The following is a 114,007-nucleotide window of genomic DNA, read 5'->3' as shown; positions in this document are numbered from 1 at the left end:
CTTGGCCATGGCGAGACCATTGCCGATACCGCTCGGGTCATGAGCCGCTATGTCGATCTCATCATGATCCGCACCTTCGATGAATCGGTGCTGCTGGAAATGGCCGAGCATGCGGATGTGCCGGTGGTCAACGGGCTCACTGACCGCACCCATCCCTGCCAGATCATGGCCGATATCCTGACCTTTGAGGAGCATCGCGGGCCGATCACCGGCAAGAAGGTGGTGTGGTCGGGCGATGGCAACAACGTCTGCGCCTCGTTCCTGCATGCCGCGGCGCAATTCGGGTTCGATCTGACCTTTACCGGACCGATGCAGCTTGATCCCGAGCCAGAATTCATCGGGCTGGCGCGCAAGGCGGGGCGCAACGTGACCATCGAGCGCGACCCCGCCAAGGCGGTGGCGGGGGCAGATCTGGTGGTGACCGATACCTGGGTGTCGATGCATGACAGCCAGTCCACCAAGGAGCGCCGCCACAACATGCTGCGCCCCTACCAGGTCAATGCCGACCTGATGGCGCAGGCGAAGCCGGATGCGCTGTTTATGCATTGCCTGCCCGCACATCGCGGCGAGGAGGTGACATCGGAGGTCATGGACGGGCCCAATTCGGTCATCTTCGACGAGGCCGAGAACCGCCTGCACGCGCAGAAGGCGATCCTTCGCCACTGCCTCGGGGTGTGAGGGGCGTGCTTGCATTTTCTTGTGTCAGCGCCTAGGGTTAGACCTATCCGTTAGCGGTATCGGAGAGGGGATGGCCAGCGCGAGGATCGGCATATACGGCCTCGGCACGATGGGCAGCGCGCTGGCGCTGAACGTGGCCGAAAAGGGCTTTGACGTGGCCGTGAGCAACCGCGAGGCCGAGTGGATCGCGCCCTTCATCGACGAGGCGGGGGGGCTGGCGGATCGACTGTATCCCCATGAAAACCTTGCGGATTTCGTCGCCGCGTTGGAGTGTCCCCGCGTCATCCTATTCATGATTCCCTCGGGTGCTCCGATGGACGCGATGCTGCGCGAGATCGACCCGTTGCTGGCGCCCGGCGATATCGTGATCGACGGCGGCAACGCCGATTTCCACGACACGAGGAGACGGGCGCAGGAATTGTCGGTATCGCGTCGGTATTACGTCGGTCTCGGCGTCTCGGGCGGCGAGGCGGGCGCGCGCACCGGCCCGTCGATGATGGTGGGCGGCCCCCGCGAGGCATGGCAGCGGATCGCCCCCATCCTCACCGCCATTGCCGCCCGGCACGAGGGCAGCCCATGCGTGGCGCATCTGGGCCCCGATGGCGCCGGCCATTTCGTCAAGACCGTGCATAACGGCATCGAGTATGCCGACATGCAGATCATCGCGGAGATATACGGCCTGTTGCGCGGCGGCGCGGGGCTGTCGCCGCCCGAGATCGGGACGCTGTTCGAGACATGGAACGCGGGGCCGCTGCGCTCGTTCCTCGTGGAGATAACCGCCGAGGTGCTGGCCGCGCGCGACCCGCAGACGGGGCATCCGGTGGTCGACGTCATCAAGGACGCGGCGGGGCAGAAGGGCACCGGGCGCTGGACGGTGATCGAGGCCCTGCGGCTGGGACAGTCGGCCAGTGTGATCGAGGCGGCGGTGGGCGCGCGAAGCTGGTCCTCGGAAAAGGAAGTGCGGCAGGCGGCCGAGGCGGTGCTGGGCGGTGCCGCAGGCGCGATCGTTGCCACACCGGAGACACTGGCCGAGGCGTTCCTCGCCGCGCGCCTGCTGGCCTATGCACAGGGGTTCCGGGTGATCGCGGCGGCGTCGGAAGAGCACGGCTGGGCGTTGGAGCCGGAGGTGATCGCGCGGATCTGGCGGGCGGGCTGCATCATTCGTGCCGATCTGCTCGACGATATCGCCGGTGCCTTTGCCGCGGGTGCGCCGGAGGGCGAGCTGCTTCTCGCGCCCGGCTTCGCGGAGCGCCTGGTCAGGCATCTGCCAGCACTGCGGCAGGTGGTGGCCGAGGCGGTCCATGCGGGCCATCCGGTGCCTGCACTTTCGGCGGCGCTGGCGTGGTATGACACGATGCGCCACGGACATGGAACCGCGGGGCTGATACAGGCGCAGCGCGACCGGTTCGGTCATCACGGGTTCGAGCGGCTGGGGCAGCCGGGGCGCCATCACGGACCGTGGTGGGACTGACGCTGGCGCAGGCGGCCCTGCCCGGAGAATGTGCAGCGCAAAAAAAAGGCCGAGCACTAAGCTCGGCCATAGTCCAACAGGGAGGTATGAGGGTGATAGGCTTTCGCCCGGCACCGTCATGATTGGGAAATAATGACGGTGCCGGGCGCGATCAAGGTCAATAATGCCGCATGTGCAACATGGCCGGTATGATGCGAGCGCATATCTAGTACCGGAACTGCCTGCTGGCTGGGCGGGGTGATTACGATCCGGTCACGCGGATTTGGGGCTGGTCCGCGCGGTCAGGCGTGGGGGTCACTCGCGCAGGCTGCGGCGATAGGCGACGATCTCCTGCTGCACGAAATCGCGGAAGGCGGATACACGCTTGGATTGCCGCAATTCTTCCGGGTAGGCGAGAAATACCGGCACGGCCGTCGAGGTAAATTCCGGCAGGACACGAACGAGCTGCGGGAAATCGTGGCTGAGGTAATCTGGCAGCACGCCGATGCCGAGATCGTGGAGCACGCCCTGAAGCACACCAAAATAGTTGTTGACCGTGAGCAGCGAAGAGATGTCGTTGGTCATCAGCTCGCTGACCAGCGTCGCCGCGGCCCCGACCTGCGCGGAGCGCGGGTTCTGGCAGATCAGCCGGTGGCCGGTCAGCGCCTCTTGATTTTCCGGCATGCCGCGTTTCTCCACGTAGCTTTCCGTGGCAAACAGGCACATGTGCACCGTCATCAGCCGCTTGCGGATCAGGTCGGCCTGGCTCGGTTCCTTCATGCGGATGGCGATATCGGCCTCGCGCATCGGCAGGTCGAGCACGCGCTCCTCTAGCATCAGGTCGATCTTGAGATCGGGATACTTCTCGTAGAGCTTGGGTAGCCGCGGCGCGAGCCAGAGCGTGCCGAAGCCGGTGGTGGTGGTCACGCGCAACTCGCCAAACACCTCTTCCTCGCTGTCGCGGATGCGTGCGGTCGCCGCTTCGAGCCGCTTCATCATCGCGCGGGTGGCGTCGAACAGCAGTTCGCCCTGCTCGGTGAGAATCAGGCCGCGCGCGTGACGGTGAAACAGCGTCGCGCTGAGCGAATCCTCGAGCGCGCGGATTTGGCGGGAGACCGCCGATTGGGACAGGTGCAGCAGGTCGCCAGCATGGGTCAGGCTCCCGGCATCCGCCACCGCGTGAAAGATTCTGAGTTTATCCCAGTCCATTGCGCTCTAATCCGAAAAGTATCAGCACTCGTGACGTAATAGCAGAAAATCCCGTTACGGCGATAGCAAGAGCACGATCTTTTTATGAAATTCCGCTTTATAGGTCACAAATTATGACCTATTATTACCCTATATTGAGACCTAGCTCTCAGGAAGGGAGGCGCGACATGACGATGCAGAAGGTTTCGCTCGACGATCGCTTCGATCTGGAGAAATCGCCGGTTCTTCTCAATGGCACGCAGGCGTTGGTGCGGCTGATGCTGATGCAGAAGGCACGCGACCGGGCGGCGGGGTTGAATACTGCCGGGTATGTCACGGGCTATCGCGGCTCGCCGCTGGGCGCGGTGGACATGCAGATGACGCGCGCCGAAAAACTGCTGCGCGAATCTGACATCCGCTTTCAGGCAGGGCTCAACGAGGATCTCGCGGCCACCGCGCTGTGGGGCACGCAGCAGGCGGAGTTGCGCGGCGAGGGGAAGTATGACGGCGTGTTTGGCCTGTGGTACGGCAAGGGCCCCGGCGTGGACCGCTCGGGCGACGTGATGCGCCACGCCAACATGGCAGGCACCGCGCCCAAGGGCGGCGTGCTGATGGCGATGGGCGACGACCATACCGGCGAATCCTCGACCGTGCTGCACCAGAGCGAATGGGCGCTCGTGGATGCCTACATGCCGGTGGTCAGCCCCGCGGGCGTGCAGGAGATCATCGATTACGGCATCTACGGCTATGCGCTGAGCCGGTTTGCCGGGGTCTGGGTCGGCCTCAAGACGATGAAGGACACGGTCGAGGCGACGGCGGTGGTCGATGGCCGCCCCGACCGGGTGCAGATCGTGACGCCGGAGTTTCCAATGCCCGAGGGTGGGCTGAACATCCGGCTGATCGACACGCCGCATGCGCAGGAAACGCGAATGATCGACTTCAAGCGCTTTGCCGCAGAGGCGTTCAGCCATGCCAACGGCATGGACAAGCGCATGTGGGGCAAGCCGGGCGCCAAGATCGGCTTTGTCGCGGCGGGCAAGAACTGGCTCGATCTGGTGCACGCGCTGGCGTTGCTGGGCATCGACGAGGCCGAGTGCGAGCGGCTGGGGATCACCACCTACAAGGTCGGGCAGGTCTTTCCGCTGGACATGCAGGGGTTTCATGACTGGGCCGAGGGGCTCGACCTGATCGTGGTGGTCGAGGAAAAGCGCAAGCTGATCGAGGTGCAGATCAAGGAGGCGATTTTCGACGATCGTCGCGGGCGGCGCGTCTATGGCTGGTACAAGGGCGGCGCGGGCGGCATGCATCGCGAAGAGCTATTCCCGACGCGCGGCGCGCTTGATCCGATCTGGATCGCCGAGAAACTGGGCGGCATCCTGATCGAGGAGGGGCGCGGCACCGACCGGATCAAGGCAGGGCTTGCGTCGCTCTCGGAGGCGCGCGCCGGCGACAATGCCGAGGAGATCGCGACGCGGCTGCCGTATTTCTGTGCCGGGTGCCCGCACAATTCCTCGACCCGGCTGCCCGAGGGGGCCCGCGCCTATGCCGGGATCGGCTGTCACTACATGGTGCAGTGGATGGACCGCGAGACCACCGGGTTCACCCATATGGGTGGCGAGGGGGCCAACTGGATCGGGGAGGCGCCGTTTTCCAAGCGGGGGCATGTGTTTCAGAACCTCGGTGACGGCACCTATAACCATTCCGGGGTGCAGGCCATCCGCGCGGCGCTCGCCGCGGGTACGACGATGACCTACAAGATCCTCTACAACGACGCGGTGGCGATGACCGGCGGGCAGGCCAACGATGGCGGGCTGGATGCGCCGCAGATCGCGGCAGAGCTGCGGGCGATGGGGGTGAAGCATCTGGCGGTCGTTTATGACGAGAAGGAGGATGTTGATCCCAAGGCCTTCCCGCAAGGCATCGAATTCGCGGAACGCTCCGATCTGATGGCGGTGCAGGAGCGGCTGGCACAGGTCGAGGGCGTCAGTGTCATCCTCTACATCCAGACCTGCGCCGCCGAGAAGCGGCGCCGCCGCAAGCGCGGCAAGTTCCCCGACCCCGACCGCCGCGTGTTCATCAACACCGACGTGTGCGAGGGGTGCGGCGATTGCGGGGTGCAGTCGAACTGCGTGGCCATCGTGCCCGTCGAGACGGAGCTGGGCCGCAAGCGGGCGATTGATCAGTCAAGCTGCAACAAGGATTTTTCCTGCCTCAAGGGGTTCTGCCCGTCCTTCGTCACGCTGGAAGGGGCGAAACCGCGCAAGGACAGCACCGCCGATCTGAACCTGCCCGAGATGCCCGCGCCCACGCTGCCCGCGATCGACGGCACGCATAACGTGGTGATCACCGGGGTGGGCGGCACCGGGGTCGTCACGGTCGGCGCGATCCTCGCGCAGGCGGCGCAGATCGACGGCAAGGGCGCGGGCATGATGGAGATGGCCGGCCTCGCGCAGAAGGGCGGCGCGGTGCATATCCATTGCCGCATCGCCGAGAAACCGGGCGATATCAGCGCTATCCGCGTCGCCACCGGCGAGGCGGATGCGCTCATTGGCGGCGATCTGGTGGTGTCCGCGGGGGCCAAGACGCTGGGGCTGACGCGTTCCGGGCGCACGGGGGCAGTGGTCAACAGCCACGAGATCATCACCGGCGATTTCACCCGGCAGCCCGAGTTCCGCCTGCCCGCTGACCGGCTGCAACTGGCGCTCGAGGCGCGGCTGCGCGAGGATGTGCAGCTCTTCGATGCCACGGAGCTGGCCAAGGCGGTGATGGGCGACTCGATCTATTCCAACATGATGGTGTTCGGCGCGGCGTGGCAGCGCGGGCTGATCCCGCTGAGCCACGAGGCCATCGCCGAGGCGATCCGCCTGAACGGCGCGGCGGTCGATGCCAACTTGCGCGCCTTCGAGGTGGGCCGCTGGGCGGCGCACGCGCCCGACGAGGCGGCGCGTTTGGCCACGCCCTCTGTGATGGAAAAGCCCAAGAGCCTGGAGGAAAGGATCGCGTATCGCGCCGACCACCTGACCGCTTATCAGGGCAAGCGGTTGGCGAAACGTTACCGCAAGCTGGTGGACGGCATCGCGGATGAGGGCGTGCGCGAAGCGGTGGCCACGGGTTATCACAAGCTGCTGGCCTACAAGGACGAGTACGAGGTCGCGCGGCTGCATCTGGAAACGGCGGAAAAGGCGCGGGCCGAGTTCGGCGGTGATTTCACGATGAAATTCCACCTCGCCCCGCCAATCCTGTCGCAAACCGGCCCCGACGGGCGCCCCAAGAAGCGTGAGTTCGGACCGTGGATGCTGCGCGCGTTTCGCGTGCTGGCACCGCTGAAACGCTTGCGCGGTACGCCCTTCGATCCGTTCGGGCGCAGTGCTGAGCGGAAAATGGAGCGCGCGCTCATCCGTCAATACGAGGCCGACATGGCGGAGGTGCTGCCCAAGCTCGATGCGGCCACCCGCGACGCGATCATCGCGCTGGCGGAGCTTCCGCTTTCCATCCGCGGTTTCGGCCCGGTGAAGGAGGCCAATGCCGCCAAGGCCGAAAAGCGGCGCGAGGAGTTGCTGGCCGCGATCCGCGCGGGGGGTGGCGACCTGGCGCGGGCGGCGGAGTGAGCGTCATGATACTGTCATGTGATCTGGTCATGAGCGTCGCGTAAACGTAGCCCACGCGCGACTCAGACCAGGACAGCCCATGCGCCCAGCCCGCCATATCGCCCGCGACATCAGCTATGCCTACTCGGCCCAGACCAAGGGCGGGCGCGCGATGATCCGCACGATGGAGAACCTGACGGGCCGCATCGGGCTGATAAAGCGGGCGGCAGGATACGAGCGCGAGGTTTCGCAGGGGCGCAATTTCTGGGAGGTGATCGTCGAGCGCTACGGGCTGAGCCTCGACGTCATCGGCGGCAGCCTCGACACCATCCCGCGCGACGGGCCGTTGATCCTGATCGCCAATCACCCCTACGGTATTCTCGACGGGCTGATGATGGGGCATATCCTGAGCCGCACGCGGGGCGATTTCCGCATCCTTGCCCACGAGGTGTTTCGCAAGGCCGAGGACCTCGACCGCGTGATTCTGCCGATCAGTTTCGAGGAAACCAAGGAGGCCGTGGCGCTTAACCTCGCAACGCGCAAGAACGCGCTCTCGTATCTCGGGCAGGGCGGGGCCATCGGCATCTTTCCCGGCGGCACGGTGAGCACCTCGGCCAAGCCGTTCTCGCGCCCGCTCGACCCCGGCTGGCGCGGCTTTACCGCGCGGATGATCGCCAAGAGCGCGGCCACGGTGGTGCCGGTTTATTTCGACGGCCATACAAGCCGCCTGTTCCAGTTGGCGAGCCACATGCATTCCACCCTGCGGATGGGCCTGCTGATCAAGGAATTCAGGGCGCGCGTGGACAGCCCCGTGCGGGTGGTGGTTGGCAATCCGATCCCGCGCCCCGAGCTCGACCGGTTCGCGGGCGACACCAAATCGCTGATGGCGTTCCTGCGCCAAAGGACGTATGAGTTGTCGCCGGACCCGGTCGAGGCCTCCGAGATCGGGTTCGAGTTCGACTGATCTCTTTCGAGGCGGGTTCATGGCGGTTGGAATTTTCGACAGCGGGCTGGGCGGCCTGACGGTCTGGGACGCGGTGCACAAGCGCCTGCCCGATGTGCCGTTGGTCTATCTGGGCGACAACGCGCACACGCCCTACGGGGTGCGCGATGCCGACGACATTTATGAGCTGACCAGGTCCGGTGTGGCGCGGCTGTTCGATGCGGGCTGTGATCTTGTGATCCTGGCGTGCAACACCGCGTCCGCGGCCGCCCTGCGCCGGATGCAGGAGGCGTGGGTACCGCAGGGCAAGCGCGTGCTGGGCGTTTTTGTCCCGCTGATTGAGGCGCTGACCGAGCGGCAATGGGGCGACAATTCCCCCCCCAGAGAGGTGGCGGTAAGCAACGTGGCGCTGTTTGCGACCCCCGCCACGGTGGCGAGCCGCGCGTTCCAGCGCGAGCTGGCATTTCGTGCCATCGGCGTGGATGTCGAGGCGCAGGCCTGCGGCGGCGTGGTGGATGCCATCGAGGAAGGCGACATGATCCTTGCCGAGGCGCTGGTGCGGTCCCATGTGGACGCGCTCAAGCGCAAGATGCCGCACCCGCAGGCGGCGGTTCTGGGCTGCACGCATTACCCGCTGGTCGAGGAGGTATTCCGCGATGCACTGGGCCCCGAGGTGTCGGTCTATTCGCAACCGAGCCTCGTGGCGGCGAGCCTTGCCGATTACCTCGGGCGCCATCCCGACAAGCTGGGACAGGGGGAAGAGGGGGTATTTCTTACCACCGGCGATCCCAAGCGCGTTTCGAGCCGCGCGACGCAGTTCCTGCGACGAGAGATCGCGTTCCAGCCCGCCTGATCCCTGACTGACCATCCTCTGCGAGGACACCGACATGACCCATAAGATCGCCATCCTCGGCGCTTCCGGCTATACCGGGGCCGAGCTTGTCCGGCTCATCGCCACCCATCCCGCGCTCAAGATCGCGGCGCTTGCCGCCAATTCCAAGGCGGGGCAGGCGATGGGCGCTGTGTTTCCCCACTTGCGCCATCTCGACCTGCCCGACCTCGTGACCATCGACGCCATTGATTTCTCCGGCATCGACCTGTGCTTTTGCGCGCTGCCGCACAAGACCAGCCAGGAGGTGATCGCGAGGCTGCCACGCGATCTGCGCATCGTGGACCTGTCGGCGGATTTCCGGCTGCGGGACCCGGCGGATTACGAGAAATGGTATGGCAACCCCCATGCCGCGCCGGAGTTGCAGAAAGAGGCGGTCTATGGGCTGACCGAGTTCTACCGCGATGAGATCGCCGCCGCGCGGCTGGTGGCCGGGACGGGGTGCAACGCGGCGACGGGGCAATACATGCTGTGCCCGCTGATCGCCGCGGGGCTGATCGACCTGGACGAGATCATCCTCGATCTGAAATGCGGGGTGTCGGGGGCGGGGCGCAGCCTGAAGGAAAACCTGCTCCATGCCGAGCTTTCCGAGGGCTATCACGCCTACGCGGTGGGCGGCACGCATCGGCACCTGGGCGAGTTCGACCAGGAATTTTCCCGGATCGCCGGGCGGCCGGTGCAGGTTCAGTTCACGCCGCACCTCGTGCCGGCCAATCGCGGCATCCTCGCTACGGGCTACGTGCGGGGCGAGGCGGGCGCGATCCACGAGGCGCTCGCCGCCGCCTACCGCTCCGAGCCGTTCATCGAGGTGCTCCCCCTTGGCGAGGCCCCCAGCACGCGCCACGTCCGGGGCAGCAATTTCTGCCATGTCGGGGTGGTGGCCGACCGGCGCCCGGGGCGCGCCATCGTCATCGCGGCGCTTGATAACCTGACAAAAGGTAGCAGCGGGCAGGCATTGCAAAACGCCAACCTGATGTTATCTCTGCCCGAGACCGCAGGGCTGATGCTGGCCCCGGTCTTTCCCTGACGAAGGGTGGAGCCCATGAAAACCCTCAAGAAGAAACGCCGTGTCCAGGTCGTGGCCATTGCCGCGCTGGCGCTGATCGCGGCCACCGCGCTTATCGGCTACGGGATGCGCGACGGCATCAATTTCTTCCGCTCGCCCAGCCAGGTCGTCGCCGAGCCGCCCGCGCCGACGGAGGTGTTTCGCATCGGCGGGCTGGTCGAGGAGGGCAGCATCCGGCGCGGCGAGGGCGAGACCGTGCGCTTTGCCGTCACCGATGGCGGCGCGTCGGTGCCGGTCACCTTTACCGGCATCCTGCCCGATCTGTTTGCCGAGAACCAGGGCATGGTCGGCACCGGCTCGTTGCGCGATGGCGTCTTTGAAGCGTCCGAAATCCTCGCAAAGCACGACGAGGATTACATGCCCAAGGAGGTCGTGGACGCGCTCAAGGAGCAGGGTGTCTACCAGGAACCGGGCGGAAGCTAGGGCTGTCGGCGTCGGCTTTCGAGTATTTTAACCAAGAAGAAGCCATGATCGGCTGAGACGTCGGCGCGCGCTGCGTCAGGCGCGCGTTAACCTGTATGCCACGATCCTCTCGTCCGTGTTTCACAGGGCGGGACGGACAGGCGGATGCGAAGTGTCGAGCGGATAGCTGAAGAGATCGTCGCCCGCGAGGGCGGCTTCGTCAACGACCCGGACGATCCGGGCGGGGCCACCAGTTTCGGTGTGACGATCCACACGCTGCGGCGTCTGGGGATCGATCTCGACGGCGATGGCGATGTGGACGAGGCCGACGTGCGGCGGGTGACACGCGCGCAGGCGGTCGATCTCTTCATCGAGCACTATTACCACCGCCCCGGTATCGCGCGGCTGCCACAGGCGCTGCGCGCCGGCGTGTTCGACATGCAGGTGAATGCCGGGGCGAATGCCGTGCGTATCCTTCAGCGGCTGTTGCGCGAGATGGGGCAGGCGGTGGCGGTGGACGGGGTGATCGGCCCGCGGACCGTGGCCGCCGCAGAAGCCGCCGCACGCGCCGCCCCCGGCCACATCGCCGACGCCTACGGGATCGCGCGCCGCAATTACTATTTCCGCCTCGCCGATGCCCGCCCGGCCCTGCGCAAGTTCGCGCGCGCGCGGTCCGGCGGCAAGGGCGGCTGGATACGGCGCGCCGAGGAGTTCATCTCGCCGCGCTATCACCTGAGCGACGCCGGGTTTCAGAGGAGGGTGGCGGAATGGTAGGCGATATCCTGCGGGTGCTGTTCGGCGGTGGCGGCAACGTCGTGCGCGAAACGGCCGAGGTGTTTCGTGTCAATGCCGAGGCCGCCGATGCCCGCGCGGCCGCGATGCAGCGCGCGGCGCTCGACCAGATGGCGGCAGAGTTCCGACCGGAGGGCAGCGGCCTGTTCGACCGGGTCATCGACGCGCTCAACCGCCTTCCGCGCCCGGCGATGGCGCTCGGCACGCTGGGCCTGATGGTGGCGGCGATGGTCGATCCGCTGTGGTTTGGCGAGCGGATGGCGGGGCTGGCGCTGGTGCCCGAGCCGCTGTGGTGGCTTCTGGGCGCGATCGTGAGCTTCTATTTCGGGGCCCGCCACCAGGCCAAGGGGCAGGAGTTCCAGCGCGGGCTGGCAGCAAGCCTCGCACACGCGCCGCAGGTGCTCGCCACGATCGAGGGCCTGCGCCGCCTGCGCCATGACAGCCCCGGTGCCGCCGATCCCGGTCCGGATGCGCGCGCCACGCTGGGCGCCGTCGCGCCGGAGGAAAACGCCGCGCTGACGGACTGGCGCGCCGGGCGCTGAGGGGTGCCGCGACAATGTGATCCGGGATTTACGCCGATTGCGATTGGATGGCGGGCGCGCAGCCCCTATACTCACAGTCATGATTATCGAACTTGGCCACTTCTCCCTCATCCTCGCCCTTTTCGTGGCCTGTCTTCAGGCCACGATCCCGCTCATTGGCGCGCATCGGCGATGGCCCGGATGGATGGCGGTGGCCGAGCCGGCCGCCACCGCGCAGTTCCTGTTGATCGCGGCGTCTTTCGCCGCGCTGACCTATGCCTTTGTCACCTCGGATTTCTCGGTGCAACTCGTGGTGCTCAACAGCCATACCGACAAGCCGCTGCTCTACAAGATCACCGGCGTCTGGGGCAATCACGAGGGCTCGATGCTCCTGTGGGTGCTGATCCTGTCGATCTTCGGCGCGGCGGTGGCGTGGTTTGGCGACAACCTGCCGCCGACGCTCAAGGCGCGGGTACTGAGCGTTCAGGCGATGATCGGGGTGGCGTTCCTCGCCTTCGTGCTGTTTACGTCCAACCCGTTTTTGCGCATGGCCGTGCCGCCTTTCAACGGGCAGGACCTCAACCCGTTGCTGCAAGATCCCGGCCTCGCGTTCCATCCCCCATTCCTCTACCTGGGCTATGTCGGGCTCTCGATGACCTTTTCCTTTGCCGTGGCGGCATTGATCGAGGGGCGCGTGGATGCCGCGTGGGGTCGCTGGGTGCGGCCCTGGACGCTGGCGGCATGGGTGTTTCTCACCATCGGTATCGGGCTGGGGTCGTGGTGGGCCTATTACGAGCTGGGCTGGGGTGGTTTCTGGTTCTGGGACCCGGTCGAGAATGCGAGCTTCATGCCGTGGCTCGTTGCTGCCGCGCTCTTGCACTCTGCCATCGTGGTGGAGAAGCGCGAGGCGCTCAAGAGCTGGACGATCCTGCTGGCGATCATCGCCTTCGGATTCTCGATGGTGGGGGCGTTCATCACCCGCTCGGGGGTGCTGACGAGCGTGCACGCCTTTGCCACCGATCCCGAGCGCGGGGTGTTCCTGCTGGCCATTCTCGCGGTGTTCATGCTGGGGGCGCTCACGCTCTTTGCCGCGCGGGCCGGGGCGATGCAGGCCAAGGGCGTGTTCGGCGTGGTAAGCCGCGAATCCGCGCTTGTGCTGAACAATATCCTGCTCGCGGTCGCGGCGTTCGTGGTGTTCTTCGGCACGCTATGGCCGCTGGTCGCGGAAATGGCGTTCGACCGCAAGCTGTCGGTGGGGGCGCCGTTCTTCAACGCGGCCTTCACGCCGTTCATGGTGGCGCTCGGCCTCGTGCTGCCGGTGGGGGCGATGCTGTCGTGGAAACGCGCCAAGGTGGGGCGCGTGCTGCGCGCGCTGGCCCCGGCCTTTGTGCTGGCGGTGGCGGTGGGTGCGCTGGCCTGGGCGATGCAGAGCGGGCGCTCGGCGCTGGGGCCGGTGGGGATGTTGCTGGCGGCGTGGCTCGTCTCGGGCGCGGCAGTGGACCTGTGGTCGCGCACCGGGCGCGGGCGCGGGCGGCTCGCCCGCCTGACCCGTCTGCCGCGCGCCGACTGGGGCAAGTCGGTGGCGCATGCCGGGTTCGGTGTGACCATCGCGGGCATTTCCGCGATGATGGCGTGGGAGGCCGAGGACATCCGCGTGATGCAGGAGGGTGACACGCTGGAGCTGTCTGGCTATACGCTGCGCCTCGACGAGGTGCATCGCGAGCAGGGGCCGAACTATATCGCGACCGTCGCCACGCTGACGCTGGGCCGGGATGGCCGCGAGATCGGCACCATGCGGCCCGAGAAGCGGGTCTATCCCGTGGCGCAGATGCCCACCACCGAGGCCGCGCTCGACAATGGCTTCCTGCGTGACATCTATGTGGCCATCGGCGACCCGCAGGATGGCGGCGGCTGGGCGGTGCGCAGCTATTACAAGCCGCTGGCGAACTGGATCTGGGGGGGTGCAATCCTGATGGCGCTGGGCGGTTTCATCTCTCTGAGCGACCGTCGTTTCCGCGTGGCCGCAGGGGCGCGCAAGGTGCCGCAGGGGGTGCCCGCGGAATGAAACGGCTGATCCTTGTCCTGTGCATGATCGCCGCGCCCGTATTCGCGGTGCAGCCCGACGAAGTGCTCGACGACCCGGCGCTCGAGGCGCGCGCGCGCGATATTTCTGCCGGGTTGCGCTGTCTCGTGTGCCGCAACGAGAGCATCGACGATTCCAACGCCGAACTGGCGCGCGATCTGCGTCTGCTGGTGCGCGAGCGGCTGGTGGCGGGCGACACCAACGAGGAGGCGGTGGACTACATCGTCGATCGTTATGGCGAGTACGTTCTGCTCAAACCCACGGTTGGCGGCGCGAACCTCCTGCTCTGGCTCGCCGGGCCGCTGATGCTGGGCGCGGGGCTGGTGATGGGGGGGCTCTACTTGCGGCGCCGCTCGGTGGCGACAGAGCCCGGGACGGCCCGGCTCAGCGCGCAGGAAGAAGCGCGGTTGCGTGAAATCCTCGACGATTGACGCGCCGTCCCCCTTGGCCTTGCCGGCTGCCTGCGCTTTGATGGCGTGACAGCACGCAGGAGGCGCGACACCATGAAGCATTACGAGACCATAACGCTCGACATCTCTGACGACGTGGCCACGCTGTGCCTCGACCGGCCCGAGCGCATGAACGCACTCAACACCCGGATGCGCGCCGAGATCACCGATGCCGTTACCCACGCGGGCCGCGAGGCGCGGGTGGCGGTGCTCACCGGCAATGGCCGCGCGTTCTGTTCGGGGCAGGACCTCAGCGACGGCGGCAATGCCGCCACGCTCGATCTCGAACGGGTGCTGCGCGAGGAATACGTACCGATGCTGCGCGCGATCACCGACTGCCCGGTGCCGACGATCAGTGCGGTGGGCGGTCCCGCGGCGGGGGCGGGGGCCAACCTCGCGCTGGCGGCGGACGTGGTCATCGCCGCCGAGAGTGCCTATTTCCTGCAGGCATTCACCCGCATCGGGCTGATGCCCGATGCTGGCGGAACATGGGCATTGCCGCGCCAGATGGGGCTCGCCAAGGCGATGGGGGCCGCGCTTTTTGCCGAACCGATCAGCGCAAGGCAGGCGAGCGACTGGGGCATGATCTGGGAATGCGTGAGCGACGAGGGGTTCGAGGCGCATTGGCAGGCCCGCGCGGCAAAGCTTGCCTCCGGGCCGACGCAGGCCTACCGCGCGGTAAAAGAGGCGATCCGGGGGTCGTGGGACAATACGCTTGAGGCTCAGCTGGACCTTGAGGCAAGGCTGCAAGGCGCCTGCGGCCAGAGCCGCGATTTCCAAGAGGGCGTGCTGGCCTTTCTTGAAAAGCGCAGCGCGCGGTTCGAAGGGCGCTGAGGCGACGGGGCGTTCCTAGTCTGGGGCGGACGGCGGGACTAGCATCGCGCGGCTTCTCAACCGTCAGGCCAAAGGCAGAAACAGGCCAATCCTGACACCATCCCCGAACAAGAAAGGCCCGCCATTGGCGGACCTTTTCCATCAAATCGCATGGCGCGAACTGAAATCCTTAACGCTTCTCGATATCCACGTAGTCGCGCAGCGTCGCACCCTGATAGAGCTGGCGCGGGCGGCCAATCTTCATCTGCGGGTCGCTGATCATCTCTTTCCACTGGGAAATCCAGCCGATTGTGCGTGACACCGCGAAAATGGGCGTGAACATCGAGGTCGGGAAGCCCATCGCCTCGAGGATGATGCCCGAATAGAAATCCACGTTCGGGAACAGCTTCTTCTCGGTGAAATACGGGTCCGCAAGCGCCTGTTTCTCCAGCTCCTTGGCGACCTGCAGCGTCGGGTTGTTATCTATGCCCAAAAGCTCCAGCACCTCGTCGGCGGATTGCTTCATCACCTTGGCGCGCGGATCGAAATTCTTGTAGACGCGGTGGCCGAACCCCATCAGGCGGAACGGGTCGTCCTTGTCCTTGGCGCGGGCGATGAATTCGGGGATGCGGTCGGGCGTGCCGATCTCCTGCAGCATTTCCAGGCACGCCTGGTTGGCGCCGCCATGCGCGGGCCCCCACAGGCAGGCGATGCCGGCGGCGATGCAGGCGAACGGGTTGGCCCCCGACGACGAGGCCAACCGCACCGTCGAGGTGGATGCGTTTTGCTCGTGATCGGCGTGCAGGGTGAAGATGCGATCCATCGCGCGGCTGAGGATCGGGTTGACCTCGTAATCCTCGGCCGGGACCGAAAAGCACATGCGCAGGAAGTTCGACGCATAGTCGAGATCGTTGCGCGGATATTCGAAGGGCTGCCCGATGGAGTACTTGTAGGCCCAGGCCGCGATGGTCGGCATCTTGGCGATCATGCGGATCGAGGCCACTTCACGCTGCCACGGGTCGCGGATATCGGTGCTGTCATGGTAGAAGGCCGACATCGCGCCCACGACGCCCACCATGATCGCCATCGGGTGCGCGTCGCGGCGGAAGCCGCGGAAGAAATACACCATCTGCTCGTGCAGCATGGTGTGCCCGGTCACGCGGCTCTCGAAATCCTCGAGTTCCGCGGGCGAGGGCAACTCGCCGTAGAGCAGCAGGTAGCAGACCTCCAAAAAATGCGACTTCTCGGCCAGTTGGTCGATCGGGTAGCCGCGGTGCAGCAATTCGCCCTTGTCGCCGTCGATGAAGGTGATGGTGCTGTCGCAGCTTGCCGTCGAGGTGAACCCGGGATCATAGGTGAAGACGCCCGCCGTGCCATAGAGCTTGCGGATATCCACCACGTCAGGCCCGGCCGTTGGCGAAAAGATCGGCAACTCATAGGTCTTGCCTTCGATCTCCAGCTTTGCGGTTCTTTTTTCGTCTGACATTCCGGGGTCCTCCCTCTCGGAGTCCGGCGCGCCCTGGGCGCGTCGGACTGGGTATACTTATTCTCCTTGCCAGAGGATTACCCCTCGTCGCAAGCGGCGTCGGTCAGCCGGGCGATCGTTTCCTTTCGCCCGAGGACCAGCATCATGTCGAACACGCTCGGCGTCGCCGTGCGCCCGGCCAGCGCGGCCCGGAGCGGCCCCGCCAGCTTGCCGAATTTCATTCCGTGAGCCTCGGCTATGCCATTCGCCACGGTCTCGAGACTGTCGCGGGACCACGTAGCATTTTGCAACTGCGGCGTCAATTCTATCAGTATACGACGGGATACATTGTCGAGCTGCGCTGCCGCCTTCTCCTCCGGGACGATGGGGCGATCGGTTATGATAAATGCCGCTTTATCAAGAAGTTCTGGAAATGTCTTGGCGCGATCCTTGAGGCAGTACATGCCCCGTTCCATGAGCGCCAACTTTGCATCAGACAGCGGGGGCGCACCGGTCACGGCCAGGAATCCCTGCAATTCATGCAGCAGTGCAGCATCCGCCGTTGCCGCGATGTGCTGACCACAGAGATTCTCCAGCTTCTTGAAGTCGAGCCGCGCGGGGGCCTTGCCGATCCTGGTGATGTCGAACCACTTCCGCGCCTGCGCGTCGGTAAAGAATTCGTCATCGCCGTGGCTCCAGCCGAGACGGGCGAGGTAATTGCGCATCCCAGCCGCCGGATAGCCCATGTCCCGGTATTCCGCGACCCCGAGCGCGCCGTGGCGCTTCGACAGCTTCTTGCCGTCGGGGCCGTGGATCAGCGGGATATGGGCGTAGGTGGGCAGGGGCCAGCCCATCGCCTGGTAGATCAGCATCTGGCGCGCGGCGTTGTTGAGGTGGTCGTCGCCCCGGATCACATGGGTCACGCCCATGTCGTGATCGTCCACCGCGACGGCGAGCATGTAGACCGGCGAGCCGTCGCTGCGCAACAGAACCATGTCGTCGAGCTGATCGTTGCGGATCGTCACGTCGCCCTGCACCACGTCGGCGATCACCGTGGTGCCCTCGCGCGGGGCCTTGATGCGGATGACATGGGGTGCGCCCTCGGGATGGCTGGCCGGATCGGCGTCGCGCCACGGACTTTGGTAGAGAGTTGAGCGGCCCTCGGCGCGGGCCGTCTCGCGGAACGCCTCGATCTCTTCCTGCGTGGCGTAGCAGCGATAGGCCTCGCCCGCCTCCAGAAGCTGATACGCGACCTCGGCGTGGCGGTCGGCGCGGGCGGCCTGGCTCACGGCCTCGCCGTCATGGTCAAGGCCCAGCCAGGCCAACCCGTCGAGGATCGCCTGTGTCGCCTCGGGGGTGGAGCGGGCGCGGTCGGTATCCTCGATGCGCAAGAGAAAGCGGCCGCCGCGACCGCGCGCATAGAGCCAGTTGAACAGCGCCGTGCGCGCCCCGCCGATATGCAGGAAACCGGTAGGCGAAGGGGCGAAACGGGTCACGACCTGTTGCGTCATGGGCGGGCTTAACCTTTTCTTAACGATGCCGGGGCGAGGATGCGGCCTATCTATCGGCCCACCGGGAGGGAGACAAGTGGCGCGCATCGCAGAGGTGATCGAGCGCGGCTGGCTCCTCCAGCGCGGGGCGCTGTTTCCGTGGGTTCCGGTTCTTCTGGCCTGCGGCATCGGCGGGTATTTCGCCCTGCCGGATGAACCGCCCGGCGCGGTGCTCGCCTCCTGCGGCGCGCTCGCGGCAGCGGTCCTCGCACTGGCGCTGTGGCGGGGGCGGGAATGGTCCGGGCCGCTGGGCTGTGCGCTGGCGGTATTGCTGGCCGGCGTGGCGATCGCGGGCATGCGCACGCATCTGGTGGCGGGCCCGGTGCTGGGCTTTCGCTATTACGGCCCGGTCGAGGGACGGATCGTCGCGATTGATCGGTCGGCCTCGGACGCGTTGCGCCTGACGCTCGACCGGGTCACGCTCTCTCGGGTCGATCCCGACCGGGTGCCGGTGCGGGTGCGCGTTTCGTTGCACGGGGTTGCCGATGCCGAGGATGTCGTGCCGGGGCTGCGGGTCATGACCACCGCCCATCTCGCGCCGCCCGCCGGGCCGGTGGAGCCGGGCGGTTTCGATTTTCGGAGGCATGCGTGGTTCCAGAGGATCGGCGCGGTGGGCTATACCCGCGTGCCGGTGATTGCGCTGGCCGAGGCCGGAGGGGAACAACACCTGTTCCGCATCCGGATGGCGCTTGCCGATCACGTCCGCGCGCGCCTGCCGGGTCAGCCCGGTGCTTTTGCCGCCGCGATCATGACCGGCGACCGCTCGGGCCTGTCGCAGGATACGCTGGAGGCGATGCGCATATCGAGCCTCGCGCACCTGCTGGCGATCTCGGGGCTGCACATGGGGCTGGTCGCGGGTTTTGTCTTTGCCGCCGTGCGGCTGGTGCTCGCGGCGGCGCCTCGGGTGGCGCTCAAATGGCCCATAAAGAAGATTGCCGCCGCGCTCGCGCTGCTCGCCGGGGCGGGTTATCTCGCGTTGTCGGGGGGGAACGTGGCGACCGAACGCGCCTTCGTCATGGCCTCGGTGATGCTGATCGCGGTGATCCTCGACCGCCGCGCGCTCAGTTTGCGCGCGGTTGCGGTCGCGGCGATCATCGTGCTTTGCCTGCGGCCCGAGGCGCTGCTCGGTCCCGGCTTCCAGATGTCCTTTGCCGCGACGGTGGCGCTTGTCGCCGTGTTCGGTTGGTTGCGCGACGCACAGGTGCCGCTGGGGTCGCGCTGGCTGCGCCCGGTGCTGGCGGTGGTCATTTCGTCGGCTGTGGCGGGGGCGGCGACCGCGCCGGTTGCGGCGGCACATTTCAACCAGTTTGCGCAATACGGCCTGCCCGCGAACCTTGCGAGCGTGCCGCTGATGGGGGTGCTGGTGATGCCCGCGGCGGTGATCGCGGCGCTATTGCTGCCCTTCGGGCTCGACGGGTTGCCGCTGTGGGTGATGGGGTGGGGGCTCGACTGGATCCTCGGCGTTGCCGATTGGTCCGCGGGGCTTGAGGGGGCGCGCGTCCCGGTGGTGGCACCCGATGCGAATGCGCTGCCGCTGATCGCGCTGGGCATGCTATTCGTGGTGCTGTGGCAGGGGCGTGCACGCCTCATGGGCCTTGCTCCGGTGGCGGTGGCCGCGCTCCTGTGGGCGCAGGCCGGGCGCCCGGTGCTGCTCATCGCCGACAGTGGTGGACTGGTGGGCGTGATGACCGAGGCGGGGCGCGCGCTCAACAAGCCGCGCGGGGGCGGCTTCGTGGCCCGGAACTGGCTGGAAAACGATGGCGATGCCGCCGCGCAGGAAGAGGCCCATGCGCGATGGAGCGATGATCTGCTGGCCCCCTTCGCGGTTTCCGTGCGTCTTGGTCGCGCCGCGGCGCGTGGCCCGATTGACTGTGCAGGCGCGCAACTTCTGGTGTTGACGACCGATCCCGAGGGGGTGCCCGAGGGCGGTTGCCGCGTGGCCTCGCCGCGCACGCTGCGCGTGACCGGCTCGCTTGCGATCTTTGCTGACGGAACGCTGTTGCAGAGCGCGGCGATCGTGGCGGGGCGGCGCCCGTGGGCGCCGGGCCAGGATCAGTAGGTGCGGATCAGCCCGACGAGACGACCCTGCACGCGCACCATGTCCTCGGGCAGGACACGCGGCTCGTAGGCGGGGTTAGCGGCCTCGAGAACGATGGTGTGCCCGCGGCGCAAGAAGCGTTTGAGCGTTGCCTCTTGGTCCTCGATCAGCGCGACCACGATATCGCCGTTATCGGCCACCTGTGTTTCGCGAATAATGACCACGTCGCCGTTGTTGATGCCGGCGTCGATCATGGAATCGCCCTTGACCTCGAGCGCGTAGTGATCGCCCCGGCCCGAGATCATCTCGGCGGGGACGCTGATGTTGTGGCTGGCATGGGCGATCGCCTCAATCGGCGTGCCGGCGGCGATGCGACCCATCACCGGCAGCGACAGCGCATCGGCGGTTTCGACCGGCATGGCGTTGGCGGGCTGTGGCGGGGCGTAGCGGCGGTCGCCCTCGACCACGCGCGGGACGAAGCCGGTCTGCCCCTGGTCGGCGATCATGTCGGGCAGGCGCACGATCTCGATTGCGCGGGCACGGTGCGGCAGGCGCCGGATGAAGCCGCGTTCCTCCAGTGCCGTTATCAGACGGTGGATGCCGGATTTTGACCGGAGGTCAAGCGCTTCGCGCATCTCGTCAAAGCTGGGCGGGACGCCGTCGCGTTGCACGCGCTTGTGGATGAAATCGAGCAGGTCGCGTTGTTTTCTGGTCAGCATCCCGGCCTCCGTGCGGACATGTCGCTCATGTTCTACAGGTGTTCCCGTTTTGTGTCAATCCGTTCCAGGCACAGGTCACATCCGCACGCCGGTGCCCTGCAAGACCCCGTGTTCGAGCGCGTAGCGCGTGAGCCCTGCGGTCGATGAGATGCCGAGCTTGCGCTTTATGTTCTTGCGGTGGGTTTCGACCGTGCGCACCGAGATGTCGAGCGCACCGGCCACTTCCTTGTTGGATTTGCCCTGCGCGAGCAAGAGCAGGATGGTCTGTTCGCGGTTGGTGAGTTGTTCGCGGTCGGGCGCGACAAACGGGGCGAGCGAGCCCTGCGCGCCGGTGCAGAGATAGCGCTGCCCGGCCATCACCGCGTCGATGGCGTGCTTGATCTCGTCTACCGGCACGTCCTTGAGCACGTAGCCCGAGGCCCCGTGGCTGAGCGCCGAAGTGATGTATTCGGGGCTGTCATGCATGCTGAGGATCAGGATGCGCGTGCCGGGGCGGCGTTCGAGCAGGATCTCGGTGGTTGATAGCCCGCCGATCCCCGGCATGTTGAGGTCGAGCAGGACCACGTCCGGGGCGAGGTCTCTGATCTGGTCAATGATTGCATGCCCATCGGCGAGCGCGGCGATCACCTCGATATCCTCGTAGCTTTCGAGGATGGACTGGATGCCCTCTGTGACCATCGGATGATCGTCGACGATGACGACGCGGGTGGGAGCGTGGGTCATGCCGTTGCCCTTTTTGTTTCGGGGGCCGTCTCGGACTGGCCCTGCGGCGTCAGAAGATGGGTGAGCGGCACCGTGGCCTCGATCTCGGTGCCCTCGGGCGAGGAGCGGATCTCGAAACGCCCGTCGATCTGCTCGATGCGCTCTTGCATGTTGCGCAGGCCGAGCCCGCCGCCTGCGCTCGCGCGCGCGGCGTCGATGCCACAGCCGTTGTCGGTGATGCGCAGTGTGCCACCGCTTGCGTGGCCGCGCAGGTCGATATGGACGCGCGTCGCAGCGGAATGGCGCTCGATATTGGTGAGCGTCTCCTGTGCGATGCGGTAGAGCGCGATCTTGGCTTCCTCGTCGAGCCGGTTGCGAAACACCACGGTCGCAAACTGGGTCTCGATGCCGGTGCGGCGGCCGAAATCCTCTGCCAGCGCCTTGAGCGCGGGGCCGAGGCCGAGATCGTCGAGCGCGCCGGGGCGCAGATCCCGGCTGATGCGGCGCACCTCCTGGATGGCGGTGGAGAGATGCGCGGCACCGCGGTCGAGCGTATCCCCGGCGCGCGCATCGCCTGCGGCCAGCCGCCGCCGTGCGGTTTCCAGGGCGTAGCGCACGCCCACGAGTATCTGGCTGATGCCGTCATGCAATTCGCGCGCGACGCGCCCGCGCTCTTCTTCCTGCGCGTCGAACACACGCTGTGTCAGCATCTTGAGCTTGGCATTTGCGAGGCGGCGCTCGCGGATCGTGATGAAGAGGCCGGTCACGAAGACGAAGATCAGCGCGAGCATCGTCGCCCCGCCGACATAGAAAAAGGTGCGCTGCACGCGCGTCTCCACTTGCTGTCGCGAAGCGGCGACCGCTGCGATCACGTCGTCGATGAATACCCCCGTACCGATCGCCCACTGCCAGTCCTGAAGCCCGATGACATAGGCCACCATCTGCGTGCGCTCGCCGGTCGAGGGCTTGGGCCAGATGAAGCTGTGATAGCCCCCGCCCGAGCGCGCCAGACGGATCAGCTCGTCAGTGACGGGCACGCCCGACGAATCCTCCAGCCCGGTCCAGTTGCGCCCGATCAACTCGGTGCGCCGGGGGCTGACGAGGTTGGTGCCGTTGTAGTCGAAGACGAAGAAGTAGCCATCCTGCCCGTAGAGCATGGCGGCGAGGATCTGGCTGACCTGTTCCATCGCCTCGCGGTCGTCGGGGGCGGCGCGGCCATAGATGTTGACGAAGGCGGTGCGCGCGATGGAGATGTAATTCTTCAGCTCCGCGCGCTTGGCCGAGATGAGCTGCGCCTCCAGGGTTTCGATCTCGCGTTCGGCCATCTGCCGCGCTTGCAGCGTGACCACGACCGAGACTGCCACCGCCGTCAGGATCAACGGCAGGGTGGCGAGCAGAAACAGCTTCTGCCCGTAGTTGAGCCTTGCGGTTGCGAGCCAGCCTTTCATACGAAAGCGATAAGGCCAAACCGGTACCATTTCCAGCCTCTTGCCGCGAGGGCGGCACCGATCGGGTTCCGGTCGCGCGGGATCAGCGGTCGGGATCGTGCCACTCGGCCTCGGGCACCTCGCGCCGCCTGAGCCGCATGGCGAGACCAAGCGCCACGCCCACGCCAATGGCCAGAGTGAGATCCGTCAGCACCGTGAGCACCAGCGTGATCAATAAGAGCCCCTGATCCGAGCGCCGCGCCGCCAGGTGGCGGTGCCAGTGCTGCGGCTCGGACATGTTCCATGCGGTGATGAGCAACAGCCCCGCCAGCGCGGGCATGGCCAAGAAACCCGCAAGTGGCGCTGCAAGCAGCATCACGAGCAGGATGACGATGGCATGGATCATTCCGGCCACCGGCGTCCTGCCGCCTGCGTGAACATTGGTGGCGGTGCGCGCGATGGCCCCGGTCACGGGCAGCCCGGCAAAGAGCGCCGCGCCCGTGTTGGCCACGCCATTGGCGATTACCTCGGCATTGGGGCGGGTGTTGCCCCCGATCATCCGGTCGGCAACGGAGGCCGACAGGAGCGATTCCACCCCGGCGAGAAAGGCGATGACAAGCGCCGAGGGAAGCAGTTCGGTCATCCGCTGAAGGCTGAGCTCCGGTATCTGCGGCCAGGGCAGGGTATTGGGCAGCGCGCCAAAGCGCGATTGCAGCGTGTCCACGGGCAGGTCCAGCAGCACGACCGCCCCGGAACAGAGCGCCATGGCCACGATCAATCCCGGAAAGCGCGGGGCGAGACGGCGCAGCACGAGGATCACCGCCAAGGTGCCGCCCCCGATCGCGAGCGCGCGCGGATCGAAGGTTTCGCGCGCCTCCCAGAGCGCGGCGAGTTTGGGCAGGAAATCGGCGGGCAGGTCGGTTGCGGACAGGCCGAAGAGGTCGCGCAACTGGCTGGTGGCGATGATGATGGCGATGCCGATGGTAAAGCCGCTGATTACTGCCTCGGGGATGTGCCGGATAAGGCTGCCGGCGCGAAAATATCCGGCGATCACAAGTATCAGCCCCGCCATCAGCGTTGCGAGCACCAGACCGTCGTGACCGTGCTCGGCGATCACCCCGTAGACCACGACGATGAACGCCCCGGTCGGTCCGCCGATCTGCACCCGGCTGCCGCCGAGCGCCGAGAGAAGGAAGCCGCCGATGATCGCCGTGGTCAGACCCGTTGCGGGCGACGCACCCGACGCGATGGCAATGGCGATGCTGAGCGGCAGCGCCACCGTGGCCACGGTGATCCCGGCGATCAGGTCGGCCCGGAACAGCGCGGCGGTATAACCGGGCAGTGTGGTGAGGATTTTCGGCTTCATGGCCGTGTTGAACACCTGCGCCCGCGCGTGTGCAAGGCGGAATCGACACGGGAAGGATGCGACAAAAATCCGTGTGACTACGCAGTAATCGGTATTTGCAGGTCGCGAATCGCGGGCTAAGGTCTGCGCACTTTAACGATCCGCGGAACGTCCGGGAGAGGGGCGACCGCTCAAAAATGGGGAGGGAACCATAATGGATCGCCGTTCGTTTCTGAAAAATACCGCGATTGGCGGCAGTGCTGCCGCTGCCGGAACGCTGGCCGCGCCTGCCATCGCGCAGGGCAATCGCACGCTGACGATGGTCACCACGTGGGGCCGCGGTCTTGCCGGTGTGTTCGACGCCGCGCAGCGCGTGGCCGACAGCATTAACGGTATGTCCGATGGCAGCCTCACGGTCGATGTAAAGGGCGCAGGTGAACTCGTCGGTGCGTTCGAGGTGTTCGACGCCGTGACCGCCGGTCAGGCCGACATGTATCACGGGGCCGATTACTATTTCGTCGGTCAGCACCCTGCGTATGCCTTCTTCACCTCGGTGCCCTTCGGCATGACGGCGCAGGAACTGGTGAACTGGTATTACCACGGCGACGGCGCCGGCTTCCACGACGAGTTGGGCCAGATTTTCGGTCTCAAGTCGTTCCTCGCGGGCAATACCGGCGCGCAGGCGGGCGGCTGGTTCTCGAAGGAGATCAACGGCCCCGAGGATTTCAACGGCCTCAAGTTCCGCATGCCGGGCCTGGGCGGCAAGGCGCTGGGCAAGCTGGGCGCGAGCGTCCAGAACCTGCCCGGATCGGAAGTCTACCAGGCGCTTGCCTCGGGGGCCATCGACGGCACCGAGTGGATCGGACCCTGGGCCGATGAAAAGGCCGGATTCCAGGAGATCACCAAGACCTACTACACTGCCGGTTTCCACGAGCCGGGCGCGGGCCTGTCGATCGGCATGAACCGCGAGGTGTTCGAGAGCCTGAACGCACAGCAGCAGAAGATCGTCGAGATCGCCTGCGCCGAGGCGCATCAGTGGAACCTCGCGCAGTTCCTTGCCAACAACTCCGCCGCGCTTCAGCGCCTGCAATCCGCGGGCGTCAAAACGCTGGAATTCCCCGACAGCGTTTGGGACGCGTTCGGCCAGGCCTCCAACGAGGTCCATCAGGAAAACATGGGCGACGACATCTACAAGCGCGTCTACGACAGCTACATGGCGTCGATGGCGGCCTCGTCCTCGTGGATCCAGAAATCCGACGGTGCCTATACCGCACAGCGTGACCGCGTGCTGGGCTGAGGCCAATCGCCGGTAACTAACGGCGCAGGCCCCGGGGTATCCGGGGCCTGCGCGCCTACCTGGCAGGGGCAGGTGCCCGCGCGGAGGATCGCGGGTGCGAGGGGGAAACATGATCGACGCAGTCCTGTGGTTTTTCCAGAACGTCGCAATGGCCTTCGTGAACTTTGGCTACGCGGTCACGCATCCGGGCCTCTGGCTCGACTGGTCCGACAAGCAGGCCATCATGCGGGTGGTTTATTACGGCGGATCGGTCGAGTTCTTCTTCGTGGTATTCACCACCTTCCTCGTGCTGACCGGCATCGGCATCTGGCGCAAGGGCGTGATGTGGGCCTGCGTACGCGGCCTTGAGGGCTTTGCCAACACGGTAGGCCGCCTCGTGGCCTGGGCGGGCCTCGTTATGGTGATCCAGCAGATCGTCATCGTTTTCGTTCAGCGGATATTTGCGCGGCCTGACATCGTTCTGGGCGTGGGCATACCGCTGGAATTCGACATCAGTTGGTGGGCCGAGGAACTCAAGCTCTACAACGCCATGGTGGTGGCGCTGTGCTGTACCTACACCTTCGTGCAGGGCGGGCATGTGCGGGTGGACCTGATCTATGCCCAGGTCAGCCACCGTGCCAAGCGGGGGATCGACATGGTGGGCAGCCTCGTCTTCATGATGCCGATGGCGGTGCTCATCTGGATGTATGGCTGGTTCTTCCTCTGGCGGCACCTGATCGTGCCCAAGCCATCGGCCTCTGACACCATTGACCGGCTGCTACTGAAGGCGCGGGCGCTGCGCTGGAACGTCGAAACCATCGGGTTCAGCCCCAACGGGTTCAACGGGTATTTCCTGTTCAAGGTGCTGCTTGTGTTCTTCGCCGGCATGATCTTCCTGCATGCGATGGCGTTCTTCTGGCGCTCGCTGCTGGAATACCGCGAGGGGCTGGAAAGCACCGACAGATACCTCGACCGCGACACGCTGGGCGAGGGCGAAGAAGCCTATGAAGGCACGCATTAAAGGGGCGGGTGAGACATGCTATTCGGACTTGACGGCGTCGAGATCGGCCTGATCATCGTGTTCCTGTGCCTGTTCGGGGGGATACTCTCGGGTTTTCCGGTGGCCTTCGCCATCGGCGGCGCCGGGATCGTTTCCTTCGCGATCATCGCCGGGCTCGACAGCGCGGGGCTCTTGATTCACCAGGCCATCGACACGTCGAGCGAGGCGTATAACGCCCTCGTCGCCGGTGGCGCGCGGCCCGAGTCCATCTCGATCTTCCGGTACCCCGAGCTGCCGCGTAGCGGCATGCCGGTGTTCCCGCAGGGCTGGGAGACGGCGCTCGACCGCAATATCTCGTTCATCGTCAATCGCATCAACGAGCGCGTTCTGGCGGGCGCGGCGATCGAGACGCTGCTCGCGGTGCTGATGTTCGTGATGATGGGCATCACGCTGGAGCGGTCCAAGATCGCCAACGACCTGCTCACCACGATGGCGCGGGTGTTCGGGCCGTTGCCCGGGGGCCTCGCGGTGTCGGTGGTGGTGGTGGGCGCGTTCCTCGCCGCCTCGACCGGGATCGTGGGCGCGACGGTGGTGACGATGGGGCTTCTGAGCCTACCAACCATGCTGCGCAACGGCTATTCGCCGCAGATCGCTACCGGGGTGATCGCGGCCTCGGGCACGCTGGGGCAGATCATCCCGCCGTCGATCGTGATCGTGCTTCTGGGCACGCTGGCGGGCGATCTCTATTCCGTGGCGCAGGAGAACCGCGCGCAGCTTGCCGGCTGCTCGGACGCGCTCACCTACCTGGGCGAGCCCGCCGTGGTGTCGGTGGGCACGCTTTTCCAGGCGGCGCTCTTGCCCGGCATCCTGCTGGCGCTGCTCTATGCGCTCTATGCCTTTGGCTACGCGCTGGTGAACCCTTCGAAGGCCCCGGCGGTACAGCTTGCCGATGGCGGCGGCGAGCCGATCACCCGCGCCGAACGATTCACCTGGTTCGCCGGGGTGCCGGTGGCGCTCATCGCGGGCTCGATGCTGCTGTCGTCGCTGGGCGTGGTCGGCTCGCAGGGCCTGCGGGTGGATACGTTCACCGACATGGGTGAGACGGCCTCGCTGCGGACCAATGTGAGCGACGAGTGCCGCGCCTCGATGATCGATCTGCACGGACAGGCGGCCTGGGACGACGCGGTCGCCGAGCAAAAGGCCATCGACGAGGCAGGCGGGGTGGAACAGAGCGTGCGCCTCAGCCCCGAGCGGATCGTCGAGTTGCGCGCCGAGAAGGCGGCGAATGCCGCGCCTATCGGAACCGGCGTGGCCACGATCATGGTGATGCTCGGGCTGGTGCTGGCGCTGGCGCGGGGTGTGTCGCCCTCGGCCTCGCCGGCGCCGCTGCTCGTCGGCGCGCTCGGCATCGTGCTGGGGCTTCTGGCCGATATTCTCCTCATCCCGGCGACGATGTCCTCGGGGGCGACATGGCTGATCCTCGCGATCCCGATGGGGCTTGCCCTCTACGGCTGCGCCCATGGCGCGGTGCGGCTGGCGGGTAACGAGCTCATCCGCGTTGTGTTCCCGCCGCTGGTGCTGATCGTGGCGGTGCTGGGCTCGATCCTGGGCGGCATCACCAACCCCACCCCCGCCGCCGCGCTTGGCGCGGGCGGGGCGATCATGCTGGCTGCCTACCGCAAGCTGCGTGACCAGGACCGCTCGCCGCGGATCATCCTGTTCTCCACCTTGGCGATCGTGCTGGCGATCCTCATCGGCATCAATTTTGACCTGCGGATCAATATGGAGGAGGTCGGTTTCGAATCCTGGGTGGCGTTCATCTTTGCCTATGGTGCCTATCTCTACGCGCTCTTCGGCCTGCTATTTGCCTGCTGGGTGCTCTTTACCGGCGGCGTGCTCAGCCCGGTGGTGCGCGAGACCGCCAAGGTCACGAGCATGGTGTTCACCATCCTGATCGGCTCGCAGCTTCTCAACCTCGTGGTCATCTCGTTCGGTGGCGAGCATTACATCCAGCAATTCCTCATGAGCTTTGACAACGAGTTCAAGGTGTTCCTGATCGTGATGCTGGTGCTGTTCTTCCTCGGCTTCGTGCTCGACTTTCTCGAGATCATCTACATCGTGATCCCGATCGTCGGCCCGGTGATCTATGGCGGCAGTTTCGACCCGAAATGGGTGACGATCATGATCGCGGTGAACCTGCAGACCTCGTTCCTGACACCGCCCTTCGGCTTCGCGCTTTTCTACCTGCGCGGGGTGGCACCGAGGGGGGTGACGACCGGGCATATCTATGCGGGGGTGTTTCCCTTCGTGCTGATACAGGTGGTGGGGCTGGCGATCCTGTGGTTCTTCCCCGATATCGTGACGATCCTGCCGGACCTCATGAGGTGAGGCGCCACCGGTGACAATGATGTGCATCAATTACAAAGGTTAAGTGGTCCGTTTAACATTTCCTTCATGGCGCCTGTCCCGGGGGGCAGGGTCAGTGATACACTGGAGGTTATGATGGGTTCTTTAAGTAACAGGAGATTGCCGCAACTGGCGGCGCTCGCTATTGGCGTCGGGATGTTGGGCGCGTCGGCCAGCTTTGCTGCCGATCAGGGTTCGATCGCGCGTGGCGGGAAACTTTATGACAAATGGTATAAAGTGATCAAGGAAGAGCCACCGGCCGAGTCGCACAAGCTCTATCCCGCTGATGCGACATACGCCGACAAGGCCAAATCGAACTGGCGTTGCAAGGAATGCCACGGCTGGGATGGCATGGGCGCCGATGGGGCCTATAGCAGCGGCAAGCATTTCAGCGGTATCAAGGGCATAAACGGCATGAAGGGTGGCGATCCGGCGGCCGTCGTGGCGCTTCTCGCAGGGCCGGGACACGGCTATGGCGACTATCTCTATGAAGAGGATCTGACCGATCTGGCGAATTTCGTCGTTTCCGGGCAGAGCAATTACGGCGATTACATCGAGGACGGCAAGATCGTAGGTGATGTCGAGAACGGCAAGCAGGTCTATGCTACGGTTTGCGCCAATTGCCACGGTGCCGACGGCAAGGAACCCAAGGAGATGCCACCGCTCGGCTCGCTTACCGGAAACCCGTGGGAGTTGATGCACAAGGTGCTCAACGGCCAACCCGGCGAGACAATGCCGGCCCTGCGTGCCATCGACCATCAGATCGCGGCGGACGTCATCGCCTATATCGACGCGGAACTGCCAGAGCAGTAATCGCCTCAGCATGACATCGTCTGGCCGGGCGCAGCCTGTTGCGCCCGGGAATGTTCTTGTTTGCGGGAAAAACGGCAATGATACGACTTATCAAGCGGCTATGGCACTGGTTCACGCGGCCCAGTGTACTGATCGGGCAGGGCGTGTTGCTGGTGATCGGTGGTATTGGCGGCATCATCTTCTGGGGCGGATTCCATACCGCGATGGAGGCGACGAACACATTGGAATTCTGCGTCTCCTGCCATGAGATGCGTGACACCGTCTACCAGGAATACAAGACCAGCGTGCACTACAAGAACGCCTCGGGCGTCCGCGCCGTCTGCTCGGATTGCCATGTGCCCCACGCCTGGGGGCCCAAGGTGGTGCGCAAGATCCAGGCCACCAACGAGCTTTGGCACAAGGTGCGCGGCACTATCGACACGCCGGAGAAATTCGAGGCCAAGCGCGAGGAAATGGCCAACCATGTCTGGGCGGCGATGACGCGCACGGATTCCCGTGAATGCCGCAACTGTCATAGCTTCGAGGCGATGGATTTCGAGAAGCAGGGACGCCGGGCGCGCGAAAAGATGGAGGTGGTGGCCATTGAAGGCCATGCGCCGGACGGATCGTCAACCTGCATCGACTGTCACAAGGGCATCGCTCACAACCTGCCCAAGGTTGAACGCGACGATTGACGCTGGTCGCGCGGCCCCGTGGCCGCGCGTCAGACCATCATCTCCTTGGTCGCCGAGAGTGTCACCTCCGGGTAATCCCGTTCGACCCGGTCGATATCCCATTGCAGCCGCGTGAGATAGACCACGTCGCCGTCATGGTCGTGGGCGATGTGTTGCTTGTTGGCGGCGATGAACGCCTCGACCTTGTCGCGCGGGCCGGTGACCCAGCGCGCCGAGGTGAACTGCGAGCCCTCCAAGCGCACCGGTAGCCCGTATTCCAGCTCGATCCGGCTGCCCAGAACCTCGAACTGCAACTGCCCCACCACGCCGACGATGAAGCCCGAGCCGAAGGCGGGCTTGAACACCTTGGCCGCGCCCTCCTCGGCGAATTGCATCAGCGCCTTTTCCAGGTGCTTGGCCTTCATCGGGTCGCCTGCGCGGGCCTGTTGCAACAGTTCCGGTGCGAAGGAGGGGATGCCGCTGACGCGCAGGTTCTCGCCCTCGGTCAGCGTGTCGCCGATGCGCAACTGCCCGTGGTTGGGGATACCGATGATGTCGCCCGCCCAGGCCTCTTCGGCGAGTTCCCGGTCGGCGGCGAGAAACAGCACCGGGGCGGAGACGGTGATCGGCTTCTTCGCGCGCACGTGGGTGAGCTTCATCCCGCGCCGGAAATGCCCCGAGGCGAGGCGGAGAAAGGCCACGCGGTCGCGGTGGCGCGGGTCCATGTTGGCCTGCACCTTGAACACGAAGCCGGTGACCTTGTCCTCTTCGGGGGCGATCTGGCGGGGGGTGGCGCGCTGTGGCTGCGGTTCGGGGGCGTAGGCGCCGATCCCCTGCATCAGCTCGCGCACGCCGAAGGAGTTGATCGCCGAGCCGAACCATATGGGCGTCATGTGCCCCTCGCGCACGGCCTGCGCGTCGAGCGGAGGCAAGAGCTCACGCGCCATCTCGACATCCTCGCGCAGCTTGTCCAGCAGGGCGGGCGGCACGTGGTCGGCCATTTTGGGATCATCCAGCCCCTTGATCTCGATGGTTTCGGCGACGCGGTTGCGGTCGGCGCGGTCCATCAGTTCAAGCCGGTCGTGGAGCATGTCGTAGCAGCCCAGGAAATCGCGCCCCTGCCCGATGGGCCAGCTTGCGGGCGTGACGTGGATGGCAAGCATCTCCTGGATTTCGTCGATGATCTCGAATGTGTCGCGGGCCTCGCGGTCCATCTTGTTGCAGAAGGTCAGGATCGGCAGGTCCCGCATCCGGCAGACCTCGAACAGCTTGCGCGTCTGGCTCTCTACCCCCTTGGCGCCGTCGATCACCATCACCGCGGCATCCACGGCCGTCAGCGTGCGGTAGGTATCTTCGGAGAAGTCAGAGTGGCCCGGCGTGTCCACGAGATTAAAGCGGAATTCCTTGAAATCGAAGGACATGGCCGAGGCCGAGACGGAAATGCCCCGGTCCTTTTCCATCTGCATGAAATCCGACCGGGTGCGCCGGGCCTCGCCCTTGGCGCGGACCTGACCGGCCATCTGGATCGCGCCGCCATAGAGCAGGAATTTCTCGGTCAGCGTGGTCTTGCCCGCATCCGGGTGCGAGATGATCGCGAAGGTGCGGCGGCGCGCGATCTCGGGCGGCAGGGCGGGGCGGTTGGGGCTCTGGTCCAGCATGGCCCGCCGTATAGTGGCGCGTCTCGTGGGGCGCAATGGCCCTTGGGGCCGCCTGTCAGCGTAGCGAGGCGCGGCGCAGAAGGTCGGCGGCGTCCGGGTGGTCGAGCAGGGCGCGCCCGATCTCGAACTGCAGGTGCGCGGGGGTTTCGTGGCCGGGCGTGTCGGGCAGCAACTCGGCAGGCAGCGCCGAGCGCGTGCGCGGGTCGAGCAGCAGGGTTTCGGCGGCTATCCCCTCGGCAAAGATGATCTGGTGCCGGTCGAACAGAAGCTGGACATAATCGACATGGCCGCCGGTCTCGATGCGCACGCTGTCACCGTTGACCAGGTGGCGCGCGCGCACCAGCACTTCGCGTCGCCCGGCCCCGACAGCGTCGTCGCGCTGGTAGATGAACAGGCGGTGATCGGGGCTGACCAGCAAGTCGCCATCGTTGTTGAGGGCGCCCGCCCGGATGCGCACCGGGGCGAAATCGCCGATGGCGCGCAGCGTGGTCTGCCCGATCCAGCGCAGCGGCTGCGCGCCCTCGTCGCGGGTAAGCACCATGTCGCCGGGTTGGAGCGTCTCGACCGGTTTCTGCGCGCCCGTGGCCATCGTGATCCGTGTTCCGCGGGTAAAGGAGACGCAGGCCGCCTGCGCGAATCGTTGCCGCGCAGTATCGCGCTCGACCCGCACCAGGGCGTATCCTGTGCGCGGGGCCATGTGCGCCAGCGGCATGGCATAGACATTGGTGACGCGCGCCTCGTCATCGGTCTCGACGAAGATCAGCACTTCGGCCACGCTGCCGGTGGCAGGCATCAGCGTGAGGCAGCAATCGAGGTGCAGCGGCGCGCCGGGGGTGCCGATTTCCGAGCCTTCGCCCACGCGGAACGGGCCGGCCCCCTCCATCACGAGACCAAGGCGCCGGGCGCGGGCGCGCGGCCCGAGTTCGTAAATGTCATCGAGATCGAGCTCGGCAGCAAAGGACAGCGCGTCGCCGAGATTGGCCCCGCTGACCACGCGCAGATCGGCGGCCTCGAAAACGTTGACGAATTGCGCGGGGCGTGGTGCGGGCGTGGTCATGAGGTGTCCGGGTCGGGGCTGTGCAGGCGTGCGGCGTCGATACCGTCCGCGATGCCGTTAAGCTAGGTCACGATTAAGCTAGGGCACGATTGTGGCACGTTCTGGTCGATTTCGGCAAGATTTCCCGGCAAGCAGGCAAAAGCAGGGCAGGCCGGAGGTGCGGCCCGCTGGTCATCCTGCGCCCCGTAGTGTTAATTCTCGGTGAACAAGGAAGGGGAAACGCAATGGACATGGGAATTCGTGGCAAGAGGGCGCTGGTCTGTGCCGCGTCGAAGGGGCTTGGGCTGGGCTGTGCGCGGGCGCTTGCCGAGGCGGGCGTTCATCTGGTGATGAACGCGCGCGGCGCCGAGGCGCTGGAGGCTTCGGCGTCGGTGATTCGCGCGGATTTTGGAGTCGAGGTCGCCACCGTGGCCGCCGATATCACCACCGAGGAGGGCCGCGCCGCGGTGCTTGCCGAGGCTGGCGCGGTGGATATCCTCGTCAACAATGCGGGCGGCCCGCCGCCGGGCATGTGGACCGACTGGGACCGCGAGGATTTTATCGCCGCGCTGGACGCCAACATGCTGGCGCCTATCGCGCTCATCAAGGCGCTGGTGCCGGGGATGATGGAGCGCGGCTGGGGCCGGGTGGTCAACATCACCTCGCAATCGGTGAAATCGCCCATCGCGATCCTCGGCTTGTCGAACTCGGCGCGCGCCGGGCTGACCGGCTATGTCGCGGGTACCTCGCGGCAGGTGGCCGGCAAGGGCGTGACAATCAACAACCTGCTGCCCGGCATCCACGCCACCGACCGGGCCGTGGCGCTCGATACCGGCGTGTCCGAGCGCGAGGGCATCACGCTGGACGAGGCCAAGAAGAAGCGCTGCGCCACCATCCCCGCGGGCCGCTACGGCACGCCGGAGGAGTTCGGCGCCGCATGTGCGTTCCTGTGCAGCCAGCACGCGGGCTTCATCGTCGGGCAGAACATCCTGCTCGATGGCGGAGCGGTGAACGCCACGCTGTGAGCCGGGCTTGCCCGCGCGGGGCGGCGGATTAGCTCCCCCGAAATCTGGTCGGGGAGAGGTCGCATGCGTGGCGTCATTGCCGTCTGTCTTGTCCTGATGCTCGCGCGCTGCGCCGGGCGGCCCGCGCTTCGACGACTGGATGTGGCAGGTTGGCGAGGACCGCGTGCTCAACCGCGCCTACATGGACAAGCTGGGCGTGGAGATCGGCGAGGTGATCATCTGGTTTGAGAAGCGGGGGTAGGGGGCCTTCGGCCTGGAGATGGTGCGGCGGGCTTCGCCCTCGATTCCGCGCCGGGCCCAAGAACCGAATGGCAGCAAAAGACCACGTCGCGCCCTTACAGCATATGCCCTGATTTCGCCGCCTTGGTCGCGAGATAGGCCCGGTTGTGGTCGGTCTCGCCGAGCCGGAGCGGCACGCGTTCGGTCACCGAGATACCGTTCTGCGCCATCATCGCGAGCTTGGCGGGGTTGTTGGTCATCAGGCGCACCGAGGAGAATCCCATCCGGCGAAGCAGGTCCGCGCCGATGCGGAAGTCGCGTTCGTCATCCTCGAATCCCAGCCGGTGATTGGCCTCGACCGTGTCGAAGCCCTGATCCTGGAGGCTGTAGGCGCGCATCTTGTTGGCGAGACCGATGCCGCGCCCCTCCTGGTTGAGATAGAGCAGCACGCCCGCCCCCTCGGCCCCCATCTGCGCCAGCGCGCCGCGCAGTTGCGGGCCGCAATCGCATTTCAGGCTGCCCAGCAGGTCGCCCGTGAAACAGGCCGAATGCAGCCGTGCGAGAACCGGTGTGTCGCGCCGGGGCTGTCCGATTTCGACCGCGTAGTGCTCCTCGGCGCCATCCTCGGGGCGGAATACGTGCAGACGTCCTGCCTCTGACACCGAAAGCGGCAGGCGCGCGCTGACCACCGGGTGCATCGGGCTGGTCTCGACAAGGTGCGGCGCGGCGGCGGCGGCGTCGAGTACCGTCAGGCCGTGCCGCGCGGCAAAGTCCGCGCCGTCGGACAGGTCGAGCAGTACCGCCGCGGGCAGCAATCGAGCCGATTTCACCAGCGTGAGCGCCAGACGGTGCAGGCCCGCGTCACCGCCGCGGTCGCTCTCGAGCGGGCCCTTCATCGGGGTCTTGAGATCGTCGGCCGGGTCGGCCACCGCCAGCACCCACGACAGCCGCGCATCGGGTGGCAGCACCACCCGTGCGAGATCACCATCGTAGGCGCGCGCCTTGAGTGTCGCGGCACGCCGTGCGGTGATGGCGAGTACCGGCGTGCCGCCCAGCGCCTGCACATCCGCAAGCCGCTGGGCATCGAGCGTTTCGGCCGCCAGCACCAGCGCCGCGCCGTGTGGGCCGCGCAGCACCACCGGCACGCCCATACGCAGGTCTCCGCGCGCGCGCGCGACGGTTTCGGTCAGGTCGGGGGCGAGGCTCATCAGGACTCTCCGGCATATCGCTCTTTGCGGTAGCGTATATTGTAACGAAATGCAAAGAACGGCTCGCGCGGTAACACGTGGCCGTGAAAGCTGTGACGAGCCTCTTGCCGGGCGCGTGCGGCTTGCGCATCTTGGCGGACAGGAAGAGGAACTCATCATGGCCCAAGTCAAGAAGATACTGCTTGTCGATGACGATGACGACCTGCGCGAGGCGCTGGGTGAACAACTCGTGATGACCGAGGATTTCGACGTGTTCGAGGCCGCGACCGCCGCCGAGGCGATGGCCCGGGCCAAGGACATGATTTATGATCTCATCATTCTCGATGTCGGCCTGCCGGATACCGACGGGCGCGAATTGTGCCGCCTGATGCGCAAGCAGGGGGTGCGCGCGCCCATCCTCATGCTGACAGGGCATGACGGCGATGCCGACACGATTCTCGGCCTCGACGCGGGCGCCAACGATTATGTCACAAAACCGTTCAAGTTCCCGGTGCTGCTCGCGCGCATCCGCGCACAGCTTCGCCAGCACGAGCAGTCGGAGGACGCGATCTTTCAGCTTGGTCCTTACACGTTCAAGCCGGCGATGAAGATGCTCATCACCGAGGAGGACCGCAAGGTGCGCCTGACGGAGAAGGAAACCAACATCCTGAAGTTCCTGTATCGCTCGCCCGAGGGCGTGGTGCCGCGCGATGTGCTGCTGCACGAGGTCTGGGGCTACAATGCCGGGGTGACGACCCACACGCTTGAGACGCATATCTACCGGCTGCGCCAGAAGATCGAGCCCGACCCGGGCAACGCTCGCCTTCTGGTAACCGAGTCGGGCGGCTATCGCCTTGTGGTTTAAAGGTCACGGTCGCTTGACCTCGATCAAAGGCATATCTGGATTCTATGATATGTGTGGTATCGTTCACCTACGGTAAAACGTGAACCTCCCTGTTGGACTGGCCCCGGCATCGCCCGGGGCCCTTTGTTTTAAAGGGAACGAAGAGCTGATCCGGGGGCGGGGGCTGGCCCGAAACGGTGGTTGGCATCGGCCGCGCCGGGGCCAGGGCCAGTATGGCAGGATCAGGCCACCTGCTAGCCCGACCTCAATTCGCGCCCGGCGGCGTAGAGACACAGCAGGTCGCAGGCGAGCGTCGCCGCCGCCAGCGCGGTTATTTCCGAGACATCGTAGGCAGGCGTCACCTCGACCACGTCCATGCCCCGGAGCGCGATCCCTTCCAGCCCGCGCAGGATTTCCTGCGCCTGGAAGGTCGAAAGCCCGCCCACCACCGGCGTGCCGGTGCCTGGCGCCATCGACGGGTCGAGCGCGTCGATGTCGAAGGTGAGGTAGCAGGGCCGGTCGCCGACGATGTCGCGCACGCGGCCCGCCACTGACCGCGGGTCCGATAGGTGCACTTCGCGCGCGTCGATCACGTGCACGCCCAGCGGGTCGGGATTGTGGGTGCGGATGCCCACCTGCACGGATGTCTCGGGCACGATCAGACCTTCGCGCACCGCGTGCCAGATCATCGTGCCGTGGTCGATGCGGCCGGGTTCGTCCTCCCAGGTGTCGGAATGCGCGTCGATCTGGATCAGCGAGAGCGGCCCGTGTTTCTCGGCATGGGCCTTCAGCAGCGGCCAGGTGATGAAGTGATCGCCGCCCAGCGTCAGGAGCGCGGTGTCGCTGGCCAGCACGTCGCGCGCGGCCTGCGCGATGGCCTCGGGCACCTGCGCCGGATAGCCGGGATCGAAAAAGCAGTCGCCGGTATCCACCACCGCGAGCCGCTCGAACGGGTCGAACGCCCACGGCCACGGCGCCGACCACGCGATATGGGAGGACGCGGCGCGCACCGCCCGCGGCCCCAGCCGCGCGCCCGACCGCCCCGATACCGCCAGATCGAAGGGCACGCCCATCACCGCCACGTCGGCGCCGGCCAGATCGCGGGTATAGCGGCGGCGCATGAAGCTGAGCGCGCCGGCGTAGGCGGGCTCGGCGATGGTGCCGTGCGCCTCCTTGCGGGTGAAGGCCAGATCGCTGTCGGTGGGCGTGACGCTGGTGCTGTCGGTCATGGGGATCCTCTCAGGCGGCGGAGACTGCGCCCGAGATTGCCCCGCGTCCGACCCCGTGTAAACCGGGATTGCCCGCTTGCGGGGCCGGGCGGTCAACGGGGGTGGACGTCGCGCCCGAGGGGCCGTAGGTCTGCGCCAAGTAGAAAAACAGGACCGAAAGCCCATGCCCCTTACCGTCGCCACCTGGAACATCAACTCGGTGCGGCTGCGCGCGGATCTCGTCGCACGGCTCTTGCGCGAGGAGGGGCCGGACGTGCTGTGCCTGCAAGAATGCAAGAGCCCGGTGGAGAAGATCCCCGCCTCGATCTTCGCGGCCCTCGGCTATCCCCACATGATCGCGCGGGGCGAGAAAGGCTATAACGGCGTGGCGATTCTGTCGCGGTTGCCCATCGAGGAGGCCGGAAGCCTCGATTTCGCGGGGCTGGGCCATGCCCGACACATCGCCGGGCGACTGGAGAACGGCGTGACCGTCCACAATTTTTACGTCCCCGCCGGCGGCGACGTGCCCGACCGCGAGGTAAACGCGAAATTCGGACAGAAGCTCGACTACCTGACAGACATGCGCGATTTCTTCGGGCAGGAGCGCCCGGAAAAGTCCATCCTCGTGGGCGACCTCAACATCGCGCCGCGGGAGGATGACGTGTGGTCGCACAAGCAATTGCTGAAGGTGGTGAGCCACACGCCGGTGGAGGTGGATCACCTCGGGACCGCGATGGAGGCGGGAGGCTGGCACGACGTCACCCGCGCCAACATCCCCGAGGGGCAGCTCTATAGCTGGTGGAGCTACCGCGCGCGCGACTGGGACGCCGCCGACAAGGGCCGTCGGCTCGATCACGTCTGGGCGAGCCGCGACATCCGCGAGGCGGGCCATTCCAGCCGCATCCTGCGTGCCGCGCGCGGCTGGGAGAAGCCCTCGGATCACGCGCCGGTGTTTGCGACATTTGATCTTTGACAGCGGGGAACGCGCCCACATATAGGGTGCATTCGGATAGAGGGAGTCTCGACATGCTGGAACTGGGCAAAACCGCGAACGGTCCCGCGGCGGGCGATCTCGTCCGCGACGTGAATGAGGCGGATTTCATGGCCGAGGTGATCGAGGCCAGCCAGAAGGTGCCGGTGATCGTCGATTTCTGGGCCGCGTGGTGTGGCCCGTGCAAGACGCTGGGCCCCGCGCTTGAGGCTGCCGTGACCCGTGCGGGCGGCAAGGTGCGGATGGCCAAGGTGGACGTGGATCGCAACCAGGCCATTGCCGGGCAACTGCGCATCCAGTCGCTGCCCACGGTCTATGCGTTCTGGCAAGGCCAGCCGATCGACGGCTTCCAGGGGGCGCTGCCGCAATCGGAGGTCGATGCCTTCGTGAACCGCGTGATCGAGGCGGCGGGCGGGGCCGCGGGTGATGACGGCGAAGGCGGACTCGACGCGGCGCTCGACGCAGCCGACGAGATGCTCGAGACCGGCGCGCTCACTGACGCGATGCAAACCTTCGCCGCCGTGGTGCAAGAGGACGGCAAGAACGCGCGCGCCTTTGCCGGCATGGCGCAGGTGCAGGTGGCAGCGGGCGATCTCGACCAGGCGGAGGCGATCCTCAACGGTGCCCCGGCAGAGATCGCCTCGACCCCGGAGATAGAGGCCGCGCATGCGAAGATTGCGCTTGCCCGGCAGGCGCAGGACGCGGGCCCGGTGGACGATCTGCGCGCTGCCATCGAGGCCGATCCCGACAACCATCAGGCGCGGTTCGATCTTGCCACCGCGCTTTATGCCGGAGGCCAGGTGCAGGAGGCGGTGGACGAGTTGCTCGAGCTTTTTCGCCGCGACCGCGAGTGGAACGACGGTGCGGCCAAGGCGCAGCTCTTCACCATCTTCGAGGCACTGAAGCCCAACGATCCGATCCTGATTGCCGGTCGGCGCAAGCTCAGCTCGATGATATTTGCCTGAGCGCGTCGCCGGGCTAGACTACCCCTCATGGCACAGCGTTTCGATCTCCCCGAGATCATCCCCGTATTTCCGCTGCCCGGTGCGCTGCTGCTGCCGCGCGCGCGGCTGCCCCTTCACCTGTTCGAGCCGCGCTACCTCGCGATGCTCGAGGATGTGCTCAAGACGCGCGAGCGCCTCATCGGCATGGTGCAGCCAAACCCCGCGCCGGGCCGCGACGGCTGCACCGGGCTGCACAGGATCGGTTGTGTGGGCCGGGTGACGCAATTCTCCGAGACGGAGGACGGGCGCTACATGATCACCCTCACCGGGCTGTCGCGGTTCCGCATGACCGAGGAGGTCGAGGGCTTTACTCCCTACCGGCGGGTGCGGGTTTGCTGGGACAGTTTCGATCGCGACATGGGCCCAACAGAGACCGATCCCGGCTTTGATCGAGACGGGTTCATGAACCTGCTGTCGCGCTATTTCAACGCCCGCGCGCTCGAGACCGACTGGGAGTCGCTCGAACAGGCGGATGACGAGTTGCTTATCAACTCGCTGTCGATGCTGCTTGGATTCGAGCCCGAGGAGAAACAGGCCCTGCTAGAGGCCCCGTCGCTCGCTACAAGGCGCGAGACGCTGGTAATGCTGTTGGAATATGCGCTGCGCGGCGGCGACAACGAGGATATCGTGCAATGAGCGATTGGACCGATCCCCCGCATTCCCCCGAAGACACCTCGGAAAGCGAGGCGTCCGGACCCGGCTTCGACCGGCGGATGCTCGAGGCGCTCCTGTGCCCGCAGACCCACGGGCGGCTGGAATACGATGCCGAGCGGCAGGAGCTTGTCAGCAAGTCTGCCGGGCTCGCCTTTCCGATCCGCAATGGCATCCCGGTCATGCTGATCGACGAGGCAAGGCGGCTCGACTGAGGCCGGCCTGAGCGATCTTTTCAGGCCAGCCGCTTCGGGCCGGGATGACGATGGCCTGGTCGCCGGTCGTCGTGCCGAACCAACCCCTCTTTTCGCGGCGCAGGCGATGGGCTAGACCGGCCTGACCCAAGCGCAAAGGCCCGCAGATGAGACCCGTCCGCCTGCTTTCAGGTATCCTGACCGTCAGTGGCTGGACGCTGATGAGCCGCGTGCTGGGCTTCGTGCGCGACGTGATGATCGCGAGCCTGATCGGCCCCGGCGTGCTGATGGATGCCTTCGTTGCCGCGTTCCGCCTGCCCAACATGTTCCGCCGATTCTTTGCCGAGGGGGCGTTCAACGCGGCGTTCGTGCCGATGTTCTCCAAGCGGCTGGAAGCGGGCGATAACCCGCTGGGCTTCGCGAGCCTCGCGTTGTCGGGGCTGGGGCTGGTGGTGTCACTGCTCACGGGTCTTGCGATGGTGTTCATGCCAGCGCTGGTCTGGGCCACCGCAGAAGGGTTCGCGGGGGATGCGCGCTTTGGCGTCACGGTGGATTACGGGCGGGTGGTGTTTCCCTATATCCTGTTCATTTCGCTGGCGGCGCTTCTGTCGGGGGCGCTCAACGCCGCAGGGCGATTTGCTGCCGCCGCGGCAGCACCCGTGCTGCTCAATGTGTTGCTGATCACAGCGATGGGGGCGGCGGCATGGATGGGCGGGGAGGTGATGCAGGCGCTGGTCTGGGCGGTACCGGTGGCTGGGGTGGCGCAGCTCGTCCTCGTTTGGGTGGCCGCCGAGCGGGCGGGGCTGCGCATCCGTCCCGTGCGCCCACGCTGGACGCCAGAAATGGCGCAGCTCGTGCGCGTCGCCATCCCGGCGGCGCTGGCCGGGGGGGTGATACAGGTCAACCTCGTGGTGGGGCAGCTTGTCGCCTCGCAGACCGACAAGGCAGTGAGCTGGCTCTACGCCGCCGACCGGCTCTATCAGTTGCCGCTGGGCGTGGTGGGAATCGCGGTCGGGATCGTTCTGCTGCCTGATCTGGCGCGCAGGCTCAAGACCGGGGATGATGACGGCGCGCGGTATGCCCTGTCGCGCGGCGGCGAGGTGGCGCTGGCGCTGACGGTGCCGTGTGCCGTGGCGCTGGTGGCGATCCCGCTGCCGCTCGTTTCGGTGCTGTTCGAGCGCGGCGCGTTCGGTGCCGATGACAGCGCCGCAACCGCGCTCGCCGTGGCGATCTACGGGCTGGGGCTTCCGGCCTTCGTGTTGCAGAAAATCTTGCAGCCGATCTTTTTCGCCCGCGAGGATACACGCCGCCCGTTCCACTACGCTGTGGTGGCGATGGTGGTGAATGCCGCACTCGCCTTTGGCCTCGCCCCGGTCATGGGCTGGATCGCCGCGGCGCTGGCGACCACGGTGGCCGCCTGGGTTATGGTTTGGCAACTGGCGGTTGGCGCGCAGCGCTTTGGCGAGGTGGCGCGGTTCGACGCGCAGTTCCGCCGCAGGCTGTGGCGGATCGTGCTGGCCGCGGGCCTGATGGGCGTGGTGCTGTGGGGTGCGGCGGTGGTTCTTGGCCCGTTCCTCGCGCTGGGCGGCTGGCGCTGGCTGGCGCTGGTGCTGCTGGTCGGCCTCGGAGTGGTGAGCTACGGGCTCTTTGGGCAGGGGCTGGGCGCGTTCCGCCTGCAGGAGATGCGCGGGCAGCTGCGGCGCTAGCGTATCAGCCCGGCGCCTGTCCGTCAGTCATGCCGCAGCCGGGCGCGCAGCCGGGTGAGGCCGCCGGGGCTGAGCGGCACCGACACGGCAAAGCCTGCAATGAACCCCGCCACGTCCGCCACCCATGTGGGCGAGCCGCCGAACAGCAGCGCAAAGACCAGTTGCAGCGCCATAAGCACGCCGATCAGGGTGAAGGCGCGGGCCTGGTTGGCGCCCATCTGCCCCAACCGCAGCCACATCACGTAGGTGAACCCCCCGATCATCCCGTAGACGCCGGGGAACGCCCCGATGAGCCACGGCCGGTCGCCCGGCAGCATCCCGTAGGCGAGCGCGCCGCCCACCGTCGCCGTGGCGAAGATCACCAGCACCGCCCAGTGGCGGAACACCTCGCCCAGGAACTTGCCCAGCGCCAGAAGCAGCACGGCGGCGAAGAGCGCGTGGGTGAAGCTGCCGTGGACGAAGGCATAGGTGACGAGGCGGCGCAGGTGTTCGGTCGGTATTTGACCGGTTTCGATCATCCAGCGCAGGATCTGGCCGTGAAAGGCGTAATCCTGGATTGCCGCGCTTCGCCAGCCCACGGCGTCGGCGCCGCCGATGATCCCGCGTGCGCCCAGCGAGAACGCCGCTTCGACCCCCGCGATAACCAGAAACAGCACCACCACCACCGGCGGGATCGGGTTGAGGGGACTGGGATCGTCGCTCATGGCAGCTCTCCTTGATGGGGCACTGGTTGACGGGGCACGGGCGCATGGGTAAGCGAGACCTTCAGAGAAATCCACCACGGAGTGCGCCCATGAGCGAGGCGGCCTTTACCCCCCGCGTCTTTTCGGGAATCCAGCCCTCGGGCAACCTGCATCTCGGCAATTACCTCGGCGCGCTCAAGCGTTTTGCCGAGGCGCAGGATCGGGGCGTCGAGACGCTCTATTGCATGGTCGATCTGCACGCCGTCACCGTCTGGCAAGAGCCTGCCGACCTGCGCCGCGCCACGCGCGAGCTTGCTGCCGGGTTCATCGCCTCGGGGCTTGATCCCGCGCGCTCGATCCTTTTCAACCAGAGCCAGGTGGCCGAGCACAGCCAGCTTGCCTGGGTATTCAACTGCGTGGCGCGCTTGGGCTGGATGCAGCGGATGACGCAATTCAAGGACAAGGCTGGCAAGAATGCGCAGAACGCCTCGCTCGGGCTATTTGCCTACCCGGCGCTGATGGCCGCCGATATCCTCGCCTATCATGGCACCCACGTGCCCGTGGGCGAGGACCAGAAACAGCATATCGAGCTGTCACGCGACATTGCCGCCAAGTTCAACCACGATTACGGGGTGGAGTTCTTTCCGTTGCCCGAGCCGGTGATCGAGGGGGCGGCGACGCGGGTGATGAGCTTGCGCGACGGGACCAAGAAGATGTCGAAATCCGACCCGTCGGATATGAGCCGGATCAACCTTACCGACGATGCCGAGACCATCGCCAGGAAGATCCGCAAGGCCAAGACCGATCCTGAACCGCTGCCTTCGGAGGCCGAGGGGCTGGAGGACCGACCGGAGGCACGTAACCTCGTCAATATCTATGCGGCATTGGCGGATATGGACATCGAGCAGGTGATGGCCGAAGCGGGCGGTCAGCCTTTTTCCGTATTCAAGCCGCGTCTGGCCGATCTGGCGGTCGACCGGCTCGCGCCGATCTCGACCGAGATGAAGCGGCTGATGCACGACGAGGCCGAGATCGACCGCATCCTCGCCGAGGGTGCGGGCCGCGCCCGCGCCATTGCGGCACCGATCCTGCGTAGAACCTATGATATCATGGGGATGGTGAGCGCGCCGGGCGGCTGACGCGGTGGGCGGTCGACAGGGGATCAGCGCAGTCGCAGGCGCGGGGCGGAACCAAGGGGGACGGGGCCGAGCCACATCCGACCACCGCCGAAGCCCAGCGGAATGTCGAGCGTGTCCGGGTTGCCTTTGAGGCGTGCCATCATGCCGAGGCCGTTCTCGACGCTTGAGGCGAGGCTCTCGGGCAGTGCCCCCGCGCTGCGCAGGATGGTCACGATCTCGCGCCAGTTGCGGGCCTTGAGCGTGATCTCGCCATCGGGCCAGCCATCGGGCGTCACGTCCACCTCGCCCGCCGCCTGAAGGAGCAGATCGCCCCAGCGTCCCTCGGCCAGACGCACGCTCAGATGGGTGGGTTGCGGGCGGGCACGCTCGATGGCGGTGCGGTCCCACGGCTTGTCGAACGTGGCGGTGACATCAGCGGTAAATCCGCTGATGCGGTCGGGCAGGCGGCCCTCCGGATCGAGCCGCGTCCGCGCGGGCGCGGCGAGCGTCAGCCCCTCGGCGCGCAGGCCGAACCGGTAGGTTGAGCCCTCCTGCCGCTCGGCGGCGAGGCTGAGGGTGGAGAGCGCGGTGGTTTCCCCGGGGCGTGTCTCGGAGGTGACGCGCACGAAATCGGCGGTGAGCGTCATGCGCCGGGGCGCGAGCGCCGCGTCGGGCGCGATCACCAGCGAGGCGCGCATGTCGCGGCTCTCGATCCGGAACTTCTCTTCCGGGGTGGCGATACGCTGTTCGTCGGGCCAGACGGCGATGACGTGATTGGGCCGATAGCTCAACGCGTCGATCTGGAAGCGCGGCGCCTCCCACGCCAGCCCTGTGGCGGGATCGGCGAGGATCAGGTCTTCGAACACCACGTCGAAGCGGTTGGGAAAGCCCTGCACGCCGAGGCTGCTCGTCTCGGCCACCCAGCCCTCGGCGCGGCGCGCGTCAAACCAGCCCTCGAACGCCGAGTGGGTGGTGCGGCTGCCAATAACCCAATAGCCGGCCCAGAGCCCGGCGGCGACGAGGATGACGGCCAGAAGTGCCCGCATGGCTTGCCCCTTTCATGCCCTTCGCGAAGGGTGTTTATAGGGGGCGGAACGCGAGGAACAGGGGAAAAGGCATGTGGGTGTTCGGCTATGGCTCGCTGGTGTGGAATCCGGGCTTTGACACGGTGGAGCGGGTGATCGCGCGGCTGCCGGGCTATCGGCGCAGTTTCTGCATGCGTTCGATCCACCATCGCGGCACGCCCGAGACGCCGGGGCTGGTGCTGGCGCTGGACCGCGCGACGGATACAGCCTGTTCGGGTGTGGCGCTGCGCGCCGACCCTGCGCGCGCCGACGAGGTGCTGGCGTATTTGCGCGAGCGCGAGCTGGTTTCGGCGGCTTATCACGAGACGCGGCTGCCGGTCATGCTCACGGACGGGCGCGAGGTGGAGGCGGTGACCTACGTGGTCGATCCGGACCACGCGCAGTATTGCGGCGGGCTCGATCTGGAAGAACAGGCGCAGATCATCGCCCGCGCGCATGGCGGGCGCGGACCGAATACCGAGTACCTGTTCCAGACCGATGTGCATCTGCGCGAATTGGGCCTCGGTGATCGCGATTTGGACTGGCTCGTGCGCCGGGTGCGCCATATCTGCGGATAAGCCTTGGCTTGCGCGGGCAGGCGGCGTAGGGTTGCGCCTGCAAAGACGTGCAAAAACCTGCAAAGAAACGTGTCGGGAGCGTCCAGATGGACCAGCCGGACCGCGAGGCCGAGCCGCAGTTTTCCACCCCCTATCGGCAGATCCTGCTGATGCTGATCGTGCTGGCGCTGACGGCGGTGGGGGCGTTTCTGGCGCTGCCGCGGGTGCTACCGGTGTTCGAGGCGAACCCTTGGCTCAACGGGTTCATCTTTTTCGTCTTCGTTCTGGGGGTGATCGCGACCTTCTGGCAGGTCATCCAGCTCATCGGTTCGGCGCGCTGGATCGAGGGGTTTGCCGCGCAGACGCCGGGGCATGAGCTTACCCACCCGCCCTCGCTTCTGGCACCGCTGGCCACCATGCTGCGCGGGCGCGGCAAGCGGATGCAGATCGCGTCAAGCTCAGCGCGCTCGATCCTCGATTCGGTGGCGCAGCGTATCGACGAGGCGCGCGAGATCACCCGCTATATCGTCAGCCTGCTGATTTTCCTCGGGCTGCTGGGTACGTTCTACGGTCTCGCCACCACCGTTCCGGCGGTGGTCGATACAATCCGCAGCCTGGCCCCGCAGGAGGGCGAGGAGGGAATCGCCATATTTAACCGGCTGATGACCGGGCTGGAGGAGCAGCTTGGCGGAATGGGCGTGGCCTTTGCCTCGTCGCTGCTGGGGCTGTCGGGCTCGCTTGTCGTGGGTCTGCTGGAGTTGTTTGCCGGGCACGGGCAGAACCGGTTTTATCGCGAGTTGGAGGAATGGATATCGACCATAACCCGGCTTGGCCTTTCCGAGGGCGACGGCGAGGATGGCGGCGGGCGCGCGATGGTGGCCGAGGTGCTTGACCACATGACCGGGCAGGTCGAGGCGTTGCAGAGCACCATCGCGCAATCCGAGGTGAGCCGCGCGATGGTCGACGAGAAGCTCGGCGTGCTGGCCGATTCCATCGAGCGACTGACGCACCGGATGAGCGATCAGAGCCCGGTGCAGGTGGCGCTGATGCGGGTAGCCGACGGGCAGGAGCGGCTCATCGAGGCGATCGAGGCGCGCGAGACGAGCGAGGGGCTGGATGCCGAGAGCCGGATGCGCCTGCGCTCGATCGACGTGCAGATGCTGCGCATTCTCGAGGAAATCAGCGCCGGGCGTCAGGAGACCATGACCGAGCTACGCACCGATCTGGCGGCGCTGACGCGGCTCATGGGGCAGGCGCGCGGCCCTACGCCGCGTCCCGTGCGCCCGGTGGTGCCGCGCGGCGGCGACGCGTCCGGCGAGGGGTCGGGCGAGTCTGGCGAGGGCGGCTGAGATGGCGCTGTCGCGGCGCACCGGCGCGCGGTTTCAGAGCGCGATCTGGCCCGGCTTCGTCGATGCCATGACCGGCCTCCTGCTGGTGCTGATGTTCGTGCTCACGATCTTCATGGTGGTGCAGTTCGTGCTGCGCGAGGAGATCAGCGGGCAGGCCACCAAGCTCGACGCGCTGTCGGCTGAGGTGGCGGCGCTGTCGCGGGCGCTGGGGCTGGAACAGGACCGCAACGCCACGTTGCAGGAACGGGTGGGCATGTTGACCGCGACGCTGGGCGACGCCCGCGCGCGGGCCGAGGAACAGGCCGATGTGATCGCGTCGTTGCGCGCGGAGACCGCGGCGCAGTCCGATGCGCTGACGGCGGCGGAAGGCCGGATCGCGTCCTTCGAGGAACAGGTGGCGCGGCTCTTGTCGCAGCGCGACGCGGCCCGCGACCGGGCCGCCGGGCTGGCGGATGAGCGCGATGCGGCGCGCGACGAGGTGGCCGCGCTGGAAGGGGAGCGCGCGGCGTTGCTCGATGAGCAGGCGGCGCTGGAGGACCGGCTCGCCGGGCTGCGCGACGAGGTCGATGCGCAGACCGAGGCGGCGCGGCTGGCGGCGGCGAGACGCGAGGCGCTGGAGGCGCTCATCGCGGACTTGCGCGCGCGCAATGCCGAGGCACGGCAGGCCGGGGCGGCGCTGAGCGAGGAGGTGAGCGCGCTCGAGGAGCAGTTGAGCGAGGAAGAGGCCGCGCGGCTGGCCGAGGCCGAGGCGGCGGCTGCGTTGCGCAAGCGACTGGAGAACGCGCAGACAGAGCTGACCGCGATGACCTTGGCCCTCGAAGAAGAGCGCAAGCGGGCGGAGGAGACGCTGACCCTGTTGGCCGCGGCGGAGGCGGCGCGCGACGATCTCGACGCCGCGCTGGCGCAGGCGCTGTTGCGCGCCGAGGAGGCCGAGACGGCGCGCGAGACGGGGATCGGCGAGGCGCGCGCGGAGGTTGAGGCCGAGCGCGCGGCGCGTAGACAGGCCGAAGCGGCGCTGGCCGAAGCCCGGACGGCGCTGGAAGAGACTGGCGGGACGCTGGAGGAGCGCGAAACGGCGCTGGCCGAGGCGCGGGTTGCGCTGGAGACCGAGCGGGCGGCACGGGCTGAGGCGGAGGCCGCGCTTGCTGATGCAAGGGCGGCTCTGGACGAGACGGGCGGCACGCTGGAGGACCGCGACGCGGCTCTGGCTGAGGCACGGGCGCGCATCCGGGCGCTCGAGGCTGATCTGGCCCGCGCGGTGGCGGCCAAGACAGATGCCGAAGCCGAGGCGCTCGACGCCGAGGAGGTGCGCGCGCGGCTGATCGCGGCGCTAGTCGCGAAGAAGGCGGCGGAAGCGCGGGCCGAGGAAGGGATGAGCGAGGCCGAGCGGCAAGAGGTGCTGTTGGCGGAGGCGCGCGAGAAGCTTGCCAAGGAACAGCAAATATCCACCGAGGCGCAGCGGCAGCAGGCGCTTTTGAATCAGCAGGTGGAGGCGCTGCGCACGCAACTCTCAGAGCTTCAGGCGCTGCTCGACGATGCCGAGGCGCGCGAGGCGGAAGCGGAGGTGCAGCTTCAGTCGCTGGGCAACGAGCTCAACACCGCCCTGGCGCGCGTGGCCGCCGAGGAAAGGCGCCGGCGGCAGGCCGAGGAAGAGCGTGCGCGGCTTCTGGAGGAACGGGCCGAACGGTTGGCCGCCGAGAAGGAGGACCTGGAGAAATACCGCTCGGACTTCTTTGGCCGGATGCGCGAATTGCTGAGCGGCCAGGAAGGGGTACGGATCGTGGGCGACCGGTTCGTGTTCTCCTCGGAGGTTCTATTCGCGCCCGGCGAGGCCGAGTTGTCGGTCGAGGGCGAGCAGGAGATCGCAAAGGTCGCAGGCATCCTGCGCCGCGTGATTGGCGATATTCCCGAGGGGATCGACTGGGTATTGCAGGTGGACGGGCATACCGACGATGTACCGATCGCGCCCGGCGCGCGCTTTGCCGATAACTGGGACCTGAGCCAGGCGCGGGCGCTGTCGGTGGTACGCTACCTGGTCGATTTCCTCGGGTTTCCGCCCGACCGGCTCTCGGCCAACGGGTATGGTGAATATCAGCCGGTAAATCCCGCGGACACGCCCGAGGCCCGCGCGCAGAACCGTCGGATCGAGCTGAAGCTGACCACACGGTAAGGCGGGGCAGCGCGTCAGGGGCGCACGGTGATGTCTGCGTGGCGCGTGGCGATAAGCGTGTCGCCACGCCACAGCCGAACATAACCGCGATAGGCACCGGCGGGCCAGCCGTCCTTGGGCGCCCGGCGCCCGAACGCGCGAAAGAACTGTGCCTTGGGGGTGTCGAGCGAGACCTCGTGGCGGAAGATGTCACCGTCGGGGCCGCGCGCGGAAAGCGTGAGGCGGTCGCCTGGCTGCGCGTAAAAGACATGGCCGTAGAGCACGATTGGCGCGTCGATGCCTGCGAGAGTGACGCGAGCGGCCCCGGATTTCACGGCGTCGAATTCGGGCACGGCGGTAGAGAAACCGGCGGTAAAGATCCCCGACGGAGTATAGGGCAGGGGCGTATCCCAAAGCCCTGTGCCAGGGGCGGGATCGCAGGTGTCGCGCGCCAGCCGGGCAAAGGGATCGACGATGCGGCCCTCGTGCAGCACCCCGAGATGCAGGTGCGGCGCGTTGGTCAGGCCGCTGAGCCCGACCGCGCCGAGTATGTCGCCGCGGGCCACACGGTCGCCGGGGCGCACGGTGAGCGAGCCGCGCCGCATGTGGCAATAGAGCGTCTGCCACCCGTCCCCGTGATCGACGCGCACGGCATTGCCGCATTCACGTCCGGCGATGGCGTCGCGGGTCTCGGGCGTCACGGGCGTGTCGGCCATGCCGTCGCGGGTGGCGGCGACGGTGCCGGGGGCGGCGGCAAGTACGTCCACACCCGTGCGCATCGCCGCGAATGAAGGGAGCATGAAATCGGTGCCGCGATGGTCGTCGCGGCTCTTGAGGCCGCAGGCGTGATCGCGATTTCCTGGGCCGGGGTCGGTATCGACGTAGTCCTCGATCACGCAGGTGCGGCCATAGTCGCAGTCGAGCGGCAGCGACAGCCGGGGTGGCTCGGCGACGGCGGGGCGCGCGGCGCAAAGCGCCAGCGCGAGGACCGCCGCCGCCCGCCGTCTCATTCGGCGGTGAGCAACGGTGGCTTCTTTTTGCCCGAGAGGCGGCGGGTGGCAGGGCCCTCCACGTCGAGTGCGATCTTGCCGTCGCGCACGCCCACGCGGACTGTGCCGCCCTTGGCGAGCCTGCCGAAGAGCAGCTCCTCGGCGAGCGGTTTCTTGATGTGCTCCTGGATCACGCGGCCGAGCGGGCGGGCGCCCATGCGGTCGTCATAGCCTTTGTCGGCGAGCCATTTCGCGGCCTCGTCGGTCAGCTCTATGGTCACGTCGCGATCCATGAGCTGTGCCTCGAGCTGGAGGACGAACTTCTCGACCACCTTGAGGATGACGTCGGAGGGAAGCGCGCCAAAGGAGATCACCGCGTCGAGCCTGTTGCGGAACTCGGGCGTGAAGGTACGCTCAATCGCCGCCGTGTCCTCGCCCTCGCGCCGGTCGCGGCCGAAACCGACAGCCGATTTCGCCTGCTCGGTGGCCCCGGCATTGGAGGTCATGATGAGGACGACGTTACGGAAATCGACGCTGCGCCCGTTGTGATCGGTGAGCGTGCCGTGGTCCATGACCTGAAGCAGGATGTTGAACACGTCCGGGTGTGCCTTCTCGATCTCGTCGAGCAGGAGCACGCAATGCGGGTGCTGATCGACCCCGTCGGTCAGCAGACCGCCCTGGTCGAAGCCCACGTAGCCCGGCGGCGCGCCGATGAGGCGCGAGACGGCGTGTTTCTCCATGTATTCGGACATATCAAACCGCAGAAGCTCGACCCCGAGCGTATCGGCGAGCTGTTTGGCCACCTCGGTCTTGCCCACGCCGGTGGGGCCGGCGAAGAGGTAGTTGCCGATGGGCTTTTCCGGCTCGCGCAATCCGGCGCGCGCCAGCTTGATTGCCGAGGAGAGCGCCTCGATAGCGTTGTCTTGCCCGAACACCACGCGCTTGAGCGTGCCTTCGAGGTCCTTGAGCACCTCGGCGTCGTTCTTGGAGACGTTCTTGGGCGGGATGCGGGCGATCTTGGCGACGACGTTCTCGATCTCCTTGACGCCGATCGACTTGCGCCGCTTGGAGGCCGCCACGAGGTGCTGTGCCGCGCCGGCCTCGTCGATCACGTCGATGGCCTTGTCGGGCAGCTTGCGGTCGTTGATGTAGCGTGAGGACAAGTCGACCGCGGTGCGGATCGCCTCTTGGGTGTACTTGACCGAGTGGTGATCCTCGAAATAGGGCTTGAGCCCGGTGAGGATCTTGATCGTGTCCTCGACCGTCGGTTCGCTCACGTCGATTTTCTGGAAGCGGCGGGCGAGCGCGCGGTCTTTCTCGAAATGCTGGCGGAACTCCTTGTAGGTGGTGGAGCCCATGCAGCGCAGCTTGCCGCCCTGCAGCGCGGGCTTGAGCAGGTTGGAGGCGTCCATCGCGCCGCCCGAGGTGGCGCCCGCGCCGATCACGGTGTGGATCTCGTCGATGAACAGAACCGCGTCGGGGTGCTTCTCCAACTCGGTCACCACGGCCTTGAGCCGTTCCTCGAAATCGCCGCGATAGCGGGTTCCCGCCAGAAGCGCGCCCATGTCGAGCGCATAGATGGTGGTGCCCGAAAGCACCTTGGGCGTGTTGCCGCCGACGATCTTGTGGGCGAGCCCCTCGGCGATGGCAGTCTTGCCGACGCCGGGATCGCCCACGAGGATCGGGTTGTTCTTGCGCCGCCGGCACAGCACCTGGATGCAGCGCTCGACCTCCGAGTCGCGGCCGATGAGCGGATCGACATCGCCGCGCCGCGACTTCTCGTTTAGATCGACGCAGTATTTGGCCAGCGCCGAATCGCCCGGCTCGACGGCGTCGGTCTCGACGTGTTTCTCGGCGCCCTCGTCATCGACATCTGTCGCGCCCGTGATCGGGCGCGATTCGCCGAAGGCGGGGTTCTTGGCCACGCCGTGGGCGATGAAGTTGACCGCGTCGTAGCGGGTCATGTCCTGCTCCTGCAGGAAATAGGCGGCGTTCGATTCGCGCTCGGCAAAGATGGCGACGAGCACGTTGGCGCCGGTCACCTCGGTGCGCCCGGAGCTCTGGACATGGATCGCCGCGCGCTGGATCACGCGCTGGAAGGCGGCGGTCGGCACCGCCTCGGACCCGTCGATATCGGTCACGAGGTTGGCGAGATCATCGTCGATGAAATCGACCAGCGTGGTGCGCAGTTCCTCGGTATCGACGCTGCACGCCTTGAGCACGCGGGCGGCGTCGGGTTCGTCCACGAGGGCGAGCAGCAGGTGCTCGAGCGTCGCGAACTCGTGCCGCCGCGCATTGGCGAGCGCGAGCGCGGCATGGATTGCCTGTTCAAGTGTGGTCGAGAATGAAGGCACGGTCGTGCTCCTTCTGATCTAGCCCGCCGGGTACGTCGCCCGACAAGTCTGGCCTCGGTATGTTAAAGTTTGGTCGATGATGGCCCGGCTTCAAGGAGTTTTTTGTCAAACGACCTCACTTTTCGTCATCTTCTGGCGGAATGTTCGTAACATGCGCGTCAAAACCTGTCCTTTCGGCTGCGGATTTCGGCGAACACCTCGATATCGGTCGCCCCCGTCATGCCAAGATGCGCGCGGATCGCCGGGTCGTGGGCGCGCAGGAACGGGTTGGTTTCCAGTTCCTCGGCGAGCGAGGCGGGCACTGTGGGTTGCCCGGCGGCGCGGGTCCGAGTGATCTCGTCGGTGCGTGCGGCGAGGCGCGGGTTGTCGGGATCAACGGTGCGCGCGAAAGCGGCGTTGGTCTTGGTATACTCGTGGCCCGAATAGATCAAGGTCTCGGGCGGCAGCGCCGCGAGCTTGGCAAGGCTCGCGTGCATCTGCGCCGGCGTGCCCTCGAACACCCGCCCGCAGCCGAGCGCCATCAGGCTGTCGGCGGTGAAGACGGCGCCGCTGTCGGGGAAGTGAAAGGCGATGTGTCCCACCGTGTGGCCCGACACGTCGATCACGCGGCCCGTCTCGGACCCGATCGTCACCTCGTCGCCCTCCGATACCGCGATGTCGAGCGGCGGCAACCGATGGGCATCCGCCGCCGCGCCGATCACCCGGGCGGGGGCCTGCGCGAGCACTTCTTCCAGCCCCTCGACATGGTCGCCGTGGTGGTGGGTAATGAGCACATCCGATAGCTGCCACCCATGTCGCGCAAGCGCATCGAGGATCGGCGCGGCCTCGGGCACGTCAATGACGGCGGTGGCCCCGGTCGCGGAGTCGTGTGCGAGATAGGCGTAATTGTCCGTGCGGCAGGGGATGGTGAGGATTTGCAGGCTCATGCTATGTTCCCCGCTGTCATGAGATGGTAGCGTCAGAGTGACGGATCAAGGGCGGCACTGCAATGCATCTCGACGTGCAGGACCTGCGAAATTTCTACTACCGCAACCCGCTGGGGCATGCGGTTCAGAAGGTCTTGCGCGCGCGGATCGCCGAGTTCTGGCACGAGGCGCACGGCAAGAGCATCGCGGGATTCGGTTTCGCGGTTCCGTTCCTGCGGCCCTACCTCGCCGATGCGCGGCGGGTGATGGCGCTGATGCCCGCGCCGCAGGGCGTGATCGGCTGGCCGCAAGGCATGCCCAATGTCTCGGTGCTGTGCGAAGAGACGTTCTGGCCGGTGGAGACAGGTCACGTCGATAGGCTCCTCGTGGTACATGGGCTGGAGACCTCGGAGCAGCCCGGCGCGCTGCTCGACGAATGCTTGCGCGTGCTGGGCCCCGGTGGATCCGCGCTGTTCATCGTACCGAACCGGGCCGGACTGTGGTCGCGCTCGGATCGCACGCCCTTCGGCTTCGGGCGCCCCTACACCCAGACGCAGCTCGAAACGCAGCTCAAGTCTCATGGGTTCCTGCCCGAGAGACACGCCACCACGCTCTTCCAGCCGCCCTCGGACCGGCCTTTCTGGCGGCGCACGGCGGGCATGTGGGAGCGCATGGGCGCGCGCATCTCGGTACTGGCGGCAGGGGGGGTGCTGATGGTGGAGGCTACCAAGCGCGTGCAGGCCCCGAGCGGGACGGGGTTGCGCGAGACCGTAAGGCGGCCCCTCGGCGTGCTGGCACCGAAACCGGAGGCGAAGCCGGTGTGAAGGGGCGGGACAGGCCGGAGTGAGGACGCAAGGGGCCTGGAGGGGACGTCGGGCGCTCGCACGGCGGCGTACAAGCACGCGTTGACTCCACGCGGGGCCAAGATGCGAATGGCGGGATTAGGCCAAAACCCGGCCCTGACCCCCGCCCCCTCAGCCCTTGCGGCGGATGCCGATGCGGCTGCCCACACCCTCGGGTCGGGGCAGGGCGGCATGGGCCTGCGCCATCTCGGCCACCCGGGCGGCGATGTCCTCGGGCATTGGGGCCACGCGAGGGCCGGACATGTCCACGTGCAGGGTCAGGCTCTCGCCGGTGGCCGCGCACCAGCCCTCCTCGTGGAACAGTTCCTGGAAGAAATGGAACCGCTTCTCGTCATGGTCGAGCAGGTAAAAGCTGCTGCGAACCCGGTCGCCGAGCTTGACCTCGCGCAGGTAGCGGATGTGGAACTCGGCGGTGTAGGTGGTGAGGCCCCGCGTCGCCACGTAATCGGGGCCGAATCCCATCCCGGCAAACGCCTCGTCGGCGCAGCGATCCATGACCACGGTGTAATAACCCATGTTCATATGGCCGTTATAGTCGATCCAGCCCTGCTCGACCGTGTGAAAGCTGGACATGAAGGGCGTGGCATCAGGCATGGATCGAACCTTTTGAATAAGCGGCGCGCGTGCGTTCTAGGAGGTTTCGTGGCATGATTGCAATGGTGCCTGCGTGCGCGCTGACACACAGCCCGCGATTTTGTGATTTGGATGTCGGCGGTTCGCCCCCAAATCACGGGCAGGTGCAAGCGAGGAGATTAACATGGTGAACAAGTTTGGACGGCGGGTTTTCATCGCGGTGGGCGTGGCGGGGCTTGTGGCGATTGCGGCGGTCGCGGGACAGAAGTACCTCGGCGGTTTCGAGGAACTGGCCACGGCCCCGGTCTATGCGCCCGATGGCGTGGCGATCCGTGGCACCGATCCGGTGGCCTATTTTACCGAAGGGCGCGCCGTGCCCGGCACACCCGAGCACGCGCTGGAATGGAACGGCGCGACCTGGCATTTCGCCAGTGCCGAGACCCGTGATCGCTTTGCCGACGATCCCAAGGCTTATGCCCCGCAATATGGCGGATTTTGCGCATGGGCGGTGGCGGAGAAGGGCGAGCTCTACTCCACGCAGCCCGACAACTGGGCGATCGTGGATGGCAAGCTCTACCTCAACTACAACGACGATATCCAGGCGCGCTGGCAACAGAACATTCCCCGCTTCATCACAGAGGGCGATGAACGCTGGCCCGAGATCCTGAAGGCGGGATCGTAAGCCCCCGACTCAGACCCAGGGGCCGCGCCGGCGCGTCTGCCCGGCCATCTCGCGCAGCGCGGCGATACGGTTTTCGGGCGCGGGATGGGTGGAAAAGAGCTTGTCGCGCGCATGGGCGTGCAGCGGGTTGACGATGAACATGTGCGCGGTGGCGGGGTTACGTTCGGCCGCCTCGTTATCGATCCGTGCCACCAGCCCCGAAATTTTTCCCAGCGCCGAGGCGAGCCAGAGTGGATTGCCGCAGATCTCCGCACCCACCCGGTCGGCCTCGTATTCGCGACCCCGGCTGATCGCCATCTGCACCAGCGCGGCGCCGAGCGGCGCGAGGATCATCAGCGCCAGCGTGCCGATCAGGCCAAGCGGGTTGTTGCGGCTGCCGCCGAAGAACAGCGCGAAATTGGCCAGCATCGAGATCGCACCGGCAAAGGTCGCGGTGATCGTCATGATGGTGGTGTCGTGGTTGCGGATATGGGCCAGCTCATGGGCCATCACGGCGGCGATCTCTTCGCGCGAAAGATGCTGCAGCAGGCCCGTGGTGGCGGCCACTGCGGCGTTTTCGGGATTGCGCCCGGTGGCAAAGGCGTTGGGCTGGTCGTTGTCGATCACGTAGACTGCGGGGGGCGGCATGCCCGCGCGGTCGGCCATCTCTCTTACCATGTTCGCCAGCGCCGCCCCCTCGGGGCCGTCGGCGGGACGCGCGCCGTGCATCCGCAGCACCATCCTGTCGGAATTCCACCAGATATACGCGTTCATCGCCACCGCGATCACGAGCGCGATGAGCGCGCCGCCCATACCGCCCAAGAGCGCGCCGAGACCGAGGAAAAGCGCGGTCATCGCTGCCATCAGCACTGCGGTGCGCAGGTATCCGGTCATCCAAGCCTCCTTTGATCATCGCGAATATGGGGGCGGGCGGCTGGGGTGCAAGCGGGCCCGGCGCTGGGGGGTCGCGAATTTTATGCATTTTCCAGGCTGCCGTTAAGCGGGTCTTGACCGGCGGCGGAGAGGGTCGTGCGAAACGGAGAAACGCATGGCCATCACATCCGAACTGCCTATCGAGATAGATGCCTCTGCGATGGACATGGCCAACGCCATGTTCGGTGCCGGCATCAGCGTGCTCGACGCCAGCTATCAGGGGGCGGAGCACGCCTCTGGAATCTACTCACAGGGCGACAGCGTGGCACCGGGCTTCACCCCGTCCGACAGCGGCGTGATCCTGTCCACGGGCCGCGCCACCGACATCACCAATTCCTCGGGCGATGCCAACATCTCCGCCGGCACCTCGACGAGCAATCTCACCTTGGGCGACGCGGACCTGAGTGCGATCTCGGGGCGCAGCCGCTGGGCTGGCTGGGGATCAGCACGCGGCGGGCTGAAGGACCGGATGCGCCCGTGCGTATCGCGGCGGGCGCGTTGGGGGATCACGTGGCGCTGGACCTGTCGCCAAATCACCGGGTGATGATCACGAGGCCGACCGCGGACCTGCTCTTTGCCGAGCGCGGGGTGCTGGTGCGGGCGCTTGACCTCGCTGGCCAGGCGGGGATCGCGCGGTGCGAGGACGGGCGCGCGCTGCGCTACGTGCACCTGCTCTTCGACCGGCACGAGATCGTGTGCGCAAACGGGCTGTGGAGCGAGAGCTATCACCCCGGCCCCGAGACGATGAACGGCTTCGACGTAGAAGCCGAAGCCGAGCTGCGCCGCCTGTTTCCCGAGCTGTACGAGGGGATGGGGGCCCGCGCGCTATGGCCCCGCCGCGCGGCGGGTGCTGCGCCGCTACGAGGCAGGGCTGCTTGTCGCGACCTTCCCGCCCGGCGGCAGGGTTGTGCAGGGTGGTTCGGCAGGCCTCCGAGAGCGGGTGATGCGGTAGCGCGCCCGCCCGCCCCGGGGTGCGGCGCGTAAGACTCGTTCCCTGCCGCCCCGTCCCAGCCTAGACTGGCGGGATGATCCTCTCGCGCGACCGTGGCTATATTTTCGTTCACATTCCCAAGACCGGGGGCACCTCGCTCGCGCAGGCGCTGGAGGCGCGGGCAACCGCCACCGACATCCTGATCGGCGACACGCCCAAGGCGCGGCGGCGGCGCGGGCGGGTGGCGCGCCTGCGCGGTCAGGCACGGGGACGGCTGTGGAAGCATTCCACGCTCGCCGATATCGACGGATTGCTGACGCCCGCAGAGATCGCCACCATGTTCACTGTCACCCTGGTGCGCAACCCGTGGGACCGGATGGTGAGCTATTACAACTGGGCGCGCGCGCAGAGCTTTGATCATCCGGCGGTGCGGCTGGCGCGGGCGCGCGATTTCGCCGGGTTCGTCACCGCGCCCGAGACCCGCGCCGCCTGGTCCGCGCATCCCGCGCGCCACTACATGACCGCCTCTGATGGCCAGGAACATGCCCGCCTCTGCATACGGCTCGAGGCGTTCGAGGCCGATGCCGGGCCGCTCTGGCAGCATCTCGGATTTCGCCTCGACCTGCCGCGGCTCAACACCTCGGCGCGCGGCGATTACCGGGGGTATTACAGCGACCACACCGCAGCGATCGTGGCCGACATCGCCGCCGAGGATATCGCGCGGTTCGACTATTGCTTCGAACCGCATGGGTCGATTTGATCAAATCGTGTTTCACCTCTGGCCAATCCGCGCGACCTGGGACAATGTCAGCGGCACTGACCTTTGCCCCGGGAGATCGCCATGACCCAACCGCCCCTGCGTATCGCCATCAATGGGTTCGGGCGCATCGGCCGCACGATCCTGCGCATCCTGATGCGCGAGCGCCGCGATTTCGAACTGGTCTGCATCAACGAGATCGAGCCGATCGAGACCTGTGCCTATCTCTTCCAGTATGACAGCGTGTTCGGCCCCTGGCCTGGCACGGTGACGTGGGAGGATGCGGCGACATTGGTGGTGGACGGGTGTGCGATCCCGTTCCACGCGGCGCGCGACCTGAGCGAACTCGACCTCTCGGGCGTCGATCTGGTGCTCGACTGCACCGGCATGGCCGGTGCGCGCGCCGTGGCCGAGCGGGGGCTGGCGGCGGGCGCGCGCATGGTGCTGGTCTCGGGGCCTTCGGACGAGGCCGATATCACCGTGGTGATGGGGGCCAACGAGGAGGCGCTGGCCGGGCAGCGGATCGTGTCGAACGCATCGTGCACCACCAACGCGCTCGCGCCGCTGGCGCGGCTTCTGGACGAGGCGTATGGCATCGAGAGCGGGCAAATGACCACGGTGCATTGCTATACCGGCAGCCAGCCCACGGTGGACAAGCCGCGTGGTGCGCCCGAGCGCAGTCGCGCCGCCGCGCTGTCGATGGTGCCCACCACCACGAGCGCGCAGCACCTGACGGGGCAGGTTCTGCCCGGCCTCGCGGGACGTATCGAGGCGCGGGCAATCCGGGTGCCGACGGCGTCGGTCTCGGCCATCGACCTGACGGTGCAGACCCGCGCTCCGGTGACGGTAGAGGCGGTGGCCGCGATGCTGCGCGACGCCGCCGCGCGCCATCACTGGCTGGGCTGGACCGAGGCGCCGCTGGTGTCGTCGGACCTGCGCGGGCGGCCCGAGAGCCTGATTGTCAGCGGCCCGCAGATATCGGTCTCGGCGGGCGGGCTGTTGCGAGTGTTCGGCTGGTATGACAACGAGTGGGGCTTTTCCGCCCGGATGCTCGACATGGCGCTGCTCATGGGCTGGGGGGCGGCGCGCCCGCCCGCAGTCTAGCGCAGCCGCACGTTCTCGAAGCCCATGCCGCGTAGCCGCGCCGCGCCTGCGCGCGCGTCCGTCATTGAGCCGAACGGCCCGGCGAGCACGAGGGTTAGCTTGCGCCCGTCGCGTTGAAGCGTGCCGCGCCGGGCGGGCATCCCGGCCCCGGCGACACGACGCGCCGCGGCAAGGCCCTGAGCGGCATCGGCGAAGAGACCCGCCTGCGCGTAATGCGCGGTTTGGCGCGGCTTTTGCGGGGCGGGCGTTGGCTTTGGCTCCGGCACGGCAGCGGTGGTGGCCGGGGCCGAGCGCGTCGAGATCGAGGTGAGAGGTGCGCTGGCCTGTGCGCGCTGACGCGCCTCGGTTACGGTGACGGGATCTGGCACGTAGCTGCCGCGCGTGGCCACGGTCACCCCGGCGGCGCGCTGCTCGTCGAAGCTGGTATAGGGCGGCTGAAGCCCCGGAAAGTTGTGGATCACGTCGGCCCCGGTGCTCCGGTCGATGAGGCGGCGCGGCACGGTGTTCGTCCACATCAGTTCCATCCGCGCCTTGCCCTCGAAGGTCTGGTGCGCGCGGCGCGGGTTGAGGCGGTCGTCTTCCCAAGCCGGTTTCATGCCGTCGGGCACGCTGATACCGGCGAGGCTGGTCTGCTGGCTGGCGTAGACGCGGGCCGGCGCGACGCGGGTGCCGGGCGGCACGCTCTCGGGCGTGGCGATTGTGCCCGGCGGTGGGGTGACGGCAGTGCTGCCGCCTCGTGCATAGGTGATGTAGTGCGCTTGTTGCGGGCCGCAGCGCACGGGCGAGCCGTTGTGCTGGACGGTATAGGCCGCCGACACGCCGCTGATCCCGGCGCAGGCGGTTTGTCCGGGGTCGGGGGGCGTGATCTTGCGCGCGGGCCGTCCTGCGGGTTTGGCCTCGGGCTTCGGCGCGGCTTGCGGCGCGGTCTTGGGGGTGACGATGACAGTGACGCGCTCCGGCGCCCGCGGGGCGGGCCGGGCACTGGCTGTGCGGGGTGCGGTGGCGGGCTTTGCCGGGGGCTTCGCGCTACGTGGCGCGGGTGTCGGCTTGGGCGCAGCCGCCGTTCGTTGTGTCTTTTGAGCGGGTTCCTCGTCTGCCTTGGCCTTGGCGAGCGAGGGGCTAAAACCGCAAAGCGGCTGGCGCGAGCGAGTGAGGCGCGGCACCCACGTCTCGGCCGCCCCAACGCCCGCCCGGATGAAGACGCAGCCCGCGCTATCGACATATTGTGTGCCACTGTAGGAATCGGGTGGAAATTCGGCCGGAACGGGCAGGTTACGAAGGGATTGCGCCTCGCCCGGCCCTGCGGTCAGCGCAACAGCCATGCAGGACAGATACAGAAAGCGACGAACCGACATGCGACCCCCCTAGATCAATACCCGGAAACGTGCCTTATTTTCACCGCTTAGTAAACAGGTATTGGCTCATCTAGTGGCGTGCGCGTCACTTACCGCAGATGCTGGGGGTCGGTCCCGGTGCCGAAGCCCCGAGTTTGGGCCGTCCGGTCCTCAGGCAGGGGGTTTGCGGGTCGAGTGAGTCGTGCTAAGACCAAAATGGTTTAACGTTAAACGATCGTTGCGTTATGCTGATCGGAGACCGGGAGGAGACCCATGACCGATAGCCCCAAGGACATCCTGCGCGCGGCGGCGCTTGAATATCACGAGTTCCCCAAGCCCGGGAAGCTGGAGATACGCGCCACCAAGCCGATGGCCAATGGCCGCGACCTGGCGCGCGCCTACAGCCCCGGCGTGGCCGAGGCGTGCATCGAGATCAAGGCCGACCCGCAGACCGCGCGCCGCTATACCGCGCGCGGCAACCTCGTGGCAGTGGTCACGAACGGCAGCGCGGTGCTGGGCCTGGGCAATATCGGCGCGCTTGCCTCCAAGCCGGTGATGGAGGGCAAGGCAGTGCTCTTCAAGAAATTCGCCAATATCGACTGTTTCGACATCGAGGTGAACGAGGCTGATCCTGAGCGGCTGGCCGAGATCGTTTGCGCGTTGGAGCCCACCTTCGGCGCGGTCAATCTCGAGGATATCAAGGCGCCTGACTGTTTCATCGTCGAGCGCATCTGTCGTGAGCGGATGAACATCCCCGTGTTCCATGACGACCAGCACGGCACAGCCATCGTGGTGGGTGCGGCGGCGACCAATGCGCTTCATGTAGCGGGCAAGCGGTTCGAGGATATCAAGGTGGTCTCGGCGGGAGGCGGCGCGGCAGGCATCGCCTGTCTAAACATGCTGCTGAAGCTGGGGGTGAAACGCGAGAACGTGTGGCTGTGCGACATTCATGGGCTGGTGCACGAGGGCCGCGAGGTAGACATGAACCCCGAGAAAGCCGCCTTTGCGCAAGCCTCGGACTTGCGCAGCCTGGGCGACGTGATTGCGGACGCGGACCTGTTCCTAGGGCTGTCGGGGCCCAACGTGCTGACGCCGGAAATGGTGCGCGAGATGGCGGCGCGCCCAATCGTCTTCGCGCTGGCCAACCCCGACCCCGAGATCATGCCCGATAAGGCGCGCGCGGCGGTGCCGGACGCGATCATCGCAACGGGGCGCTCGGATTTTCCCAACCAGGTCAACAATGTGCTGTGTTTCCCGTTCATCTTCCGCGGGGCGCTGGACGCCGGTGCGACCGAGATCAACGACGCCATGCAGGTGGCCTGCGTGCAAGGGATCGCCGATCTCGCCCGCGCCAGCACCAGCGCCGAGGCGGCGGCGGCCTACCGCGGCGAGGCGATGACTTTCGGCCCCGATTACCTGATCCCCAAGCCGTTCGACCCGCGTCTGTCGGGGATCGTGTCGTCATCGGTAGCGCGCGCGGCAATGGAGACCGGTGTCGCCACGCGACCCATCGCCGACCTGGAGCAGTATAAGGCCGATCTCGATGCCAGCGTGTTCAAGTCGGCGCTGCTGATGCGTCCGGTCTTCGAGGCTGCGCGAACCGCGGCGCGCCGTCTCGTCTTTGCCGAGGGCGAGGACGAGCGCGTGCTGCGCGCCGCGCAGGCGGTCCTGGAGGAGACACCGGAACAGCCGATCCTGATCGGGCGGCCCGAGGTGATCGCTCGGCGCTGCGAGCGGGCGGGGCTGGCGATCCGGCCGGAGCGCGATTTCAACGTGGTCAACCCCGAGAACGACCCGCGCTACCGCGACTACTGGGAGACCTATCACGCGATCATGGCGCGGCGCGGAGTGACGCCCGACATCGCGCGCGCGGTGATGCGTACCAACACCACTGCCATCGGCGCGGTGATGGTGCAGCGCGGCGAGGCCGACAGCCTGATCTGTGGCACATTCGGCGAGTTTCGCTGGCATCTCAACTACGTGTCCCAAGTGCTGGCTGATGGCGAGCATCATCCACACGGCGCGCTCAGCCTGATGATCCTCGAGGATGGGCCGCTCTTTATCGCCGATACCCATGTCTATTCGCTGCCGACGCCAGAAAACCTCGCCGAGATCGCCATCGGGGCCGCGCGCCACGTTCGCCGTTTCGGGATCACGCCCAAGGTGGCGTTCTGCTCGCAGTCGCAGTTTGGCAACCAGTCCGAGGGTTCGGGCAAGCGGTTGCGCGCGGCGATCGAGCTGCTCGACGCCGCGCCGCGCGACTTTGCCTACGAGGGCGAGATGAACGTGGATGCCGCGCTCGATCCGGAACTGCGCGACCGGCTCTTGCCCGGCAACCGGCTGGAGGGGGTGGCAAACGTGTTGATCTTTGGCCATGCCGACGCGGCTTCGGGGGTGCGGAACATCCTCAAGGCCAAGGCTGGCGGGCTGGAGGTGGGGCCGATCCTGATGGGCATGGGAAACCGCGCGCATGTGGTGACGCCGGGGATCACGGCGCGGGGTCTTCTGAACATGGCCGCGATCGCCGGAACACCGGTGGCGCATTACGGATAGAATCGCCGGTTAGCAGGGGTTTTCAGGAAAATTTGCAAAGTTTCCGCTTCGGGAGACTAGAAAGCCCTCCTTGCCGATAGTTTGCAAAAATTTGCAGGCTATCTGGGGGAGTTTCTGCAAATATTTCGCGGCCTTCTGCCGCGCCGCCGCGCTCGACGCTTGCCGCAGGCCCACGCGATCCGTAACACCGATGCAAAGGATCGGAGGAGGATACGATGGGATACAAGGAGATTTACGCGCGTTCGCTGGCTGACCCCGAGGGATTTTGGCTTGAACAGGCCGAGGCGATCGACTGGGCGCGCAAGCCGTCGAAAGCGCTCTTTGCCGAGAACGCCCCGCTCTATGAATGGTTCAGTGACGGGCTGGTGAATACATGCTGGAATGCGGTGGATCGCCATGTCGAGGCCGGGCGCGGCGCGCAGGCGGCGATCATCCATGACAGTCCCGTGACCGGCATCAAGCAAAAGATCAGCTATGCGCAACTGCGCTCGCGGGTGGCGCGGCTGGCAGGTGCCTTGCGTGCGCGCGGCGTGGAAAAGGGCGACCGCGTTATCATCTACATGCCGATGGTGCCCGAGGCGCTGGAGGCGATGCTGGCCTGCGCGCGGATCGGCGCGGTACATTCGGTGGTGTTCGGCGGGTTTGCCGCGCACGAGCTGGCGGTGCGGATTGACGATTGCGCACCGAAGGCGATCATCGCCGCCTCCTGCGGAATCGAGCCGGGCCGGGTGGTGCAGTACAAGCCGCTGCTGGACGGGGCGATCGAACAGGCCGCGCACAAGCCCGAGTTTTGCGTGATCTTTCAGCGCGAGGAGGAGGTTGCCCATCTCGAACCGGGGCGCGATCTGGACTGGCACGCCTTTCAATACGGGGTCGAGCCCGCCGAATGCTTGCCCGTCGAGGGCAACCACCCTGCCTACATCCTCTATACCTCTGGTACCACCGGGCAGCCCAAGGGCGTGGTGCGCCACACTGGTGGGCACCTGGTGGCGCTCAACTGGACGATGAAGAACATCTATGACGTGAACCCTGGCGAGGTGTTCTGGGCGGCGTCGGATGTGGGCTGGGTCGTAGGGCACAGCTATATCTGTTACGGGCCGCTCATTCACGGCAACACCACCGTCGTGTTCGAGGGCAAGCCGGTGGGCACGCCCGATGCCGGCACCTTCTGGCGGGTGATCTCCGAGCACAACGTGCGCAGCTTCTTTACCGCGCCAACGGCGTTCCGTGCGATCAAGCGCGACGACCCGGAGGCAAAGGAGCTGGCGAAATACGACATTTCCTGCCTGCGCGCGCTCTATCTCGCGGGCGAGCGCGCTGATCCCGACACGATCAATTGGGCCGCCGACAAGATGGGCGTGCCGGTTTATGACCACTGGTGGCAGACCGAGACGGGCTGGACCATCGCCGGCAACCCGGCAGGGTGCGAGCCGATACCCGTCAAGATCGGCTCGCCCACCGTGGCGATGCCGGGTTATGACGTGCAGATCCTCGATGAGGGCGGGCACGAGGTGCGGCCAGGCACGCTGGGCGCCATCGCGATCAAGCTTCCGCTGCCGCCGGGCACGCTGCCGACGCTGTGGAATGCCGAAGACCGCTATCGCAAATCCTACCTCGACCATTTCCCCGGCTATTACGAGACCGGCGACGCGGGCATGAAGGACGAGGACGGCTATCTGTGGATCATGGCGCGCACCGACGATGTGATTAACGTGGCCGGGCATCGCCTGTCCACCGGCGCGATGGAGGAGGTTCTGGCCAGCCATCCGGACGTGGCCGAATGCGCCGTGATCGGGGCGAGCGACGCGCTCAAGGGGCAGGCGCCGGTGGGATTCCTGTGCCTGACCAAGGGCGTCAACCGCGGCCATGATGAGATCGTGCGCGAATGCGTCGGCCTCGTTCGCGACCAGATCGGGCCGGTGGCGGCGTTCAAGCTCGCTGTGGTGGTGGATCGCCTGCCCAAGACCCGCTCGGGCAAGATCTTGCGTGCGATCATGGTACGTATCGCCGACGGGCAGGAGTACAAGATGCCCGCCACGATCGACGATCCGGCGATCCTCGACGAGATCAAGAGTGCCCTGCAAAGTATTGGTCTGGCAAAAGATTGACGAAATTCCCCCGCGCGGGCGGACCCGCGCGGGGGATCGGCTTGCCCGGTGCGCCGGGCAGGAGAAGAGCCGTGCCTCAGGACGAGCGCGCGGTCAGGATCGTTACCGTCACGGGGTTGGGGATGAGACTGGTTACAGAGGCCGCATCGGGGCTGTTTCCATCCCGCTCCGGATACAAGACGATTCCCGCGACGATCAGGCTTCCAAGCAGAAGTATCCTGATGGCATTCATTACCCGCATGACCGTGCCTCCCTTCCCTGACATGGCACACCTGCGTAGTGCAGGCAAAGCGAGGGTGCGCAAGTCGGGGTAGGACAAGCAATAGCGTGCTGATGATATCCGATAACAAGGAGGGGTGCGCGCGCTTGTCAGGGGAGCTGTCTCCACATGAGGAGACACATCGTGTGCCTTCATATCCATGCATTTTTTGCTTGTCTGGTCTGTGCCATACCCGATCCGTCATCCGACGGTTACGTGCCGCAGCCACCCGGTGCCCATCGCTTTTTCACCGATCAGGTGGTGGGCGACGTCTCCGCCGGCGAGGCGCGGGGCGCGGGGCGCGGGCGCCACGCGGCATTTGCGGCTCACCGGGACGGTGAGCACGGAAATTCGTTGCGGATTCATTCAGGCGTGGGCCGATCTGGATGTGCCTTTCACGGATTTCGCGGCATCGGGGCGCTGTTGCGCGGCGGGTCGCGCCCCGAGACGGTGAAGAGCCTGGCTGCGATGGCCTATGGGCGCAACCACGATGCAGACCTCTCGTTTAAATGGCTGGGCCTTTACAGATCAGCTTTGTGCAAGCCTATGAATTTTTTTGTGGATAACAGAGCCATTCTGGTCACTTCAGGTAAACTGTTCGCGCAACAACCGTTCCTCCAGCCCGTGGCCGGGATCGAACAGGATGCGGTGGCGGATGTCGGTGCGCGAGCGGATTTCCACCCAGTTCACGCTTTCCACCCAGCGGCTGTCGGCATCGGCCATCACCGGACGCTTGTCCGGCTCGATCACGTCGAAGCGGACACAGGCTGTCTTGGGCAAGAGCGCGCCGCGCCAGCGTCGGGGACGGAACGCGGCCACCGCGGTGAGCGCCAGTACGTCCGAGCCGATGGGCAGGATCGGCCCGTGGGCGGAGTAGTTGTAGGCGGTGGAGCCGGCGGGCGTGGCCACCAGCGCGCCGTCGCAGATCAACTCCTCCAGCCGCAACCGCCCGTCGATGGAGATGCGCAGCTTGGCCGCCTGCGGTCCGGCGCGCAGGAGCGATACCTCGTTGATGGCCAGCGCCTCGTGCACCGTGCCGTCATTGGCCTCGGCGCGCATGGCCAGAGGGTTGATGATCTCTTCCTCGGCACTGGCGAGCCGCTCGGGCAGGTCGGTTTCGGTATAGTCGTTCATCAGAAAGCCGACGGTGCCACGATTCATTCCGTAGACCGGCGTGTCGAGCGCCTGCGTGCGGTGCATGGTGTGCAGCATGAACCCGTCCCCGCCCAGCGCCACGATCACGTCGGCCCGCGCTTCGGGTGCATCGCCGAAGCGCGCGACAAGGGCGGCGCGTGCGGTTTGGGCGCTGGGCACGTCGCTGGCGACAAAGGCGATCTTGCGGCGCATCTGGACTCCTCGCGGCTTTGGCGCGCGGATCGAAGCACAATTCGCGCCCCAAGGCCAGCCATGCCGGTGTGGCGGGCGGATGTGTCGCTTTGCGATCTTTCCTTGAGGGCACCTTTCGGCTACGTGATCGCGAAAGTTATCTTCTGGCGGAGGACAGCACATGCCCCATGACGGAATCCGGCCCATGGCCGATAGCGGCTTCTTCACCGAGGCGCTGGCCTCGCGCGATCCCGAAATTTCCCGCGCGATAGAGCAGGAGCTTGGTCGCCAGCGCGACGAGATCGAGCTCATCGCGTCCGAGAACATCGTCTCGGCGGCGGTGATGGAAGCGCAGGGCTCGGTGATGACCAACAAGTATGCCGAGGGCTATCCGGGGCGGCGCTATTACGGCGGCTGCCAGTTCGTGGACATCGCCGAGAACCTCGCCATCGAACGGGCCTGCGAACTCTTTGGCTGCGGCTTTGCCAACGTGCAGCCGAATTCCGGCAGCCAGGCCAACCAGGGTGTGTTCACCGCGCTCCTGAAGCCGGGCGATACCATCCTCGGCATGAGCCTCGATGCGGGCGGGCACCTGACGCATGGCGCGGCGCCCAACCAGTCCGGCAAATGGTTCAACGCCATCCAGTACGGTGTGCGCAAGCAGGACAACCTGATCGACTACGACCAGGTGCAGGCGCTGGCCACCGAGCATCAGCCCAAGCTCATCATCGCTGGCGGCTCGGCGATCCCGCGCCAGATCGATTTCGCGAAGATGCGCGAGATCGCCGACAGCGTGGGCGCGTATCTTCACGTCGACATGGCGCATTTCGCCGGAATCGTGGCGGCGGGCGAGCATCCCAGCCCCTTCCCGCACGCGCATGTGGCCACCACCACCACGCACAAGACGCTGCGCGGCCCGCGCGGGGGCATGATCCTGACGGATGACGAGGCGCTGGCCAAGAAGTTCAACTCGGCCATCTTCCCCGGTATCCAGGGCGGACCCCTGATGCATGTGATCGCCGCCAAGGCAGTGGCCTTCGGCGAGGCCCTGCGCCCGGAATTCAAGAGCTATATCAAAGCCGTCGTGGCCAATGCTCAGGCGCTGTCGGACCAGCTCATCAAGGGCGGGCTGGATACTGTGACGCATGGCACCGACACCCACGTGGTGCTGGTGGACCTGCGGCCCAAGGGCGTGAAGGGCAACGCCACCGAGAAGGCGCTGGGCCGCGCGCATATCACCTGCAACAAGAACGGCGTGCCGTTCGATCCCGAAAAGCCCACGGTGACGAGCGGCATCCGCCTCGGCAGCCCGGCGGGCACGACGCGCGGCTTCGGCGAGGCGGAGTTCCGCCAGATCGCCGACTGGATCATCGAGGTGGTCGATGGCCTCGCCGCGAATGGCGAGGACGGCAACGGCGCGGTGGAGGAAAAGGTCAAGGCTGAGGTCGAAGCGCTCTGCGCGCGCTTCCCGATCTACCCGAACCTGTGATTGTTAAGAGGCGCGCCTTCGGGCGCGCCTCATTCGTCGAGCGAGCCGTGCACCGCCACGAGATCGAGTTCGGCCCCCTGCGGCGCGATGGTACTGAAGCTTTCGCGCACCCCGGCCTCTGACAGTTCGCGCATCACGGTGAGCAGCGTGTTGGGCGCGTGCTCGTCGCACAGGTCGGCCATCTGAGCAATCTCGTCCCGTGCCACGGGCAGGGCGGCCTGTATATCGGGCGCGCCGTAGACATCGACGAAGTGCTGCGCCAGCGCTCGTGTCACGACCTCGGCCTCGTCCGGCTCGATCTGCGTGACGGCGACGAAGGTGGCGCGGCCGAAGGTCTCGACCCCGAGCCAGCCATTGGCGAAGGCCTGCCGTGCCTTGCCGACCAGATCGCCCTCGCCCCAGTTAGAGAATTCGAAGCCGCCGGAAATGCACCATTCGCCGGTGCGTGCTGGGCTGTGATAGACGCGCAGGTCGCTCTCGTCGAAATGGATCGCGCGGGCGAGTTTCATTGTGTGACCTCCAGCAGCGAGGTGAGGGGGATCAGATGGGTGATGTCACCCTCGCGCATGAGCATACCGAAATCCTCGTCCACACCAACCCACGTGCCGGTTAGGCCATCAAGCGTGACCGCCTCGCCCATGCCCCAGGCGAGGCCGCGCCATTCGGCGTGAAGAGGGCGCGGGCCCTCGTCCTCCCAGCGGGTGATCCAGACAAGTGTGTGCCGCGCCCAGGCCTCGAGCAGCATGAGAGGGTCAAGTTCGGCGCAACCTTCTTCGAGCAGGGCGGTCTCGTCCGGGGTTTCGCCGGGGTGGTCCGTGCCGGGGGTAATCGGCACGTCCAGCCCCACCACGAGCCAGCCGGGCAGGGCAGCCGGGTCGGTACCTCCTGCCGCCACGCGCAGCCGCCCGCAGCGCGCGCCGTTGACCCGGATGCCGCCCGACCATTCGAGATGCACCGCCACCTCTGGCGGGGCCAGCGCGCCGAGCGCGTTCTGAAAGCCGATACCGCAGGCGGGCAGCATCGCCATCGCCTGCGCCAGCGGCACCTCGGGGGCCATCACGAGCGCCGCTGCCAGTTGCCTGTCGGTCACGTTGTGCACGATGAGCCCCGCGTCGCAGCCTAGCGCGGCCATCGCGCGGGCCTTGTCGAAGGGTGATATCGCGCCGGTGACGGCGAGGCCCGACATCAGCGGCGGAAAGGAGGGTGCGCTCATGCCACGCCGCGCGAGACGAGATCGCGCGCCACCTGCCGAAACGCCTGGGCCTGCGGGCTGTCGGGCTTGGTCACCACGATGGGCGCGCCGCCATCCGAGGCCACCCGGATATCGAGATGCAGCGGCACCTCGGCCAGTAGCGGCACGCCCATCTTCTCGGCCTCGGCCTTGACGCCGCCATGGCCGAAGATGTGCTCTTCGTGCCCGCAATTGGAGCAGATATGCGTGCTCATGTTCTCGATCAGGCCCAGGACCGGCACCTTGAGCTGGGTGAACATGTCGATTCCCTTGCGCGCGTCCAGAAGCGCCACGTCCTGCGGGGTGGAGACGATGATCGCGCCGTCCACCTCGGTCTTTTGTGCCAGCGTCATCGACACGTCGCCGGTGCCCGGCGGTAGGTCGACGATCAGGCAGTCGAGCGCGCCCCATTGCACCTGCATCAGCATCTGTTGCAGCGCCCCCATAAGCATGGGTCCGCGCCAGACCACGGCCTGATCCTCGTTCACCATCAGGCCGATGGACATCATGGTGACGCCGTGATTGCGCAGCGGCAGGATGATCTTGCCGTCTGGGCTGGCGGGACGACCCGAGACGCCCAGCATGCGCGGCTGCGACGGCCCATAGACATCGGCATCCAGCAGGCCCACCCGGCGGCCCTCGGCGGCGAGCGCGCAGGCGATATTGGCCGAGATGGTGGACTTGCCCACGCCCCCCTTGCCGGAGGCGATGGCGATGATGTGGTCGACGCCGGGCACGCGTTGCGGGCCCTTGGGCTCGGCCTTCTTCGCGGGCTTGAGGTCGGGCGGCTCCTTGGCCGAGTGTGCGGTCAGAACCGCCGAAACACTGCCCGCACCTGCCGATTTCGCCGCCGCCTCGGCGGCGTCGCGCACCGGCCCGTAGGTCTTGGCCTTGGCCGGGTCGATCTCGAGGACGAAACGCACCTCCTCGCCCTCGACATTGAGCGCGCGCACCACGCCCGCCGCCACGATATCAGACCCGCTCACGGGATCGGTGATCTGCTTCAGCGCCTCTAGGACGCTCTCGCGTGTTACCGCCACTTCAATTCTGCCCCTTGATCTTTCCGGTCACCACGTGCTCGACATCGAGCCCCTCGACGGTCAGCACCACCTTGGCCTCGAATTCCTGGCCCGCGGTCGCGCCCTTGGCACGCAGCCCCTCCTCGATGGCCTGCTGCGAGGTGACGCCCACCTGCTTGAGAAACTTGCGCATCGACATGTTGAAATCGTCACTCATCGCGGTCTCCTTCCTTCTGATCGTCCGCTTGACGCGGATATAGTCTTGTTTCTACGGTCCGGTATGGTTCGTCGCGTTCCGATATTCGCGTGCCTTTGCGGCGCGCTGGCGCTGGTGATGGCGGTCGTTTTGCCTTTGGCGGCGCAGGCCGATGCCAAGCGGTTCAGTCTTGCCGTGCCCGCGTCGCTGGTGGAAAGCGGGCTGCTCGATTACCTGTTGCCGCGTTTCTCGTTGAAGACTGGCGTTCGGATCGAGGTTGTGCCGGGCAAGGCCGCGGCCGAGGCGGAGCTTGGCACGCAAGAGGGGCGCGCGGTGTTCACTGGTTCGGGGGAGACATGGCGGCTGCGCATCAGGGACGATCATCCGGGAGCGGTGCGCTTCGTGGATTGGCTGACCTCGGAGATTGGGCGGCGTACGGTCACGAGCTACGAGGTGGCGGGCACGGCGCCCTTCACGCCGCCCGAGGCCGACGCGATGGAAGGGGAGGCTCCAAGCTTCGACGGCGACGCCGCGTTGGGGCGACGCGTTGCGCAAGCCAAGTGCGGGCGCTGCCACGTGGTTGATCCCAACCGGCGCGGCGGCATCGGCTCGACCCCGTCCTTTCCGGTGCTGCGCACGCTGAGCGACTGGGACGCCCGGTTCCAGACGTTCTACGCCCTCAACCCGCATCCCGCCTTCACGCAGGTGCCCGGCGTGACCGAGGGCTTTGCCAAGCACCTGCCGCCGGCCATCGTGCCCGTCGAGGTGAGCCTGGGCGAGATCGAGGCAATCCTTGCCTATGTGGCGGGCATCGCTCCCGCCGATCTGGGGGCGCCGATCCAATTTCAGTGATCCTTGCGGTTCGGCGTCTGAACCTTGCGGTTCGACAGGTAATCCTCGGTGGTGCGCGGGCGCGGGCGCTCGCCCGACGAGAACGGGCTGTCTGCCGTACCAAACTGTGCGTTGATGCGGCAATTCTCGCACATCTGGATCGTGCGCGCGGCGTCGGGTGTGCCGAACATGGAATGCTTGCCCGCCAGCTTCTCGGTGATCTTTTCAATTGTCGATTTCGAGCCGAAGAGCGCACCGCATTCGATGCAGGCAAACGGCTCTTCCTCGTTGAGCACCACCTGCCCGAGCGCGGCCTCGGTCACGTTCATGCGCGGCTCCAGCGTGATCGCCTTTTCCGGGCAGATCGTGGCACAGATGCCGCATTGCAGGCAGGCATCCTCTTGAAAGCGCAGTTGCGGCAGATCCTCGTTGTCCAGCAGCGCGCCTGAGGGACAGAGCGACACGCACGAGAGGCACAGCGTGCAAGCGTCCTGGTTGACGAGAACTGCGCCATAGGGTGCGCCCTCGGGCAGGGGCAGGCTCTCGGCCCCGGGGTTGAGAGCGCGGGCGGCCAGCCGCGCCACCTGCCGACGGCTGCCCATCGGCAAGACCGGCTCGGCGAGCGGCGCGGGGGCCTCGATATTGTAGAGCGCGTCGCAGAGCATGTCGGGGTCGGCGAGGTCAAGAAGGCGTATCGGGTGGCCGCCCGCCATCGCCTGCGCAAGCGGCAACTCGGCGTCAGGCGCGTCGCGCTCGGTGCTGGGCGACAGCAGCACAGACACCTCGGCAAAGCCCGAGGCGAGGGCGGCGAGAATCTCGGCATGGCCAAAGCTTGCGAGCGCGCTCATCTCCAGCGGGATCACGTCGGCGGGCAGGCCGCGCCCATGGCGTGCGGCGAGGCGGATCATCTCCGCGCCAAAGTCTGCGTCATGCACCAGCAGCCGTGGCGCTTCGCCGCCCGCGCGGCGATAGGCCGACGCCAGCGTCTGGATGCGGCGCAGGATCATGTCGGGTGGCGGTGCGTCATAGGTGATCGCGCCCGATGGGCAGCGCGCGGCGCAGGCCCCGCAGCCCGCGCAGACCATCGGATCAACGCTGACATGCTCTCCCGCGGGTGTGATCGCGCCGGTGGGGCAGATGTCGAGGCACTTGGTACAACCGGTCTGCTCGGCGCGGGAATGCGCGCAGAGAAGCGGCTCGACCGCCACGTAGAGTGGCTTCTCGAAGGTGCCGGTAAGCTGCGAGGCGGCGAGGATCGCGTCGGCCACCGCTGGCAGGCTGCCGGGATCGGCGCGCAGGTAGCCCTCACGCTTTTCCGGGGCGGGAAACAGTGGGGTGCCGACGGTGAGGTCTATGATGACGTCGCAGGTCGTCTCTGCCCCGTTGCGCGGCGCGGTCCATTCCAGCGCGCCGCGCCCGCCGGGATTGACCTGGCGCAACTCGTCGAGCCGGAGGTGGAAGCCGCCGAGCGCACCCTGTGCCGTCGTGATGCGCGCGCTGATCGTGTCGAAATCGCGATTGTCGGGCGGGGCGCTGTCGTCTGTCAAAAGGACCGTGACCGCCAGCATCGGCGCGAGCCGCTCGGCGGCTGACAGTGCCACCTCGGCCTCACCGATGACTAGGCACAGCCCCTCGGAGGTGACGTCCACGCTCCTGTCGGGGCGCGCGGGCAGGGTGGCCTCGGCCACGAGCGCGGACATTTTGGGTAGCGTCGAGGCCTGATCGTCGGTCCACCCGGCGCGGTCACGCAGGTCGAGGCAGGCGGGAGGCTCGACGCCCAGATCGGCGGCAATCTCGTCGAAGACTCGGCGCTCCTGCGTGCAGCAGATTATCGGTTCGTCGCCGTCCGCGGCGGCGATGGCCTTGGTGGCGGACCCTGTTTCGGCGGTGCACAGCGCACTATGCATCCGAGAGCACACAAGCCCGGAAGTCCGCGAAAGCGCCGCGGCGTCGATCTCCTGAGAGCCGGAGCAGTCGCATAATATCAAGCGTTTGGGCATGTTTCCCCCGGGTGTTTCGGTTTCGGGAAAGGCGCGTTTGGCGCGGATCAGGCAGAAGCTTAGACATGATTCGAGGTCGCCGTAAACAGCCATTCGAATCACGCTGCACGATCGTGAGCGGCTAATTTCACGGGTTCGTAAGCCTGATTGATTCCATTTGTTTTCAGCATCTTGCTATGCGGCGGCGCAGCATTTTGGCGCCGATCCGGTCAATCTGTCCAATCCGGCACGGTTGCCGTGGCGGTGTGGTTCAAAATGTCCGGGATCGTGCCGCGGTAGACCGTTGCGCACAGAAAATGCTTTGCGTGGTCAAAAAACTGCACCAATCTTGGCAAGGCCAGCAATTGGGGACATCGCCAGCCGTGACCGCCGTCGCACATGACAAGCAATTGCTCCTGCCCCTCGGGGTTGTCGTACGGCGTGCGCCGGGGGTGACGCGGTGGGTGCCGTGGTGCTGGCGTGCGGTGGCTGTGTTACCTGGCGCGGGTCCCGCAGAATGGCGTGAATTGCGCCGCGACGGCGACGTCGTCGAGTATCACGCCGCCACGCTGACCCTCGATCTCCACCACACGCAAACCGATGCCTATCTTGAGGCGCTGCGCGCACGGGTTCCGTCAGTTTACGTTGTGATGCGCCCGGTGGCGGCGCAGGGCGGGCAGATGCCTTTCGAGGTGACGCTGGTCACCGCCTCGCCCTTCGAGGCGCAGGATTACTGCGACACCGGCGAAGAGATGGTGGAGCGGGTGCCGATGCCCGAGGGGTTGATCGCGCTGACCCGCGATTTCGTCGCCGCGCACCACGTCGAGGAGGCGTTCAAGAAGCGCAAGCGCGATCGGGTCCGGGTGACGGGATCGGAGGATGGGATCGGCGATGCGCGCATCCCACAGACGGCGGATGTCTACCGCGCGCCATCGCGCGCCCGCAAGGAGAGGATGCATTGACCGGGGCCGCGGATTTCTGGTCGCGCCGCAAGGCGCGGGTCGCCGCCGAGGACGCGGCAGAGGAACGTGCCGCCGCCGCGCAGGCCGAGGCCGAGCGCGAGACCGAGCTGGCCGACAAGTCGGACGCGGAGATTTGCGAGGAACTGGGCCTGCCCGATCCCGACACGCTCGAGGCGGGTGACGATTTCCAGGCTTTCATGGCCAAGGCCGTGCCCGAGCGCCTGCGCCGCCGGGCGCTTCGGCGGCTGTGGCTGAGCAACCCGGCGCTCGCCAATCTCGATGGGATGGTGGATTACGGTGAGGATTTCACCGACAGCGCCTGCGTGATCGAGGGAATGCAGACCGCCTATCAGGTGGGCAAGGGAATGCTCGCCCATATGCAGGAGATGGCCCGGCAGGCAGAGGCTGCCGCGGAGGCCGAGGGCGAGGCACCCGAACCGATGGCGCTGACCGAGGCGGAGCCCGTGGCAGAGGCCGAGGTCGCGCCGGAAGCGGAGGCCCGTGAACAGGCTGCGCCTGTGCCGAACGAGGCCGCCGATGCCGATGCGGAAGATGCATCGCAACCGCCGACGCGTCGGCGGATGCGCTTTGCCTATGCCGACAACGCCGGAGAGCAGGCATGACCAACCAAGAGGCCATTATGGACACCACAGAAGCCGCGCCCGCGATCGCCGAAGAAGACCGCATGCGCGCTGATCTCTACGACTTCCTCGCCGTGCTGCTGGCACGCCCCGCCGATGCCGCGCTGCTGGAGCGGACCGCTGCGCTGAGCGGCGACGACACTGCGATGGGGCAGGCAGTGTCGGCGCTGGCGCGGGTGGCGAAGGTGAGCACGCCGCGCGCGGTGGAATCGGAATTCAACGCGCTCTTCATCGGGTTGGGGCGGGGCGAGTTGCTGCCTTACGCCAGCTATTACCTCACCGGCTTTCTCAACGAGAAGCCGCTCGCCAGTCTGCGCCGTGACATGGCTGCGCGCGGGATGCGGCGGGCCGAGAACGTCTACGAGCCCGAGGATAATATCGCCTCGCTCATGGAGATGATGGCCGGGCTGATCCGGGGTCGCTTTGGTGCGCCGGGCAGCCTCGAAGATCAAAGGACGTTCTTCGCACGGCACATCAGCCCCTGGGCGGGGCACTTTTTCACGGATCTCGAGGGCGCTCAATCCTCTGTTCTCTATGCCTCGGTCGGCGCGCTCGGCCGGGTGTTCATGGAGATCGAGGCTGAGGGCTTTCGGATGAGCGGGGCGTGAGCCACGCAACAACCGGCGGCGTGTGCCGCCATTAACGAGGGGAGGGACCCTAGAATGACACGGAAACCCGAGGAGGCCACAAGCCGCCGCGATTTCCTCCGGCTCGCTGCCACTGGCGCGCCGGTTGTCGCCGTGGCCACGGCCGTGACCGGCAGCAAGGCCGAGGCCGCAGAGCCCGACCTGTCATCCGACCGGATGCAGGACACGGCGCATACCCGCGCCTATTACGACAGCGCCCGGTTCTGACCCCCGGACGCCGTAAACCGCCGCTGACGACTGGTTGCGTGACGCCCGACTGTCAGTGGAAACCGCAGTACCCAGCCTGAATCCAGGCCCAGGGAGGAGAGAGAAACATGCTTAGGAAAAAGACCAACGGGGTTGCGCGACGCCCCCAGCGGACCAGTATCCTGTCCGAGGTCGGCGGCAAATCCGTCGATCGCCGCGCGTTCCTGCGCGGCAGCGGCCTGGCCATCGGTGGCCTTGCCGCGGTGGGGGCATTGGGTGGTACCGTCACCCGCGCCAACGCCCAGAGCGCCGCCAAAGAGGCGGTGAAGACGGTGAAATCCGTCTGCACCCATTGCTCGGTCGGGTGCACGGTCGTGGCCGAGGTGCAGGACGGCGTCTGGACGGGCCAGGAGCCCGGCTGGGACAGCCCCTTCAACCTCGGCGCGCATTGCGCCAAGGGCGCGTCGGTGCGCGAGCACGCGCATGGCGAGCGCCGCCTCAAGTACCCGATGAAGAAAGAGGGCGGCGAGTGGAAGCGCATCAGCTGGGAACAGGCGATCAACGAGATCGGCGATGGCATGATGCAGATCCGCGAGGAAAGTGGGCCTGACAGCGTCTACTGGCTGGGCTCGGCCAAGCACAGTAACGAACAGTCCTACCTGTTCCGCAAGTTCGCCGCCTACTGGGGCAGCAACAACGTGGACCATCAGGCGCGCATCTGTCACTCGACCACCGTTGCAGGCGTTGCGAACACATGGGGCTACGGCGCCATGACCAACAGCTACAACGACATCCACAATTCCAAGGCCATCTTCATCATTGGCGGCAACCCGGCGGAGGCGCATCCCGTCTCGCTGCTGCACGTGCTGAAGGCCAAGGAGGAGAACAACGCGCCGCTCATCGTATGCGACCCGCGTTTCACCCGCACTGCGGCCCATGCCGACGAATACGTGCGCTTCCGTCCCGGCACCGACGTGGCGCTGGTCTGGGGCATCCTGTGGCACATCTTCGAGAACGGCTGGGAGGACAAGGAATTCATCCGCACCCGTGTCTGGGGGATGGACCAGATCCGCGACGAGGTGAAAGGGTGGACGCCCGAGGAGGTCGAGCGTGTGACCGGGACACCGGGGTCGCAGCTTCGCCGCGTGGCGCGGACGCTGGCCAACAGCCGTCCCGGCACCGTGATCTGGTGCATGGGTGGCACGCAGCACACCAACGGCAACAACAACACCCGTGCCTACTGCATCCTGCAACTGGCGCTCGGCAACATGGGCACCTCCGGCGGTGGTACCAACATCTTCCGTGGCCATGACAACGTGCAGGGTGCGACCGACCTCGGCGTGCTGAGCCACACTCTACCGGCCTATTACGGGCTGAGCGCCGGGGCTTGGGCCCATTGGGCGCGCGTTTGGGGCGAAGACCCCGAGTGGCTTGCCGGGCGGTTCGCCACGATCAAGGCCAAGGACGGCAAGGATCAATCGCTCCAGAACCTCTCCGGTATCCCGGTGAGTCGCTGGATCGACGGCGTGCTCGAAGACCCCGAGAACATGGACAACCCCGACAAGGTGCGCGCCATGGTGCTCTGGGGCCATGCGCCCAACAGCCAGACCCGCGGCAAGGAAATGAAGACCGCGATGGAACAGCTCGACATGCTGGTCGTGGTCGATCCCTATCCGACCGTGTCGGCGGTGATGCATGACCGCACCGACGGGGTCTACCTGCTGCCCGCGGCGACGCAGTTCGAGACCTATGGCTCGGTCACCGCGTCCAACCGCTCGCTGCAATGGCGCGAGAAGGTGGTCGATCCGCTCTTCGAGTCGAAGCCGGATCACGAGATCATCGGGCTGTTCGCCAAGAAATTCGGCTTCCACGACCGGTTCTTCCGCAACATCAAGATCGAGGATGACGGCGTGACCCCGAATGTCGAGGACACGCTGCGCGAAATCAACCGCGGCACCTGGACGATCGGCTATACCGGGCAGAGCCCCGAGCGGCTCCGGCTGCACATGGCCAATCAGCACACCTTCGACCGTACCTCGTTGCGCGCGGTCGGCGGGCCCGCCGATGGCGAGACCTACGGCCTGCCCTGGCCGTGCTGGGGCACACCGGAGATGAAACATCCCGGCACCCATGTGCTCTATGACATGTCCAAGCCGGTGAGTGAGGGCGGCCTCACCTTCCGCGCGCGCTTCGGTGTCGAGCGGGACGGTGACAACCTCTTGGCCGAGGGCGTCTACTCGGTGGGCTCCGATATCCAGGACGGGTATCCGGAATTCACCATGCAGATGCTCATGGACCTGGGCTGGGATAGTGAGCTGACCGACGAGGAACGCGCGGCGATCGACGCCGTTGCGGGGCCCAACACCAACTGGAAGACCGACCTTTCGGGTGGGATCCAGCGGGTGGCCATCGCCCATGAATGCGCGCCGTTCGGCAATGCCAAGGCCCGCGCGGTGGTGTGGACCTTCCCCGACCCGGTGCCGCTGCACCGCGAGCCGCTTTATACGCCGCGGCGCGACTTGGTGGCAGATTACCCCACCTACGAGGATCGGCACGCCTACCGGCTGCCAACCCTCTATGCTTCGATCCAGAAGAACGACTTCTCGAAGGAATATCCTATGATCCTCACATCCGGCCGTCTGGTCGAATACGAGGGTGGCGGCGACGAGAGCCGGTCGAACCCGTGGCTGGCCGAGCTTCAGCAGGACATGTTCGTCGAGATCAACCCGCGCGACGCCAACGATCTGGGGCTGCGCGACGGCGAACAGGTCTGGGTCGAGGGTGCCGAGGGTGCCAAGGTCAAGGTCATGGCGATGGTGACCGAGAGGGTGGGCGCGGGCGTGGCCTTCATGCCCTTCCACTTCGGCGGTCATTTCGAGGGGCGCGACCTGCGGGAGAACTATCCCGACGGGGCAGACCCCTACGTGCTGGGCGAGGCCAGCAATACCGCCCAAACCTATGGCTATGACAGCGTGACCCAGATGCAGGAGACCAAGTGCACTCTCTGCAAGATCATGCCAGCGTAAGGAGATAGAGACATGGCAAGAGCAAAGTTTCTGTGTGATGCCGAACGCTGCATCGAATGCAACGCCTGCGTCACCGCCTGCAAGAACGAGCACGAGGTGCCGTGGGGGATCAACCGCCGCAAGGTGGTGACGATCAACGACGGCACGCCGGGTGAACGCTCGATCTCGGTGGCCTGCATGCACTGCTCAGACGCGCCCTGCATGGCCGTCTGCCCGGTGGATTGCTTCTACCAGAACGAGGACGGTGTGGTCCTGCACTCCAAGGACCTCTGCATCGGCTGCGGCTATTGCTTCTACGCGTGCCCGTTCGGCGCGCCGCAATTCCCGCAGGCGGGCAACTTCGGCAGCCGCGGCAAGATGGACAAGTGCACCTTCTGCGCCGGCGGCCCCGAAGAAAACAACAGCCAGGCCGAGTTCCAAAAGTACGGACGCAACCGAATCGCCGAGGGCAAGCTGCCCATCTGCGCCGAGATGTGCTCGACCAAGGCACTTCTGGCCGGCGATGGCGACGTTGTCTCTGCCATCTACCGCGAACGCGTCGTGGCGCGCGGTTTCGGCTCTGGCGCCTGGGGCTGGGGCACGGCCTACGGGCAGAAGGGCGGCTGACCCGAGAACCTGTCCGGCCGGGCCGCGCCCGGCCGGATACCGGTGCCGGAAGGCTCTCAGGCCGTCGGTACCGGAAACTTGAAAAGTTTCCGATCCGGTTTCCTCCACGGAAATCAGGTTCCCGCACAACAATCGAGGACATCATGCGCGCACTACTCAGCATGGCTTTGTGTTTCCTGCTCGCCCTGCCCGCGATGGCGCAGGAGACGCCGGATACATCCGCCCCCGATCGGTCCGCGACCGGTGGCGCGCAGACGCTTGAGGATATCCTCGCCCGCCAGCGCGGCGAGCAGGTCGACAGCAGCTTTCGCCGCAACGCCACCGGCAACCCCGAAGGCGCTGCCGGGATGGCCAGCCAGCTTGGGACGCTGGGTGGGGCTTCGGATGCCGAGGTGTGGCGCGCGCTGCGCTATGGACTCGAGGATGTGAAAGTGTCCGCGGGTGGACCGGAATCGCGCGTGCTGATTCAGGATTCGGGCATGTGGTGGCTGCAATTCCGAAATGGGCCGTTGGCGACCTACGGCGCATGGCTTCTCGGTGGCACGCTGGCGCTGCTGGTGCTGTTCTATCTGATCCGCGGCCGCATCCGTATCGATGGCGAGAAGACCGGGCGCACCGTCACGCGCTTTCAGGCGGTTGAACGGTTCGGCCACTGGCTGATGGCGGGCTCTTTCGTGGTGCTGGCAATCACCGGGCTTCTGGTCCTCTTTGGCCGCATGGCAATCATTCCGCTGCTGGGGCTTGAGGCGTTCTCGACCCTCGCAGCCGGCTCGAAATGGGTACACAACAACATCTCCTGGGCGTTCATGCTGGGGCTGGTGATGGTGTTCGTCATGTGGGTGCTTCACAACATCCCCAACCGCACCGACCTGAAATGGCTGGCTGTGGGCGGCGGCATCTTCAGCAAGGGCGTGCATCCGCCGGCGAAGAAGTTCAACGCCGGGCAGAAGCTGATCTTCTGGGCGGTGATCGTGTTCGGCGCGTCGATCTCGGTCTCGGGGCTGTCGCTGCTCTTTCCGTTCGAGTTGCCGATGTTCGCCAAGACCTTTCAGATACTCAACGATACCGGTCTGCCGCAGGCGGTGGGCTATGGCGCGCTGCCCGAGACGCTGGCGCCGCATGAGGAGATGCAGTTCGCCACGCTCTGGCACACGATCATGGCCTTCGGGCTGACGGCCATCATCCTCGCGCATATCTATATCGGTTCTGTTGGCATGGAGGGCGCGTTCGACGCGATGGGCTCGGGCGAGGTCGAGGAGCAATGGGCGCGCGAGCACCACGGGCTGTGGCTCGAGGAACTGCAGGAAAAAGGTCACGCGCCTGCGCCCGACAAGGCCACGCATCCCGCAGAATAGGCCATGCGCACGCTGATCGCCGGATTGTGGTTCTTGGCCGCGGCGCCCTCGGTGGCGCAAGAGTTTACCACGCTGAAAGGGCATGGCGGGCCGGTCATGGGGCTGGCCAGCCTGCCCGGTGGCGAGGTGGCGTCGGCGAGTTTCGACAACTCGGTGGGGCTGTGGCAGGGCCGAGAGCCCCACTGGCTGGAAGGGCACGACGCGGCGGTGATCGCGTTGGCACCACTGGGCGAGGTCGGGCTGGTCTCGGGCGGCGACGATTTCGATGTGATCGCGTGGGACAGGGACACAGGCAAAGGCCGCCGTCTGGAGGGCCACAAGGGCAAGATCGCCGGGCTGGCGGTGTCGCCTGATGGAGCGTGGATCGCTTCGGCAAGCTGGGATGGCGCGATCGGCCTCTGGTCGGTGGCGGGAGGCGCGGCGCGGTTTCTCGACGGCCATGATGGGCCGGTGACCGATGTGGCGTTCGGCGCAGATGGAACGCGGCTTTATTCCACCTCCGCCGATGGCACGCTGCGCGTCTGGGACTGGCGCGAGGCTGACCCGGTCGCGCGCATCCTTCTCGATCAGGGGTTCGGCATCAACAAGCTGGTGATCGGGCCGCGGGAGACGTGGATCGCCTATGGTGCGGTGGATGGTGCGACCAGGGTGATCAACCCGGCGACCGGCGACGTGATCGCCGATTTCACCCTCGACCGGCGGCCGATCCTGGCGCTCGAGCACCACGCCGCCACCGGGCAAATCGCCGCCGGCGACGGGCAGGGCTATATCATGGTGATCGACACCGAGACCTGGACGATTGCCCGCGATTTCAAGGCGGTGGCGCGCGGCCCGGTCTGGGCGTTGGCGTTCTCGGGCGATGGACAGATGCTCTACGCTGGGGGCCTGAGCAATGTGGTCTATGGCTGGCCGGTGACAATGCTCGACACGTTTGACCCGGCGGGCGAGACCGAGCACAGCTTTCTGCGCCCGCCAGAGGAGATGAAAAATGGCGAGCGGCAGTTCATGCGCAAATGCTCGATCTGCCACGCGCTCACCCCACCGCCCTCGCGCAAGGCGGGGCCAAGCCTTCACGGGCTGTTCGGGCGGCAAGCGGGCAGCGTGCCGGGCTATCCCTACTCGCCTGTGCTCGCCGATTCGGATATCGTGTGGACGGACGAGACCATCGACCTGCTGTTCGACCTTGGCCCCGATCACTATATCCCCGGGAGCAAGATGCCGATGCAGCGCATCACCGCCGCGCAGGACCGTGAGGACCTCGTGACCTACCTGCGCCGTGCCACCAAGTGAGAGGAGAGACGACCCGATGAAAGCGATGCTTGCCGCCTTTGTGGCCTGCGGGGTAATCGCCGCTGCCGCGCCGACCGTGCTCACGGAACTGGGCTATACCGTCGAGGCGACGCGCGCGGGCGACAATGTCAGGTTGGGCGAAGCGCCCGAATGAGCACCCGTGCCGCCGTCCGAAAGCACACCCCCCGCGACGATTATGGCGAGAGCCTCGCGCGGGCCGCGATCCTCGTCGTTGATGACGAGCCGGGGATGCGCAACTTCCTGACCAAGACGCTCGGCCCCCGCTGCCGACATGTAGAGCTGGCGCGATCCTGCGCCGAGGCGGGGGAAATCCTCGACCAGGTGCATTTCGACCTCGTGATCCTCGATAACGTCATGCCCGACAAGACAGGGCTCGACTGGCTGGAGGAACAGCGCCGGGTTGGGCTCTTTGCCGAGACCATCCTGATGACGGCCTATGCCGATCTCGACACGGCGATCAAGGCGTTGCGCGCTGGCGTTACCGATTTCGTACTCAAGCCGTTCCGTGCCAACCAGATACTCAACGCCGTGGCGCGCGCGTTGGACCGCAAGTATCTCGCGCGCGACAACTACCTGCTGCGGCACGAGTTGTCGGGGGGCGGTGGCACGGCGCGCGGGCGGCTGTTGGGTAATTCTCCAGCGATCCGCGAGGTGCGGGACCTGCTTGCGCGGCTCGGGCCGATGCCCACGCCGGTGCTGTTTACCGGGGCGAGCGGGACTGGCAAGGAAATCGCCGCGCGCACGCTCCACGCCCTTTCTGACCGTGCCGACAAGCCCTTCGTGGCGGTTAATTGCGCCGCTTTCTCCGAGGGGCACATCGCCGAGGAACTGTTCGGCGTGATCGAGGATGGTACGCGGCACAAGGATGGACTGCTGTTTCATGCCGAAGGCGGCACACTCCTGCTCGACGAGGTGGCGCAGCTTCCGATGGCAGTGCAGGCGGCGCTCTTGCGGGTGCTGGAGGACCGGCGCATCCGGCCCATTGGCTCTGAGCGCGAGGTGCCGCTAGACCTGCGATTCCTGTTCGCAACCAATGCCGATCTGACGGTCGAGGTGGCGGCGGGACGGTTCCGTGACGATCTGTATCACCGCATCAATATCGTCAATGTCGGGATGCCCAGCCTGCGCGAGCGCAAAGAAGATATAGCGGAGCTGGCCGCGCTGTTCATGAGCGAGTTTGCCACCGCGCTGGGGATGCCCGCGTTGGAACTCAACGATCAGGTGCTGCTGAAGCTCACCCGCTACGACTGGCCCGGCAATGTGCGCGAGTTGCGCAACCTGATTGAACGGTCGGTGATCCTCGGGGAATTTCCGGCGGAGTTCGAAGGGCAGGGCAGGGTGACCGGCGCGCAGGCCATCGAGACGCTTGAGATGGTCGAGCAGCGCCACATCCTCGCCGTTCTCGACGCCTGCGGCGGCAACCGGGCCGAGGCCGCGCGGCGGCTTGGCGTGGCGCGCAAGACGGTGGACCGGAAATGCGCCGCATGGGGGGTGTGAGCGGGCTGCCGGACCTCGCGTGATCCTTGGGGGGAGCCTGAAGCGCGCGCCTCTCTGCTCGTGCCTTTTTCGAGAGGCTGTTCGCCGTCCCACCGATCACACAACCGTGCCAAACGGTCTCGGGATGGTGCGCTCCCGCGTGAGTTCATCAGGGTCAAAACCCAAACCGCTTAGGTGTCCGGTGAAACGGGGGCAAGATCACGCGCCGCTTGGTACGAACAGGTGCCAAGCAGGAGGATGAGCGCGCATGCCACGGCCGATCTCATGGCCGGTGGCAAGGTTGCTTCTCCTTGAGCCACGATAACGCGGTCTTTCAATTCCTTATCTTGTCCGAAGCCGTGCGACTGTCGCAAGATAATCCAGCATGTCGATCCGTCCAGCCCGCACAATCCGTCACAGGGCGGTGAACACCATTGCCGTCACAGTACCAGTCGGCCTACCTTGGCATGAGCCGAGCGTTCCCCCGCCGCACGAGGACGGACCCAGCCATGCCCGAGAGCCTTTTGAATGTGCTGCGACGTATCCGGGCCCGGATCGCCTCTGGACGGTCCCGGCCCGATACCTCGGCGGTGACCACGGAAGGCCGCCTGCCGGTGCTGATCTACGGGGCCGGGCAAACCGGCCAGCAGCTTGCCGCCGCGCTGTTGCGTGATGACCGGCTGCGCCCGGTGGCCTTTGCCGATGACGAGCCCCGGCTTCGGGGGATCATCGTGTCGGGTCTCCGCGTACACAGCCCCGAAGAGATCGAGGCGCTTGTGGCGCGGCACGGGATCGGGCGCATCATCCTCGCCATGCCCAGCGCGAGCGAGGCGGCGCGCACGCGACTCACCCGCCGGCTAGCCGCTACCGGCTGCGAGGTGCACGCGCTGCCCTCCTTCGCCGATCTGGTAACAGGCCGCGCGATAACCCCCTACGAGAGCCATCCCATCGACCCGACAACCCTTCTGGGTCGTGACGCGCTGGAAAACGAGTTGCCCGGCGTCACCGACGCTTATGCCGGGCGACGCGTCCTCGTGACCGGTGCGGGTGGTTCCATTGGCTCGGAACTGTGCCGCCAGATCGCGACCTGCGCGCCGAAGACGCTGATCCTGCTTGACCACGGAGAACACGCGCTTTTCCAGATCGAGCGCGAATTGCGTGAACTCGCCCCCGAAGTCGAGATCGTTCCCATCCTCGGCTCGGTCTGCGAGCCGGCGCTCGTCTCGGTGCTGATGCAGGCCAAGAAGATCGACGTCGTACTCCACGCCGCCGCCTACAAGCACGTTCCGATGGTGGAATCCAATGCCATCGAGGGGATGCGCAACAACGTGATCGGCACCCGCACCGTGGCCAGCGCCGCGCTCGATGCCGGTGTCGAGCGGTTCATCCTCGTCTCTACTGACAAGGCGGTACGCCCCACCTCGGTGATGGGCGCCTCCAAGCGGTTCGCCGAGATGATCGTACAGGATCTCGCTACCCGCGCCGCGCGCACGCGCTTTTCCATGGTGCGTTTCGGCAACGTGCTGGGCTCGTCGGGATCGGTGATTCCCACCTTTTCCGAACAAATCGCGCGGGGCGGTCCTGTCACGCTCACGCATCCGGATGTCACGCGCTACTTCATGACCATCCCCGAGGCGGTGCGGCTGGTGTTGCTGGCGGGCACCATTGCGCGCGGCGGCGATGTGTTCGTGCTCGACATGGGAGAACCGATCCGCGTGCGGGACATCGCGCTGCGGATGATCGAGGCGTCGGGGCTCACCCTGCGCGACGCGGCCAATCCCGACGGCGATATCGAAATCGCCGTGACCGGGCTGCGCCCGGGCGAGAAGCTGCACGAGGAATTGCTCATCGGCTCGGATATGCTTACCACGCCGCATCCTCGCATCCTGCGCGCGCAGGAGGGGCACCTCTCGGAGATTGAGCTTGCCAAGGCGCTCAGGTCGCTGTCCGAGGCGATCGAGACCCGCGACGTGGCTCTCTTGCGCACCATACTCGCGCAATGGATCGAACAGGCCCCTGAGGGAGAGGCTGTGAACGACTGACGGGATGAGCAGAGTGGCAGCGAGCCAGGCAGCGCTACTCCACCTCCGGTTTCAGCCCCGGATATCGGCGAAGATGTTGATTTCTTCACTGGGCTCGGGGCGATCGCGCTTGGCCGGCTTGGTGTCGGGGTCCGGAGCTACACGGCGTGGCCGCACGCGGCGCCGCGCCGCGATCCGCTGCACGCGCGCCCGGTGCGAGAACACCGAGGCCCGGCGCAAACGCCGCTCGTCCAGTGTGAGATAGCTCAGCAGCACGCCGCAGCAGAGTGTCAGATCATACCAGAAGGCCGACAAATCCTCGAAGGAGCCGACGATGAAATTGGTCGTGAAGCTCGAGACCAGCACGAAGAGCGCAAGGCTCAGCGCGGCAAGCCGCAGGGCCGCGCCCAACATGAACCATATCGCCAGCGCCAGAAGCGCGGTTGCGCCCGCCACCCCGCTGATTGCAGGGCCGAGGATGGGCTGGAACAGGACCGCAGGGTCGAAGCCATTGACGAGCTCGAGCGCCACCGCCGTGAAGAAGGTGCCGGTGACGATCCGCAGCAGGTTGATGCCGATCTGATCGACGCCGGGAGCGGGGTCTTGGTCCATGACGGTCGGGCCTTTCTTGCCGTGTGCGGGAAACCGGACGTCACTTGCAACCAGAACGAAAGCTCTGTGGTGACAATTGCCGCGAATTCTGGCCGGAATCTGACCGTTTCAGGGAAAATGCGCGCCCGGCGTCAGCCGAGCGCGTCCTCCGCATCGGCGTCTTCGTCGGTCTCTTCGGCGCGGTCGGCGATCCACGCGACCGAGACCACTTCCTCACCCTTTCCGGTGTCGAACACCCGAACGCCGCCCGCGCTGCGCGAACGGAAGGAGATGCCCTCGACCGGCACGCGGATGGATTGGCCGGTGGAGGTGGCGAGCATGATCTGATCCTCCGGGCTGACCGGGAAGGAGGCGACGAGCGGCCCGCCGCGCATGGCGCGGTCGATGGCCGCCACGCCCATGCCGCCGCGCCCGCGTACCGGGTAGTCGTGGCTCGATGACAGCTTGCCGGTGCCACGTGCGGTGATCGTCAGGATCAGGTTCTCGGCCGCTTGCATTTCAGCGAAGCGGGTGGCGTCAATCGCCGCCCCGGCATCGCCCTCGTCCTCGCCCGTTTCGTCATCGGGAGTCCCGGCGGCGGCGCGGCGCATCTTGAGATAGGCGGCGCGCTCGTCCGCCGTGGCCTCGAAATGCCGGATCACGGACATCGACACCACGCGGTCCCCGTCAGCGAGGCGGATGCCGCGCACGCCGGTGGATTTGCGGCCCTTGAAGACGCGCACATCGGTGACGGGAAACCGGATTGCGCGACCCGAATCGGTGACCAGCATCACGTCGTCATCGGGGGTGCAGATGCGGGCGTTGACCAGTTCGACGCCCTCGGGCAGGTCCATCGCGATCTTGCCGTTGCGTTTCACGTTGGTGAAGTCGCTAAGCGCGTTGCGGCGCACGTCGCCCGCAGAGGTGGCGAACACGATCTGGAGGTCGTCCCATTCCTCCTCGGTGCGGTCCACCGGCATGATTGCGGCGATCGAGACGCCCGTAGGGATGGGCAGGATGTTGACGATCGCCTTGCCGCGTGATGTGCGAGACCCGAGCGGCAGGCGCCATGTCTTGAGTTTGTAGACCATACCGTCGGTGGTGAAGACCAGAAGCGGCGTGTGGGTGTTGGCGACGAAGAGCGAGGTGACAACGTCCTCGTCCTTGGTGGCCATGCTCGACAGACCCTTGCCACCGCGTTTCTGCGCGCGGAAATCCGCCAGCGCAGTGCGCTTGACATAGCCGCCTTGGGTAATGGTCACGACCATGTCCTCGCGCTCGATGAGGTCCTCATCTTCCATGTCGCCGGACCAGTCCACGATCTCGGTGCGACGCGGCACGGCGAACTGTTCGCGCACCTCGCGCAGCTCGTCCGAGATGATCTGCATGATCCGTTCGCGCGAGGCGAGGATGGCGAGGTAGTCCTTGATCTTGCCGGCAAGCTCCTGCAACTCGTCGGTGACCTCGCGCACGCCAAGCTGTGTCAGGCGTTGCAGGCGCAGGTCGAGGATGGCGCGGGCCTGCGTCTCGCTGAGGTTGTAGGTGCCGTCCTCATTGGCGCGGTGTGTGGGGTCGTCGATGAGCGCGATATATTCAAGGATGTCGCCCGCCGGCCAACGCCGTTCCATCAGCTTCTGCCTTGCCTCGGCGGCGTCGGCAGAGGCGCGGATCGTGGCCACCACCTCGTCCACGTTCGATACGGCGACGGCGAGACCGCAGAGCACATGCGCCCGCTCACGCGCCTTACGCAAGTCGTGCGCGGTCCGCCGCGCGACCACCTCCTCGCGGAACATGACGAACAGCGACAGGAAGCGGTGCAGGGTCAGTTGCTCGGGCCTGCCGCCGTTCAATGCCAGCATGTTGCAGCCGAACGAGGTCTGCATCGGCGTGAAGCGGTAAAGCTGGTTGAGCACCACGTCGGGGGTGGCGTCGCGCTTCAACTCGACCACCACGCGGACGCCGTTGCGGTCGCTCTCGTCCTGGACGTGGGCGATGCCCTCGATCCGTTTTTCGCGGGCAGCCTCGGCGATCCGCTCGATCATCGTGGCCTTGTTCACCTGGTAGGGGATTTCGTCGATGACGATGGCGTATCGGTCCTTGCGCAGTTCCTCCACCCGGGTCTTGGCGCGGATGATGACGCTGCCGCGCCCTTCCAGATAGGCCTTTCGCGCGCCGGAGCGGCCCAGCATCAGCCCGCCGGTCGGGAAATCGGGGCCGGGGACGTATTGAATGAGATCCTCGCTGCCCAGATCCGGATCCTCGATCAGTGCCAGCGTGGCGTCGATCACCTCGCCCAGGTTGTGCGGCGGAATGTTTGTGGCCATGCCGACGGCGATGCCGCCCGCGCCATTGACCAGCATGTTCGGGAAACGCGCGGGCAGAACCGTCGGCTCGCGGTCCTTGCCGTCGTAATTGTCCTGGAAATCGACGGTGTCTTTCTCGATATCGGCGAGCAGGAAAGCGGCCGGCTTGTCCATCCGCACTTCGGTATAACGCATGGCCGCCGCGTTATCGCCGTCCATGGAGCCAAAATTGCCCTGTCCGTCGAGGAGCGGCAGGGACATCGAGAAATCCTGTGCCATGCGCACCAGCGCGTCATAGATCGCACTATCGCCGTGCGGGTGGTATTTACCCATCACGTCGCCGACCGCGCGGGCGGACTTGCGATAGGGCTTGTCATGGGTGTTGCCGCCCTCGTGCATGGCGTAGAGGATGCGCCGGTGCACAGGTTTCAGGCCGTCACGCAAATCGGGAATGGCGCGGCTCACGATCACGCTCATCGCGTAATCGAGATAGGAGGTCTTCATCTCGTGGGTGATCGAGACCTGCGGACCGGAGGCCGAGGGCGTCGTTTCATCTGGGTTTTCAGGGGGTTGAGGCGTATCGCTCACGTTTTTGACCGTCCTGTGACATGCGCTATATCTTGCCCCTCCGTCTATATCAGAGCCACGATATGGGGTGCAATGGCGCAGGGGCGGGGCGCGTGGCAGCCACTGATCAAGAGTGATAACACACTGTTTTTATTGAAAAGTAATTCCTTCATGGCAAACTGATCGGGTCAGGCAAAGACAGGAGCAGAAAATGGAGATGACCGAGACGGAAATGTTGCTGAAGGGCTACGGGCTGACCACGGCGGAATTCTTCTACCGGATGCCGGATTATCGGAACGTGCTCAACAGCTACCTGTGGCAGGATTACGATCTTGCCCCCGATCACCCGAAGCTTTTCGATTTCATCGAGTTCTGGCAGCGCGAGATCGAGGGGCCGCTACATTCGGTGCGCTTTTCCCATCGCAAGCTGATCGCGCCGGGCGAGTGGCGCAACGTGACGGGCGAGTTCACGCTTCATTGAGCGAAGGGTGGGGGCACTGCCCCGACACCCCCGGAAATATCTGGGGCAAGATGAAGGCGGCGGCGGCGCGACGGGGGCGGTGCGGCGCAATTAGCTGTTGAAATCGGGGGGCGTCCTGCTGTTACTGCGCGTCAGCCCGCATTCCCGGTGAGGATAGTGCCGCCCATGAGCCCCGATCAGATATTCGTTCTGCTGTTGCTGCTCGGGGTCTTCCTGTGTTTCTTCAAGGAGGTGTTCCCGCCATCGGTGACGGCGCTGGGCGCGTCGGCGGTGCTGCTGGCCACTGGCATCATAGAGACCGAGGCGTTCCTGAAGGTGTTTGGCTCGGAGGCGCCGATCACCATCGCGATGATGTTCGTCATCTCCGCGGCACTGGAACGCACGGGTGTGCTGGAAATCATCGGCGGATGGCTGCGCGCGCAGGCGCGCGGATCCTACCTGCGGGCGCTATTTCTGATGATGGCGGCGACGATGATGGCCTCGGCATTCATGAACAACACGCCGGTGGTGATCCTGCTCACGCCTGTGATGATCTCGGTGGGCACGTCGCTGGGCGTTAGCTCGTCGCGGCTGCTCATTCCGCTGAGCTACGCGGCGATCTTCGGCGGTACGTTGACGCTGGTGGGCACCTCGACCAACATCCTGATGAGCGGGGTGGCGCGCGATGCGGGTCAGCCGGCGCTCACCATGTTCGAGATGACGCTGCCGGGACTGGTAATGGCCACGGTGGGGGTGGTTTACATGGCCTTTGCCGGGCGGTTCCTGTTGCCGGACCGGTCGTCGCTTGCGAGCGCGCTGGGACAAGAGGGCAAGCGCAAGTTCCTCGCCCGGCTGCTTATCCCACACGAGTCGCGCTATATCGGCAAGAAGCTGGAGGATTTGCCATTCAACCGGGCGGGAGCGCGCATTCTCGACGTGGTGCGTGGCGAGGTTTCGATGCGCCGCCACCTGCGCGACCTGGTGCTGGAATCCGGTGACCGGGTGGTGATCAAGACCGATACCGGCGAGATCCTCGGGCTGAAGGAAAACGGTGAGATCGAGTTTCGCGGCATGGATGATAGTGGCTTCGAGCCCGTCACCGCCGAGCGGACTGTGACGATGGAGGCAAGCGTCGGGCCCCACTCGCATCTGCGCGGGCGGCCCATCAAGGATCTCAAGCTGCGGCGCAAGTACGGCGTCTACCTGATGGCCGTGCACCGGCAGGAGCAGAATATAAGCCGTGACTTGCCGGAGGTGCGCCTGCAATTCGCCGATACCGTTCTGCTTGAGGGGCCGCCCGAGGGGCTGCGGCGGCTGATGGAGGATGGCGGCATCGTCAACCTTACCGAGCCCGCCGATCAGGCGATGCGCCGTTCGAAGGCCCCCATCGCCATCGTCACCATTGCGGCGGTGATGATCCTCGCCGCGCTGGGCGTGATGCCCATCGCCGGACTGGCTGTGATCGGGGCGGTGGTGGTGATGATGACCGGCTGTGTCGAGGCCGACGAGGCGTTCGAGGCGATCGACTGGCCGATCCTGTTCCTGATCTTTGGCATGCTGGGGATGAGCCTCGGGCTGCAGGAGACGGGGGCGGCGAAAGTCATCGTCGAGTCGATGGTGGGGCTTATGCAGGGCCTGGGACCGCTGGCGGTGCTGGCGGCGGTCTATTTGTTGACCAACTTGCTGACCGAGATGGTGACCAACAACGCGGTGGCGATCCTCGTGGGACCCATCGCGATCGCGCTGGCGCTTGAGCTGGGTTATGATCCGCGCCCGTTCATCATCACGGTGATGTTCGCCGCCTCGGCGAGTTTCGCCACGCCGATCGGCTATCAGACCAACACCTTCGTTTATGGCGCGGGGGGCTACAAGTTCCGCGATTTCCTCGTCGTGGGCCTGCCGCTCAACCTGCTTTACGCGGCGGTGGCAATCCTCGTGATCCCGTTCTTCTTTCCGTTCTGAACGGGGCACGCCTGCGCCAAGCTGCCGCTTTCGCACGGCGGCAATCTGGCCTATGGCTCGGGCGTCAAGCAGGAGAGACGCCGCGATGATGCCCCAACCCGTGCCGCTGAGCCGCGACCTCGTTCTCGTGGGGGGCGGGCACGCCCATGCACTGGTGCTGCGCATGTGGGGGATGGATCCGCTGCCGGGAGCGCGGCTGACTGTGATCGACCCGAACCCCGTGGCCCCCTATTCGGGGATGCTGCCGGGGATGGTGGCCGGCCATTACCGGCAGCGCGACCTGGAGATCGACCTCGTGCGGCTGGCGCGCTTCGCGGGTGCGCGGCTGGTCGTGGGCGCGGTGTGCGGCATCGACACACAGGTGCGGCGGATTACGCTCGGGGACGGGCGCGAGATCGGCTATGACGTGGCGTCGGTCGATGTGGGCGTGCATGCGCGGATGCCGACCCTGCCGGGATTTTCCGAACACGGCGTGGCCGTCAAGCCGCTCGGTCCCTTTGCCGCGCGCTGGGAGGCGTTCGTGGCCGATGTGGCGGTGGGGCGACAGGCCCCCGAGGCGGCGGTGATCGGCGGCGGTATCGCGGGGGTCGAGGTGGCGTTGGCCATGGCGCACCGGCTGCGGCAGGTGGTGGGACGCGCCGAGGTCAGCCTGATCGAGCGCGCGCCCGAGATCGCGCCCGATGGGCCGGTGCTGCGCCCGCGGCTGATGCGGGCGCTGGCGGATATGGGGGTGAGGGTGTGCACGGGCGCGCAGGTGGCGGAAGTGCAGGCCGGGGCCGTGGTGCTGGACGGCGGTGAGAGCGTGCCCGCGCGCCTGACGGTCGGGGCGGCAGGGGCGCGGGCGCATGGGTGGCTGGCAGACACCGGCCTGCCGGTGACGGAGGGCGGCTTCGTGCGCGTCGCTCCCGATCTGCGGGTTGAGGGGGAGGAAGCGCTTTTCGCCGTGGGCGATTGCGCGCATCACTCAAACGCGCCGCGGCCCAAGGCCGGTGTCTTTGCGGTGCGCGCGGCGCCGGTGCTGCGCGACAACCTGCGCGCGGTGCTATCGGGCGGGGAGACGCGGGCGTTCCGGACGCAGCGTGACTATCTCAAGCTGGTGTCACTGGGCGAGCAAAGGGCGGTGGCCGAGAAGTTGGGGATCGCCTTTTCCGGGCGACTTCTGTGGCGCTGGAAGGACCGGATCGACCGCGCCTTCATGGGCAAGTTCGACCCGTTGCCGGAGATGCGGGCAGACCCGCCCCCGCGCGTCCGCGCGCTGTCGGACGAAGGGGGGGATGAGCCGATGTGCGGCGGCTGCGGGGCCAAGGTGGCGCCAGCGGTGCTGCGTGACGCGATCGCGGGTCCGGGCGACGACGCCGCGGTGATCGAGACGGGCGGCGTGCGGCAGGTGCTGAGCACCGATCATCTGCGCGCCTTTACCCAGGATCACGGGCTGATGGCGCAGATTGCGGCGCTGCATGCGCTGGGAGATATCTGGGCGATGGGCGCGCGCCCGCAGGCGGCGCTTGTGTCGGTGACGCTGCCGCGGATGAGCGAGGCATTGCAGGCCCGCAGCATGGCCGAGATCATGGCAGGCGCGCGCGCGGCGCTGAATCCCGCAGGGGTTGAGATTGTCGGCGGCCATTCGAGCATGGGGGCGGAGGCGAGCATCGGGTTTTCGCTCACCGGGATCGTCGAGGGCGCGGCGATCACGCTCGGGGGGGCGCGACCTGGCGACGCGCTGATCCTGACGCGACCGATCGGGTCCGGCACGCTGCTGGCCGCCGAGATGCGCGGAGAGGCGGAGGGCCGCGATATCGTGGCGCTGTTCGCGCGGCTGGCGGTGCCGCAGGGCGATGCCGCGGCAATCCTAGCGCGGGCGCGGGCAATGACGGATGTGACGGGCTTTGGGCTGGCAGGGCACCTGCGCAACATCTGCCTGGAGTCGCGCGTGGCAGCGTGGATCGATGCGGACGCGGTGCCGATATTGCCGGGGGCCGAGGCGCTGGCCGCGCGCGGGGTGCGCTCGACCATCTGGGCGGCCAACCGGCGCGCGGCCCCCGTGGCCGGGCTGGGCGAGACGGCGCGGGAGGCGCTGCTGCATGATCCGCAGACGGCGGGGGGACTGCTGGCCGCGGCGGAGGCCGGGCACGCCAACGAACTGGTGGCGCGGCTGCGCGCCGCCGGGCACGACGCGGCGCTGATCGGCGGGATCGAAGAGGGGATGCCTGGCGCGCTTCGGTGTCGCGGTACGGCGGGGTGAGGCTGGCGGCGTGCAAGCACGCCTTTGCTTTGCGCGGGGGAACGTCCTGTCCGTCCGAACCGGACCAATCGCGCCGCTCGGTCCGGAGTCTCGGCCTGTCTGCTAGAAATCCCCGCCCGCACCTTGCTGCCAGGGTTTCACGAGGTTTCCGAAGCGCGTGAACTGGTCCTCGAAGCTGAGCTCCACCGTGCCGATGGGACCGTGGCGCTGCTTGCCGATGATGACCTCGGCCTTGCCTTCGAGCCGGGCCATCGCCTCTTGCCAGTCGGCCATTTTTTCAAGCTCGTGGTCGCCCGGTTTCTCGCGTTCCTTGTAATAGACCTCGCGGAAGACAAACATCACCACGTCGGCATCCTGCTCGATCGAGCCCGATTCGCGCAGGTCCGAGAGCTGCGGGCGCTTGTCCTCGCGGCTTTCCACCTGGCGCGAGAGCTGCGAGAGCGCGAGCACCGGGATATCGAGCTCCTTGGCGATGGCCTTGAGGCCCATCGAAATCTCGCCGATTTCCTGCACCCGGTTCTCGGCAGTGCCGCGCACGAGCTGGAGGTAGTCCACGATCAACAGGTCGAGCCCGTGGGTGCGCTTGAGCCGCCGCGCGCGCGCGGCGATCTGGCTGATCGGCAGCGCGGCGGTGTCGTCGATGAAGAGCGGGCAGGATTCGAGTGCCTTGGCGGCCTCGACGAAGCGGCGGAACTCGCCCTCGTCCATGTCACCGCGGCGGATTTTATGCGAGGGAATTTCCGCGGCTTCGGACAGGATGCGGCTGGCGAGCTGTTCGGCCGACATTTCGAGCGAGAAGAAGCCCACCACGCCGCCATCCACGGTGCCCTGCGTGCCGTCGGGGAGCGTGCCCTTGCGGTAGGCGCGAGCGATGTTGAAGGCGATGTTGGTGGCGAGCGAGGTCTTGCCCATCGAGGGTCGCCCGGCGAGGATCAGAAGGTCCGAGCGATGCAAGCCGCCGAGCTTGCTGTCCATGTCGTGAAGCTCGGTGGCGAGCCCCGCGAGGCCACCGTCGCGCTGGTAGGCGGCGTTGGCGACATCGACGGCATCCTTGACCGCCTTGAGAAAGCTCTGGAATCCGCTCTCCGACTTGCCCTGTTCGGCGAGCTGGTAGAGCTTCTGTTCGGCATCGACGATCTGGTCGCCCGGCTCGCTGCCGATCTCGACGCGAGCGGCACGGGCGGCGATGTCGTGACCCAATGCGATCAGTTCGCGGCGGATGGCGAGATCATAGATCATCTGCGCATAGTCACGCGCGGCGTAGGTCGAGATCGCAGCCCCCGCGAGATTGACGAGGTAGGCGGGACCGCCGAGTTCCTTGAGCCCGTCATCTTCTTCGAGGAAGGCGCGCAGTGTCACCGGCGAGGCAAGCGCGTTGCGGGTGATGCGTGCCGCCGCAGTCTCGAAGATACGAGCATGGACGGGATCGTAAAAATGCTGCGGGCCGATGATGGCGGCCACGCGGTCGTAGATGTCGTTGTTGGTCAGGATCGCGCCGAGAAGCTGCTGCTCGGCCTCGATGGAATGGGGCACACTGTCGGCGGCCTCGATCCCTGCCCCGGTGGGATTGAATACGCTGACCTCGTTCATGCCCGTGCTACCCTCGTTCTTCGTGATGTCCAGCGTTCGCGTGTTCTACGCCAAAGCCAAGGTTCGCGCCACATGGACAAAGCTGTGGACGATAGCGGGGATAAGGGGGCCGAGACCTCAGCCGCGCGACGTCCTGTCCCGCATCCTGTGGTGTTACGCGGTTACTCTACCATATCTGGAGTGGAATTTCGATTCGAGTGGCGGGTTATCCACCGCTTTTGGACGTGAATTTATTTCTTGTTTGCTTCCTGCCACTTACGGGGTGCGTGCAGAAACGCCTCGACCTCGTCGAGTGTCGCGGCGGCAAAGGCTCCCTGCGCGCGCGCCTCGGCCAGCACGTCCCACCATGTGCAGAGGTGGTGGAGCGCCACGCCGTGATCGCCGAGGGTGCGCTCGGTCTCGGGGAAGATGCCGTAGTAGAAGATCACCGCCGTGTGCGCGCAGGTGGCCCCGGTCTCGCGGATGGCATCGACGAAGCTGAGCTTGGAGCCGCCATCGGTGGTGAGGTCCTCGACCAGCAGCACGCGCTGACCCTCGGCCATGGTGCCTTCGATGCGGGCGTTGCGACCGTAGCCCTTGGGCTTCTTGCGGACATAGGTCATCGGCAGGGCCATGCGCTCGGCCACCAGCGCGGCGAAGGGGATGCCCGCCGTCTCGCCGCCGGCGACGTTGTCGAACGCCTCGAATCCGGCCTCGCGCATCACGGTGATGCTGAGGAAATCCATCAAGGTGCTGCGGATGCGCGGGAAGGAGATGAGCTTGCGGCAGTCGATATAGGTCGGCGAGGGAAGCCCCGAGGCCAGCGTGAAGGGGGTGTCCGCGTTGAAATGCACAGCGCCGCTCTCCAGCAGCATGCGGGCGGTGAGGCGGGCAATTTCATCCTTTGGGGGGTAGGTGGCGGGGATCATGGCGTGGTCCTTGGGTCTGGGCGGTGTGCCGAAGAACTATGATGCCTCCGGCGGGGATATTTCGGGCAAGATGAAGCTCAGTCCACCCGCCAATGGAGCGGAAAGCCGGGGTCGAAGACGGTGACGGGGCCGTCGCCGGTGTCAATCTTGTCGGGGTAGGGGACCGGATCGCCCTTGGTCAAGGTGATCCGCGCCTCGTTCGGGGGCAGGCCGTAGAAGGCTGGGCCGTTGAGTGACGTGAAGCCCTCGAGCCGGTCGAGCGCGCCCTCCTCTTCGAACACGTGGGCGAGGATCGAGAGCGTGTTCGTCGCGGTAAAGCAGCCGGCGCAGCCGCAGGCGCTTTCCTTCAACGGGTCGGTATGGGGCGCACTGTCGGTGCCGAGGAAAAACCGTGCGTCGCCCGAAGTGGCGGCAGCGCGCAGGGCGAGGCGGTGGTCCTCACGCTTGGCCACGGGCAGGCAGTAGTAATGCGGTTTGATGCCGCCCACTAGGATGTGGTTGCGGTTGATGACGAGGTGATGGGTGGTGATCGTGGCGGCGAGGTCGCGGTCCTGGGATGTGACATAGGCCACGGCATCCGAGGTGGTCACATGCTCCATCACCACACGCAGCCCCGGTGTGGCGCGGCGGATGGGATCGAGCACGCGGTCGATAAACGCCGCCTCGCGGTCGAAGATGTCCACCTCTGGGTTGGTCACCTCGCCATGCACGCAGAGCGGCAGACCGACCTCGGCCATCTTCTCCAGCACGCCGCGCACGCGGTCGAAATCGCGCACGCCGGAGGCCGAATTGGTGGTGGCCCCAGCCGGGTAGAGCTTGACCGCCGTAATCAGTCCCTCGGCATGGGCGGCGGCCACGTCGTCCGGGTCGGTTTCTTCCGTCAGGTAGAGCGTCATCAGGGGGGTGAAGTCCATCCCCTCGGGCAGCGCGGCCATGATCCGGTCGCGATAGGCGCGGGCTTGGACGCCGGTGACGACCGGCGGCACGAGGTTCGGCATGATGATGGCGCGGGTGAAGTGGCGCGCGCTCTCTGGCAGGACGGCGGCCAGCATCGCGCCGTCGCGCAGGTGCAGGTGCCAGTCGTCGGGGCGGCGGATGGTCAGGCTCGATTGCATGGTCCGAGCGCATACACAATCGCGCGCGGCTGCGCCAGTGCTAGCCGTCGCGTTCCGCGAGACGGGCCTGCGCCCTGCTCAGCGCGTTTCGGTAGCGCGGGCCGCCCCGTTTCCGGGCCAGCGCGTTAGTGCAAAAGAGCACGGTAAGCCCGTCACGCTGCTCGTTGACCAGCCGACGCAACAACGGGAAGAGATATCCCTGTTCCTCTCGGCGCTTGCGCCAGAGCCGGGCGAGGCTCTGGCAGTTGAGTTTGTCCGCGCTCATTTGAGCGAGGATGCGCGGAAGTAAGCCCATCTGCGAGAGCGTCTCCTCGATGGAATAGCCAAGGTGGCGGGTGCGGAAGCGCAAAACGTTGCTGCGGTTGAACAGTGCCGAGTGCATGGCATCGAGTTCGATCTCGGGATCGTAAAGCAGCACCGCGTGGGCGGCGGCGTCGAGCATGTCGGGTGCATAGCCGTAGCGGTCGGTGAAGGAGGTGCGGCGCATGGCCAGATAGCGGTCATCCCACTCGGCCACGCGCGGGTCGAGCGTGGCCTGCGGACGCAGCATCAGCACCTTTGCCCCCGGCGCGGCCACTGAGAACGCGGCTGCGGCATAGCCGCGGGGCCCCGCGCCGTAGAAGATCACCTGCTCGAACTCGTCAAAGAATCCGTCGTCGATCAGTCGGTCGAAAAAGCCGTAGACGCGGGCATCGCGAAACCACGTGTCGCCGTTGCTGAGCAGGCACAGATGCGACCAGCCGAGCGCCTCGAGCATGGTCCAGCCGAAGGGGTGCGCGCGCTCCGAAAGCAATTCGAGCCGGTCGAAGCTCTCGAAAGTGACAAGCAGCACCGGCTTGCGCTCGCAAAACAGCGCCGCGTGCTTGTTCCCCAATGGTTGCATGTAGCCGTCATCGCCGATCACCGTTTCGGCGCGGTCGAGCCAGTCCTGCCAGTCACGCCCCGTGAGATCGGCACTGGTGATATCGCTCTTGTCTTGCATCCGCTCCGACCTTGTCTGCTACACACTGCCCCGTCGCGGGTCTGCAGCCCGCTTCGAGGTCAGAAATTGCCGTTCGAATGGGGCGAAACTTGGGAAAATCCGCGGGCTTTCTGCGAGGTCGCAGGTGACGAGGGTTGCGGGTGCGCGCCCTTGACCGGGGCACGCGGGCCATGCAGTTCTGTGCGGGGCGAGGAAGACGGAGGTCTGGCAGGTGAATATCCCCCAATCCATTGGCGCAGTGCAGGACATGCTCGGCGCGCAAGGCTATGTCTGCGGGCGCGCTCTGGGCACCGTCGCCTTTCTCGCGCTGCGGCTCGGGCGGCCCTTGTTTCTTGAGGGTGAGGCCGGAACCGGCAAGACCGAGATCGCCAAAGCGCTCAGCCTTGCGCTGGGCCGCCGCCTGATCCGGTTGCAATGCTACGAGGGTCTTGATGCCGCCACCGCCGTATACGAGTGGAACTTTGCCGGGCAGATGATCGCCATCCGCACCGCCGAGGCCGCGGGCGGGGTGGATCGCGCACATCTCAAGGACGAGGTTTTCACCGAGGAGTTCCTGATCGAGCGCCCGCTGTTGCAGGCGATGCGGCCGCAATCAGGCGGCGCGCCGGTGCTGCTCATCGACGAGATCGACCGCACCGACGAGCCGTTCGAGGCGTTCTTGCTCGAAGCCCTGAGCGATTTTCAAGTGACGATTCCCGAACTGGGCACCATCGCCGCCCCCGAGCCGCCTATCGTCATCCTGACGTCCAACCGTACCCGCGAAGTGCATGACGCGGTCAAGCGACGCTGTCTCTACCACTGGGTGGAGTACCCTGATTTCGACCGCGAGATCGAGATATTGCAGGCCCGTGCCCCGGAGGCTGCCGAAGGCCTCAGTCGCGAGGTTGTGGCCTTTGTCCAGCGCCTGCGCACCGAGGACCTGTTCAAGAAGCCGGGCGTGGCCGAAACGATCGACTGGGCCAAGTGCCTGCTGGCGCTCGACGTGGTTAGCCTTTCCCCCGAGGTGATCGCCGACACCTTGGGCGCGGTGCTCAAATACCAGGATGATATCGCGCGGTTACAAGGTTCGGAAGCCAAGCGTATTCTGGATGAGGCGCGGGCGGGACTGGCACCTGTCTGATGTTTTTTCTTGATCGAAATACGCCGGGGGCGTGGGGGCAGTGTCCCCACGAGACGCCATGACCGAATCCGCGCCATTCGATCTGCCGGACAACCCGAAACTCACCCATAACATCGTCCATTTCGCCCGCGCGCTCAGGGCCGCCGGGCTGCCGGTGGGCCCCGGGCGCGTGATCGACGCGGTGCGCGCGGTCGCGGCGGCGGGGTTCACCTCGCGGTCTGATTTTTTCTACGCGCTGCGCGCCTGCTTGGTGACACGACCCGAGCACCTGACTGTTTTCGCTCAGATATTCCGCCTCTACTGGCGCGATCCGCGCTACATGGAGCACATGATGGCGATGATGCTGCCCGCCATTCGCGGCGTGCAGGAGGACCGTGGCGCTGCCCCCGCGGAGAAGCGCGCGGCGGAGGCGCTGCTCGACGGGGTGGACCGGGCACCGGCCGAGAGCGACGGTGAGGATCTCGACGAGGAGACGGTGATCGAGATCGACGCCACCGCCACCATGTCGCGCGAGGAGCGGCTGCGCAGGCTCGATTTCGAGCAGATGTCCAATGCCGAGATCGCAGAGGCGAAGCGGATGCTGGCGCGGCTGTCGCTGCCGGTGCGTCCGCTGGCCTCGCGGCGCGGGATCGCCGATCCGCACGGGCCGAGGCTCGACGCGCGCGCGAGCCTGCGGGCGGCGCTGCGGCGGGGGGGGGAAATGCGCCGAGTGCATCGCAAGACCCCGCGGGAGCGGTGGCCGAACCTTGTGGTGCTTTGCGATATTTCAGGGTCCATGAGCCAATACAGCCGCATGGTCCTGCATTTTCTTCATGCCGTCGCCAATCGAAAGGGGGTCGGTTGGGCGCGGGTCCATGCCTTCACATTCGGCACGCAGCTCACCAACATCACCCGCCACCTGGCCACTCGCGACGTCGATGCGGCCCTTGCCGCCGCCGGAAAACAGGCGCAGGATTGGGAGGGCGGCACGCGGATCGGCGCTTGCCTGCACGCCTTCAACCGCGACTGGTCGCGCCGGGTGATGGGGCAGGGGGCGGTGGTGCTGCTCATCACCGATGGGCTCGACCGCGAGGAGGCGGGACAACTGGGCCACGAGATGGAGCGGCTGCACCTCTCGGCGCGGAGGCTGATCTGGCTCAATCCGCTGCTCCGGTGGGACGGGTTCGCGCCCAAGGCCCAAGGCATCCGGGCGATGCTGCCGCATGTCGACGCGTTCCGCGCCGGCCATTCGGTTGCCACTCTCGAAGAGCTTGCCGAAGCGCTCTCGCGCGTCGAGGATGGCGGTGAGAGAGCGCGCCTGATGGCAGCGATGGAGGGGTGATAAGGCATGACGGACCGGTTTGACGATATTCCCGAGACCGCGCTCGCCTGGCACCGGACGGGCAAGGGGGCGGCGCTCGCCACCGTGGTCGAGACCTGGGGCAGCGCGCCGCGTCGGGTGGGCAGCCAGTTGGCAATCAGCGGCGAGGGCGAGATCGCGGGCTCGGTCTCGGGTGGTTGCGTCGAGGGCGCGGTGGTGGTCGAGGCGCTGGACGCCATAGAGGCGGGCCGCCCGGCGATGCTCGAATACGGCGTCACCGATGACGACGCTTTTGCCGTGGGGCTCGCCTGCGGTGGTACGATCCGGGTGCTGGTCGAGCCGGTGGGGTCGGTCATGCCCGAAGACGTGCTGGCCGACTTGGTGCTGGCGCGGGAAGGCCGGGTGCCGGTTGCCTATGTCACCGGCATGACGGCCCGGCGGCGGCTGGAGCGCGAGGGGCACGAGGTGCGGTTCCGCATGGACCGCTCGGGCTTCGAGGAGGACGGCGAGACCTTCGTCGCCATCCACAATCCGCCGCTTCGTCTCATTGTCGTGGGAGCCGTGCACATCGCGCAGGCGCTGGTGCCGATGGCGCGGATCGCGGGCTTTGACCCGGTGGTGATCGACCCGCGCGAGAGCTTTGCCTCGGAGGCGCGGTTTCCGGGCGAGACGGTTCTGGACGACTGGCCCGACGAGGGCTTGCGCGCGCTGGGGCTGGATGGGCGCACGGCGCTCGTGCTGTTGACGCATGATCCCAAGCTGGACGATCCCGCGCTCGGGGAGGCGCTGCGCTCGGAAGTGTTCTATATTGGTGCCTTGGGCTCGACCCGGACCCATGCCAAGCGGGTGGCGCGGCTGACCGACGCCGGATTTTCCGAGGTCGAGATCGCGCGCATTCACGGCCCAATCGGCCTCGATATCGGGGCGGCGGGGCCGGCAGAGATCGCGGTAAGCATCCTGGCCCAGATGACGCAGGTTCTGAGGAAAGGCACATGAAATTCGGCGCCGTGCCGCTGGATCAGGCAGAGGGTGCGATTCTCGCCCATTCCGAGCAGGTGGCCACGGGGCGGTTGCGCAAGGGGGCGGTGCTGGGCGCGGACGAGATCGCGGCGCTGGCGGCGGCGGGCTATGATCATGTCACTGTCGCGCGATTGGAGGCGGGCGACCTGCACGAGGATGCCGCGGCCGATACGCTGGCGCGCGCGCTGCATGACGGGGCCGACGGGATTGGCCTGAGTTCCCCGTTCACGGGCCGCGTGAACCTGATAGCCGAGGCGCCCGGCGTGGTCTGCCTCGACGCCGCCGCCATCAACGCAGCCAACGCCATCGATTCGATGATCACTGTGGCCACCGTGCCCGACCACCACCAGATCCGAGCGGGCGGCATGATCGCGACGGTCAAGATCATCGCCTATGGTGTGCCGAGTGCGGCGGTGGAGCGCGCGGCGGAGTCGGCGCGCGGTTCGATCCGGCTGGCCACGGCGCGGTATGCGACCGCGAGTCTGATCGTGACGGATGTCCTTGGCGGGCCGGGCGACAAGGGCGCGGAGGCGATCGCCGCACGGGTCACCGGGCTGGGGATGGAGATGGCGGGAACGGCGACCTGCGCCCATGACGCGCTGGCGCTGGCGCGGGCGATCATCGAGGCACCGGGCGAGATCGTGCTCATCCTCACCGCCTCGGCCACCTCGGATGTACGCGACACAGCCCCGGAGGCGCTTTGCCGCGCGGGCGGGCGGCTCATCCGATTCGGGCTGCCGGTCGACCCCGGCAACCTGCTGTTTCTGGGTGAGATCGGCGCGCGGCCCGTGATCGGCCTGCCCGGCAGCGCGCGCTCGCCCGTCCTGCACGGGGCCGACTGGGTGCTGGCGCGTGTCGCCTGCGGCCTGCCCTGCGGGGCCGAGGAAATCGCGGCTATGGGGGTGGGCGGGCTGCTCAAGGAAATTCCCACGCGCCCGCAGCCGCGCCGCGGCCCGCGAGGCTGACCGTCGGCGCGCGGTTGGCATGCTCAAGTATCATTTGAGTTTTGCGGAACGGACGCTAGGCTCAGGTCAGGAAGTTACGAACAAAGCAACCGGGAGGAGCCAATGCCAGAGGTCAGCATGACCGTGAACGGCAAGCCGGCGAAAGGCCAGATCGAGGGCCGAACGCTGCTTGTGGAATTCATCAGAGACAATCTCGGCCTGACGGGTACGCATGTGGGCTGTGACACCAGCCAGTGCGGTGCCTGTGTGGTGCATGTGGATGGGCGCGCAGTGAAAGCCTGCACCATCTTTGCCGCCGAGGCAGAGGGTGCCGAGGTGAAGACCATCGAGGGGATGGCCGAACCCGACGGCACGATGCATCCGATCCAGGCTGCGTTCCAGGACCATCACGGGTTGCAATGCGGGTTCTGCACGCCGGGCATGGTAATGTCGGCGGCGGCCCTTCTGGCCGAGAACCCGACACCCACGGAGGCGGAGATTCGCGACTATCTCGAGGGCAATATCTGCCGCTGCACCGGCTATCACAACATCGTGAAAGCGATCATGGCGGCGAGCGGCCAGGATGTGAGCCGGGTCGCGGCGGAATAGGCGATATCGAGGGGGCGCTGCCCCCGCGCCTGCGGCGCTTCCCCGGAGTATTTCGGGCAAGATGAATCGCCGCGGGTCAGGGACGGGGGAGACCCCGGAAGATTCAGGGAGGATCGAGACATGCCAAAGGATGGAGGCATCGGTGCCAGCAGCAAGCGGCGCGAGGACGTGCGCTTTCTGACCGGCACGGGAAATTATACAGACGACATCAACCTGCGCGGCCAGGCCTATGTGCATTTCCTGCGGTCGGATGTCGCGCATGGGCGGCTCGAGAAGGTTGATACCACCGATGCCGAGGGCATGCCCGGCGTTATCCGGGTCTTTACCGGCGCGGATTTCGAGGGTGTCGGCGGTATCCCCTGCGGCTGGCAGGTTACCGACCGGTTCGGCGAGGTGATGCAGGAGCCGGCGCACCCGGTGCTGGCGCAGGGCAAGGTGCGCCACGTCGGCGACCCCATCGCCGCCGTGGTAGCCGAGACCCGCGAGCAGGCGCGCGACGCCGCCGAGGCGATCGTCCTCGATATCGAGGAATTGCCCGCGGTCGTGGACATGAAGGCGGCGCTGGAGGACGGCGCGACCAAGGTCCATGATGATCTCACCTCGAACCTCTGTTACGACTGGGGCTTCGTCGAGGAGAACAAGGCGGCGGTGGACGAGGCGTTCGGCAAGGCCGCGCATGTCACCTCGCTGGAGCTCGTGAACAACCGGCTCATCGCCAACCCGATGGAACCGCGCGTGGCGGTGGGCGACTACAACCGCGCGAGCGACGAATCGACCCTCTACACCACATCCCAGAATCCGCATGTGATCCGGCTGCTGATGGGCGCCTTCGTGCTGGGCATCCCCGAGCACAAGCTGCGCGTGGTGGCGCCCGACGTGGGCGGCGGGTTCGGCTCGAAGATCTACCACTATGCTGAGGAGGCGTTCTGTACCTTTGCGGCGCGCGCGCTCAATCGCCCGGTCAAGTGGACCTCGACCCGATCGGAGGCGTTCATGTCGGACGCACACGGGCGCGACCACGTGACCAAGATCGAACTGGCGCTCGATGCGGACAATAACTTTACCGCGCTGCGCACCGATACCCATGCCAACATGGGCGCGTATCTGAGCACCTTTGCGCCCTGCGTGCCGACCTGGCTGCACGGCACTCTGATGGCCGGAAACTACAAGACGCCGCTGATCTACGTAAACGTCAAGGCGGTGTTCACCAACACCGTACCCGTGGACGCCTATCGCGGGGCCGGGCGGCCCGAGGCGACTTATCAACTGGAGCGCGTGATAGACAAGGCGGCGCGCGAGCTCGGCGTCGATCCGATCGCCCTCAGGCGGCAGAATTTCATTACCGAGTTTCCCTATGCCACGCCGGTGGCAGTGGAATACGACACCGGTGATTACCACGCCACGATGGACAAGCTCGAGGAGATCGCCGACATCAAGGGCTTCGCCGCTCGGCGGACCGAGAGCGAAAAGCGCGGTAAGCTGCGCGGCCTCGGCGTAAACTGCTATATCGAGGCCTGCGGCATCGCGCCGTCGAACCTCGTCGGCCAGCTTGGTGCGCGCGCGGGCCTCTACGAGAGCGCAACGGTACGCGTTAACGCCACCGGCGGGCTCACCGTGATGACCGGCAGCCACAGCCACGGGCAGGGCCACGAGACCACGTTCGCGCAGGTGATCGCCGAGATGATCGGCATCGACGCCGACCAGGTGGATATCGTGCATGGCGACACCGCCCGCGTGCCGATGGGCATGGGCACCTATGGGTCGCGCAGCCTCGCGGTCGGCGGCTCGGCGATGGTGCGCGCCACCGAGAAGATCATCAACAAGGCGCGCAAGATCGCCGCCCACCTGATGGAGGCCTCGGAGGGCGATATCGAGTTGAAGGACGGCCAGTTCACGGTCGCGGGCACCGACAAGTCGGTGGCCTGGGGCGACGTGACGCTGGCGGCCTACGTGCCGCACAACTACCCGCTGGAGGATATCGAGCCGGGGCTGGAAGAGACGGCGTTCTATGACCCGGCCAACTTTACCTACCCGGCGGGGGCCTATGCCTGCGAGGTGGAAGTTGATCCCGAGACCGGGCGCGTAACCATCGAACGGTTTGCTGCCGCCGACGATTTCGGCAACGTGGTCAACCCGATGATTGTCGAGGGGCAGGTGCACGGGGGCCTTGCGCAGGGCATCGGGCAGGCGCTGCTCGAGGGCTGCGCCTATGACGAGAACGGCCAGCTTCTGACCGGCAGCTACATGGATTACGCCATGCCCCGCGCCGATGACGTGCCGTTCTACCATGTCGATCATTCCTGCCAGACGCCCTGCACCCACAACCCGCTGGGCGTGAAGGGCTGCGGCGAGGCCGGGGCCATTGGCAGCCCGCCCGCCGTGGTCAACGCGGTCGTGGATGCGCTGCGCACGGGTGGCAGCAACATCACCCATATCGACATGCCGCTCTCGCCGTCGCGGGTGTGGCAGGCGATGCAGGGCTGAGGGAGGACAGAACATGTATGCTTTCGAGATAGACCGGCCCACCACTCTGGCCGATGCCGTGAAGGCGCTGGGCGCCGAGGAGTCGCAGGCGCTGGGTGGCGGGCAGACGCTCATTCCGGCGCTCAAGGCGCGCCTGGCTGCGCCCGCGCGGCTCGTCGCACTGTCGGGGGTGGACGAGATCAAGGGCATCTGTACCGCCGACGACGGTGCGCTGTGCATCGGCGGGGGCACCAGCCATGCCGACGTAGCGAAGGGCGCGGGAGCCTATCCGGCGCTGGCTAGCCTCGCCGCCAATATTGGCGACCCGGCGGTGCGCAACCGCGGCACGATTGGCGGCAGCCTCGCCAATAACGACCCGTCGGCCTGCTACCCGGCGGCGGTGTTGGCCTCGGGTGCCACGGTGGTGACCACCAACCGGCAGATCGCGGCGGATGACTTCTTTGACGGGATGTTCGCCACAGCGCTGGAGGACGGCGAGATCATCACAGAGGTGCGGTTCCCCGTGCCCGAGAAGGCCAGCTACCAGAAATTCGACCAGCCGGCCTCGCGCTTCGCGCTCGTGGGTGTGTTCGTGGCAAAATACCCGGACGGCGTGCGCGTGGCGGTCACCGGTGCGTCCGAGGATGGCGTGTTCCGCTGGTCCGAAGCCGAGGCTGCGCTCAGCTCCGATTTCTCGGCGGGCGCGGTCGAGGGCCTGAGCCTGTCGGGCGACGGTATGATCTCGGACTTGCACGGCTCGGGCGAGTACCGCGCACATCTCGTAGGCGTGATGACGCGCCGGGCGGTGGCGGCGGCGGGCTGAGGTCCGGTCACGGAATGGCCAGGTCGAGGGCTGCGTCGGGACAACCGGCGCGGCCTGCCTTCATTCACTGACCGCGCGGTTCGAGCACCGTTACCCCGACCGCCGCCGCCCGCGCGAGACCCTCGTCTAGAGACATCGGGATGTATTCGCCGCGTCTCCAGAGCTGGGCGAGGTCGTCGTAATGGCGGCTCAGGAAATGACCCGACTGGCCGGTTGAGGAGACGAACACACTGCTGTCGGGATCGGCGAAATCATAGACGCCGCGATAGCCCGCCCCGTGGACGTTGTGAAACGGGTCCGGCCCTGTACCGCCGCGGGTGCGCCCGCGCAGGAGCGTGTTGTCACCGCCCGAGGTTGATTGGCGGATGTTGACGAAATAGCGCAGGAGCGGAACTTCGCCCAGCACCTGATGATCGTGCGTGGCCTGGTGGGCGTCGCCCCATCGCAGGCTTTCCAATGATCGGCCATAGCGCTCGGATATCCAGATCAGCGCGTCGTCGAGCGCCATCCGCGCGATGTCAGTGCAGGTCTCGCGCGCGGCTGAGTGCCGGATGTCGCACCATGCCGACGCCCCGTCCACGTCGCGAAACACCCGCTCGATGAACACCGGCTCGGGGTGATCGAAGTCGCGTACAAGTGGCCCGAGATCGTCCTCGATGAGCCGCTTCATCAGTGATCGCATCCATGCCGCGTAGATAAGTGGCTCGGGCAGGTGCTCGTTCATCTCGCCGTTCCAGTCGGCCAGCAGTTCTAGCGCGCGCTGGCGCAGGCGCTCTGGCGTGCCCTCGGGGGCGGCCTCGCCGGTGAACCACAGGTCCGCCCCGATCAGCGGCAGGAGCGAGCGCGCGGTAAAACTTACCGTGTCAAGCTGTGCCTCTATGAAACTGTCGCGCGTATGCACCTCGCGCCGCTGCATCAGCTCGCGCCAGCGATGGATACGCTGCGTGTCGCCCCAGTTGTGGCTGACATGCATGGGAAAGGGGCGGTCCACGATCTTGTTGTTGGTATTGCCGAGGATGCCGCCCGAGGGGTCGATGAATTCCGGGTTCGCCGCGGTTGGCAGCATCCCCTGCCAGCGGTTCTCGGCAATCCAGCCGCGCGCGGGCATACGGCCCTCGCTCTCGTGGCGAGCGTCGCGGCGGGGCATCGCGCCGATGAGCTTGAGCGCGATGCCGGTCTCGTCTGCGACCGTCAGGTTCTGCGAGGGCGCAACAAAGAGCCGCGTGCTCTTGATCGCCTCGGCGACCGACCCCGCCTGCATGAGCCGCATGGCGGCAGTCATGGTGGTGTCATCGCCCGAGAGCGCTGTCCAGTTCACCGCCGCCACATGGCCCTGCGGCGTCACCTCGCCGAGGTCGTAGTGGCTGCCGGGCAGGACCGGGCCGTTTTCCGTCCAGCGCAGAGTGAGGGTGACGGGGTCGGCGTCCTTGACTTCGACGATCGAGCGCGTGGTGCGAAAGGGAGCCCAGCCATCGGGTGTTAGGTACTGGTTCGAATCATCTGGGTTGAGCCGTTCGATGACTACGTCCTGATCGTCGAGGTAGGACGAGGTTAGCCCCCAGCCCAGCCGCGCGCTACGGCCTGTCAGGATAGCGGGTATGCCGGGAATGGTGCCGCCGATCACCCCGCCCGTCTCGAGCTCGAGTCGCGCAAGATACCAGATCGACGGCGCGGAAAAGCCTAGGTGCGGATCGTTGGCCAGCAGTGTGCCGCCCGATGCGGCGCGGTCCGGGGCTGCGGCCCAGGCATTGGACGCCCCTGCGAATGCGCGCTCCTTGAAGGGCGAGAGCGGGTGGCTTTGGGCATCCGCCTCCGCCGCGCGGGCAAATTCCGCGTCGGGGAACAGGCTTGCGTAATCGGGCAACGCCGCGATGCCGCCGCCGGGCGCGTCCGGGAGGATGTCGTCGAGCCGGTCCTGATCGTCGAGCGCAAGCGAGACGCGCGCGCGAAGCACCTCCTCGCTCAGATGTCCCGACAATTGCACCGCCATCAGCTTGATGAGCGCAATCGAATCGGCAGGCTGCCACGGGGCCACGGGGGCGTTGAACATGAACTGCTCCGGTGCACCACGCCCCAGCGCCTCACGGTTGATCTCGGTCAGGCGGGCATTGACCCCGTCGGAATAGGCCTTGAGCGCCGCCAGCGTCTCGGCATCTTGCGCAGCGACCGAGGCCCGCGCGAGATTGTAGAGATCGAAACGCCTGAGCGTGGTGTCGATCTTGACGGTACGCGGCCCGAATACCTCCGACAGCCGTCCCTGCACGGTGCGGCGCATCATGGTCATTTGCCACAGTCGGTCCTGCGCATGGGCATAGCCGAGGCCAAAGAAGGTGTCGGCGTCGGATTCACCGAAGATATGCGGCACGTTTGCATTGTCGCGCACGATCTCGACCGGGTCGGAAACCCCCTCGACGGCGAGCCGCTTGTCATAATCCGGCAGCGAGCGCGCGAGCAGCATATAGGCGAGAACCATCGCCACCAGTGCCAGCGCAACCAGCCCGCCCGCGGCACGCAACAGCCATTTAAGGATCACCGGCATGGGCGGTGCCTTTCCGAGTTTGTGCTTGCATCCCCGCCGGGGATAGTCAGAAATCCGGGGCGAGACAATGGGCACGCGACAGGAGGAAAGCGACATGGCAAAACTGGCATTTCTTGGATTGGGCGTCATGGGCTACCCGATGGCCGGGCATCTTCAGGCGGCGGACCACGAGGTCTGCGTCTTCAACCGCACCGCCGCCAAGGCCGACAAATGGGTGGCCGAGCATGGCGGACGGTCTGCCGCCACACCGCGGGAGGCGGCGCAGGGCGCCGAATTTGTGATGGCCTGCGTAGGCAACGATGACGACCTGCGCAGCGTCTGCCTGGGCGATGATGGTGCCTTCGCCGGCATGGCGGAGGGCGCGATCTTCGTCGATCACACCACCGTATCGGCGAAGGTCACCCGCGAGCTTTATTCGGCGGCGCAGGCGCGCGGCGTGGGCTTTGTCGATGCGCCGGTCTCCGGCGGGCAGGCGGGGGCCGAGAACGGGCAGCTCTCGATCATGTGCGGCGGCGACGAGGCCGTCTATGCGCGGGCCGAGCCGGTGATGCAGGTCTATGCCAAGCTCTGCCGCCGCATCGGAGAGAGCGGCGCTGGGCAGATGACCAAGATGGCCAACCAGATTGCTATCGCCGGGCTGGTTCAGGGCCTCAGCGAGGCGCTGCATTTCGCAGAGGAGGCAGGGCTCGACGGGCGCGCGGTGGTCGAGGTTATCAGCCAGGGGGCGGCCGGTTCATGGCAGATGTCCAACCGCTACGAGACCATGCTCGATGACAAGTGGAACCATGGATTCGCGGTGGACTGGATGCGCAAGGATCTGGGTATCTGCCTCGATACCGCCGATGAGGTGGGCGCGAGCCTGCCGGTGACCGCGCTGGTCGACCAGTTCTACAAGGACGTGCAAAAGATGGGCGGCGGGCGCTGGGACACCTCCAGCCTGTTGGCGCGTCTGCGCAAGCTGGGCTGAGACCCGGCCGCGGTCAGGCGACCTCCCGGTCGCCTGACAGCCATTTGCGCGTGTCGAGCGCGTCAAGGACCAGCGACACTGTATCAATTGCCAGCAGGATCAGAAGATAGCCCCGGTAAGCGGGAGCGATATCCTGCGCCAGCAACCACGCCACCAGCCCCAGCATCGGTGTCCAGATCGCCACATGCGGCAGCGCCATAAGCTTGGAAAACCCGCGCTCGGCCAGCATGATCGCGCCGTTGAGCAGCATGGCGCCCACCGCCATCGCTGCGACCCACACGCCAGAGGGGTGCGAGACAAAGGTCAGGGAGGCAGCGTTTACTGGCACGAGAAACACCGCCACCCAGAGCTGAACCCAGAGGGGCAGGCGGCGGTAGCCGTGCCAAATCTCGCGGATCATGCGCACGCTCCCGGTTTCTTCTTGGCAAAAATACTCAGTATCCGCCGCTGCCGCCAGCGGTCAGGCCGCGCGTGGGCGCATCGCCAGCCAGATGAGCGCACCGCCCGCGAGTGTAAGGAACGGCACCATTGCAACGTTGACAGCAGTCCAGCCGGCCTCTGCTGTGCCGCCCGAGCAGTTCATCAGCCCGCCTGAGGCGAGCGAGGCGAAGGTCACGCCGCCGAACACGATGAGGTCGTTCATCCCCTGCACGCGGCCCCGTTCATGCGGCTCGTGCTCTCCTGCAAGCATGGCCGTGGCCCCGATAAAGCCGAAATTCCAGCCTAGTCCCAAGAGGATGAGCGCGGCGTAGAACCTGTCTATCGTTACCCCTGAAAGCGCCACCGCGCCGGCGCCCGCGAGGATGACGAGGCCGGTGGTCACGATCCGTTCGACCCCGAATCGCGCAATCAGGTGGCCGGTGAAAAACGACGGGATATACATTGCCAGCACATGCGCCGACACGATATCGGCGGCGTGGCTGGGCGTGAAGCCGCAGCCCACCACCGCGAGCGGTGTCGAGGTCATCACCAGGTTCATCAACGAATAGGCCACCGTCGCGCAGATCACCGCCACGGCGATGCGCGGGGTTTTCAGCAATTCGAGCCGCGAGCGTCCGCGCGGCGCGTCATGCGCCGGCACCGGCGGGCGCGGGATGTCGAGCAGCAGGAATAGCAGCGCCCCCACGAGGTTGACCGCGATCACCGCGAGGTAAGTGCCGAGAAACGGGATCACCATGCTCATCGAGGTGAGCTTGACCAGTTGCGGGCCGACGATGGCGCTCAGGAGACCGCCTGCCATCACGTAAGAGATCGCCTTGGGACGGAACGCGTCGCTTGCCGTATCGGCGGCGGCGAAGCGGTAGAAGCCCTGCGCCGACATGTACGTGCCGGTCAGGAAGCTGCCCAGCAGGAACACCGGGAAGGAGGCGGTATAGAGCCCCCACGCACCCACCGCAGCGCCCACCGCGCCGAAAAGCGCGCCAAGGAAGAAGCCCGTGCGCCGCCCGAAGCGCTGCATCACGTGCGCCATCGGCGTCGCCGACAGCATAGAGCCCAGCACGATGAGCGAGATGGGCAGCGTCGCGAAGCAGGGGTTGGAGGCGAGCGATTGCCCGGCCAGCCCGCCCACCACGAAGATCATCGGCATCTGCGCGCCGAGAACAGCTTGTGCACCCACAAGTACGGCCACGTTGCGGCGCGCACGGCTGTCGTCTTGGGGGAGGGCGGTGTCGGTCATGCACGCAGTGCTAGACCGCGGTCGGGGCGGACGCAAGAGGCTGTGCTCAGCCCTCGTGTGGGCGCACGCGGTGGTAGTCGCCGCTGAGATAGGTGAGCGGCTTTTCCCCGGCCACCGCCAGCGCGCGGACCGATCCGATGCAGATGGCGTGGGTGTTGTGCAGCACGTGTTCCATCAGCACGCAGGAAAAGCTCGTGGCGCGCGGCAGCAGGGGACCGTGCGCCCCGTAGGCGATCTCTAGGTCACGGAATCGGTCCGCCGGGTCGTCGGGCGACGGGCCGGCAAACGCGCGTGCCACGTTTACCGCGTCCTCGGGCAGGACGTTGACGCAGAATGCGCGGTTATCCAGAACCGTGCGTGCGATCCGACTGTCGGCGCGCAGGCAGACGATGACCGAGGGTGGATCGGCCGAGAGCGAGGTGAAGGCGCTCACCGTTGCACCCGCGCGCCCCGCCGACCCGTCGGTCGTTACCACGGTGACGGTCGCCGCGACCTGTCGCATGGCGGCAAGGAAGGCATCGCTGTCCACGACGGCACCGGTAACAGTCACGAGGCTCTCCCTGTCGTTTGCCAGGCATGGGTAGCGGCGAAACGTGCCCCGGTAAAGGCCCGCCCCGGACGGATCAGGTAGCGTGGCCCCGTGTGGTTTCCAAGTGCCGTAATGGCAAGGTCTCGAAAAACGCCATGCGGCGGGGGCTGTCGCCCCCGCCGCGCGTGGCCTGCAGTTACGCGGAGCACAGGCTAGCGCATGATAAGCTCCGGCCCCATGAAGGTATTGGGCAGGATGGTTGACAACCACGGCACGTAGGTGACGATGATCAGGAACACGAAGAGTACCGCGAGGAACGGCAGGGCCGCGCGTACCACCGCCATCATCGGCATCCCCGCCACGCCGGAGGTGACGAAGAGGTTGAGCCCCACCGGCGGCGTGATCATACCGATTTCCATGTTCACCACCATGATGATGCCGAGGTGAATGGGGTCGATCCCCAGCTCGATCGCGATGGGAAAGACCAGTGGCGCGACGATCACGAGGAGGCCCGAGGGCTCCATGAACTGTCCGCCGATGAGCAGGATGATGTTCACCACGATAAGGAACATCACCGGCCCGAACCCCGCCGAGAGCATGGCGTTGGCGATGGATTGCGGGATCTGCTCGTCGGTCAGCACATGCTTGAGGATGAGAGCGTTGGCGATCACGAACAGGAGGGTTACCGTCAGCTTGCCCGCCTCCAGCAGCGTGCGCTGCGTGTCGGCGTGGAAGAACGCCGTCACGAGCGCCTGTGGCTTGCGCAGTAGCGAGGCGTTGCGTTCGTCGCCCTCGGTGGCGAGCGGCCCCATGTCCTTGTAGACGAAACACGCGATGAAGAAGGCGTAGACGGCGGCTACTGCTGCGGCCTCGGTTGGCGTGAAGATGCCACCATAGATACCGCCCAGGATGATCACGATCAGGAACAGACCCCATGCCGCATCCCGGCCCGAGGCCAAGATCTCGCCCCAGCCCTGCCACTCGCCCTTGGGCATGTTGCGGATGCGTGCCATGATGTAGATCGTCGACATCAGCATCCCGCCCGCCACCAGGCCAGGAATGACCCCGGCGAGAAACATCCGCCCCACCGACACATCCACCGCGGCGGCATAGACCACCATCACGATGGACGGCGGGATCAGGATGCCGAGCGTGCCGGCATTGGCGATGACACCGGCGGCGAATTCGCGGGTGTAGCCGACTTGGCGCATCCCCGCGATCACGATGGAGCCGATTGCCACCACCGTCGCCGGCGACGAGCCCGACAGCGCGGCAAACAGCATGCAGGCGAACACACCGGCAATCGCCAGCCCGCCATGCAGGTGCCCCACGCAGGCGATGGAAAAGCGGATAATCCGCTGCGCCACGCCGCCTGTCGTCATAAAGGCCGATGCGAGGATGAAGAACGGGATCGCGAGCAGCGTGAAATGCCCCTCGAAGGCCGAGAACAGGGTCTGCGCGATCGAGGCGAGCGAGGATTCCGAGAACCACAGCAGGAAAAGCGTCGAGCTGAGTCCCAGCGAGACGGCGATCGGCACGCCGATGAGCAGCAGGCCGATGACCAGTGAAAAGAGAAGTGCGACTTCCATCAGTCCTGCCCTCCGTGCTGCGCGCGCACGCTTTCGAGTTCGTCCTCGACCTCGTGGCTGGCCACCAGCCGGTCGTCACGGCCCTGCCAGATGGCGATCGCCACCTGTGCGAAGCGCAGCGTCAGAAGCAGCATTGACAAAGGCAGCACAACGTAAGGGATCGCGCGCGGCATCTTCTCGTA

At 66.4% G+C, this 114,007-nt stretch carries 99 protein-coding genes and 1 pseudogene (2 of these 100 only partly in view); 62 read left to right on the top strand and 38 right to left on the bottom strand.

What is annotated here, in order from left to right:
- Together argF and gnd are read left to right on the top strand one after the other, a co-directional pair.
- Window positions 1-678, top strand: the 3' portion of a protein-coding gene (gene argF, locus CRJ03_RS13595; RefSeq protein ID WP_104019415.1) for an ornithine carbamoyltransferase. It extends 249 nt beyond the left edge of the window; the window shows 678 of its 927 coding nt (coding positions 250-927); its start codon lies off the left edge, out of view; the stop codon is at window positions 676-678.
- Window positions 679-748: 70 nt separating this feature from the next.
- The gene (gene gnd, locus CRJ03_RS13590; protein WP_104019414.1) at window positions 749-2,149 is read left to right on the top strand and encodes an NADP-dependent phosphogluconate dehydrogenase; all 1,401 of its coding nucleotides are present in this window, start codon (window positions 749-751) and stop codon (window positions 2,147-2,149) included.
- Between the two features lie 294 nt (window positions 2,150-2,443).
- On the opposite strand, the gene CRJ03_RS13585 is transcribed toward gnd, so the two are convergent.
- On the bottom strand, window positions 2,444-3,337 hold the full coding sequence (locus tag CRJ03_RS13585; RefSeq protein WP_104019413.1) for a LysR family transcriptional regulator: 894 nt from the start codon (window positions 3,335-3,337) through the stop codon (window positions 2,444-2,446).
- A 167-nt stretch (window positions 3,338-3,504) separates the two neighbouring features.
- On the opposite strand from CRJ03_RS13585, the gene CRJ03_RS13580 reads away from it, so the two are divergent.
- From CRJ03_RS13580 to CRJ03_RS13535, 10 genes are all read left to right on the top strand, one after another.
- A complete protein-coding gene (locus CRJ03_RS13580) occupies window positions 3,505-6,924 on the top strand; it encodes an indolepyruvate ferredoxin oxidoreductase family protein (protein WP_104019412.1) in 3,420 nt (1,139 codons plus the stop codon).
- A 79-nt stretch (window positions 6,925-7,003) separates the two neighbouring features.
- On the top strand, window positions 7,004-7,867 hold the full coding sequence (locus tag CRJ03_RS13575) for a lysophospholipid acyltransferase family protein (protein ID WP_104019411.1): 864 nt from the start codon (window positions 7,004-7,006) through the stop codon (window positions 7,865-7,867).
- Window positions 7,868-7,886: 19 nt separating this feature from the next.
- Entirely contained in the window at window positions 7,887-8,699 is an 813-nt protein-coding gene (locus CRJ03_RS13570) for a glutamate racemase (protein ID WP_104019410.1), read from the top strand.
- Window positions 8,700-8,733: 34 nt separating this feature from the next.
- Window positions 8,734-9,762: an N-acetyl-gamma-glutamyl-phosphate reductase gene (gene argC / locus CRJ03_RS13565; protein ID WP_104019409.1), complete on the top strand. Its 1,029-nt coding sequence runs from the start codon at window positions 8,734-8,736 to the stop codon at window positions 9,760-9,762.
- A 15-nt stretch (window positions 9,763-9,777) separates the two neighbouring features.
- Window positions 9,778-10,224: a cytochrome c maturation protein CcmE gene (gene ccmE, locus CRJ03_RS13560; RefSeq protein ID WP_104019408.1), complete on the top strand. Its 447-nt coding sequence runs from the start codon at window positions 9,778-9,780 to the stop codon at window positions 10,222-10,224.
- A gap of 144 nt (window positions 10,225-10,368) precedes the next feature.
- On the top strand, window positions 10,369-10,977 hold the full coding sequence (locus CRJ03_RS13555) for a holin-associated N-acetylmuramidase (RefSeq protein WP_104019407.1): 609 nt from the start codon (window positions 10,369-10,371) through the stop codon (window positions 10,975-10,977).
- Window positions 10,971-11,537, top strand: a complete 567-nt coding sequence (locus CRJ03_RS13550; RefSeq protein ID WP_104019406.1) for a holin family protein — start codon at window positions 10,971-10,973, stop codon at window positions 11,535-11,537. Before CRJ03_RS13555 ends, CRJ03_RS13550 begins: the two co-directional genes overlap by 7 nt.
- Window positions 11,538-11,616: 79 nt before the next feature.
- A complete protein-coding gene (locus CRJ03_RS13545) occupies window positions 11,617-13,581 on the top strand; it encodes a heme lyase CcmF/NrfE family subunit (RefSeq protein ID WP_104019405.1) in 1,965 nt (654 codons plus the stop codon).
- Window positions 13,578-14,030 (top strand): cytochrome c-type biogenesis protein, encoded by a 453-nt coding sequence (locus tag CRJ03_RS13540; RefSeq protein ID WP_104019404.1) that lies wholly within the window; start codon window positions 13,578-13,580, stop codon window positions 14,028-14,030. Before CRJ03_RS13545 ends, CRJ03_RS13540 begins: the two co-directional genes overlap by 4 nt.
- 72 nt (window positions 14,031-14,102) lie before the next feature.
- The gene (locus CRJ03_RS13535; protein WP_104019403.1) at window positions 14,103-14,882 is read left to right on the top strand and encodes an enoyl-CoA hydratase-related protein; all 780 of its coding nucleotides are present in this window, start codon (window positions 14,103-14,105) and stop codon (window positions 14,880-14,882) included.
- Window positions 14,883-15,051: 169 nt separating this feature from the next.
- Here the strand turns inward: CRJ03_RS13535 and gltA are convergent, their stop codons facing one another.
- Together gltA and gltX are read right to left on the bottom strand one after the other, a co-directional pair.
- Window positions 15,052-16,347: a citrate synthase gene (gene gltA, locus CRJ03_RS13530; RefSeq protein WP_104019402.1), complete on the bottom strand. Its 1,296-nt coding sequence runs from the start codon at window positions 16,345-16,347 to the stop codon at window positions 15,052-15,054.
- 77 nt (window positions 16,348-16,424) lie between these two features.
- Window positions 16,425-17,837: a glutamate--tRNA ligase gene (gltX, locus tag CRJ03_RS13525; RefSeq protein WP_104019401.1), complete on the bottom strand. Its 1,413-nt coding sequence runs from the start codon at window positions 17,835-17,837 to the stop codon at window positions 16,425-16,427.
- 25 nt (window positions 17,838-17,862) lie between these two features.
- On the opposite strand from gltX, the gene CRJ03_RS13520 reads away from it, so the two are divergent.
- Entirely contained in the window at window positions 17,863-19,935 is a 2,073-nt protein-coding gene (locus tag CRJ03_RS13520; RefSeq protein WP_104019632.1) for a ComEC/Rec2 family competence protein, read from the top strand.
- Here CRJ03_RS13520 and lexA read toward each other — a convergent pair.
- From lexA to CRJ03_RS13500, 4 genes are all read right to left on the bottom strand, one after another.
- The gene (gene lexA, locus CRJ03_RS13515) at window positions 19,929-20,633 is read right to left on the bottom strand and encodes a transcriptional repressor LexA (RefSeq protein ID WP_104019400.1); all 705 of its coding nucleotides are present in this window, start codon (window positions 20,631-20,633) and stop codon (window positions 19,929-19,931) included. The genes CRJ03_RS13520 and lexA overlap by 7 nt on opposite strands.
- Window positions 20,634-20,708: 75 nt before the next feature.
- Window positions 20,709-21,356, bottom strand: coding sequence for a response regulator transcription factor (locus CRJ03_RS13510; protein ID WP_104019399.1), 648 nt, complete (start codon window positions 21,354-21,356; stop codon window positions 20,709-20,711).
- The gene (locus CRJ03_RS13505; protein ID WP_104019398.1) at window positions 21,353-22,783 is read right to left on the bottom strand and encodes a cache domain-containing protein; all 1,431 of its coding nucleotides are present in this window, start codon (window positions 22,781-22,783) and stop codon (window positions 21,353-21,355) included. The genes CRJ03_RS13510 and CRJ03_RS13505 overlap by 4 nt, the downstream gene beginning before the upstream one ends.
- A gap of 82 nt (window positions 22,784-22,865) precedes the next feature.
- Window positions 22,866-24,128, bottom strand: coding sequence for a SulP family inorganic anion transporter (locus tag CRJ03_RS13500; protein WP_104019631.1), 1,263 nt, complete (start codon window positions 24,126-24,128; stop codon window positions 22,866-22,868).
- 193 nt (window positions 24,129-24,321) lie between these two features.
- Here CRJ03_RS13500 and CRJ03_RS13495 point away from each other — a divergent pair, with 193 nt between their 5' ends.
- The 5 genes from CRJ03_RS13495 to CRJ03_RS13475 all read left to right on the top strand — a co-directional run bounded on the left by CRJ03_RS13495 (window position 24,322) and on the right by CRJ03_RS13475 (window position 30,276).
- A complete protein-coding gene (locus tag CRJ03_RS13495; RefSeq protein WP_104019397.1) occupies window positions 24,322-25,404 on the top strand; it encodes a TRAP transporter substrate-binding protein in 1,083 nt (360 codons plus the stop codon).
- Window positions 25,405-25,513: 109 nt separating this feature from the next.
- Window positions 25,514-26,404 (top strand): TRAP transporter small permease subunit, encoded by an 891-nt coding sequence (locus CRJ03_RS13490; RefSeq protein WP_104019396.1) that lies wholly within the window; start codon window positions 25,514-25,516, stop codon window positions 26,402-26,404.
- A 15-nt stretch (window positions 26,405-26,419) separates the two neighbouring features.
- The gene (locus CRJ03_RS13485) at window positions 26,420-28,771 is read left to right on the top strand and encodes a TRAP transporter large permease (RefSeq protein WP_104019395.1); all 2,352 of its coding nucleotides are present in this window, start codon (window positions 26,420-26,422) and stop codon (window positions 28,769-28,771) included.
- Window positions 28,772-28,909: 138 nt separating this feature from the next.
- A complete protein-coding gene (locus tag CRJ03_RS13480) occupies window positions 28,910-29,602 on the top strand; it encodes a c-type cytochrome (protein WP_165375317.1) in 693 nt (230 codons plus the stop codon).
- A 77-nt stretch (window positions 29,603-29,679) separates the two neighbouring features.
- The gene (locus CRJ03_RS13475) at window positions 29,680-30,276 is read left to right on the top strand and encodes a NapC/NirT family cytochrome c (protein ID WP_104019393.1); all 597 of its coding nucleotides are present in this window, start codon (window positions 29,680-29,682) and stop codon (window positions 30,274-30,276) included.
- 29 nt (window positions 30,277-30,305) lie between these two features.
- On the opposite strand, the gene CRJ03_RS13470 is transcribed toward CRJ03_RS13475, so the two are convergent.
- On the bottom strand, window positions 30,306-31,913 hold the full coding sequence (locus tag CRJ03_RS13470) for a peptide chain release factor 3 (protein WP_104019392.1): 1,608 nt from the start codon (window positions 31,911-31,913) through the stop codon (window positions 30,306-30,308).
- Window positions 31,914-31,968: 55 nt separating this feature from the next.
- A complete protein-coding gene (locus CRJ03_RS13465; RefSeq protein ID WP_104019391.1) occupies window positions 31,969-32,970 on the bottom strand; it encodes a Hint domain-containing protein in 1,002 nt (333 codons plus the stop codon).
- Between the two features lie 224 nt (window positions 32,971-33,194).
- Here CRJ03_RS13465 and CRJ03_RS13460 point away from each other — a divergent pair, with 224 nt between their 5' ends.
- Window positions 33,195-33,974 carry an SDR family oxidoreductase gene (locus CRJ03_RS13460; RefSeq protein WP_104019390.1) on the top strand — a complete coding sequence of 260 codons (780 nt, stop codon included), beginning with the start codon at window positions 33,195-33,197 and terminating at the stop codon, window positions 33,972-33,974.
- A gap of 136 nt (window positions 33,975-34,110) precedes the next feature.
- Window positions 34,111-34,215 (top strand): annotated as a pseudogene (locus CRJ03_RS13455) (DUF3833 family protein); the annotation flags it as partial.
- A gap of 94 nt (window positions 34,216-34,309) precedes the next feature.
- Here the strand turns inward: CRJ03_RS13455 and ribA are convergent.
- Window positions 34,310-35,401 (bottom strand): GTP cyclohydrolase II, encoded by a 1,092-nt coding sequence (ribA, locus tag CRJ03_RS13450; RefSeq protein WP_104019389.1) that lies wholly within the window; start codon window positions 35,399-35,401, stop codon window positions 34,310-34,312.
- Between the two features lie 157 nt (window positions 35,402-35,558).
- Here ribA and CRJ03_RS13445 point away from each other — a divergent pair, with 157 nt between their 5' ends.
- Window positions 35,559-36,245 carry a response regulator transcription factor gene (locus CRJ03_RS13445; RefSeq protein WP_104019388.1) on the top strand — a complete coding sequence of 229 codons (687 nt, stop codon included), beginning with the start codon at window positions 35,559-35,561 and terminating at the stop codon, window positions 36,243-36,245.
- 233 nt (window positions 36,246-36,478) lie between these two features.
- On the opposite strand, the gene speB is transcribed toward CRJ03_RS13445, so the two are convergent.
- A complete protein-coding gene (speB, locus tag CRJ03_RS13440) occupies window positions 36,479-37,453 on the bottom strand; it encodes an agmatinase (protein ID WP_104019387.1) in 975 nt (324 codons plus the stop codon).
- A gap of 163 nt (window positions 37,454-37,616) precedes the next feature.
- On the opposite strand from speB, the gene CRJ03_RS13435 reads away from it, so the two are divergent.
- The 5 genes from CRJ03_RS13435 to murJ all read left to right on the top strand — a co-directional run bounded on the left by CRJ03_RS13435 (window position 37,617) and on the right by murJ (window position 41,978).
- Window positions 37,617-38,405, top strand: a complete 789-nt coding sequence (locus tag CRJ03_RS13435) for an exodeoxyribonuclease III (protein WP_104019386.1) — start codon at window positions 37,617-37,619, stop codon at window positions 38,403-38,405.
- Window positions 38,406-38,458: 53 nt separating this feature from the next.
- On the top strand, window positions 38,459-39,388 hold the full coding sequence (locus tag CRJ03_RS13430) for a thioredoxin family protein (RefSeq protein WP_104019385.1): 930 nt from the start codon (window positions 38,459-38,461) through the stop codon (window positions 39,386-39,388).
- A gap of 27 nt (window positions 39,389-39,415) precedes the next feature.
- On the top strand, window positions 39,416-40,063 hold the full coding sequence (locus CRJ03_RS13425; protein ID WP_104019384.1) for an LON peptidase substrate-binding domain-containing protein: 648 nt from the start codon (window positions 39,416-39,418) through the stop codon (window positions 40,061-40,063).
- Window positions 40,060-40,293: a Trm112 family protein gene (locus tag CRJ03_RS13420; RefSeq protein WP_104019383.1), complete on the top strand. Its 234-nt coding sequence runs from the start codon at window positions 40,060-40,062 to the stop codon at window positions 40,291-40,293. The genes CRJ03_RS13425 and CRJ03_RS13420 overlap by 4 nt, the downstream gene beginning before the upstream one ends.
- Window positions 40,294-40,439: 146 nt before the next feature.
- Window positions 40,440-41,978 (top strand): murein biosynthesis integral membrane protein MurJ, encoded by a 1,539-nt coding sequence (gene murJ / locus CRJ03_RS13415; RefSeq protein WP_104019382.1) that lies wholly within the window; start codon window positions 40,440-40,442, stop codon window positions 41,976-41,978.
- A 23-nt stretch (window positions 41,979-42,001) separates the two neighbouring features.
- Here the strand turns inward: murJ and CRJ03_RS13410 are convergent, their stop codons facing one another.
- Window positions 42,002-42,682: a rhomboid family intramembrane serine protease gene (locus tag CRJ03_RS13410; protein ID WP_104019381.1), complete on the bottom strand. Its 681-nt coding sequence runs from the start codon at window positions 42,680-42,682 to the stop codon at window positions 42,002-42,004.
- An 89-nt stretch (window positions 42,683-42,771) separates the two neighbouring features.
- On the opposite strand from CRJ03_RS13410, the gene trpS reads away from it, so the two are divergent.
- A complete protein-coding gene (gene trpS, locus CRJ03_RS13405; protein WP_104019380.1) occupies window positions 42,772-43,800 on the top strand; it encodes a tryptophan--tRNA ligase in 1,029 nt (342 codons plus the stop codon).
- A gap of 23 nt (window positions 43,801-43,823) precedes the next feature.
- Here trpS and CRJ03_RS13400 read toward each other — a convergent pair whose 3' ends face one another.
- Window positions 43,824-44,825: a DUF2125 domain-containing protein gene (locus CRJ03_RS13400; RefSeq protein ID WP_104019379.1), complete on the bottom strand. Its 1,002-nt coding sequence runs from the start codon at window positions 44,823-44,825 to the stop codon at window positions 43,824-43,826.
- 71 nt (window positions 44,826-44,896) lie between these two features.
- Here CRJ03_RS13400 and CRJ03_RS13395 point away from each other — a divergent pair, with 71 nt between their 5' ends.
- The 3 genes from CRJ03_RS13395 (at window position 44,897) to CRJ03_RS13385 (ending at window position 48,919) form a co-directional block, all read left to right on the top strand.
- Window positions 44,897-45,421 carry a gamma-glutamylcyclotransferase gene (locus tag CRJ03_RS13395; protein WP_104019378.1) on the top strand — a complete coding sequence of 175 codons (525 nt, stop codon included), beginning with the start codon at window positions 44,897-44,899 and terminating at the stop codon, window positions 45,419-45,421.
- Between the two features lie 86 nt (window positions 45,422-45,507).
- On the top strand, window positions 45,508-46,749 hold the full coding sequence (locus CRJ03_RS13390) for a biopolymer transporter ExbB (protein ID WP_104019377.1): 1,242 nt from the start codon (window positions 45,508-45,510) through the stop codon (window positions 46,747-46,749).
- Window position 46,750: 1 nt separating this feature from the next.
- Complete coding sequence (locus tag CRJ03_RS13385) at window positions 46,751-48,919, top strand: peptidoglycan -binding protein (protein WP_104019376.1); 2,169 nt, start codon at window positions 46,751-46,753, stop codon at window positions 48,917-48,919.
- A gap of 14 nt (window positions 48,920-48,933) precedes the next feature.
- Here the strand turns inward: CRJ03_RS13385 and CRJ03_RS13380 are convergent, their stop codons facing one another.
- From CRJ03_RS13380 to gloB, 3 genes are all read right to left on the bottom strand, one after another.
- A complete protein-coding gene (locus tag CRJ03_RS13380; RefSeq protein ID WP_104019375.1) occupies window positions 48,934-49,908 on the bottom strand; it encodes a M23 family metallopeptidase in 975 nt (324 codons plus the stop codon).
- Window positions 49,905-52,241, bottom strand: coding sequence for an ATP-dependent Clp protease ATP-binding subunit ClpA (clpA, locus tag CRJ03_RS13375; RefSeq protein ID WP_104019374.1), 2,337 nt, complete (start codon window positions 52,239-52,241; stop codon window positions 49,905-49,907). Before clpA ends, CRJ03_RS13380 begins: the two co-directional genes overlap by 4 nt.
- 158 nt (window positions 52,242-52,399) lie before the next feature.
- On the bottom strand, window positions 52,400-53,167 hold the full coding sequence (gloB, locus tag CRJ03_RS13370) for a hydroxyacylglutathione hydrolase (protein WP_104019373.1): 768 nt from the start codon (window positions 53,165-53,167) through the stop codon (window positions 52,400-52,402).
- 62 nt (window positions 53,168-53,229) lie between these two features.
- Here gloB and CRJ03_RS13365 point away from each other — a divergent pair, with 62 nt between their 5' ends.
- Complete coding sequence (locus tag CRJ03_RS13365) at window positions 53,230-53,970, top strand: class I SAM-dependent methyltransferase (protein ID WP_104019372.1); 741 nt, start codon at window positions 53,230-53,232, stop codon at window positions 53,968-53,970.
- A 150-nt stretch (window positions 53,971-54,120) separates the two neighbouring features.
- Here the strand turns inward: CRJ03_RS13365 and CRJ03_RS13360 are convergent, their stop codons facing one another.
- A complete protein-coding gene (locus CRJ03_RS13360) occupies window positions 54,121-54,603 on the bottom strand; it encodes a thioesterase family protein (RefSeq protein WP_104019371.1) in 483 nt (160 codons plus the stop codon).
- Between the two features lie 163 nt (window positions 54,604-54,766).
- Here CRJ03_RS13360 and CRJ03_RS13355 point away from each other — a divergent pair, with 163 nt between their 5' ends.
- Complete coding sequence (locus CRJ03_RS13355) at window positions 54,767-55,264, top strand: YHS domain-containing (seleno)protein (RefSeq protein WP_104019370.1); 498 nt, start codon at window positions 54,767-54,769, stop codon at window positions 55,262-55,264.
- 9 nt (window positions 55,265-55,273) lie between these two features.
- On the opposite strand, the gene htpX is transcribed toward CRJ03_RS13355, so the two are convergent.
- Window positions 55,274-56,137, bottom strand: coding sequence for a zinc metalloprotease HtpX (gene htpX / locus CRJ03_RS13350; RefSeq protein WP_104019369.1), 864 nt, complete (start codon window positions 56,135-56,137; stop codon window positions 55,274-55,276).
- Window positions 56,138-56,291: 154 nt separating this feature from the next.
- Here htpX and CRJ03_RS20345 point away from each other — a divergent pair, with 154 nt between their 5' ends.
- The 4 genes from CRJ03_RS20345 (at window position 56,292) to CRJ03_RS13335 (ending at window position 58,968) form a co-directional block, all read left to right on the top strand.
- Window positions 56,292-56,720: a choice-of-anchor L domain-containing protein gene (locus CRJ03_RS20345; RefSeq protein WP_240611674.1), complete on the top strand. Its 429-nt coding sequence runs from the start codon at window positions 56,292-56,294 to the stop codon at window positions 56,718-56,720.
- Window positions 56,603-57,160, top strand: coding sequence for a Hint domain-containing protein (locus CRJ03_RS20340; protein WP_240611687.1), 558 nt, complete (start codon window positions 56,603-56,605; stop codon window positions 57,158-57,160). Before CRJ03_RS20345 ends, CRJ03_RS20340 begins: the two co-directional genes overlap by 118 nt.
- A gap of 41 nt (window positions 57,161-57,201) precedes the next feature.
- The gene (locus CRJ03_RS13340) at window positions 57,202-57,867 is read left to right on the top strand and encodes a sulfotransferase family 2 domain-containing protein (RefSeq protein WP_104019368.1); all 666 of its coding nucleotides are present in this window, start codon (window positions 57,202-57,204) and stop codon (window positions 57,865-57,867) included.
- 81 nt (window positions 57,868-57,948) lie between these two features.
- A complete protein-coding gene (locus CRJ03_RS13335; protein ID WP_104019367.1) occupies window positions 57,949-58,968 on the top strand; it encodes a type I glyceraldehyde-3-phosphate dehydrogenase in 1,020 nt (339 codons plus the stop codon).
- Here the strand turns inward: CRJ03_RS13335 and CRJ03_RS13330 are convergent.
- Window positions 58,965-60,323 carry an SPOR domain-containing protein gene (locus CRJ03_RS13330; protein ID WP_129590284.1) on the bottom strand — a complete coding sequence of 453 codons (1,359 nt, stop codon included), beginning with the start codon at window positions 60,321-60,323 and terminating at the stop codon, window positions 58,965-58,967. The genes CRJ03_RS13335 and CRJ03_RS13330 overlap by 4 nt on opposite strands.
- Window positions 60,324-60,575: 252 nt before the next feature.
- On the opposite strand from CRJ03_RS13330, the gene CRJ03_RS13325 reads away from it, so the two are divergent.
- Together CRJ03_RS13325 and prpE are read left to right on the top strand one after the other, a co-directional pair.
- Window positions 60,576-62,855 (top strand): NADP-dependent malic enzyme, encoded by a 2,280-nt coding sequence (locus tag CRJ03_RS13325; RefSeq protein ID WP_104019366.1) that lies wholly within the window; start codon window positions 60,576-60,578, stop codon window positions 62,853-62,855.
- A 215-nt stretch (window positions 62,856-63,070) separates the two neighbouring features.
- Window positions 63,071-64,963, top strand: coding sequence for a propionate-CoA ligase PrpE (gene prpE, locus CRJ03_RS13320; RefSeq protein ID WP_104019365.1), 1,893 nt, complete (start codon window positions 63,071-63,073; stop codon window positions 64,961-64,963).
- Between the two features lie 76 nt (window positions 64,964-65,039).
- Here prpE and CRJ03_RS19960 read toward each other — a convergent pair whose 3' ends face one another.
- Both CRJ03_RS19960 and CRJ03_RS13315 read right to left on the bottom strand, forming a co-directional pair.
- Window positions 65,040-65,204 (bottom strand): hypothetical protein, encoded by a 165-nt coding sequence (locus CRJ03_RS19960; RefSeq protein WP_206018371.1) that lies wholly within the window; start codon window positions 65,202-65,204, stop codon window positions 65,040-65,042.
- Between the two features lie 603 nt (window positions 65,205-65,807).
- A complete protein-coding gene (locus tag CRJ03_RS13315; RefSeq protein WP_104019364.1) occupies window positions 65,808-66,569 on the bottom strand; it encodes an NAD kinase in 762 nt (253 codons plus the stop codon).
- A gap of 160 nt (window positions 66,570-66,729) precedes the next feature.
- Here CRJ03_RS13315 and glyA point away from each other — a divergent pair, with 160 nt between their 5' ends.
- Complete coding sequence (glyA, locus tag CRJ03_RS13310) at window positions 66,730-68,037, top strand: serine hydroxymethyltransferase (protein WP_276308235.1); 1,308 nt, start codon at window positions 66,730-66,732, stop codon at window positions 68,035-68,037.
- 29 nt (window positions 68,038-68,066) lie between these two features.
- On the opposite strand, the gene CRJ03_RS13305 is transcribed toward glyA, so the two are convergent.
- From CRJ03_RS13305 to CRJ03_RS13290, 4 genes are read right to left on the bottom strand one after another with little or no spacing between them, the layout of a single operon-like run.
- Window positions 68,067-68,546 carry a DUF6505 family protein gene (locus CRJ03_RS13305; RefSeq protein ID WP_104019362.1) on the bottom strand — a complete coding sequence of 160 codons (480 nt, stop codon included), beginning with the start codon at window positions 68,544-68,546 and terminating at the stop codon, window positions 68,067-68,069.
- The gene (locus CRJ03_RS13300; protein ID WP_104019361.1) at window positions 68,543-69,250 is read right to left on the bottom strand and encodes a biotin/lipoate--protein ligase family protein; all 708 of its coding nucleotides are present in this window, start codon (window positions 69,248-69,250) and stop codon (window positions 68,543-68,545) included. Before CRJ03_RS13300 ends, CRJ03_RS13305 begins: the two co-directional genes overlap by 4 nt.
- The gene (locus tag CRJ03_RS13295; RefSeq protein ID WP_104019360.1) at window positions 69,247-70,308 is read right to left on the bottom strand and encodes an Mrp/NBP35 family ATP-binding protein; all 1,062 of its coding nucleotides are present in this window, start codon (window positions 70,306-70,308) and stop codon (window positions 69,247-69,249) included. The genes CRJ03_RS13300 and CRJ03_RS13295 overlap by 4 nt, the downstream gene beginning before the upstream one ends.
- 1 nt (window position 70,309) lies before the next feature.
- The gene (locus CRJ03_RS13290; protein WP_104019359.1) at window positions 70,310-70,504 is read right to left on the bottom strand and encodes a DUF6494 family protein; all 195 of its coding nucleotides are present in this window, start codon (window positions 70,502-70,504) and stop codon (window positions 70,310-70,312) included.
- Between the two features lie 63 nt (window positions 70,505-70,567).
- On the opposite strand from CRJ03_RS13290, the gene CRJ03_RS13285 reads away from it, so the two are divergent.
- Window positions 70,568-71,335, top strand: coding sequence for a c-type cytochrome (locus CRJ03_RS13285; RefSeq protein WP_104019358.1), 768 nt, complete (start codon window positions 70,568-70,570; stop codon window positions 71,333-71,335).
- Here the strand turns inward: CRJ03_RS13285 and CRJ03_RS13280 are convergent.
- Entirely contained in the window at window positions 71,329-73,314 is a 1,986-nt protein-coding gene (locus CRJ03_RS13280; RefSeq protein ID WP_104019629.1) for a 4Fe-4S binding protein, read from the bottom strand. The two genes, CRJ03_RS13285 and CRJ03_RS13280, sit on opposite strands and share 7 nt — an antisense overlap.
- 395 nt (window positions 73,315-73,709) lie before the next feature.
- Between CRJ03_RS13280 and CRJ03_RS13275 the strand changes: the two genes are divergently transcribed.
- The 11 genes from CRJ03_RS13275 to CRJ03_RS13230 all read left to right on the top strand — a co-directional run bounded on the left by CRJ03_RS13275 (window position 73,710) and on the right by CRJ03_RS13230 (window position 85,545).
- Complete coding sequence (locus CRJ03_RS13275) at window positions 73,710-74,255, top strand: DUF3305 domain-containing protein (RefSeq protein WP_439126642.1); 546 nt, start codon at window positions 73,710-73,712, stop codon at window positions 74,253-74,255.
- A complete protein-coding gene (locus tag CRJ03_RS13270; protein ID WP_104019356.1) occupies window positions 74,252-74,878 on the top strand; it encodes a DUF3306 domain-containing protein in 627 nt (208 codons plus the stop codon). The genes CRJ03_RS13275 and CRJ03_RS13270 overlap by 4 nt, the downstream gene beginning before the upstream one ends.
- Window positions 74,875-75,504, top strand: a complete 630-nt coding sequence (locus CRJ03_RS13265) for a TorD/DmsD family molecular chaperone (protein ID WP_206018370.1) — start codon at window positions 74,875-74,877, stop codon at window positions 75,502-75,504. Before CRJ03_RS13270 ends, CRJ03_RS13265 begins: the two co-directional genes overlap by 4 nt.
- A 54-nt stretch (window positions 75,505-75,558) precedes the next feature.
- On the top strand, window positions 75,559-75,750 hold the full coding sequence (locus CRJ03_RS13260; protein WP_104019355.1) for a ubiquinol-cytochrome c reductase iron-sulfur subunit N-terminal domain-containing protein: 192 nt from the start codon (window positions 75,559-75,561) through the stop codon (window positions 75,748-75,750).
- Between the two features lie 107 nt (window positions 75,751-75,857).
- Window positions 75,858-78,755 (top strand): formate dehydrogenase subunit alpha, encoded by a 2,898-nt coding sequence (locus CRJ03_RS13255; RefSeq protein WP_104019354.1) that lies wholly within the window; start codon window positions 75,858-75,860, stop codon window positions 78,753-78,755.
- A gap of 12 nt (window positions 78,756-78,767) precedes the next feature.
- Window positions 78,768-79,361 (top strand): formate dehydrogenase FDH3 subunit beta, encoded by a 594-nt coding sequence (fdh3B, locus tag CRJ03_RS13250; protein WP_104019353.1) that lies wholly within the window; start codon window positions 78,768-78,770, stop codon window positions 79,359-79,361.
- Between the two features lie 143 nt (window positions 79,362-79,504).
- Window positions 79,505-80,716 carry a formate dehydrogenase subunit gamma gene (locus CRJ03_RS13245; RefSeq protein ID WP_104019352.1) on the top strand — a complete coding sequence of 404 codons (1,212 nt, stop codon included), beginning with the start codon at window positions 79,505-79,507 and terminating at the stop codon, window positions 80,714-80,716.
- Window positions 80,717-80,719: 3 nt separating this feature from the next.
- Window positions 80,720-82,006, top strand: a complete 1,287-nt coding sequence (locus CRJ03_RS13240; RefSeq protein WP_104019351.1) for a c-type cytochrome — start codon at window positions 80,720-80,722, stop codon at window positions 82,004-82,006.
- Between the two features lie 16 nt (window positions 82,007-82,022).
- Entirely contained in the window at window positions 82,023-82,160 is a 138-nt protein-coding gene (locus CRJ03_RS19955) for a hypothetical protein (RefSeq protein WP_165375315.1), read from the top strand.
- Window positions 82,157-83,524 (top strand): sigma-54-dependent transcriptional regulator, encoded by a 1,368-nt coding sequence (locus CRJ03_RS13235; protein WP_104019350.1) that lies wholly within the window; start codon window positions 82,157-82,159, stop codon window positions 83,522-83,524. Before CRJ03_RS19955 ends, CRJ03_RS13235 begins: the two co-directional genes overlap by 4 nt.
- A 488-nt stretch (window positions 83,525-84,012) precedes the next feature.
- Complete coding sequence (locus CRJ03_RS13230; protein ID WP_240611672.1) at window positions 84,013-85,545, top strand: polysaccharide biosynthesis protein; 1,533 nt, start codon at window positions 84,013-84,015, stop codon at window positions 85,543-85,545.
- A gap of 51 nt (window positions 85,546-85,596) precedes the next feature.
- Here the strand turns inward: CRJ03_RS13230 and CRJ03_RS13225 are convergent, their stop codons facing one another.
- Window positions 85,597-86,136 (bottom strand): hypothetical protein, encoded by a 540-nt coding sequence (locus tag CRJ03_RS13225; RefSeq protein ID WP_104019349.1) that lies wholly within the window; start codon window positions 86,134-86,136, stop codon window positions 85,597-85,599.
- Between the two features lie 131 nt (window positions 86,137-86,267).
- Window positions 86,268-89,006: a DNA gyrase subunit A gene (gene gyrA, locus CRJ03_RS13220; protein ID WP_104019348.1), complete on the bottom strand. Its 2,739-nt coding sequence runs from the start codon at window positions 89,004-89,006 to the stop codon at window positions 86,268-86,270.
- Window positions 89,007-89,196: 190 nt separating this feature from the next.
- Between gyrA and CRJ03_RS13215 the strand changes: the two genes are divergently transcribed.
- From CRJ03_RS13215 to selD, 3 genes are all read left to right on the top strand, one after another.
- Window positions 89,197-89,466 (top strand): usg protein, encoded by a 270-nt coding sequence (locus tag CRJ03_RS13215; protein ID WP_104019347.1) that lies wholly within the window; start codon window positions 89,197-89,199, stop codon window positions 89,464-89,466.
- Window positions 89,467-89,631: 165 nt separating this feature from the next.
- On the top strand, window positions 89,632-91,407 hold the full coding sequence (locus CRJ03_RS13210; RefSeq protein WP_104019346.1) for an SLC13 family permease: 1,776 nt from the start codon (window positions 89,632-89,634) through the stop codon (window positions 91,405-91,407).
- A gap of 85 nt (window positions 91,408-91,492) precedes the next feature.
- The gene (gene selD / locus CRJ03_RS13205) at window positions 91,493-93,649 is read left to right on the top strand and encodes a selenide, water dikinase SelD (protein ID WP_104019345.1); all 2,157 of its coding nucleotides are present in this window, start codon (window positions 91,493-91,495) and stop codon (window positions 93,647-93,649) included.
- Between the two features lie 102 nt (window positions 93,650-93,751).
- Here the strand turns inward: selD and CRJ03_RS13200 are convergent, their stop codons facing one another.
- The 4 genes from CRJ03_RS13200 to CRJ03_RS13185 form a co-directional block, all read right to left on the bottom strand.
- The gene (locus CRJ03_RS13200; RefSeq protein WP_104019344.1) at window positions 93,752-95,239 is read right to left on the bottom strand and encodes a replicative DNA helicase; all 1,488 of its coding nucleotides are present in this window, start codon (window positions 95,237-95,239) and stop codon (window positions 93,752-93,754) included.
- A gap of 230 nt (window positions 95,240-95,469) precedes the next feature.
- Complete coding sequence (locus tag CRJ03_RS13195; protein ID WP_104019343.1) at window positions 95,470-96,147, bottom strand: orotate phosphoribosyltransferase; 678 nt, start codon at window positions 96,145-96,147, stop codon at window positions 95,470-95,472.
- 77 nt (window positions 96,148-96,224) lie between these two features.
- Window positions 96,225-97,262, bottom strand: a complete 1,038-nt coding sequence (pyrC, locus tag CRJ03_RS13190) for a dihydroorotase (RefSeq protein ID WP_104019342.1) — start codon at window positions 97,260-97,262, stop codon at window positions 96,225-96,227.
- 40 nt (window positions 97,263-97,302) lie between these two features.
- Window positions 97,303-98,244, bottom strand: a complete 942-nt coding sequence (locus tag CRJ03_RS13185; RefSeq protein ID WP_104019341.1) for a phosphoadenosine phosphosulfate reductase — start codon at window positions 98,242-98,244, stop codon at window positions 97,303-97,305.
- Between the two features lie 247 nt (window positions 98,245-98,491).
- Here CRJ03_RS13185 and CRJ03_RS13180 point away from each other — a divergent pair, with 247 nt between their 5' ends.
- The 7 genes from CRJ03_RS13180 (at window position 98,492) to CRJ03_RS13150 (ending at window position 106,523) form a co-directional block, all read left to right on the top strand.
- Entirely contained in the window at window positions 98,492-99,364 is an 873-nt protein-coding gene (locus CRJ03_RS13180) for an AAA family ATPase (RefSeq protein WP_206018377.1), read from the top strand.
- Between the two features lie 58 nt (window positions 99,365-99,422).
- Window positions 99,423-100,685 carry a vWA domain-containing protein gene (locus CRJ03_RS13175; protein WP_104019339.1) on the top strand — a complete coding sequence of 421 codons (1,263 nt, stop codon included), beginning with the start codon at window positions 99,423-99,425 and terminating at the stop codon, window positions 100,683-100,685.
- Between the two features lie 6 nt (window positions 100,686-100,691).
- Window positions 100,692-101,660: an XdhC family protein gene (locus tag CRJ03_RS13170; protein WP_104019338.1), complete on the top strand. Its 969-nt coding sequence runs from the start codon at window positions 100,692-100,694 to the stop codon at window positions 101,658-101,660.
- Entirely contained in the window at window positions 101,657-102,649 is a 993-nt protein-coding gene (locus tag CRJ03_RS13165; protein ID WP_104019337.1) for a molybdopterin-binding protein, read from the top strand. Before CRJ03_RS13170 ends, CRJ03_RS13165 begins: the two co-directional genes overlap by 4 nt.
- A 102-nt stretch (window positions 102,650-102,751) precedes the next feature.
- Window positions 102,752-103,237 carry a (2Fe-2S)-binding protein gene (locus CRJ03_RS13160; protein ID WP_104019336.1) on the top strand — a complete coding sequence of 162 codons (486 nt, stop codon included), beginning with the start codon at window positions 102,752-102,754 and terminating at the stop codon, window positions 103,235-103,237.
- A gap of 120 nt (window positions 103,238-103,357) precedes the next feature.
- Window positions 103,358-105,721 (top strand): xanthine dehydrogenase family protein molybdopterin-binding subunit, encoded by a 2,364-nt coding sequence (locus CRJ03_RS13155; RefSeq protein ID WP_104019335.1) that lies wholly within the window; start codon window positions 103,358-103,360, stop codon window positions 105,719-105,721.
- Between the two features lie 13 nt (window positions 105,722-105,734).
- Window positions 105,735-106,523: an FAD binding domain-containing protein gene (locus tag CRJ03_RS13150; protein ID WP_104019334.1), complete on the top strand. Its 789-nt coding sequence runs from the start codon at window positions 105,735-105,737 to the stop codon at window positions 106,521-106,523.
- A 64-nt stretch (window positions 106,524-106,587) separates the two neighbouring features.
- Here the strand turns inward: CRJ03_RS13150 and CRJ03_RS13145 are convergent, their stop codons facing one another.
- Entirely contained in the window at window positions 106,588-109,062 is a 2,475-nt protein-coding gene (locus CRJ03_RS13145) for a penicillin acylase family protein (RefSeq protein WP_104019333.1), read from the bottom strand.
- 94 nt (window positions 109,063-109,156) lie between these two features.
- Here CRJ03_RS13145 and CRJ03_RS13140 point away from each other — a divergent pair, with 94 nt between their 5' ends.
- Entirely contained in the window at window positions 109,157-110,029 is an 873-nt protein-coding gene (locus tag CRJ03_RS13140) for an NAD(P)-dependent oxidoreductase (RefSeq protein ID WP_104019332.1), read from the top strand.
- Window positions 110,030-110,042: 13 nt separating this feature from the next.
- Here the strand turns inward: CRJ03_RS13140 and CRJ03_RS13135 are convergent, their stop codons facing one another.
- The 5 genes from CRJ03_RS13135 to CRJ03_RS13115 form a co-directional block, all read right to left on the bottom strand.
- On the bottom strand, window positions 110,043-110,429 hold the full coding sequence (locus tag CRJ03_RS13135) for a hypothetical protein (RefSeq protein WP_104019331.1): 387 nt from the start codon (window positions 110,427-110,429) through the stop codon (window positions 110,043-110,045).
- Between the two features lie 60 nt (window positions 110,430-110,489).
- Window positions 110,490-111,707 (bottom strand): MFS transporter, encoded by a 1,218-nt coding sequence (locus CRJ03_RS13130; RefSeq protein WP_104019330.1) that lies wholly within the window; start codon window positions 111,705-111,707, stop codon window positions 110,490-110,492.
- 46 nt (window positions 111,708-111,753) lie between these two features.
- Complete coding sequence (locus CRJ03_RS13125) at window positions 111,754-112,257, bottom strand: flavin reductase family protein (RefSeq protein ID WP_338066353.1); 504 nt, start codon at window positions 112,255-112,257, stop codon at window positions 111,754-111,756.
- Window positions 112,258-112,448: 191 nt separating this feature from the next.
- On the bottom strand, window positions 112,449-113,825 hold the full coding sequence (locus CRJ03_RS13120; RefSeq protein WP_104019329.1) for a TRAP transporter large permease: 1,377 nt from the start codon (window positions 113,823-113,825) through the stop codon (window positions 112,449-112,451).
- A protein-coding gene (locus tag CRJ03_RS13115) for a TRAP transporter small permease (protein ID WP_104019328.1) crosses the window boundary here: on the bottom strand, window positions 113,825-114,007 show its end. It continues 483 nt past the right edge of the window; the window shows 183 of its 666 coding nt (coding positions 484-666); its start codon lies beyond the right edge, outside the window; its stop codon occupies window positions 113,825-113,827. The genes CRJ03_RS13120 and CRJ03_RS13115 overlap by 1 nt, the downstream gene beginning before the upstream one ends.

Origin of the sequence: Roseovarius nitratireducens (assembly GCF_002925845.1) — a bacterium.
Classification (GTDB): Bacteria; Pseudomonadota; Alphaproteobacteria; order Rhodobacterales; family Rhodobacteraceae; genus Roseovarius; species Roseovarius nitratireducens.
The sequence above is the reverse complement of the archived record's forward strand: the minus strand, read 5'-3'. Positions and strand labels throughout refer to the sequence as shown.

Bases quoted from the DNA above. Each gene is read 5' to 3' on its own strand.
- CRJ03_RS13390 (WP_104019377.1), top strand. From the start codon at position 45,508: ATGGACCAGCCGGACCGCGAGGCCGAGCCGCAGTTTTCCACCCCCTAT.
- CRJ03_RS13555 (WP_104019407.1), top strand. From the start codon at position 10,369: ATGCGAAGTGTCGAGCGGATAGCTGAAGAGATCGTCGCCCGCGAGGGC.
- CRJ03_RS13545 (WP_104019405.1), top strand. From the start codon at position 11,617: ATGATTATCGAACTTGGCCACTTCTCCCTCATCCTCGCCCTTTTCGTG.
- CRJ03_RS13200 (WP_104019344.1), bottom strand. From the start codon at position 95,239: ATGAACGAGGTCAGCGTATTCAATCCCACCGGGGCAGGGATCGAGGCC.
- CRJ03_RS13465 (WP_104019391.1), bottom strand. From the start codon at position 32,970: ATGACCACGCCCGCACCACGCCCCGCGCAATTCGTCAACGTTTTCGAG.
- CRJ03_RS13475 (WP_104019393.1), top strand. From the start codon at position 29,680: ATGATACGACTTATCAAGCGGCTATGGCACTGGTTCACGCGGCCCAGT.
- CRJ03_RS13245 (WP_104019352.1), top strand. From the start codon at position 79,505: ATGCGCGCACTACTCAGCATGGCTTTGTGTTTCCTGCTCGCCCTGCCC.
- CRJ03_RS13585 (WP_104019413.1), bottom strand. From the start codon at position 3,337: ATGGACTGGGATAAACTCAGAATCTTTCACGCGGTGGCGGATGCCGGG.
- CRJ03_RS13305 (WP_104019362.1), bottom strand. From the start codon at position 68,546: ATGAAACTCGCCCGCGCGATCCATTTCGACGAGAGCGACCTGCGCGTC.
- CRJ03_RS13330 (WP_129590284.1), bottom strand. From the start codon at position 60,323: ATGTCGGTTCGTCGCTTTCTGTATCTGTCCTGCATGGCTGTTGCGCTG.
- pyrC (WP_104019342.1), bottom strand. From the start codon at position 97,262: ATGCAATCGAGCCTGACCATCCGCCGCCCCGACGACTGGCACCTGCAC.
- CRJ03_RS13325 (WP_104019366.1), top strand. From the start codon at position 60,576: ATGACCGATAGCCCCAAGGACATCCTGCGCGCGGCGGCGCTTGAATAT.
- CRJ03_RS13290 (WP_104019359.1), bottom strand. From the start codon at position 70,504: ATGAGTGACGATTTCAACATGTCGATGCGCAAGTTTCTCAAGCAGGTG.
- CRJ03_RS13365 (WP_104019372.1), top strand. From the start codon at position 53,230: ATGCATCTCGACGTGCAGGACCTGCGAAATTTCTACTACCGCAACCCG.
- CRJ03_RS13340 (WP_104019368.1), top strand. From the start codon at position 57,202: ATGATCCTCTCGCGCGACCGTGGCTATATTTTCGTTCACATTCCCAAG.
- CRJ03_RS13500 (WP_104019631.1), bottom strand. From the start codon at position 24,128: ATGAAGCCGAAAATCCTCACCACACTGCCCGGTTATACCGCCGCGCTG.
- CRJ03_RS13490 (WP_104019396.1), top strand. From the start codon at position 25,514: ATGATCGACGCAGTCCTGTGGTTTTTCCAGAACGTCGCAATGGCCTTC.
- murJ (WP_104019382.1), top strand. From the start codon at position 40,440: ATGAGACCCGTCCGCCTGCTTTCAGGTATCCTGACCGTCAGTGGCTGG.
- CRJ03_RS13120 (WP_104019329.1), bottom strand. From the start codon at position 113,825: ATGGAAGTCGCACTTCTCTTTTCACTGGTCATCGGCCTGCTGCTCATC.
- CRJ03_RS13170 (WP_104019338.1), top strand. From the start codon at position 100,692: ATGACGGACCGGTTTGACGATATTCCCGAGACCGCGCTCGCCTGGCAC.
- CRJ03_RS13575 (WP_104019411.1), top strand. From the start codon at position 7,004: ATGCGCCCAGCCCGCCATATCGCCCGCGACATCAGCTATGCCTACTCG.
- CRJ03_RS13335 (WP_104019367.1), top strand. From the start codon at position 57,949: ATGACCCAACCGCCCCTGCGTATCGCCATCAATGGGTTCGGGCGCATC.
- CRJ03_RS13145 (WP_104019333.1), bottom strand. From the start codon at position 109,062: ATGCCGGTGATCCTTAAATGGCTGTTGCGTGCCGCGGGCGGGCTGGTT.
- selD (WP_104019345.1), top strand. From the start codon at position 91,493: ATGATGCCCCAACCCGTGCCGCTGAGCCGCGACCTCGTTCTCGTGGGG.
- CRJ03_RS13280 (WP_104019629.1), bottom strand. From the start codon at position 73,314: ATGCCCAAACGCTTGATATTATGCGACTGCTCCGGCTCTCAGGAGATC.
- speB (WP_104019387.1), bottom strand. From the start codon at position 37,453: ATGACCGACAGCACCAGCGTCACGCCCACCGACAGCGATCTGGCCTTC.
- CRJ03_RS13230 (WP_240611672.1), top strand. From the start codon at position 84,013: ATGCCCGAGAGCCTTTTGAATGTGCTGCGACGTATCCGGGCCCGGATC.
- glyA (WP_276308235.1), top strand. From the start codon at position 66,730: ATGCCCCATGACGGAATCCGGCCCATGGCCGATAGCGGCTTCTTCACC.
- CRJ03_RS13550 (WP_104019406.1), top strand. From the start codon at position 10,971: ATGGTAGGCGATATCCTGCGGGTGCTGTTCGGCGGTGGCGGCAACGTC.
- prpE (WP_104019365.1), top strand. From the start codon at position 63,071: ATGGGATACAAGGAGATTTACGCGCGTTCGCTGGCTGACCCCGAGGGA.
- CRJ03_RS13410 (WP_104019381.1), bottom strand. From the start codon at position 42,682: ATGAGCGACGATCCCAGTCCCCTCAACCCGATCCCGCCGGTGGTGGTG.
- CRJ03_RS13195 (WP_104019343.1), bottom strand. From the start codon at position 96,147: ATGATCCCCGCCACCTACCCCCCAAAGGATGAAATTGCCCGCCTCACC.
- CRJ03_RS13570 (WP_104019410.1), top strand. From the start codon at position 7,887: ATGGCGGTTGGAATTTTCGACAGCGGGCTGGGCGGCCTGACGGTCTGG.
- gltX (WP_104019401.1), bottom strand. From the start codon at position 17,837: ATGACGCAACAGGTCGTGACCCGTTTCGCCCCTTCGCCTACCGGTTTC.
- CRJ03_RS13510 (WP_104019399.1), bottom strand. From the start codon at position 21,356: ATGACCCACGCTCCCACCCGCGTCGTCATCGTCGACGATCATCCGATG.
- CRJ03_RS13495 (WP_104019397.1), top strand. From the start codon at position 24,322: ATGGATCGCCGTTCGTTTCTGAAAAATACCGCGATTGGCGGCAGTGCT.
- CRJ03_RS13580 (WP_104019412.1), top strand. From the start codon at position 3,505: ATGACGATGCAGAAGGTTTCGCTCGACGATCGCTTCGATCTGGAGAAA.
- CRJ03_RS19955 (WP_165375315.1), top strand. From the start codon at position 82,023: ATGAAAGCGATGCTTGCCGCCTTTGTGGCCTGCGGGGTAATCGCCGCT.
- gloB (WP_104019373.1), bottom strand. From the start codon at position 53,167: ATGAGCCTGCAAATCCTCACCATCCCCTGCCGCACGGACAATTACGCC.
- CRJ03_RS13315 (WP_104019364.1), bottom strand. From the start codon at position 66,569: ATGCGCCGCAAGATCGCCTTTGTCGCCAGCGACGTGCCCAGCGCCCAA.
- CRJ03_RS13240 (WP_104019351.1), top strand. From the start codon at position 80,720: ATGCGCACGCTGATCGCCGGATTGTGGTTCTTGGCCGCGGCGCCCTCG.
- CRJ03_RS13355 (WP_104019370.1), top strand. From the start codon at position 54,767: ATGGTGAACAAGTTTGGACGGCGGGTTTTCATCGCGGTGGGCGTGGCG.
- CRJ03_RS13430 (WP_104019385.1), top strand. From the start codon at position 38,459: ATGCTGGAACTGGGCAAAACCGCGAACGGTCCCGCGGCGGGCGATCTC.
- CRJ03_RS13425 (WP_104019384.1), top strand. From the start codon at position 39,416: ATGGCACAGCGTTTCGATCTCCCCGAGATCATCCCCGTATTTCCGCTG.
- CRJ03_RS13165 (WP_104019337.1), top strand. From the start codon at position 101,657: ATGAAATTCGGCGCCGTGCCGCTGGATCAGGCAGAGGGTGCGATTCTC.
- CRJ03_RS13255 (WP_104019354.1), top strand. From the start codon at position 75,858: ATGCTTAGGAAAAAGACCAACGGGGTTGCGCGACGCCCCCAGCGGACC.
- ccmE (WP_104019408.1), top strand. From the start codon at position 9,778: ATGAAAACCCTCAAGAAGAAACGCCGTGTCCAGGTCGTGGCCATTGCC.
- gltA (WP_104019402.1), bottom strand. From the start codon at position 16,347: ATGTCAGACGAAAAAAGAACCGCAAAGCTGGAGATCGAAGGCAAGACC.
- CRJ03_RS13505 (WP_104019398.1), bottom strand. From the start codon at position 22,783: ATGAAAGGCTGGCTCGCAACCGCAAGGCTCAACTACGGGCAGAAGCTG.
- CRJ03_RS13470 (WP_104019392.1), bottom strand. From the start codon at position 31,913: ATGCTGGACCAGAGCCCCAACCGCCCCGCCCTGCCGCCCGAGATCGCG.
- CRJ03_RS13150 (WP_104019334.1), top strand. From the start codon at position 105,735: ATGTATGCTTTCGAGATAGACCGGCCCACCACTCTGGCCGATGCCGTG.
- CRJ03_RS19960 (WP_206018371.1), bottom strand. From the start codon at position 65,204: ATGCGGGTAATGAATGCCATCAGGATACTTCTGCTTGGAAGCCTGATC.
- htpX (WP_104019369.1), bottom strand. From the start codon at position 56,137: ATGACCGGATACCTGCGCACCGCAGTGCTGATGGCAGCGATGACCGCG.
- CRJ03_RS13360 (WP_104019371.1), bottom strand. From the start codon at position 54,603: ATGCCTGATGCCACGCCCTTCATGTCCAGCTTTCACACGGTCGAGCAG.
- argC (WP_104019409.1), top strand. From the start codon at position 8,734: ATGACCCATAAGATCGCCATCCTCGGCGCTTCCGGCTATACCGGGGCC.
- CRJ03_RS13210 (WP_104019346.1), top strand. From the start codon at position 89,632: ATGAGCCCCGATCAGATATTCGTTCTGCTGTTGCTGCTCGGGGTCTTC.
- CRJ03_RS13185 (WP_104019341.1), bottom strand. From the start codon at position 98,244: ATGCAAGACAAGAGCGATATCACCAGTGCCGATCTCACGGGGCGTGAC.
- trpS (WP_104019380.1), top strand. From the start codon at position 42,772: ATGAGCGAGGCGGCCTTTACCCCCCGCGTCTTTTCGGGAATCCAGCCC.
- CRJ03_RS13235 (WP_104019350.1), top strand. From the start codon at position 82,157: ATGAGCACCCGTGCCGCCGTCCGAAAGCACACCCCCCGCGACGATTAT.
- lexA (WP_104019400.1), bottom strand. From the start codon at position 20,633: ATGCTGACCAGAAAACAACGCGACCTGCTCGATTTCATCCACAAGCGC.
- CRJ03_RS13285 (WP_104019358.1), top strand. From the start codon at position 70,568: ATGGTTCGTCGCGTTCCGATATTCGCGTGCCTTTGCGGCGCGCTGGCG.
- CRJ03_RS13300 (WP_104019361.1), bottom strand. From the start codon at position 69,250: ATGAGCGCACCCTCCTTTCCGCCGCTGATGTCGGGCCTCGCCGTCACC.
- CRJ03_RS13395 (WP_104019378.1), top strand. From the start codon at position 44,897: ATGTGGGTGTTCGGCTATGGCTCGCTGGTGTGGAATCCGGGCTTTGAC.
- CRJ03_RS13180 (WP_206018377.1), top strand. From the start codon at position 98,492: ATGCTCGGCGCGCAAGGCTATGTCTGCGGGCGCGCTCTGGGCACCGTC.
- CRJ03_RS13175 (WP_104019339.1), top strand. From the start codon at position 99,423: ATGACCGAATCCGCGCCATTCGATCTGCCGGACAACCCGAAACTCACC.
- CRJ03_RS13540 (WP_104019404.1), top strand. From the start codon at position 13,578: ATGAAACGGCTGATCCTTGTCCTGTGCATGATCGCCGCGCCCGTATTC.
- CRJ03_RS13130 (WP_104019330.1), bottom strand. From the start codon at position 111,707: ATGACCGACACCGCCCTCCCCCAAGACGACAGCCGTGCGCGCCGCAAC.
- ribA (WP_104019389.1), bottom strand. From the start codon at position 35,401: ATGAGCCTCGCCCCCGACCTGACCGAAACCGTCGCGCGCGCGCGCGGA.
- CRJ03_RS13400 (WP_104019379.1), bottom strand. From the start codon at position 44,825: ATGCGGGCACTTCTGGCCGTCATCCTCGTCGCCGCCGGGCTCTGGGCC.
- CRJ03_RS13265 (WP_206018370.1), top strand. From the start codon at position 74,875: ATGACCAACCAAGAGGCCATTATGGACACCACAGAAGCCGCGCCCGCG.
- CRJ03_RS13435 (WP_104019386.1), top strand. From the start codon at position 37,617: ATGCCCCTTACCGTCGCCACCTGGAACATCAACTCGGTGCGGCTGCGC.
- fdh3B (WP_104019353.1), top strand. From the start codon at position 78,768: ATGGCAAGAGCAAAGTTTCTGTGTGATGCCGAACGCTGCATCGAATGC.
- CRJ03_RS13225 (WP_104019349.1), bottom strand. From the start codon at position 86,136: ATGGACCAAGACCCCGCTCCCGGCGTCGATCAGATCGGCATCAACCTG.
- CRJ03_RS13215 (WP_104019347.1), top strand. From the start codon at position 89,197: ATGGAGATGACCGAGACGGAAATGTTGCTGAAGGGCTACGGGCTGACC.
- CRJ03_RS13460 (WP_104019390.1), top strand. From the start codon at position 33,195: ATGGACATGGGAATTCGTGGCAAGAGGGCGCTGGTCTGTGCCGCGTCG.
- gnd (WP_104019414.1), top strand. From the start codon at position 749: ATGGCCAGCGCGAGGATCGGCATATACGGCCTCGGCACGATGGGCAGC.
- CRJ03_RS13135 (WP_104019331.1), bottom strand. From the start codon at position 110,429: ATGATCCGCGAGATTTGGCACGGCTACCGCCGCCTGCCCCTCTGGGTT.
- CRJ03_RS13260 (WP_104019355.1), top strand. From the start codon at position 75,559: ATGACACGGAAACCCGAGGAGGCCACAAGCCGCCGCGATTTCCTCCGG.
- CRJ03_RS13520 (WP_104019632.1), top strand. From the start codon at position 17,863: ATGCCGGGGCGAGGATGCGGCCTATCTATCGGCCCACCGGGAGGGAGA.
- CRJ03_RS13535 (WP_104019403.1), top strand. From the start codon at position 14,103: ATGAAGCATTACGAGACCATAACGCTCGACATCTCTGACGACGTGGCC.
- CRJ03_RS13140 (WP_104019332.1), top strand. From the start codon at position 109,157: ATGGCAAAACTGGCATTTCTTGGATTGGGCGTCATGGGCTACCCGATG.
- CRJ03_RS13485 (WP_104019395.1), top strand. From the start codon at position 26,420: ATGCTATTCGGACTTGACGGCGTCGAGATCGGCCTGATCATCGTGTTC.
- CRJ03_RS13380 (WP_104019375.1), bottom strand. From the start codon at position 49,908: ATGAGACGGCGGGCGGCGGCGGTCCTCGCGCTGGCGCTTTGCGCCGCG.
- CRJ03_RS20345 (WP_240611674.1), top strand. From the start codon at position 56,292: ATGGCCATCACATCCGAACTGCCTATCGAGATAGATGCCTCTGCGATG.
- CRJ03_RS13160 (WP_104019336.1), top strand. From the start codon at position 102,752: ATGCCAGAGGTCAGCATGACCGTGAACGGCAAGCCGGCGAAAGGCCAG.
- CRJ03_RS13420 (WP_104019383.1), top strand. From the start codon at position 40,060: ATGAGCGATTGGACCGATCCCCCGCATTCCCCCGAAGACACCTCGGAA.
- CRJ03_RS13445 (WP_104019388.1), top strand. From the start codon at position 35,559: ATGGCCCAAGTCAAGAAGATACTGCTTGTCGATGACGATGACGACCTG.
- CRJ03_RS13155 (WP_104019335.1), top strand. From the start codon at position 103,358: ATGCCAAAGGATGGAGGCATCGGTGCCAGCAGCAAGCGGCGCGAGGAC.
- CRJ03_RS13385 (WP_104019376.1), top strand. From the start codon at position 46,751: ATGGCGCTGTCGCGGCGCACCGGCGCGCGGTTTCAGAGCGCGATCTGG.